This is a genomic window from Candidatus Competibacteraceae bacterium (assembly GCA_016713505.1).
In the GTDB taxonomy this organism is placed as follows: domain Bacteria; phylum Pseudomonadota; class Gammaproteobacteria; order Competibacterales; family Competibacteraceae; genus Competibacter_A.
In genome coordinates this window covers 1,497,567-1,612,470 of record JADJPA010000001.1, presented here as the reverse complement: position 1 = coordinate 1,612,470, position 114,904 = coordinate 1,497,567, and the positions used below count along the sequence as shown (strand labels likewise).

The window sequence follows — 114,904 nt, the reverse complement described above, 5'->3', positions numbered from 1 at the left end:
CCGGTATCGATCAAGGTAGTGGCGATGATGGTCAGCGAGCCGCCTTCCTCGATGTTGCGCGCCGCGCCGAAGAAGCGCTTCGGCTTTTGCAGGGCGTTGGCGTCGACGCCGCCGGTCAACACCTTGCCCGACGCCGGCACCACGGTGTTGTAGGCGCGCGCCAGCCGGGTGATGGAATCCAGCAGGATCACCACGTCGCGCTTGTGCTCGACCAGGCGCTTGGCTTTATCGTTGACCATTTCAGCCACTTGAACGTGACGGGTGGCCGGCTCGTCGAAGGTGCTGGCGATCACCTCGCCGCGCACCGAACGCTGCATCTCGGTGACTTCCTCCGGTCGCTCGTCGATCAGCAGCACGATCAGATAGCACTCGGGATGGTTGGTGGCGATGCTTTGAGCGATATTTTGCAACATCATGGTCTTGCCGGCCTTGGGCGGTGAGACGATCAAACCGCGCTGGCCCTTGCCGATCGGCGCGATCAAGTCGATCACCCGCGCCGTGATGTCCTCGGTGCTGCCGTTGCCGCGCTCCAGCGTCAGCCGCTCGTCGGCGTGCAAAGGGGTCAGATTTTCGAACAGCACCTTGTTTTTGGAGGCTTCCGGCGGCTCGAAATTGATGTCGCCGACCTTGAGCAAGGCGAAGTAGCGTTCGCCCTCCTTGGGTGGGCGGATCTTGCCGCTCACCGTATCGCCGGTGCGCAAATTGAACCGGCGGATCTGGCTGGGCGAGACGTAAATATCGTCGGGACCGGCCAGATAAGAACTGTCGGCCGAGCGCAGAAAGCCGAAGCCGTCCTGTAATATTTCCAGCACGCCATCGCCCGAAATGTCTTCGCCGCTCTTGGCCAACGCCTTGAGGATCGCGAAGATCACATCCTGTTTGCGAGACCGCGCCATGCCTTCGAGTTTGAGTTCCTGTGCGATGGCGATCAGGTCGGCGGCTGATTTCTTTTTAAGTTCGGTCAAATTCATGGAAGCTACGTGCTCGAAGCGGCCGGCGCTTGAAATGAGCCGGTAACAAAGGATTTAGGAGTCGCGTCGCGGAAGAGGCCGGATGCGGAGTGGTGTAGGGCGTAAGGCGTGCTGGCTGAGATGGTGAGGCGGCGTGCTGGTTAAGCTAGCACGCCTGCGAAACGGCGTCTACCCTTGGAGAGCGCCTTAGGGATTTTCAACGCAAGCTGCTGTCGAGAAAGGCGACTAACTGCGACTTGGACAAGGCCCCGACCTTGGTGGCTTCGACGTTGCCGTTGCGGAACAGCATCAAGGTCGGAATGCCTCGAATGCCGTATTTGGGGGGCGTATTCTGGTTCTCGTCCACGTTCAGCTTGCAGATTTTGACGCGATCCTCGTATTGTCCGGCGATTTCGTCCAGGATGGGCGCGATCATCCGGCAGGGGCCGCACCATTCAGCCCAGTAATCCACCAGGACCGGCTTGTCGGCCTTGAGAACTTCGGCTTCGAAAGAGTCATCGGTGATATGTACGATTCGCTCGCTCATGGGATGGCGTTCTCCAATTTAAAAAAGTGGGCGCTGTAGTGTCCTGAGGCGGTTTTGCAGCGTGAGTATCAGAGAGGTGGGGTTTGCTGAGGTGAATTTCAAGAAGCTCACCGCATCAGCCAACCGCAAAAAACGGCGCTTAGCGTTCGATGGGGGATATTGTGGCAAAATATTTAACCGGGGGACAAATTTCTTTCTGTTTCGAACGGATCGAGCCGGGCATCGTTATCGGTTCCTCTGGCCCTGCTTACTCGGGATTGTTACTCACTCATGCAAAAAGACCATTTGACTGCTGTCCTGTTTTCCTCGCTCGGTTTGACCGATTCGCTGTTGGAAAGCCTGGAAGACGCCGGTTTCAGCCATTGTACGCCGATTCAGGCCGCCACGCTGCCGCTGGCGCTCAAAGGCCGGGATATCGCCGGCCAGGCCCAAACCGGCACCGGTAAGACCGCCGCGTTTCTGCTGGCCACCCTCCATCACCTGATGGAGACGCCGGCCCCCGAGGATGCGTTCGGCCCGTGGGCGATCATGCTCGCGCCGACTCGCGAGCTGGCGGTGCAAATCCATCGCGACGCCGAACTGATCGGGCGCTATACCGGCCTCAAATTTGCCGCGGTGTACGGCGGAACGGGTTACGACAGCCAGCGCCGCCAGCTGGAAAGAGGGGTGGACGTGCTGATCGGCACCCCCGGCCGGCTGATCGATTATTTCAAACAGGGCGTGTACAAGCTGTCCGATATCGAAGTGGTGGTGCTGGATGAAGCCGACCGGATGTTCGATCTCGGTTTCATCGCCGACATCCGCTATTTGCTGCGCAAGATGCCGCCGGCCGGCCAGCGCATCAACATGCTGTTTTCAGCGACCTTGAGCAACCGGGTCATGGAATTGGCCTACGAGCACATGAACAACCCGCAGGTCATTCGGATCGAGGCCGACCATGTAACCGCCGACAAGGTGCGCCAGTCGCTCTATCACGTCTCGGCCCATGACAAAATTTCCCTGCTGCTGGGCGTGCTGCGCCAGCAGGACCCCAAGCGCACCATGGTTTTCGTCAACACCAAGCGGGCGGCGGATCGCGTCACCGGCTATCTGCTGGGCAACGGCTACGAGGCCGAAGTCCTATCGGGCGATATCCCGCAGAACAAGCGGCTGCGACTGTTGGAGTCGTTCCAGCGCGGCGAATTGCCGATTCTGGTGGCGACCGACGTGGCGGCGCGCGGCCTGCACATTCCCGACGTGACCCACGTCATCAACTTCGATTTGCCGCAGGATCAAGAGGATTACGTGCACCGGATCGGGCGGACCGCCCGCATCGGTGCCAGCGGCGACGCCATCAGTTTCGCCTGCGAGGAGTACGTTTATTCGCTGCCGGAGATCGAGGATTTCATCGGTCAGAAGATTGAGGTGCTGCCAATCACCGAAGACTTGTTGATTGAGTACAAGCCGCCCAAGCGCCTGGAACGCCGCCCCCCCGCGTCGGGAGGCGAGCATCGCCCGCGCGGCCGCGCGCCCCACCGCCGGCCGGCCAACCGCCACTGAGCGGTCGGTGGTGAGCGAGCCGCTCGTGACGGAGCGTTCACCGTGCCGGGGCGGCGCGGCCAGCGGCCATCCGGCGGTCACCGCCGCCGCCTGCGACATGCTGCGCGCGGGCGGCAACGCCTTTGATGCGACGATAGCCGCCGGATTTGCCGCCGCCGTGGCGGAACCGGCGCTGACCAGCTTGGGCGGCGGCGGTTTTCTGTTGGCGCGGCCCGCGCACAGCCAGCCCGTGGTCTTCGACTTTTTCGTGGATACGCCGGGGCAGGGCTTGCAGGCCGGCGAATTGGAACCACACTTCATGCCGGTCACGGTCCGCTTTCCCAGCAGCGAACAACTCTTCAACGTCGGCATGGGATCGGTGGCGGTGCCGGGCGCGCTCAAGGGCTATCTGCACGCGCATCGCCGGCTGGGCCGGCTGCCGCTGCGGGATGTGTTGGCGCCGGCCATTCATTTGGCTCGCGAAGGGCTTACCGTCAATGCCAAGCAGGCCTATTTCCTGGAACTGTTGGTGCCGATCATGACCCTGAGCGCCGCCGGCCGCGCCTTGTTTCAGCCGGCGGGGCGGTATCTGCGCGAGGGCGACCTGTTCCGCAACCCGGAGCTGGCGGCTTTTCTGGAAACCGTGCCGCGCGACGGCGAGCGGGAGTTTTACCAAGGCGAATGGGCCGCACGCACGGCCCGCGCCATGCGGGAGGGCGCGGGTTTGTTGACCGCTGCCGATCTGGCGGCCTATCGGGTCATCGAACGTGAGCCGCTGGCGGTGGATTATCGCGGCTATCGCGTGCTGACCAACCCGCCACCGTCGTTCGGTGGGGCGTTGATCGGCCTGTCGCTGCGTTTGTTGGAGTCGTGCGAGCCAGCCTCACTGGGTTTTGGTTCGCCGGGCCATCTGGCCTTGCTGGCGGCGGCGATGCGGGAGGTGGATCGCCGCCGCGCCGAGGGTTATCTCAGCCCGGTCGATCTCAGCGAGTCCGAGCTGCTCGAAAGCCAGGGCCGAACCCGCGCGGCCTGCGGGGGCACCACGCACATCAGCGTCTGTGACGCCGACGGCAACGCGGCCAGCATGACCACCTCCAACGGCGAAGGCTCCGGCTGCTTCGTCGCGGGGACCGGCATCATGCTCAACAACATGATGGGTGAGGACGACCTGCACCCCGAGGGTTTTCACGCCAGTCCGCCCGGAATGCGGGTGGCCTCGATGATGGCGCCCTCGCTGCTGCTGGCCGGGGACCGGGTGCGGCTGGTGTTGGGCAGCGGCGGCAGCAAGCGCATCCGCTCCGCCCTGGTGCAGGTGATCAGTAACGTGGTCGATTTCGGTTTCGAACCGCGCGCCGCGGTGGAAGCGCCGCGGGTGCATTGGGACGGCGAACGGCTCCAGGTGGAGCCCGGTTTTACCGGTGAAGCATTGACCGCCTTGGAGGGCCGTTGGCCGCTCAACCGCTGGACGGTGCGCGATCTTTACTTCGGCGGGGTCCACGCTATCGCGCCGGAGGGCGACGGCGCGGGCGATCCTCGGCGCGGCGGCTGCGCGGCGGCGGTCGATTGATTTCGAAGGGGGTACTAGCGATGACGATCAGAAATAGAATCATCAACTTGAAGGATTTTTTATCGACTCTGGCCCGCCGGGACGGGTCGGACATTTACCTCAGCACCGGCGCGCCGCCCTGCGGTAAATTCCAAGGGGTGTTGAAAATGCTGGACAAGGAACCGTTGCCGCCGGGCCGGGTGAAACAGATCGCCTATTCGGTGATGGATGCGGCGCAAATCGCCGATTTCGAAAAGACCCTGGAGATGAATCTGGCGATCAGCGAGCCCAACGTCGGCCGGTTTCGGGTCAACATCTTCAAGCAACGCGGCGAAATCTCCATGGTGATCCGCAACATCAAGACCGACATTCCCAGCATCGAAGCGCTGGGGCTGCCGTCGGTGCTGACCCAAGTCATCATGGAAAAGCGCGGTTTGATCCTGTTCGTGGGCGGCACCGGTTCGGGTAAATCCACCTCGCTGGCCGCTTTGATCGATCACCGCAACGGCAATAGCGGCGGCCATATCATCACCGTTGAAGACCCGATCGAATTCGTGCACCGGCACAAGCGTTCCGTGATCAACCAGCGCGAAGTGGGCGTCGATACCCTAAGCTATGCGGACGCGCTCAAGAACACGCTGCGGCAAGCGCCGGACGTCATTCTGATCGGCGAAATTCGCGACCGAGAGACCATGGAGCACGCGCTGGCCTTCGCGGAAACCGGCCATCTGGCGATTTCCACCCTGCACGCCAACAGCGCCAATCAAGCGTTGGACCGCATCGTCAACTTCTTTCCCGAAGAGCGCCGGCCGCAGTTGCTGGCCGATCTGTCGGGCAACCTGCGCGCGTTCGTGTCGCAACGGCTGATTCCGACCGTGGACGGCAAGCGGGTGGCGGCCATCGAGGTGTTATTGAACTCGCCGATGGTCGAAGCGCTGATCAAGCGCGGCGAAGTGGGCGGCCTGAAGGAAATCATGGAAAAGTCGAGCGGGCTTGGGATGCAGACCTTCGATCAAGCGCTGTTCGCGCTCCACCAAGCCGGCAAGATCAGTTTCGATGAAGCGATCAAGAACGCCGATTCCGCCAATAATCTACGGCTGCGGATCAACCTGTCCGGCGGCGCGAAGGCCGTCGAGCGGCCGGGCAGTTCGGGCTTGGCGCTGGAAGCCATCGAAGAACCGGAAGAGGAAGAAAAACCGGCGTCCGCGACCAACCTACGGCCGCAGTCGCGTCCGAGTGGAGCTTGACCGTGACCGATACGGCTTCGAATCAGGTCTTGCGGGTGGCGGACGGCGTTCGGGGGTTGATCTTCGATTGCGACGGGACGTTGGTCGATACCTTGCCCTTGCATTATGCTGCCTGGAAAGAGACCTTCGCGGTGTTGGGCCTGCCTTGTCCGCTGGAGTTTCTGATCGAACACAACGGCAAGCCCACCGACCAGATCGTCCGCTTGTACAACGCCCGATTTGACCGGCGCATCGCTATCGATCGGTTTACGGCCGACAAGGAACGGCGCACGCACGCCCTGCTGGGGCAAGCACGTCCCTTGGAACCGGTGGCGACATTGGCGCGACGCTATCACGGTCGCTTGCCGATGGCGGTGGTGTCCGGCAGCAATCGTCCCAACGTGGAGCTGGCGTTGCGGGCCGCCGGATTGAACCCCCTGTTTCCGGTGGTGCTGACCGCCGACGATGGCCTGCCACCCAAACCCGCGCCGGCGCTTTTTTTGGAGGCCGCCCACCGCTTGGGGGTGGAAGCCCGCGATTGTCAGGTGTTTGAGGATGCCGATTCCGGGCTGGAAGCGGCCCGCCGCGCCGGCATGAAGGCGACCGACGTGCGCCCCTTCGGCGGGGGCTACGCGCCTGCGGTGGGAGAGTCAGACGGCTAGCTTTTGCCGTGGAGAACGGCCAGAAAGTTCTTGCGAAAAGCCGCTAACGAAAGGGTTTCGCGCCGCGCGGAACTCGGATCGTATAACTCGATCCGGGTTCCTCTCATTCCGAGCACGGCGAAACCGTGCCACGCCGTCACATCGGCGGCTTCCTCTTTCGACGCGGCGATCGTCGGTACTCTCCGAGCGTTTCCGGCGGCTTCCTGAATCTTTGAGTCCGGCGTCTGACCGGTCACCGCGAAACCGTCCGGGCTAGAGCCGACCACGACCTCCCAAACGGCGTTGGCGGTGAGTTTGCTAGGATCGTCGAGTTCGTTGTAGCTGCCGACCTTTTCCGCGAAAGCCCGTTCGATCAAACAAGGCCAAAGCGCTTGATTGGGTGAGGTCATATAGATCGGGTTCGGGTCCCTGGCTTCATCGGTATACAGCACGCTGCTGACGTCAAAAGACTGGCTTTTCAGCCTGACCGTAAAATAACGGCCGGTGATGATCCTATCGATCTTTTCCGCGAGTTGGTCGGCCACGCCCGATAAGTCCGTTTCGACGGTGGCCTTGTGTTCGGTGATGAGGCTTAGCAGATGCCGTTGGCCGGTCGCGGTGAAGGCGAGCGCCGCCAGCAGCGAGGCGAGCGGGCAGTTGGCGAGAGAACCTTGTTTCACATCCTCCAGCGCCGGCGTCCCTTTGCTGGTAAAGAGGGTCCATTTCACGTTGCGCGCGAGCTTGGTGATATCGTCCGAGGCGGGTGGCGGCATCCTGAATTGTTTTGCCGAGCCGGGGAGCTTGGCGAGGCCGGCGCTCTGGGCGGGCGCCAAGTAGACCCCCGGCGTAAAACCGAGCGGGCCCGGCAGCTGACCCCCGCTAGCACCAGAGGTGGCGCCGAGCGGTCCAGGGGCGCGGGACCGCGGTGGCAGATCGACCATGAGGACCTCCTAAGCGGCTGCTTTGATCCCGTTAGCTCGCAAGAGCGGTTCGATACGCGGCTCCCGGCCGCGAAACTCGACGAAACTGGCCAAGGCCGGGCGCGAGCCGCCGACGGCCAGAATGCTGTCGCGGAAACGCGCGCCGGTGGCGGCGTCGAAGAGGCCGTTTTCTTCAAAGGCGCTGAAGGCATCGGCCGATAAGACTTCCGCCCATTTATAACTGTAGTAGCCCGCCGCGTAACCGCCGGAGAAGATGTGCGTGAAGGCGTTGGGAAAACGGTTGTGGCTGGGGGGGATGATCACCGCGACCTGCCGGCGCACCGCATCGAGCAGCTCCAGCACCCGGCCGCCGCGCGCCGGGTCGAATTCCCGGTGCAGGCGGAAATCGAACAGCCCGAATTCCAGCTGTCGGACCATGAGGATGCCCGCCTGAAAGGTCTTGGCCGCCTGCATTCGCTGGTACAGCGCTTCCGGCAGCGGCTCGCCGGTCTGGTAGTGGCCCGCCAGCAGCGCCAATGCCTCGCGCGACCAGCACCAGTTTTCCAAAAACTGGCTCGGCAGCTCCACCGCATCCCATTCCACGCCGTGGATGCCGGTGACCGGCAAGTAATCGATTTTGCTCAGCAGATGATGCAAGCCGTGCCCGAACTCGTGGAACATGGTCACCACGTCGCCGTGGGTCAGCAGCGCCGGATCATCGCCCACCGGCGGGGTGAAATTGCACACCAGATAGGCCGCCGGTAGCCGTACCCGGCCGTCGATCACCCGCCGCGCCAGACAGCCGTCCATCCAGGCGCCGCCGCGCTTGTGAGGGCGAGCGTACAAGTCCAGAAAAAACCGACCGCGCGGTTGTCCGCTCGAATCGGCGATTTCGTAAACTCGCACGTCGGGATGCCACACCTCGACGCCGTCCAGCAGGCGGATGGCGATGCCGAACAGTTTCTCCGCGACCGCGAACAAGCCCGGCAGCACGCGGGTGATTGGGAAGTAGGGCCGCAATTCTTCCTGCGACAGTTGATAGCGGTGCTGGCGCAGTTTCTCGGCGTAATAACCGATATCCCAAGCCTCCAACGCCTCGATTCCGAATTCAGCGCGGGCGAACTCCCGCAGCTCGGCCAATTCGCGCTGGGCCTGCGGCCGGGCGCGGCGGGCCAAGCCATCGAGGAACGCCAACACCTGGTCCGCAGAATCGGCCATCTTGGTCGCCAGCGAGTATTCGGAGTAATCCTGAAAGCCCAGAATCTGGGCCAACTCATGCCGCAGCGCCAGAAGGCGTTCCATGAGCGGGCCGTTGTCCCACCGACCGGCGTTCGGTCCCTGATTCGAGGCGCGGGTACAGAAAGCCTCATACAATTCGCGCCGTAGTTCGCGGTCGTCGGCGTAGTTGAGCACGGGTAGATAGGAGGGTAGTTCCAGGGTCAGCAACCAGCCCTCAAGCGCTCGCTGTCGGGCGGTTTGACGGGTCAGCGCCCGCGCCGACTCCGGGAGGCCGGCCAGTTGCGTTTCGTCGGTGACCTGCTTGGTCCAACCCTGGGTGGCATCAAGTACGTTTTCGGCGAACCTTGCGCTCAGTTGCGACAGTTCCTGCTGGATGTCCTTGTAGCGGGCTTGTTGTGCCGGCGCTAGGGCGATGCCGGACAGGCGAAAGTCGCGCAGGGCGTTGTCGATAACCTTGCGTTGGGCGGCGTCGAGCCGGGCATATTCCGATCCGTCGGCGATTTGCCGGTAGGCCTGGTAAAGCCCTTCATGCTGGCCGACTTCCGTGGCGTAGGCGCTGAGTTTCGGCAGGCAGGCGTTGTAAGCCGCGCGCAGCGCTTCAGAATCCAGCACCGCGTGCAAATGACTGACCGGCGACCATGCTTTATTCAAACGGTCTTCTAGCTCTTCCAGCGGTTGAATTAAATTGTTCCAGGTATAATAAGTACTGGCGGCCAGCAGATGTTCTATTTCAATACGGTTGTCGGCCAACACCCGATCAATGGTCGGTTCGATATGTTCGGATCGGATAGCGGCATAAGAAGGAAGGTCATCAGCATCGAGTAATGGATTGGCCATCGCGTGGGTCATTTAATAGCGTTGACATCATTTAATGTGCATAGAGTTCCAGATTTTTCCAATCCACGAGCGCGATTTTGGCCAGTGCGGCTTGAGTCCCTTGCTCAAGAAAAACGGGGTATATAGTTTGTCTTCTATCATGATATGTTTGGTCAGCCAGTCTCTGAGCAGGTGCATCAACTCCAGATCGACGGTTTCTCCTTTATTAAATTTTTCCTTTATTCCAAATACTTCTCTTTTTAATTGGCTATGATGCATCTGATGGGAATCAGCTTCTGGATAATTGAAGATGCGAAAAAGGCTTTCTTCGACCGAGAAATGAATGATAGTGTACTGGATCAGCTCATTTAAAATGCTTTCGATGACGGCGGGGTCTCCCTTATTGAGGATGGCCTCATTAAAAAGACAGTTCGTCAAGCCGGCAAGAACTTTGTGCTGTTCGTCGATTTCTTGAATTCCAACACTCAGTTCTTCCGACCACGCTAAAAACTCTCGCGACATACTGGGTTTTCTCCAAATTTTGAATGGGTATTGGGCTTGGGCGGATGTTGAACGAGAAACTCGGACGTTTGGGATGCGTTAGCTATTGCCCGATCCTTAGCAAGGACAGCCGCTGGTAATATCGTCCGTCTGAGAAAATGCAGAGGGGGAATGGCAGCCACCATTAGACCACTCGAAAGTAGCCTTTTCAAGCTTACACCCCGAACAGAGATCGACAGTGTTTCGGCTCAAGGTGGTACGGATTGGATTCGCCGTCGAAACACTGACGGAGCAGGTGATTCAAAAAATCGGTCAAAACTGGGAGGTTTTTTAGCTTTTCGGCCACAAAATCATCTGTGTGCAGCGAAACAGCGCGATCTTGTGGCCCGTTGCTTCATCGGTCACGATGGCATCCCAGACCTGGGTATTCCGTCCCAAATGTTGAGCGCTCGCCACACACGCGATGGCGCCCTCCTCAATCGTCCCCACATGATTGCTCTTCAGATTGTTCGGCGCGAAATGCAGCTTTTGCACCGGCATTCGACCGGTCAGCGAATTGGCCGACAGCGCGATGATCTTGATGCCTAGATAACCGGGCAAATATTCGGCGCCACGCTCGTTAAGTAAGGCAATCGAAATTTCGGGACGCAACTCGCTCATTGCTGGTGCTCCTTACGCCAAGGCGCTCAAGATGGTGCTCACGCAGCCGCCACGGCTCTGACGACGGGCGCTTCCCGAATCGGCAGATTCACGACGGCGGCCAGCGCGGCCAGCGCCATGTCGGCGTACCACATCCAACTGAAATCGCCGAACCGGGTAATCGCCAAGCCGCCCAGATAAGCGCCCAGGAAGCCGCCGGTCTGGTGCGAGAGGAGGGTCAGGCCGAACAGGGTCGCCAGATAGCGCACGCCGAACAGTTTGCCGACGATGGCGGCGGTCGGCGGGACCGTCGCCAGCCAAGTAAAACCCAGGCCGACCGCAAACAGGTAATAGACCGGTTCGGTCTTCGGCATCATCAGATACCAAGCGATCAACAGCGCGCGTGAACCATACATCATCGCCAGAATCCATTTGCTGCGATAGCGGGACACGCACCAGCCGGCAAACAGGCTGCCGAAAATATTGGAAAGACCGATGATCGCCAGCGACCAACTGGCGACGGAGGCCGGCAGCCCGCACAAGCTGACTTCGCCCGGCAAATGCGTCACCAAGAAGGCGATGTGGAAGCCGCAGGTGAAGAAGCCGGCGTGGAGGAGCAGATAGCTGGGATCGCGCAAAGAGCCGCTGACCGCTTTCAGCACGCCCGCATCTTGTTCGGGATGAACCGGCGTTTTTGTCGATCGGGTCAGCGTGGCGACCAGCGGTAGCGCAGCCAGGGTCATCGCCGCCATCGACCACAGGGCGCCGGTCCAGCCCAACCCCTGAATCAGCTTTTGCGCGATCGGCGCGAACACGAACTGACCGAACGAACCGCCAGCGTTGATGACGCCCGAGGCGGCGCCGCGCGCCTCCAGCGGCAAGCGTTGGGCCGCCGCGCCGATCAGCACGGAAAAGCTTCCGGCCCCGGAGCCGATGGCCGACAGCAGGCCGAGGGAGGCGATCAGCCCGAAGCCCGATTGCATGAACGGCGTGATGGCGCTGCCGAGCGCCATGACCAGCAGGCCGCCGATCAGCACGGCGCGCGGGCCGAAGCGATCGGCGACCGCGCCGGCGACGGGTTGGATCGCGCCCCAAGTGAATTGGCCGATGGCAAGCGCCAGGCTGATCGTCGTGATTCCCAAACCGGTCGCGGTATTAATGGGGCTGACGAACAGTCCCAGCGATTGGCGAACGCCCATGGTGACCATCAGGATGCCGGCGGCGGCCAGCGTGATGATGAGCGCGTCGGATTTGCGTAGCGCCTGAAACATAGCGGCCGTTCTCCTGCTTGGGGCTAGGCCAAGAGGGCTTGATGTCGGTCTTTCAAGCGCTGGTAATTTTGAGGCGAGTAGCCCAGGAAGTCCCGCTCGCGCTCGCTCAGCGGGCGAACGCGCTTGGCGGGGCTGCCGACGTACAGATAGCCGCTGTCAAGCACCTTGCCGGGCGGCACCACGCTGCCGGCGCCCAGCGTTACCCAGGCTTGGACCACCGCCTTATCCATCACGATGGCGCCCATCCCGATCAGGCAATAATCCTCGATAGTGCAGGCGTGCAGGATCGTTTTATGACCGACCGTGACATCGTTGCCGACCAAGGTCGGTTGACCGCCCGGACAAAAGCGGCTGTCGTGGGTGACGTGAATGATGGTGCCATCCTGGATGCTGGTGCGGGCGCCGATGCGGATGCTTTGAATGTCGCCGCGCACCACGCACAGCGGCCAGACCGAACTGTGTTCGCCGATGTCGACATCGCCGATCACCACGGCGGTGTCATCGACGAACGCGGTGGGGTGAACGCGCGGAACGTGTTGCTCGAAGGGGCGGACAGACATCGGGGTTCCAATAAGCTCGAAATTGGGGACCGGCGCGAACGGTTGAGCGACGGAGCCAACCGCTTCACTCAGCGTATCGTAACCAATTCTTCGGCGCTGGTGGGATGAATCGCCACGGTATCGTCGAAATCGCGCTTGGTGGCGCCCATGCGCACGGCGACGGCAAAGCCTTGCAGCATCTCGTCCACCCCCTCGCCGATAAGGTGACAGCCGACGATTTTTTCATCTGGTCCGACGCACACCAGTTTCATCAGGGTATGGGTCGGACGGGCGGTAAAGGCGTGATACATCGGCCGGAACCGGGTCTGATAAACTCGCACCGCCTCGCCGTGTTGGGCTCGCGCGTCTTCTTCGGTCAGGCCGATCGTGCCGATGGGCGGGTGGCTGAACACCACGCTGGGAATATTTTCATAAGGCAGGTGGCGTTCCGGCTGCTGGCCGAACAGGCGGTCGGCCAGCCGGCGTCCGGCGGCGATGGCCACCGGCGTCAGATGAAAGCGCTCGGTGATATCGCCCAGGGCGTAAATTTGGGGAACAGGGGTGTTCTGATACGGATCGGTGGGGATGGTGCCATCGGCGTTCAGCTTGAGGTTCGCCGCCTCAAGATTGAGCGTGTCGGTGTTGGGGATACGACCGATGGCCCAGAGCAGGGTGTCGGTTTCCAGGGGCTTATCCCGGCCGGCGCAGTGCAGGTTGAGCGCGCCTCTAGCCAGCTGCGCCACCGCCCGAATCTCGGTCCGGGCCATTACGTTGATACCGTCCTCGCGCAGGCGCAGCATCAGTTCTTCGCGGATGGCGGCATCGAAGGTCCGCAAAACTTCGTCTTTGCGGACCAGCAGCGTCACGTCGGCCCCCAGGGTGTGCAACATCCCCGCCAGTTCGACGGCGATGTAACCGCCGCCGGCGATGGCAATGCGGGGCGGACAGGCTTCCAACTCGAAAAACCCGTCCGAGGTGATGCCGAATTCCGCGCCGGGAAGGTCGGGAATGCGGGGCCGACCACCGGTGGCGATCACGATGTGATGGGCGGTGAAGCGCTCGCCGTCAACGTCTAGGGTGCGGGTGTTCACGAAGCGGGCGAAGCCGCGAATCAGTTCCACGCCCGCTTCGGCGAGATAGCCTTGATACCAGTCGTTGATCCCGCCGACGAAGCGGTCGCGGGCGCTTTTCAGCTTTCGCCAGTCGAAATCGAAATAATCGAGCCGGAAACCGTAGCCGGGCGCGTCATCGAGGGCATGTGCCAGATGGGCGGCGTACCACATCACCTTTTTCGGCACGCAGCCGACGTTGACGCAGGTGCCGCCGAGCCGGCCGCCTTCGATCAGCGCGCAGCGGGCGCCATAACGGGCCGCTCGTTCCGCCACCGACAGGCCGCCGCTGCCACCACCGATAGCGATGAGGTCGTAGTGCTTGGTCATGATGTTTCTCTGCTGGAGGAGGGAGTTACAGCGACCGTAAGACGTCTCGGCGGGGGCTGAAGTTCCTCACTGGGAGGAGCCGCAATCGGGCGATCCGAGGGACTTTATCTTTTTGTAAGCCGCTTTTTTTTGCAAGGGGTTCGCCGAGCTTGAAACCCGCCGCCGAAAAATATATTTCCGGGTGGTGGGTTTGGCGGGCGGGCGTGGCGGAATCGCCAGCTTCGGCGACGCGCGCCCCGGAACGAGCCGCCGTCGTGGCGGCCCGTTCCGGGCGGCTGGGTGGAGGGTCAGATCAACGGCATTTCCGGGAGTTGCTTGAGCTTCCAGATCTCGGCGTTGTATTCCAGCATGGTGCGGTCGGTGGAGAATTTACCGCTGGTGGCGGTGTTGATGATGCTCATCCGGGTCCACAATTCCTGATCCTGATAAGCCTTGTCGACGCGGGCTTGCGCGTCGAAGTAGGCGCGCAGGTCGGCGATGGTCAGCCACGGGTCGTGCGGGCTGGTCAGCGAATTCAAGATCGGATCGAAGATACCCTGTTCGAACTGGTTGAAGTGAGCGCTTTCGAGCAAGTGCATCACTCGGGAAATGTCCGCGTCGCCGTGGATGATCGCCCACGGATCGTAGCTCGACCGCCGCGCCTCGACCTCCTGAGCGGTCAGACCGAACAGGAAGAAGTTCTCGTCGCCGCATTCCTCACGGATTTCGATGTTGGCGCCATCCAGGGTGCCGATGGTGACGGCGCCGTTCATCATGAACTTCATATTGCCGGTGCCGGAGGCTTCTTTGCCGGCGGTCGAGATTTGCTCGGAGAGATCGGTGCCAGGCGCGATCAGCTCCATCGCCGAGACCCGGTAGTTGGGCAGGAATGCCATCTTGAGCTTGTCGCCGACTTCGGGATCGTTGTTGAGGACGTTAGCGACGTTGTTGACCAGCTTGATGATGACTTTCGCCATGTAATAGCCGGGCGCCGACTTGCCGCCGATCAGCACGCACCGCGGCGTCCAGTTCGCGGTGTCACCGCGCTTGATGCGGTCGTACAGGTGGATGACGTGCAGGATGTTGAGCAACTGGCGCTTGTATTCGTGAATGCGCTTGACCTGCACGTCGAACAGCGCGTTGGTGTTGAACACCACCCCGCAGTCGGCCTCGATCAGGGTCGCCAGCCGGACCTTGTTGTCGTGTTTGATCTGCCGCCACTTGGCGCGGAACTTGGTGTCCTGGGCATAGGGAATGAGCTTGCGCAGATCGTCCAGTTGCGTGACCCAGCTCGGCCCGATGGTGTCGGTGATCAACTTGTTCAGGCCGGGGTTGCAACTGGCCAGCCAGCGCCGCTGGGTGACGCCGTTGGTCTTGTTGTTGAACTTCTCCGGCCACAGCTCGTAGAAGTCGTGGAACAAGCCCTGCTTGAGCAAGTCGGAGTGCAGCGCGGCCACGCCGTTCACCGAAAAACTGCCGGCGATGGCCAGATAGGCCATGCGCACCTGCTGCTCGTAGCCTTCCTCGATCAGCGACATGCGGCGCTGGCGCTCGATGTCGCCGGGCCAGCGGCGGGCCACTTCGGCCAGGAACCGGGCGTTGATTTCGTAGATGATGTCCAGCACCCGCGGCAGCAGTTTGCGGAACAGCCACACCGGCCAGCGCTCCAGCGCTTCGGGCAGCAGGGTGTGGTTGGTGTAGGCCATCACCTTGCTGGTGATCGCCCAGGCGTCGTCCCACTTGAGGCCGTGATCGTCCATCAAGATCCGCATCAATTCCGCCACGCCGATGGTCGGATGGGTGTCGTTGAGCTGGAAGCAGTTCTTGGCGGCGAAGTCGCTGAAATCTTCGCCGCGTACGCGCACCCATTGCCGGATCACGTCTTGCAGGCTGGCGGAGGCCAGGAAATATTGCTGGCGCAACCGCAACTCCTTACCGCTTTCGGTGGAGTCGTTGGGATAGAGCACCATGGTGATGTTTTCCGCCATATTCTTGGCGCCGACCGCCTCGGTGTAGCTGCCGGAGTTGAAATCCTCGAAATCGAATTCGTCGGTGGCGGCCGCCGACCACAGCCGCAGGGTGTTGACCGTGCCGTTCTGATAGCCGGGGATCGGCACGTCGTAGGGCACCGCCAGCACGTCGTGGGTGTCGAGCCAGCGCCAGCCCATTTCGCCGTCGGCTTTCAGATAGCCTTCGGTGCGCCCGCCGAACTTGATGCGCTCGGTGTACTCCGGTCGCTCCAGATCCCACAGGTTGCCGCTGCGCAGCCAGTGATCCGGCTCCTCGACCTGATAGCCGTTTTCGATGCGCTGGCGGAACATGCCGTAGGCGTAGCGGATACCGTAACCGACCACCGGCAGGCGCAAGGTGGCGCAACTGTCCATGAAGCAGGCGGCCAGCCGGCCCAGGCCGCCGTTGCCCAAGCCGGCGTCGTTTTCGCATTCGGCCAGTTCTTCCAGGGTCAGGCCCATTTCATAAAGGGCTTTGTTGACCGGTTCGTTGACGCCCAAGTTGAGCATGGCGTTGCTCAAGGCGCGGCCCATTAAAAATTCCATGGACAGGTAGTAGGCGCGCCGCACGCCGCCGTCGGCCTCGTAAGCGTAGCGGGTATTCTTCCAGCGCTCCCACAGCCGGTCGCGCAGGGTCAGCACCAACGCCTCGTACATGTAATTGGCGTAGGTGGTATGCCGGTCGCGGCCCAGGGTGTGGCTGAAATAGTGGCGGAAGTCGGCGGTGATGCTCTTGGCGTCCATACCCAAGGGAGGAAGTTCCGTCAGCCAGGACGCTGGCTTGCTTTTTTCTAGCGTTTTGATCGACATGGCAATGAGGTCCGTTGCGTGTTCTTGAGAATCGGAAACACCCGGCGGGCCGGGACGGCGGGTCTTGTTGGCGTTATGGTCGTTTTCAGCCCGCGCCCGTGGCTTGAGCTGGGTTGCTGGTAGTTGCCATCAACCCTTACAACGATAGTCGCGTTGATTCCAAATTCAAGTCAATCTGGCGCGAGTGATGCGAATGGTCTTGCCAAGACGCGATAGTGGGAGGTGCCGTGAGCTGAAACCGGCTAAGGATGCAGCCGCGCGCGCGGGAGGCTGCGAGGCCCCGGACGGGAATCGACGCGACAATCAATCGAGGCAGTGAGCGGCTTGTTCGCGGGTGTAGAAAAGACCCCAACGGATGAAACCGGCGACGATGCTGGCTTTGACCGCGACAGCCCGTCCGCCGGGGCCGCGCGCCAGGATGAGATGTTCGGGCAAGCCGTCGAGCGCGTGAAAGGGCGCGGGCGTGCCGTCGGACCAACAGGAGATATACACCACACCGGTTTCCTCATCTCGAAAACCAGGAGTGAACCCCAATTGCTGATTTTCCTCGCTCCTGCCGTGCGTTCCCGCAAATGCGCGGCTGGTGCGTTTGAGAATTTCCGGAGTGAGCGCCTGCGCCATGATAATAACCTCTACGATAGCCGATCATACGGGACTGCAAATCAGCTTGCAGGTTGCAGGAGATTGTATCAATAATGACAATAATTGTGGGGTATAAGATAAGCTGTTGTATTGTGTCATTGCTATCACAATTTTTTCCAAAAAGCAACTCATCTTGATAGCGCTAAGCCCGATGATGGGGGCCGCGCTCGCCGGAGAAGGTCGTGAAATCTGCAACCGCACATCTGTACGTAGCTTTGTCCGGGCATGGTTTCGGGCATTTGGCGCAGGTAGCGCCGGTGCTCGATGAGTTACAGCGGCGCTGGCCGGCGGTGCGGCTGACGGTGCAAAGCGCGCTGCCGGCGTCGGTGCTATCCCAGCGGATCGCCGGTCCCTTCGATTGCGTGGCCGGGGCCGCCGATTTCGGCATGGTGATGGTCGATGCGCTTGAGGCAAAAATTCCTGAAAGTTTAGAAGCTTACCGAGATTTTCACGCAACCTGGGACCCGCGTTTGGTCCGGCAGGAACACCTGCTGCGAGCGGCGGCCCCCCATGGCGTGCTGGCGGATATTCCTTACCTGACCTTGGCGGCGGCCCAGCGCTTGGGCATTCCAGCGCTGGCGCTGTGTTCGCTGAATTGGGCGGATATTTTGGCGGGTTACTGCCCGGATGCGCCCGACTTGACAGCCTTGCGTTCTCCGATGTTGTCGGCATACAACAGCGCTAGCGCGTTCTTGCAACCCGCCCCGAGTATGCCGATGCTGGATTTGCGCAATGGCCAACCCGTGGGTCCGATCGCGGCGCTGGGACGGGATCGTCGGTCGGACATCGACAATCGGCTCGGCTTACGAGCGGGGGAGCGGTTGGTGTTGATGGGCCTGGGTGGCGTGGACATGCGCCCGCCGCTGGAGCGCTGGCCGCGACAGCCGGGAATCCGTTGGTTGGTGCCGCCGAACTGGACGGTTACGCGGCCGGATATGGTGAGTTGGGCGACCCTGGAGGGCTGTTCGATGGTGGATCTGATCCGCTCTTGCGACGTGCTGTTCACCAAACCCGGCTATGGCGCTTTCACCGAGGCCGCCTGCAACGGTACGCGCGTGCTGTATGTCGCGCGCGATGACTGGCCGGAAGAACCTTGGTTGAGCCGCTGGCTGCTGGCGCACGGTAACGCGGTCAAGATCGACCGCCGGCAACTGGTCAGCGGCGAGCTGGCGGAGCCGTTGCGGGCTTTGTTCGACCAGCCTCTCAAGCCGCCGGTCCCGCCGGGTGGCATCGCTGAGGCGGTGGCTTGGCTGGAGCGGTTGCTCGGCTTAGGCTGAGACCGACTGGAAGGCCTGCCGGATCGCCCGCAGGCTCGCCGCCGCGCCCGAAGCCAGTTTGTATTCCACGAAGCGGGTGACGTTGGTCTCGGTCGGATTGATTTCCACGGTCGGAATGCCCATCTGACTGGCTTGCACCACCGGACCGGCGATGTAGGGAAACACGCTGGTGGTGCCGACGCTGAACACCAGATCAAAACCTTTATCGAGCTCCGCGTAAAGATGCTGGATGGCGTCGGAGGGCAGCATTTCGCCGAACAACACCACGCGCGGCCTGACCGGCGCTTGGCAGTTCGGGCAAGACGGCGGCAGTTCCAGCGCGCTGTAATCGGCGACCGTACTGGCATAGCGACAGCGGGTGCAGTGCAGGTCGTGGATGTCACCATGAATTTCGATCAGGTTGCGGCTGCCGGCGTTGCGATGAAAGCCGTCAATGTTCTGCGTCAGCACGCAGACCTCGAAGTGCTGTTCCAGCTCGGCGATGATGGCGTGGGCGTCGTTGAAACACGCCCCCCGGCAGGTGCTTTCGATTTGATGCAGGTATTTCCAGGTGATTGCCGGCTGTGCGTCTAGCATCGCGCCGGACAGGGCGGTTTCGATGGAAAAGTGATCCTCGGTGGTCTGATCGTTGTACAGCCCGCCGATGCCGCGATAGGTCGGCAAGCCGGAGTCGGCGGAAATGCCGGCGCCGGTGATGAACAGCAACCGGTGGGCGCGGCGCATTTCAGCAGCAATGCGAGCGACGATGGCGGGATTCGGGTCGGACATGACGCAGCCTCGCTTTGATCGTTGAAACTCACAAACGCATCATGGATCGGACGCTGGCCGGCGGCTTGACCGGTCAAGTCGCCAGCAAGCCATAAAGCGCTTCAAATTCGCGGGTCAGTTTATGTCGGGGATCCAGGTGGATCATCGGCAGCGCCTGAGCGTGGGATTCGCGAATTTTAATCGAGGCGGACAGAAAGGCTTCCAGGATCGGCAGCCCTTCGGAGCGCAGCTCCTCGACCAGCCGCACCGGCAAGTTGGCGCGGGCTTGATAGTGATTGACCACGATGCCTTCGATCCGCAAGGCGCGGTTGTGGTCGGCCTGAATTTCGCGCACGCTTTCCATCAGAGTGTAGAGAGCGCGGCGGGAAAAGTCGTCGCAATCGAAGGGAATCAAGCACGTATCGGCGGCGATCAGCGCCGAGCGCGTGAAAAAATTCAAGGCTGGCGGAGTATCGATGAAAATGTTGTCGAAACCTTTGAACGCTTCGAGCGCCTCGCGCAGCTTGTACATCTTGTAGCGCGATTCGAGCTTGACTTGCAGGTCTTCCAGCCGGGGGTCGGACGGCATGACCCCGAGATTGGCGAAGCGGGTTGGAACGACGTAGCTTTCCGGCTTCTCGGGAAATAGCTTGTAGGCCAGAATATCGTCGAAGAAGTGGGCGAGGGTTTTCTTCTGATCGTCCAGCGCTTTCCCCAACAGGTAGCGCGAGGCGTTGGCTTGCGGGTCCAGGTCGACGACCAGCGTCCGCCGGCCGCGCGCGGCGCTGATGGCGGCCAGATTGCACGCGATGGTGGATTTGCCCACCCCCCCTTTTTGGTTGAAGACGACTCGGCGCATGGCTTTTCCCAGGGTTTTGTAAGGGTTTCCAGCAAGTGTAGCCAAGTCGCGCCAGGGCGTCGAGGCGGATAACCGGTTAACTTTGCAAAGCGGTCAAGCGCGCTGCGGCGGGGCTCCGAGCTGCTTGCCGCCGGCTACGTTCGAGGTGAGTTCAGGATGGAAAACGACGATATCAAAACCTTGTTGACCGAATTGCGCGATTCTCATCGTGCTTTTGCAGTCGAATACCGAAGGGTGGCCAACGAGTCCTTGGTCGTGCAGCGAGAGGTCTTGGAATTGCAGAAGCAGGCGGTGGCGAATCAAAACAAGGCCATCGAAGAACAAGGGCGATCCGTTAAGATGCAAGCTCAATTTGGCCGGCTCTATCGCATTGCGCTAGCCGTCATCGCCGTGGTCGTAGCGTTTCTTTTGGTGCGGCTGGTCAAACTGTGAAGCCGAGTCAGGGCTGGTGGTGGAATCGGTCGGAGCAAATCGGGTGCTTCAAGGCGGGTTAGAGCAACCCGCCCCGGACAGCCTGATTGCTCATTTTCCCCGCATCAAGGTGCCGATGCCGGCGTCGGTAAACAGTTCCACCAAGACGGCGTGTTCGATCCGGCCGTCGATGATGTGCGCCGCCTTCACCCCGCCGCGTATGGCGTCCAGCGCGCAGGCGATTTTCGGCAACATGCCGCCGTGAATGGTGCCGTCGTCGATCAACTCCTGCACCCGTCGGGCGTCGAGGCCGGTCAGCAGATTGCCTTGTTTGTCCTTCACGCCGGCCGTGTCGGTCAGCAAGATCAGCTTCTCGGCGCGCAGCACCTCGGCGATCTTGCCGGCCACCAGATCGGCGTTGATGTTGTAGGACTGGCCGTCCTTGCCCACTCCGATGGGCGCGATCACCGGAATAAAGTTGCCGGCGGTCAGCGTTTCAACGATGGATTTGTCGATGCTGGCGACTTCGCCGACGTGGCCGATGTCGATAATTTCCGGCGCTTTAAGCTCTGGGCTTTGCCGGGTGATGGTCAGTTTGCGGGCGTGAATCAAATCGCCGTCCTTGCCGGTCAGGCCCACCGCGCAACCGCCGTGACGGTTGATGTTGTTGACGATTTCCTTGTTGACCAACCCGCCCAACACCATTTCGACCACGTCCATGGTTTCGCTGTCGGTCACCCGCATCCCGTCGACGAAGCGGCTTTCCTTGCCGATGCGCTTGAGCAGGTTGCTGATTTGCGGCCCGCCGCCGTGCACCACCACCGGATTGAAGCCGACCAGCTTCATCAGCACGATGTCGCGGGCGAAGCCGTTTTTCAGCTCCTCGCTTTCCATGGCGTTGCCGCCGTATTTGACCACGATGGTCTTGCCGGAGAAACGGCGGATGTAGGGCAGGGATTCGGTCAAAACGTGCGCCACCTGGGTGGCGGCTTGGGCGTCGAGAGCCATGCGTCGGTGAACCTCTGAATAAAGAAGTAAAATAACTGGCAGGAAATTAAAAAGGCAGGGTCAAGTCCGCTTGTAACGCCAGCATCGGCCGTCGAAACCGCTCCTGAATATCGGCAAGGTTGGCTGTATCGTCGGCCTCGAAGCGCAAGGTCAAGCTGGGCGTGGTGTTGGACGCGCGCACCAGCCCCCAGCCGTGCGGAAATTCCACGCGCAGTCCGTCCAGGGTGATGATTCGGGCGTCCGGTCCGAAATCGGCTTGCGCGCACAGCCGGGCCATGAAAGCGAACGGTTCTCCTTCGGCCATGTCCAGCCGCAGCTCCGGTGTGTTGAAGCCGGTCGGATAGGCGGCAAAGAATTCGGCGCTGGAACGGTTCTGGCGGGCCAACAGCCGCAACAAGCGGGCGGCGGCGTAGAAGGCATCGTCGAAGCCGAACCAGTCGTCGGCGTGGACGAAATGCCCCGCCATTTCGCCGCCGAGCAAGGCGCCGGTTTCGCGCATCTTGGCCTTGATCAACGAATGGCCGGTTTTCCAGGGAATCGGCTGGCCGCCCAGCCGCTCGATCAGACGGGTCAGATGCCAGGAGCATTTGATGTCATACACCACGCCCGCGCCGGGATGCGAGTTCAGCACTTCCTCGGCCAGCGGCATCAGCACCCGATCCGGCCAGATGATCTCGCCCGCGTCGGTGACCACGCCCAGCCGGTCGGCGTCGCCGTCGAAAGCCAGCCCGATATCGGCTCGATGCGCGCGCACCGCCGCTTGCAAATCGGCTAGATTTTCCGGGATGCTGGGATCGGGATGATGGTTGGGAAAACGTCCGTCCACCTCGCAATACAGTTCGACCACTTCGCAGCCCAACGCCCGCAGCAAGTCGGGCGCCGTTTTGGCGGCGATGGCGTTGCCGCAATCCACCACCACCTTGCGCGGTCTGGAAAGTTGCAGGGCTTGCGCGAGCCGGCGAATGTAGTCGCTGTCGATGTCGGTGAAGTGATCGCGGCCGCGACCGTGGCGCAGATCGCCGGTTTCGATGCGCCGGCGCAGGTCGCGAATGACCGCCCCGTGCAGGGCGATCTTGTCGATCACGATCTTCAGGCCGTTGTACTGCGGCGGATTGTGGCTGCCGGTCACCATCACTCCGGCGTGACTGACGCCGAGGGTATGCGTGGCGTAGTACAACAACGGCGTCGAGACCGTGCCCAAATCCAGCACGTCCAGCCCGGCGGCGTGGATGCCGGCTTTGAGCGCTTGGCACAGCAGTGGGCTGGACAGCCGCGCATCGCGTCCGACGATTACAGCGGTTTCGTCCCGTTCGCCGGCGAGGCTGCCTATCGCTTGGCCGATAGCCCGCACCACGTCAGGTGTCAGGTCGCGATCCACCACGCCGCGAATGTCGTATTCCCGAAAAATGGATTTCAGCATGAAGGTTTCAACACGAGTGTTCGCGCCTTGCCCGTCCGGCGCGGTTCGATTTGGGATTCAGTGCCGGCCGGAGTGGCCGAAGCCGCCGGCCCCGCGCGCGCTGGGGGTGAATTCGGGAACGACGGAAAATTGTGCTCGCACCACCGGCACGATCACCAGTTGGGCGATCCGTTCGCCGACGGCGATAGTGAACGGCGCATGTCCCCGATTCCAACAGGAGATCAGCAGTTCGCCTTGATAGTCGCTGTCGATCAAGCCGACCAGATTGCCGAGCACGATGCCGTGTTTGTGGCCGAGGCCGGAGCGCGGCAGCACCAGCGCCACCAAGCCGGGATCGGCGATGTGGATGGCCATTCCGGTCGGAATCAGGTGAGTTTCACCCGGCCGCACCGTCAACGGTTCCGGCAAACAGGCGCGCAGGTCCAGGCCGGCCGAGCCGGCGGTGGCGTAATCAGGTAGCGGCAGTTCCTGACCCAAGCGAGGATCGAGGATTTTCAGTTCGATGGTTTGGTGGGTCATGCCGTGTTCGGCCCCATACTGTTGAAGAAGCTCCAGCTACGCGAATCCCAATACGAGATGGTTAGCGCTGTGAGCGTGGATGATAACCTTATCAAAACTCATGTGGCGATGCTGCGATCGCACAAAATTAAAAATGTCTATCGATGCCGCAAGATTTGGGTTTTGCACGCTTATGGGTTGTGACGGTGGCGATTTCACGGTTGCGGAATCAGGTGCTGGCGGTCAAGAGCGGAACGTTATACGGCCGTTAAAATATATAATAATCAATTAATTGTTGATAGTGGTAATGATGTTATGGTAGATATGCTGAAACTGCTTAATCATTTGTTAGACAGACGCCTTCGGCGCAAAGGGAAATAATGAGCTTAATTGAAGATCTAATTACACAAATTGAAACATCTAAAAACAACATTGAAATAATAAAAAATGATTGTCCAGATAATATTTTATTGAATATTTTACAAATAACAGATCGCTCGACATTAGGAACAATTATCAAATTTACAAATGGAATTCTCATCAAAGAAAAATTCTTAAGACTATTCGGTGGTAATGATTCGGAGTGGACAGATTCAATAAAAAAATGGAATAACATCCCTGGCCAGGAAAATATTGATAATATTCCATCTGGATGTTTATTTATTGGGTTTGATGTGGTTGGTGGATTTTTTGCAATTAATGGCGGTTACTTTGGTCAAGAATTAGGAAAGGTATATTATTTTGCACCAGATACACTTGAATGGGAAAATCTAAATATGGGATATTCTGATTTTATCTCTTGGTGTATTTCAGGAAATGTCGATAAATTTTATGAATCATTTATTTGGAAAAACTCGGAAGAGATAATTCTAAATACAAAAAGAGGACAAGGAATTTCATTTTATCCTGTTTTGTGGTCCAAAGAAGGCAAAGAAATTAATAAAACGAGAAAAAAAATAGTTCCATTAAAAGAATTGTGGGCATTAAATTTAGAGATGAAAGAAAAAATAAATGTCTAACAACTGCTTCAAGCAGACTGCGCCTTCGGCTTGCTGCTTAAGCAAATGTTAGGTCTCATACCCGACCACTTTAGCAACCCCTGGGAGTCCGTCATGGCGCAGTTCAAACCAAGCGGCTATACCACCGTTTCACCGTATCTGATCGTCGCCGACGCGGCTGCGACGATCCGGTTTCTCGAGACTGTCTTGGGCGGGAAGCTTTTGAGGAGTTTCCCGGACGATCAGGGGCGCTTGATGCACGCGGAAGTCAAGATCGACGATACGGTTGTAATGCTTGCGGACTCTGCGCCCGAATGGCAACCGGTAGCTGCGTACGCGCATGTCTACGTGAAGGACGTTGACGCCACCTACAAGCGTGCACTCGCTGAAGGCGCCACCTCAGTTCAAGTTCCGGAGAAGAAGGAAGATGAAGACAAACGCGGCGGTGTCAAAGACGCTGGTGGAACTACTTGGTGGATCGCAACACGCGTTGAGTAGCTCGTCCATCCCGCGTGCCATGGCCAACAATGCGGCCTAACCCCTCCATCGAGCGGACGTCCCAAAGGCTGCTTCGCAGCCTTTGTGCCTCCGCTCATGTCGAACGTTCGGCCTCAAAGCCGCGTCCACGAGATATTCCTATGGTTCGTTGATTTTTCGGGGGAGTTTATATGGAAGTACTGCGAAGGCTGATGGCTAACCTCTCGGTTAACCGGACCGTCCGCAAGCTGCGCTTATGGTTTTCCTCCGCGCTTCGCGCTCCGGCGTCCGGTTACCTCAAACGTTAGGGGTGACCATTAAACTGTTAACAACCGCTTAAATAGGCGGTGTCGCTAATGCACTGACAGTCAGACAGGCCGTCATGCCAAAATTGCGTGATCATCTTCGGTTAAAGGCTTAGGAAATGAACCGTTGGAATCTCATTACCGTGGAGCCGGCAATAATGAACGGTCAATCCTGCGTGCGCGGAATGCGCCTGACCGTCCGACGAGTGCTGGAATTACTAACGATTTATCCCGATAAGAATGATCTGTTCAGGGAGTTTCCCGAATTGGAACCAGAAGATGTCCAGCAATGCCTGGAGTTCGCGGCGTGCAACCTAGATGTCGAAACGTTCGATCTAAACGTCGCATAATCCTAATCGTTACCGCTCCTCCCCCTTCCACAATCGATACCGTTGCGCGATCAGCGCGATCAATTGTTGGCCCAGGACGGTTTTATCGGTCAGCGGCAGGGTCTGTTCTCCACCCTCCCACAGCACCTGCAAGGCGTTTTGTTCGCTTTCAAAACCGCTTCCGGCGACGCCGACCTGATTGGCGGCGATCATGTCCAAATTCTTGCGTCGGCGTTTGTCCTCGGCGTAGCGCAGCACGTCGTGGGTTTCGGCGGCGAAGCCAACGGTGAACGGCCGATGCGAGCGCATCGCGGCGACCTCGGCCAGAATGTCGGGATTGCGCACCAACTCCAGGGTCAGCGCGTCGCGGGTTTTCTTGATCTTACGTTCGGCGGGATCGGCCGCGCGATAATCGGCGACAGCGGCGGTGGCGATGAAAATATCGGCTTCGTGCATCCGCTTCAGCACCGCCGCATGCATCTCCAGCGCGCTTTCCACATCGATCTGCTCCACGCCCGGCGGTGTTTTCAGTGAAACTGGCCCGCTCACCATGATGACCCGCGCGCCGGCCGCCGCCGCCGCCTCGGCGGTGGCAAATCCCATTTTCCCAGTGCTGCGGTTGCTGATGAACCGCACCGGATCGAGCGCTTCGCGGGTCGGGCCAGCGGTCAGCAACACCGTCAAGCCTTGCAGGTCGCAAACCGCCAGCGGCGCGATAGCTGGTGTTTCCCGGACGGTTTCCGCGACCAGACGACCGCCGAACTGCTCGATGGCCAAGGTACACAATTCCACCGGCTCCAGCATCCGGCCGGCTCCCACTTCACCGCAGGCTTGCTCGCCGACGCCCGGCCCCCAGATTTTGACGCCGCGCCGCGCCAGCAACCGGCAGTTGTCCTGAGTGGCGGGATTCCGCCACATCAAGCGATTCATCGCGGGCGCGACCGCAATCGGTTGATCGGTGGCCAGACACAAGGTGCTGAGCAAATCGTCGGCCAAACCATGCGCCAGTCGGGCGAGGAAATCGGCGGTGGCAGGGGCGATCAAGATTAAATCGGCCCAGCGCGCCAGCTCGATATGCCCCATGCCAGCTTCAGCGTTGGCATCCAGAAGCTCGGTGTGAACCGCTCGGCCGGACACCGCCTGAAACGTCAACGGACCGACAAAAGCGGTCGCCGCCGGCGTCATCGCCACCTGGATCTCCGCACCCGTCTCTCGCAAGCGACGCACCAAATCAGCGCTTTTGTAAGCCGCGATGCCGCCGGTAACGCCCAGCAGAATGCGTTTCTTGAGCAGCGGTTGCAGCATGGCAAGACCCCGCGGGGGAACATGGACTCGCGGCAAGCTTAGCGCAGCTTGGCTAGGCGCAACAATCGTAAGCAACCAGCAGGTGGTGAAGGCCTCGGCGCGAGGCGCAAAAAAAGGACGCCCGAAACGCACGGTGTAGCGATGCGAAATCGGACGTCATGGTCCGCGACGGCGGCCCCCGTTAGCCGCCGGGAATCCGCGCTTTAGCAAGACTCGCGTCAATCTAAGATCACGGATTCACGACACCAACAAAGCAATCGCGTTGCCATTATCGATAATTATTTATTTTATATTATAAAAATTGAATAAAGCTGGAAAATCGGCCGCGAAATCAACACCTGGAAGCTCCGCTGTGCTCCACTATGGTGCCTCAGGCATCAAAATTGCTTTATAACGGAGCAGCAAGCTCGGTTATTTAAGGCGTCGGAGGCTTGACGTGAGAGTGAAGCACCCAAAATGTAGGCTGTTTTATTCGTGTGATCAAGAAGTTAAGGCAGGCTCTTTCCGGTAAAGCATAAATTCGATGTCCATTCGTGATTGGCCCGACGACGAACGGCCTCGTGAGAAGCTCCTGCAACGCGGGGCCGCCGCCTTGTCCGATGCCGAATTGCTGGCGATATTTCTGCGGGTTGGGGTGCCGGGGCGCAGCGCCGTCGATCTGGCCCGCGACCTGCTCAAGCAACACGGTGGCCTGCGGGCATTGCTGGCATTGGATCAAGCGGCATTTTGCGAAACTCCCGGTTTGGGGCCGGCTAAGTACGTGCAGTTACAGGCGGTGATGGAATTGGCTCGCCGCTATTTGGAAGAAAACTTGCAACGGGTCGATGCCATCCAAAGTGTGGCGGATACCCGACGCTATCTGATGGCGCGGCTCCGCCATCATTCGCACGAAGTATTCGCCGTTCTGTTTCTGGACAACAAACACCGGGTCATCCAGTTCGAAGAATTGTTTTTCGGCACGATCGACAGTTCTTCGGTGCATCCGAGGCAGGTGATCAAACGGGCGCTTTACCATAATGCCGCCGCCGCCATCGTGGCGCACAATCATCCATCGGGCGTGGCCGAACCCAGTCGCGCCGATGAATTACTGACGGTGCGTCTGAAAGAAGCGCTGGCGCTGATCGATGTCCGTTTGCTCGATCATATCGTTATTGGTGACAGCCATGCCATTTCTTTAGCAGAGCGTGGAATTATATAAGGAGCGATTTTTATTTTAATATTGGTTTTATTGTAAGATAAACTTTAATTAGTAACTCTAAAGTATGAATTTTTTGATGTATTCATCTCTGATAGTTAAATAGTTAGTATATATTTTATTGCTGGCTTGTAATCTAGATGAGTAGTCAGATAAACTATACTGCAAGCGTGTGAAACTGTGGCTTGGCAGGGTTCAGCTTCAACTCTGAAAACTCCCATAACCTGTAACCTTAGGAACAAATTTCGATGAAAGAACCGACATCAGTCAGAATCAAAGACTCTTTTCCGATCAAGAAAGATTTTATTGAGTGGTCGGACGCCTTGAGTGTAGGCGTTCAGGAAATTGACGACCAACATAAAGGGTTGGCCGCCATGGTGAATGAGATGAGCGAAGGCATCAAAGGGGGCTGGGGAAAAGAAGCCAGGGATGAAGTGCTGACCCGGTTGGTTGAATATACGAAAGTTCATTTCGCGACCGAAGAGAGCTTGATGAGCATTTCCAATTATCCGGGTATCAGCACCCATAAAAAGCAGCACGATCAGCTGATCGATATGGTCGGCGCTCACATCAAAAAATATGATGAAGACCCTAACGCATCCAATTACGATTTGCTGTTCTTTCTAAAGCGCTGGCTGGTCGAGCACATCATGAAAGACGACAAGGCCTTGGGGGCGCACTTGATCAAGCAAGGCCCTATGAAACAAGGAGGCGATTCGTTTTTCAGCCGCCTCAAGAGACTATTCAGTTTCGGCAACAAAAAAATGCCCACGCCCGCCAAAGCTTGAACTTGTTAGAGTGTTTCAAGTTTCTAGAAGCCGCGGGCTTCCCGAATCCGTTCGTAGGCAGCGGTAATCTCGCGGGTTTTTTCGGTGGCCTTTTTTATCTCGGCCGCTGAGGCGTTTCCGGCGGCTAATTTATCGGGATGGTGACGCTTCAACAGCCGGCGATACGCCAATTTGATATCGTCGGTGCCGGCTTCTGGCTTCAGCCCTAATATGGCATAGGCTTGTCCGAGCGAGTTGACGCCGGTGGTCGGGCGGGAGCTATGGGTCCGATAGTCGTGCGCGTGGCCGTTATCCGCTCGCGCGTCGTTTTGCTGGCGCTGTCCTCGCGACTGATGGTGGCGGGCGCGGAACAGGCCATGCAATGCATCGAATTGAAGATGAGGCATTCCCAACCGCCCGGCGATCGAGCGCAGCCGGTCGTGGGTGCGCGGATGCAGCGCGCCGTCGGCATAGGCGACATTGAGCTGCATTTCCAAGAGCTGATGCAGGAGGCCGAATCGGTTGGCGCACGTCTTGCGCAGCGTTTCAAGCGCGGCATCCACGGAGTAATCCGGTTGCTTGCCAGCGGTGAAGCAATCGATGGCGGTGCGTTGTTGGCGGTCGTTCAGTCCTAAATGCTGCATGACGGTGCGGGTCGCGCTGATTTCCGCCTCCGATACCCGACCGTCGGTTTTGGCGATATATCCCATCAATTCAAAAGCGATGCGGATGAATTGCGCCGGTACGCGATCCTGGTCGCCGCCCGCTGATTTCGAGCCTAAGGTCCACAAGCGCTGATCGTAATTGTGGCCGACCGCCGCTCCAAACAGCGCGCCCAACGGCCCGCCGACCAAAAAACCAAATGCTCCGCCAAACAATTTGCCCAGCACGGTTTCCTTAAAGCCTCGTAAAAAATTCGCAATGATCGGTTTCAATCGAGTCCGGTGTTATTGGGTGTTTTCCGCGGCTGGCTTTAGTCGGTGCTTTAGTCAGTGTTTTAAATAAATCTCATCATCATAGGTTTTCAGCCAGTCGGGCTTTAAGACGATTAAGGCGGTCGTCACCATCCCGTTGAGCATACCTTCCGGGAACAGATAAAGCGGCACGAAAGGTAAATACTCATTGCTGATTCGGGAAAATGTATAGCTTTCGGCAAAGACCAATAACGTGACTAACGTCAGAATGACCGCGCCGGCGGCAATCATGGCGTTGAAGAAGGCGCACAGGAAAATATAAATGAACAGGTGCCGCGGCAGGTAACGGTACACGAGACGGTAAACAGCGTAGCTGGTCGATACCGGCAAGATTCCCAATAATAAGGCGTTCATGGCCAGTGCCGACCAGTCGCCGCTGGTGACCGTGACTCCGACCGCGATCAGGCTGACGCCGATCACGCCCAGCGACCAGCCAAACATCAAAGTATATACCGTCACGCCGAGGAAGTGGAAACCCAGCGCTGGCCGGATCCCCGCCTCGAAAATCCACATCAAGAATAACGCGACGGAAGCCCCGAGGAGGACATGCTGGAGGTTGGGCTGCGCCAGGAACGCTCGCCAAGGCGCTTGCCGCAGAGCTTGCCATAGGATCAGCACCCAGATGAAGTTGGCCAACAGCAGTAAATCAGCGGGTAACAAGCTATCGGTAAGGTTCATGGCGCAAGCATACCGTATCGGTGAAAGGGGCAATACCCGAAAGGTCGGTTCGAGCGAGCCGAAGCGGCGTTGATGTTCTGGAACGGCTCGGCCGGCTACAATGCACGGCGTCGATCCTTTTCATTTCAGGAGACAGTCGCTTCATGGCCACCATCGCGTCGATCGCGCCGCCCGAAATTGCCAGCCTACCCTTGAGCTATCGCGGCAAGGTGCGCGATCTTTACACGGCGGACGACCGCCATCTGCTGATGGTGGCCAGCGACCGACTTTCTGCCTTTGACGTTATTTTGCCCACGACAATTCCCGGCAAAGGCGCAATATTGACGGCCGTATCGAATTTTTGGTTCGAGCGCACCCGCGCCATCGTACCCGATCACTTGCAGCGGGCCGAAAAGACGTTGGAGCAGGTGTTGCCCGATCCCGCCGAGCGCGCGCGGGTCGCCGGCCGGGCGGTGGTGGCTCGGCGGCTGCGGGGCCTGCCGGTGGAGGCCATCGTGCGAGGTTATCTGATCGGTTCCGGTTGGAAAGATTACCAACGGGACGGCACGGTGTGCGGCATTCAACTGCCCGCCGGATTGCGATTGGCGGATCGGCTGCCGGAGCCGCTCTTTACGCCATCCACCAAGGCGGCGCTGGGGGCGCACGATGAGAACGTCAGCTTCAAAACGGTAGCCGGCGTTATCGGCCAACAACTGGCGGAGCAGGTCCGGGCGGTCAGCTTGCGGATATATCGGGACGCCGCCGACTATGCCCTAAAACGGGGCATTATCATCGCCGATACCAAATTCGAATTCGGATTGGACGAGCGCGGCGAGCTGGTGCTGATGGACGAAGTGTTGACCCCCGATTCCTCACGGTTCTGGCCGGCCGACCAGTACCGGCCCGGCGTCAACCCACCCAGCTTCGACAAACAATTCGTGCGCGATTATCTGGAGACGCTGGCTTGGAACAAGCAGCCGCCGGGACCGGAACTACCGGCGGAGATCGTCGCCAAGACCACCGCCAAGTATCAGGAGGCGCGGGAGCGGTTGACGGGATCGGTTTGAAAGCGCCCTGTCGTGGGCGATTGATGGCGCCGCGTTACCGATCGCGCGCGAGGAGTGGCGTCCCGACATCCCAGCCCGGCTCGGCGTTACAGCCGCGAGGGCCGCCGCGGTGGCCCTCGCGGCGATAGCCGCGGTCGTGAGGCGTTGAGGCGCTAACGGCGACGGCCGCCGGAGCGCTCCTTGGGCCGTTCCTCATTGACCTTCAGCCGCTGGCCGCGCAGTTCCCAACCGTTCAGCGCGCCGATGGCCGCCCGGGCCTCGTGCCCTTCCATTTCCACGAAGCCGAAGCCGCGACAGTTTCCGCTGAACACATCGCGCACCAGCCGCAGCGAGCGCACCCGGCCGTGGGTCGAGAATAACTGGGTGATTTCCTGCTCCGTCGCATCCGAAGGTAGGTTGCCGACGAAAATCATCTTCATGAGCGTCCTCCTGATTTCGCCAAATGAGTAGCGGGTTGGTGGCTGCGCGGCCGATTGGAGTTCCGATGGGTCGGAGCCACGAGCGTTCGAGGGGTGCGGTCCGGCCGCTTGCCGGCGGGCCGACCGGTGGTGTTGGAGCCGCGTGTAGGGGTGGCTGGAGTCTGGGCCGCGCGGGTCGGAGCCGCGGACGCGGCCGAAGCGGAACGGATTTTGCGCGCCGGGGCGAAGCCGTCCACCACTATTGAGGGCAGGGTGCGGCCCAGCAGGCGCTGGATCGTGTTCAGGCGCGGCGTCTCATCATCGCTCACCAGGGACAGCGCCACCCCGTCGCGGCCGGCTCGTCCGGTGCGACCGATCCGGTGAACGTAATCTTCCGGGACGTGCGGCAGCTCGTAATTCACCACCAGCGGCAGTTGGGCGATGTCCAGCCCGCGCGCGGCGATATCGGTCGCCACCAACACGCGCACCTGCCCCTGCTTGAAGTCCGCCAGCGCGCGAGTGCGGGCCGCTTGGCTCTTGTTGCCGTGCAGGGCGGCCGCGCGCAGGCCGGCTCGTTCGAGCTGGCGCGTCAGCCGGTCGGCCCCGTGCTTGGTGCGGGTGAACACCAGGGTTTGTTCGCCGTCGCCCGCGTGCAGCAGGTGGGCCAGCAAGTCAGACTTCCGATCCTGATCCACGGGATGAATCTGCTGGTGGACCAAGGAAGCGGTGGCGTTGCGCGGCGCGACATCGATAGTGACCGGATCGTGCAGCAAGTCGGTGGCGAGCTCGCGGATCGTTTCGGGAAGCGTGGCTGAGAACAACAAATTCTGCCGCCGGCGGGGCAACAGGGCCAGAATGCGCCGGATCGCCGGAATGAAGCCCATGTCCAGCATCCGGTCGGCTTCATCCAGCACCAGAATTTCGACTTTGGACAGATCGACGTTGCCTTGGTTGACGTGATCGAGCAGCCGGCCGGGGGTGGCGACCAGCAGGTCCACGCCGCGCCGCAAAGCATCGCATTGCGGTTTGAGGCTGACGCCGCCGACCATCACCGCGCTGCGGATGGGGGCATGGCGGCCGTAAACGCGGGCGCTATCAGCCACTTGAGCGGCCAGCTCGCGAGTCGGCGTCAGCACCAGGGCGCGGATCGGCTGAGCGCGCGATGGGCTGCGCGGCGTCGGATTGTTGGCTTGCTGCAAGCGTTGCAGCAGCGGCAGGGTAAAGGCGGCGGTTTTGCCGGTGCCGGTTTGCGCGGAGGCCAGCACATCGCGTCCCGCCAGAACCAGCGGGATCGCTTTGGATTGAATCGGGGTGGGTGCGGCATAACCTTGGCTGGCGACGGCGCGCGCCAAGTTGTCCGTCAGCCCGAGAGCAGCAAAAGGCATGTAATATTCCTGAATCCGCCTGCTCTCGCGCGGGCGCGGAGCCGATCCAGGCAGACTGACTGTTATTCATTGATGGGAGATCGGGACATCCCCGACAGGGGACAGACCACGACGGGTTTGCAGGAGAAACAGGGATCGAATGACCCGCTTGCGACGATTCCGGCAGGGAATCGGTCAGGAACTCAGGGTGCGGACCGGACCGCACGGCGACAAACTTGCTTGACACTGTAGCACGGCCGGCGTGATTTGCCTAACCGGACGTGAACGGTTGAGGCATTGGAGCCTTTGGCGTTCGTGGGATTGGCCGAGCCTGCTGTCTGGATCTCGGTCAGGAAACCAACAGGGCCGGTCGCCATTTCCGAACGGAATTGATCAGGACGATGCGCCGCGCCGCGCGTAAATCGGCCCGCGTCAAAACCCGTTCCTGAATCTGGCCAGCGGCGAGCAGCCAGCCTCGAAAGGTGCCGGCCAGCAAGCCGCTGGTTATGGGTGGGGTGCACCAGCAGCCTGCCAAGTCCAGCACCACGTTCGCCATGCACGCCTCGGTCAGTTCGCCGCGTTCGTTCCACAGGATCACGTCAGCGCAATCCGGTCGCGCGGCGCGAGCCGCATCGTACACCTCGCGCCGGGTGGTCTTATGGTACAGCCAGATAGCGCTCGAATCGACCGGCGTGGCGGCCAGGGCGACGCGCTGTGGTTGTGGTGATCCGGTCGCCGCCAGCGGCATCGTTTCCACAGTAAACGCCCCGTCCAGATTGACCAGCAGGCGAATTTTGCTGGCCTCGTTCAAATTCACCGCCAGTGCCGTCAAGCGCGCTTCGATGGCGGCTCGGTCGAGCGGTACGTCGAAATAAACGGCGCTATCCGCCAGCCGCGCCAGATGTGCCGCTCGCAGAAAATAACCGGTTTCTGGTTCCCACAGCAGCGTCTCCAGCAACTGAAACGAGGGTGACGGCGCGGTCAGCACCCGCGCCTTGAGCAGACATTCTTGGTATTCTTCCGCCGGGTCCGAATCCCAGACCAAACCGCCGCCCACGCCGTAGCTAGCCTGTTGCCGCTGGCGGTCGATCAGCACCGTGCGGATGGCGACGTTGAAGCAGGTATGACGGTCGGGGCCGATGAAGCCGATGGAGCCGGTATACACCCCGCGCGGTTGCGGCTCCAGTTCCTGGATGATCTCCATGGTGCGCACCTTGGGAGCGCCGGTGATCGATGCGCAGGGAAACAAGTTCGCCAGAATCTCCGCCACTGAGGCGCGGGTTTGGGCGGTGACGGTAGAGGTCATTTGCAGCAGGGTAGGGTAACGTTCCACTGTAAACAAGCGCGGCACGGCTACGCTGCCGGTTCGAGCGACCCGACCCAGATCGTTGCGGATCATGTCTACGATCATCAAATTCTCGGCCCGGTTTTTCGGTGATTGTCGCAAGCCGGCGCTGTGGCTTTGATCTTCCGCTAAGGTCCGGCCGCGCGCCGCCGTGCCTTTCATCGGTTTGGCGAGCAAGCGTTCGCCGTCCAGCCGGAAAAAAAGCTCGGGCGAGACAGAACAAATGACGAAGCGGCCGATGTCGATGAAGGCGGTGTAGCCGCCCTGACGAACGGCCTTCAGATCGGCGAACAGCGCTCTCGGCTCGCCCGCGAAGGTGGCGTGCAGCGGAAAGGTATAGTTGACCTGATAACTGTGACCGTGCGCGAGGTAGTCCTTGACGCGACCGACCACTTTTTCATAAGCGGCGCGCTCGATGGCGGGTTGCCACGATCCGATCGAATAACAAGCGGCCGACAATGGCCCGATGGTCGGGGTTGCGGGGGCATCCAGAATGGCCGCGCCATCGTAAAGGCCAAACCAGAGCAACGGCAAGCCGCGCGGCGGTGCGCGGACGGCGAGGCCATACGCGGCGGCGGCTTCGTAACTGATATAGCCGGCGGCGTATTGGCGGTGTCGGTTGACGGCGGCTTCAAGCGCCTGCAAGGCCGGAACGACCTGCTCTGGCCGCAGGGCCGCGATCACCCGCGCCGGCGACTTGAAGCAAAATTCGCGGCCGTCGTATTGAATGATGACTTCATCGGTCATGGCGTGCTGGGGCGTTCTGCATTCGCGCGGCTTGCGCTTAAAAAATCCCGTATTGTCCGAGAAAGGTCATCGCCAGTTCGCCCTCGGCGCGGATTGTCACCTCCACCGTCCAGCGGGCCTTGCCGCGCTGGCGATAGCTGTCGATGAACCGCGCGGTGACCGCCGGGTCCGGGCGGGCACATTCGGTCGCGATCTCGCCGCGTACCGGTCGTAGAAATTTCAAGCTGCTGTCGGTGATGAAAATTTCGGCGGTTTCGCCGTGCTCTCGCAAGGTGATGCGAGTCAGCGCCCAGCCGGTCAATGAGGCAATGGCCGCCATCGAACCGCCGAAAGCGATACCCTTGTCGTTGATGTTCGGCGCCAGCGGTGCCGTCATGCTCAAGCCGGTCTCGTCGCAGCGATCCAGCCGCGCCTGCATGGCATGAAACAGCGGAACGTGGCGGCTGAGATAGTCGTTGATTTCCTGTTGGTAGGACATGAAGACTCCCCGTGTAAAACGCTGGCCGAAGATCTGGAAACGGGCCTATTCTCGCGCTTTTCCTCTGCGGCGTCTTTAATGCAAGTTGCCATCACCAACCATCCAGAGAGGATCGTCATGCTCGAAAAGCCCGCTGTCACCCAGGTGGCCATCGCAGATGTCATCGCCCGGCGCTGGAGCCCGCGCGCCATGAACCCAACCAAACCGGTCAGTCGCGAACAGTTGCTTGCCTTGCTAGAAGCGGCCCGTTGGGCGCCGTCGTGTTATGGCGATCAACCTTGGCGCTATCTGGTTTGGGACCGCTTCGGCGATCCCGTCGGTTGGCAACGAGCCTTTGAATGCTTGGCCGAAGGCAATCAAGTCTGGGTTAAGAATGCCGCTCTGCTGCTGTTGTCGGTGGCGGCGCCCAACTTCCAGCACAACGGCAAGCTGAATCGCTTTGCCCAGCACGATACCGGCGCGGCCAGCGCGAATCTCGCTTTGCAAGCGACCGCGCTGGGTTTGGCGCTACACCAGATGGGGGGATTCGACGCCGATCAGGCCAAGTCGCGTTTCAACATTCCCACCGATCATACCTGCATGGCGATGATCGCGGTGGGTCATCCCGCCCCGGCCGACGTTTTGTCGGACGACCTGCGCCGAAAAGAAGTGGCGTCGCGAACCCGCAAGCCGCTGAATGAGATGGTCTTTAATGGAAACTGGGGACAAGATTTCAGCGGCTAGCAACCGTTGTGCCATTCGGTTGTCGGGTATCCATCGTTTGGCTGATTCCTGTAAAGTGCGCTCCCTGTTTCGGAAAACGATGGATAGATCATGCCCATAACCCATTCCGACCGACGCTCCAATCGGGGCGCCACGCGCTACCTGTTGCGCTCGTTGCTGTTTCTGGCCGCGCTGGCCGCGCTGGGCTTGTTTTTTCAGAAACCGCTGACCGCTGCGTTTCTGACCAATCCCTATTTGAACGGCACGATTGCCGCCGCGTTTTTGGTTGGAGTGGCTTACACCCTCAAGGCGCTGTTAGGCGCGCTGTCCGACGTGCGCGCCGCCGAGCAGGTTGCCGCCGTGACCTTGCAAGCCCGCCGCCGCGAATTGCCGCTGGCGCAAGCCGACGCCAGGTTGTTGGGAAATGGCTGGCGGCGGAACGTGAGCGAGTTCTTGCACAAAGTCCATCGGGTCGTCGGCCACGGCGACGCCGCCGCTAGCCTGCCATATCTGCTCGATTCGCTGGCGGCCCGCGGCGACGACCAGCGGGCGCTGGTGCGCTATTTGGTCGGCGCCTTGGTCTTGCTCGGCCTGATCGGTACCTTCTACGGCCTGCTGTTGACCATCGCCGGCGTGCGCGACGTGATCGGCGGGTTGTCCGCCGAAAAAGCGGCTGACACCATGACCCTGATCGCCAATTTCAAGGATCGGTTGGCCGCGCCCTTGGGCGGAATGGGCACCTCGTTTTCGGCCTCTCTGTTCGGCTTGTTGGGCGCGTTGTCGCTCGGGTTTCTGGAGCTGCAACTGTTTCACGCCCAGAACGATCACCACGCGCAACTGGAGGCGCTGGTGGTCAGCGATCTGGTGCCGCTGTGGCGGCCGGTGGTGACGGTCACCGCCCAGACGGAAACGATTTCGCCGCGTCATTTGGCCGCGCTGCTGCAAGCGACCGCCGACCGGCTGGAGCGGGTGGCGGCGACCACGGAACACATGGCCAACCGCGGCGAGGGGGTGACGCGGGTCGCGGAGCAGGTGGCAAATCTCGGCGAACGGATCGAAGCGCTGCGGACGACCTTGCAGAACATTGAAAACGACCGCACCGGCGATCTGCGTCACGAACTGCGGACCATCGCCTGGTTGCTGGAATTGAAGACGGGCCTTGCTCGGGATGCGGACGGCCATGCCCCGCCGGCGTGATCCGATCAGCGAGTTCAACATCTGGCCCGCCTTTACCGACGCGCTGAGCGGTTTGGTCATGGTGCTGGTGTTTCTGATTACGGTCTTCGTCATTACCGAAGTCTTGATCGGCCGCGATATCCTGGGTAAAGACAACGCGATTGGCCAGCTACAGCGCATCGTCAATCACTTGGAAGGGGTGGCCGGCGACGCTGAGAAAGAAACGGAGCGGTTGCGAGGCCAAGTGCGAGGTCTGGAATCCACGGTCGGCGACCGGGACACGCTCTTGGCGCAATTGCGCGACGAGCTGGCGGCGGTGCAAGCCGCGCGCGAGTTGTTGAACACTGATAAGACCAAAGCCGAACAAAGCTTGACCGGCGCCCAGGAGCAGGCTGCGCTGCTCGGTGCTCGCGCCGAGCGGCTGGCGACGGAAATGGAACGGCTCAATCGGGCCTTGGCCGCCAACCAGCAGGAATTGACGCAGCGCGATGCGGTCATCGTCGCGCAGAAAGGGCGAATCGAGGCGCTCGATACTGCCTTGAAGAAGAAGCTGCTGGAGCGGGTCGAGGAGCTGGAAAAATACGCCAGCGAGTTTTTTGGCCGCTTGCGGGAAGTGTTCGCCAACAATCCCGACATCAAGGTGGTGGGCGATCGCTTCGTGTTCCAATCGGAGGTGCTGTTCGCCTCGGGCGAGGCGACGCTTTCGGCCTCCGGCAGCGGCGATCTGGATAAATTTGCGATGGTTTACCAGCAGTTGGCCGCACGCTTGCCGCCGGATTTGCCGGTCATCATCGAAGTGCAAGGTCACACCGACCGGGCGCCGATCCGCGGCGGCCGGTTTCCGTCCAATTGGGAATTGTCCACCGCGCGGGCGCAACAGGTGGTGAATTATCTGATCCAGCAAGGGGTTCCGCCGCAACGTTTGGCGGCGGTCGGCATGGGTGAATATCACCCCATCGACCCGGCGGACAGCCCGGACGCCTACCGTCGCAACCGCCGCATCGAGCTGAAAATCACCAGCCGTTGAAGTGCGGTCGATGTGCTAGACTGCCGACAAATAACCCTTGCCAATTTGAGAGAGTCATTCCATGGACTTCAAAACGACCGATCTGTGCGACGAGTTTGCCGACCGTCTGCAAGTCGCCGAACCGCTGTTTGGCGATTACGGCGGCGAAACCATGTTCTTCGGACCCATCGTGACCCTGAAGGTGTTCGAGGATAATTCTCTGGTCCGCACCGCGTTGGAAGAAAAGGGCAAAGGTCGGGTGCTGGTGGTGGACGGCGGCGGCTCCATGCGCTGCGCGCTGCTCGGCGACCAGCTCGCCGAACTGGCCGAGGCGAACGACTGGGCCGGCGTGTTGGTGAACGGCTGTATCCGCGATTCCGCCGCCATCGCCGAAATCGACCTCGGCGTCAAGGCGCTGGGCGTTCATCCGCTCAAGAGCGTCAAACGTGGGGTCGGCGAGCGTGACGTGTCGGTGCGCTTTGCCGGGGTGCAATTTGTGCCGGGTCACTACCTCTACGCTGACGAGGACGGCTTGATCGTATCGGAAAAGCCGCTGCTCTGAAAAACGGTCACTCAATAATGTCAAGGGGAAGGCCGAAAGAGGTCTTCCCCTTTGGTTTTTTGGGAAGCGTTTATGACTCTCATCCAAATCCTCGCCCGTGAGCTTTCCGTTCCACAACGCCAGATTGAAGCCGCCGTCAACTTGCTGGATGACGGCTCGACCGTGCCATTTATCGCCCGCTACCGTAAGGAAGCCACCGGCGGTTTGGATGACACGCAGCTTCGCTTGTTGGAAGAGCGGCTCGGTTATCTGCGCGAACTGGAGGACCGGCGCGGCGTCATCCTCGCCAGCATCCGCGAGCAGGGTCAACTGAACGCCGAATTAGAAAGCGCGTTGCTTGCCGCCGACACCAAGACCCGGTTGGAAGATCTCTATCTTCCTTATAAGCCCAAGCGCCGCACCAAGGCCCAGATCGCGCGCGAAGCCGGCTTGAGGCCGCTCGCTCAGGGTTTGCTGGGCGATCCGACGCAAGCGCCCGAACAAGCCGCCGCCGCCTTCATCGATCCAGAACGCGGCATTGCCGACGTGAGAGCGGCCCTGGACGGCGCGCGGCAAATCTTGATGGAAGAGTTCGCCGAAAACGCCGAACTGCTGGCGCGGCTGCGCGAATGGCTTTGGGATAAGGCGGTGCTGCATTCGCAACTGGTCGAGGGCAAGGCCGATGAGGGCGCTAAGTTTCGGGATTATTTCGACTACCGGGAAGCGCTCCAGCGCATTCCGTCGCATCGCGCCCTGGCGCTGTTTCGGGGGCGCAACGAGGGCGTGCTGCAATTGACTCTGGAAATCGGCGATCCCACCGCCTCCGAACCCGATCCCGGCGAACGGTTGGTGGTGGGCCATTTTCAACTGCGCGATGCTGGCCGTCCCGCTGATGCCTGGCTGCGGGAAACCGCGCGCTGGGCCTGGAAGGTCAAGCTGCTGCCGCATCTGGATACCGAATTGAAGCAGCGTTTGCGCGAAGCCGCCGAGGAGGAAGCGATTCAGGTGTTCGCCCGTAATTTGCGCGATTTGTTGCTGGCCGCGCCGGCCGGCGCGCGACCGACGCTGGGGCTCGATCCGGGCTTGCGCACCGGGGTCAAAGTCGCGGTGGTGGATGCGACCGGCAAGCTGGTCGAAACCGCGACGATTTATCCGCACGTTCCGCGCAACCAGTGGGACGAAAGCCTGCACGCGCTGGCCGAACTGTGCCGTCGCCATCGCGTGGAATTGCTCAGCATCGGCAACGGCACCGCCTCGCGCGAGACCGAACGGCTGGCGGTCGAGTTGATGAAACGCTATCCCGAACTCAAGCTGCACAAGCTGGTGGTGTCGGAGGCGGGCGCTTCAGTCTATTCAGCGTCCGAACTGGCGGCGCGAGAATTTCCCGAAGTGGATGTCTCGCTGCGCGGCGCGGTATCGATCGCCCGCCGCCTGCAAGACCCGCTGGCGGAATTGGTCAAGATCGAGCCCAAGGCCATCGGCGTCGGTCAATACCAGCACGATGTCGGCCAGACCCGGCTGGCGCGGGCGTTGGATGCGGTGGTCGAAGATTGTGTGAACGCGGTCGGGGTGGACGTGAATACCGCCTCCGCACCGCTGCTGGCCCGAGTCGCTGGACTGAACGCGACGCTGGCCCGCCACATCGTCGAATTCCGGGATGCCAACGGCGCGTTCCGGCGGCGGGAACACTTGTTAAAAGTGCCGCGCTTGGGCGACAAGACCTTCGAGCAAGCGGCCGGCTTTTTACGGATCAACAGCGGCGACAATCCCCTAGATCGTTCCGCCGTCCACCCGGAAGCCTATCCGGTGGTCGAACGCATCCTCGCCGCCAGCGGGCGCGGCTTGCATGAGGTGTTGGGTAACGCGACGTTTCTAAAAACCATCGAGGCGACGCGCTTTACCGATCCGCGTTTCGGCCTGCCGACCGTGCGCGATATTTTGCTGGAGCTGGAAAAGCCGGGTCGCGATCCCCGTCCGGCGTTCGAAACCGCCGCGTTCAGGGACGGCGTGGAGAGCTTGACCGATTTACAGCCGGGCATGGTGTTGGAGGGCGTGGTGACCAATGTCGCCAACTTCGGCGCGTTCGTGGACATCGGCGTGCATCAGGACGGGCTGGTCCATGTGTCGGCGCTGGCGGATCGTTTTGTCAAAGACCCTCGCGAGGTGGTGAAAGTGGGTCAAGTGGTCAAGGTCAAAGTGCTGGAAGTGGATCTCAAGCGGCGGCGGATCGCCTTAAGTCTGCGGCTGAGCGAACCGGTTAGCGACGCTGCGACTCGGCTTGCGTCCGCCCGCCGCCCGCCGGCATCCCGCGGAGAGCAGCGAGACCGACCCGCCAAGCCGCCCGCCCACTCCAGCCGTCTGGAGTCATCCGAATCACGTCCCGGCGCTTTGGCCGATGCGTTCGCCAAAGCGCGCCGCGAGCGCTGACGTTTGACGGGAATGACGCGCTGGTCCGGCTTGGGCGGCGCTCAGTCTTCGTCGCGGTCGGCCAGCAGGTCGTCTTCGTCGCTCAGTTCATCGCCCTCTTCGTAGCCGAGTTCGTCTTCTTCCAGGCCATCGAAGGGGCCGGACCAATCATCCGGAGACTCGATGGCTTCGAGCGGTAACTCGTACCAAGCGTCCAGCTCCAACTCTTCCACTTCCCCATCAAAGTACTGAATTTCGATGGTCTGCGCGTCTTCATCAAGGGCAACGACCTCGAAATCGTTACCGGTTTCCTCGTTGCGATACCAGTTGCCGATGATGGGATCAACGTCGCTCATGGCGGGGTCTCCTGACTGACAAAGGGCGCGGGCTGATCGGCGCCAAGGTTATTTTTAAGCCTGTGTTAGAATTTTGAGCAATGAGTCCAGCAGAATTCAACCAAAAAATCACGGAAGTTCGCGAGGATCGGATTCAGGGGGCCAGCGAGCTGGCGCGTTGCTGTTTGGCGATCCTGGCGCAAGCGGCCCGCGAACTGCCAGCTGGGAGCGTGGCGGAATGGCGGAAACAGCTGTTGCAACTATCCGCTGGCTTGATCGAAACCCGGCCCAGCATGACGCCGGTCGGTAACCTGCTGCGGCGCTGGAACGACGGCCTGGCGGTCGATGCCCGGTTGAATTTGCCGGTAGCCCGTCGTTCGGCCGCCGGGCGGGCGGAGGGGTTGATCGAAAGCTCGCAACGAGCTGTCGCCGGCTGTGCCGCCCATGCCGCCCGCTTGCTGGGGAGCGGACGGACCGTCATGACCCACAGTTTCAGCTCCACCGTGCTGGAAAGCTGTCGGCTGCTCAAGGACGCGGGTTTGCGGATGATCGTCACCGAATCGCGGCCGCTGGAGGAAGGACGCCGCCTCGCCGAGCAGCTTGCAGACTGGAAAGTGCCGACGGTCTATATCACCGACGCTCAAATGGGGCTGTTTGTCGCTCAAGCCGACGCGGTGCTGGTCGGAGCCGACAGCGTGCTGGCGGACGGTGCGGTTCTCAACAAAGCGGGAACGTATTTGCTGGCGCTGGCGGCGCGGGAGCAGGGCGTGCCGTTTTACGTCTGTTGCGAGAGTTTCAAACGGCGCGCGGCGAGCGATCCTCCAGTGGTGCCGGAGGAGATGGCGGCCACCGAGCTGGGCGTGCCGCTCTGGCCGGGGGTGACGGTCAGAAACGTCTATTTTGAGATGACACCGGCGCGGCTGGTGAGCGCCTGGATCGATGAAACCGGCGTGCGCCAGTCCCACAAAGACCAATAAAAAACCCGGCCTTCTCGGGGGTGAAGGCCGGGTCAAGATTATGGCATCGTTATGATTATAAGCGCTCGCGCTACTTCACGGCTCGGTTGTCGACCAGATCGGTGACCACGTTCGGATCGGCCAGGGTCGAAGTATCCCCCAACTGATCGACTTCGTTGGCGGCGATCTTGCGCAGGATGCGGCGCATGATCTTGCCGGAGCGGGTCTTGGGAAGACCTGGCGCCCATTGCAGAACATCGGGCGAGGCGATCGGGCCGATTTCCTTGCGGACATGGGCGATCAGCTCCTTGCGCAACGCCTCGGTCGGCTCGACACCGACTTTCAAGGTGACGTAGGCGTAGATGCCTTGGCCCTTGAGATCGTGCGGGTAGCCGACCACCGCCGCCTCGGCGACCGCCGGGTGCAGCACCAGCGCCGATTCGACCTCGGCGGTGCCCATGCGGTGGCCGGAGACATTGATCACGTCATCGACGCGGCCGGTGATCCAGTAATAGCCGTCCTCGTCGCGCCGCGCGCCGTCGCCGGTGAAATAAAGCCCCTTGTACATCGAGAAATAGGTCTCGATGAAGCGTGGGTGATCGCCGTACACGGTGCGCATGATGCCGGGCCAGGGGCGAGTAATGACCAGATTGCCGTCGGTCGCGCCTTCCAGGAACTGGCCTTCGGCGTCCACCAGCGCCGGACACACGCCGAAGAACGGCCGGGTGGCGGAACCGGGCTTCAAGGGGGTCGCGCCCGCCAGCGGGGTGATCAGGATGCCGCCGGTTTCGGTCTGCCACCAGGTATCGACGATCGGGCAGCGTCCGTCGCCGACGTTGTTGTAATACCACTCCCAGGCTTCCGGATTGATCGGCTCGCCCACTGATCCCAGCAGCCGCAGGCTCTTGCGGGAGGTGCGCTTGACCGGCTCCTCGCCCTCGCGCATCAGCGAGCGGATCGCGGTCGGCGCGGTGTAGAAGATGTTGACCTGGTGCTTGTCGACCACTTCCCAGAACCGGCTGACGTTCGGATACGTCGGAATGCCCTCGAACATGATCGAGGTCGCGCCGTTGGCCAGTGGTCCGTAGACGATATAGGTGTGGCCGGTCACCCAGCCCACGTCGGCGGTACACCAATAAATATCACCGTCGTGATAGTCGAAGATGTATTTGTGGGTGATCGCCGCGTGCAGCAGATAACCGCCGGTGGTGTGCAGCACGCCCTTGGGCTTGCCGGTGGAGCCGGAGGTGTAGAGGATGAACAGCGGGTCTTCGGCGTCCATCGGCTCCGGCGGGCAGTCGGCGCTGGCCTTGGCCATCACGTCGTGATACCACACGTCGCGGCCGTTCTCCCAAGCGACGTTGCCGCCGGTGCGCTTGACCACCACCATCTTCTTGACGCTCGGCGTGCTTTGCAGCGCCTTGTCGGCGTTGGCCTTCATCGGCACCTTGCGCCCGCCGCGCAAGCCTTCATCGGAGGTGACCACCACGTTGCATTCGGCGTCGATGATGCGGTCTTTCAGCGAGTCGGGAGAGAAGCCGCCAAACACGATGGAGTGAACGGCCCCGATACGGGTGCAAGCCAGCATGGCGACGGCGGTTTCCGGGATCATCGGCATGTAGATGCAAACCCGGTCGCCCTTCTTAACGCCCAGATCTTTCAAGGCGTTGGCGAATTTGCAGACGTCTTGGTGCAGTTGCTTGTAGGTGATCTTCTTGTCTTCGGCCGGATTGTCGCCTTCCCAAATGATGGCGACTTGATCGCCGCGGGCGGCCAGATGGCGGTCCAGGCAGTTTTGGCTGACGTTGAGCTTGCCGCCGTCGAACCAGCGGATGTGGCCCTTGGTGAAATCCCAGTCCAGCACCTTGTCCCAACGCTTGGACCAGGAGAGTAATTGGTCGGCTTGCTCGGCCCAAAAGCCTTCGGGATCGTCGATCGAGCGCTTGTACATCGACAGATATTGGTCGTTGTTAATCCAGGCTTTAGAGGCGACTTCAGCCGGTACGGGATAGACCTTGACATCGGACATTACCGTGATTCTCCTTTGGTGAGGATTTATATGGAGGGGCGCGAGCGGGGGACGATGAAAACCGTCCAGCATCCGCTGGTGGTCATTCTTTTTTAGACCACGTCCTTAGCCTTGTCTATAGCTCGACGATCCGATTCCTGGCGATCGGATGCAACGTGGCGCGCAACGTCGGCGTCCAGCCAGCGGCGAGAGGGGGTCGCCGGCACCGCATCCAGACGCCAGCCCGCCAGCGCCCAAGCCAAAATCGTCGCTGGCGGTTCCCGCCGTAAGTCGGGCGGCGGCGCTTGTCCGAGAAAATCGAGAGCGGCCCACAAGGCGGGTGCCGGATCGAGCAGGTCGAGGGCGGTGGCGCCGGTTTGCTTGCTCAGCTTACGGCCGCGCCGGTCGGTCGCGACCGGTAGGTGAGCGTAACGCGGCGTCGGCAGGCCCAGCGCCTGTTGCAAGTAGATCTGCCGGGGCGTCGAGTCCAGCAAATCGCAGCCGCGCACCACTTGGGTGACGCCTTGAGCGGCATCGTCCACCACCACGGCCAACTGGTAGGCGAACAGGCCATCGGCGCGCCGGATCGCAAAATCACCCACGTCGTCCGTCAAGCGCTGGCGGTGCTCGCCTTGCACGGCATCACGAAAAATCAGCGGGGTGTCGGTGACCCGCAGCCGGATGGCGAACGGGCGGTCGGCGTGGCTGAGGCCGGTGCGACAACGACCCGAATAGATCGGGCTGCCATCGCGGGCGCGCGGGTGGTTCGCCAGCTCTCGCCGGCTGCACGCGCACGGGTAGGCCAAACCGGCGTCGAACAGTCGCTCCAGCGCGGTTTGATAGGCGTCCGTTTGGTGGCTTTGGTAGAGTACGGAACCATCCCAGTGCAATTGATATCGGTCCAGCGCCCGCAAAATCGCTGCGGCCGCGCCTGTGCGGGCGCGCTGTGTGTCCGCGTCCTCGATGCGGACCAACCATTCGCCGCCTTGCTGGCGGGCTTCCAGAAAGCTGCCCAGTGCGGCGATCAGCGAACCAAAATGCAAGGGACCGGTCGGCGAAGGCGCGAAGCGACCGCGCGGGGGCGACGCGGAGTCTGGCATGAAAGCCGTGCTCGGAGCGTGGTCGGAGTCACCGGCTGACGCATCAGCCGAACGGGTGATCAATTTCCTTGTTTTTCGCGAATTTCTTCCAGCATCTTGCAATCGATGCATAAGGTGGCGGTCGGGCGGGCCAACATGCGCGGCAAACCGATCTCCACGCCGCAGGCTTCGCAGTACCCGTAATCCCCGCTCTCGATCTGGGTGATCGCCTCGTTGATTTTCTTAATGAGCTTGCGTTCGCGGTCGCGGGTGCGCAACTCCAGACTGAATTCTTCTTCCTGGGTGGCGCGGTCATTGGGATCGGGGAAGGTGGCGGATTCGTCCTGCATGTGGTTGACGGTGCGATCCACTTCGTGAAGCAGGCTTTCTTTCCAATCGGTCAGGAGCTTGCGGAAGTGAGCCAACTGAGCCTCGCTCATGTAGGGTTCGCCTTCAGCGGCCTGATAGGGTGCAGGCTTTTCCTGAGCGAGGGGATGGGTGGCGGCCATTGCGATTCCCTCCAAAATGGAACAAACCTAAGTGGCGGAACCAGCCGGAAATCCATCCGCCACGCGGCTGGCGTCGAACGTCGGAGACGCCATCACGGAAAATGTACAGCAGACGATTTCTGATGGCAAAAATTATAAATTTTGGAGCTGAAAGGCTTTATTGGCCGTTTGGGCGCGAACGCGCGCTGGGCGCGGCGCGCGGGCCGAAGCGAGTCGCGCAGTCGCCGGAAACTTTACCCCTAAGGAAAGTTCCCAATAACTCTGGAAGATGGGTTGTTGGAGCGGGCGAGAAAGCCGGCGGTTCAAGCGGCCACCGTGTGGGTTTATCGCCATCCTGGCCGTCGTTATAATCAAGGTTATTGAGCCACCAGCGCCTGGTTCCCGCACGGGAACCAAGGGTTCGGCCAGCCCGATTTCCGCGCCGCTGAAGCGGGACGGAGGTCGCGGGTTTTCGAGTGAACCCGGACCCCGGCGATGGCCATCCAGGGTGGCCGCGTGCTTTCCAGCCGCCTCAGGAACAGATCGCGCCCATGACCGTCGGATATGGGCATCCGCCACCATTGAGGAGTCATTAGTCGAATGAGCACTCTCATCGAGCAATTCCGTCAAAGTTCGCCTTTGTTCGGCGGTAACGCGGCTTTCATCGAAGAACTCTACGAAAGTTTTCTGGCCGACCCGGAATCGGTCAGCATCAATTGGCGGCAGTATTTCCGCGACCTGGAGGCCCAGACTCAAGGCGTCCGCGATGTCGCTCACGGCCCGATTCGCGACTCCTTCGCGCGCTTGGCGCTGCAACCGCAAGCCGGCGCGGGCCGGGCGCAGGTGCTCAGTCCCCACACGGCCGAGAAACAGGCGGCGGTGTTGCGTATCATCAACGCCTACCGGACTCGCGGGCACAAAGCCGCCGATCTCGATCCCCTGAAATTGCGCAACCGGCCGCCGGTGCCGGAGCTCGACCCCGGCTATCACGGTTTGAGCGAGGCGGATATGGAGGCCGCGTTCAACACCGGCTCGCTGGTGGCGCCCTCGCAATGGACCTTGCGCGAGATCATGAGCCTGCTGCGCGATGCCTACATCGGTCCGGTCGGCTCTGAGTACATGCACATCAACGAGACGGCGGAAAAGCGTTGGATTCAGAAGCGGCTGGAAGGCCAGCGCGCCCGGCTCGACCTGACCGTCGGCCAGCGTAAGGAGCTCCTGCACTGGCTGGTGGCCGCCGAGGGTCTGGAGCGCTACCTGCACACCCGCTACGTCGGCCAGAAGCGCTTTTCGCTGGAAGGCGGTGAAAGCCTGATCCCGATGATGGACGAACTGATCCAGCAGGCCGGCGCGCGGGGCATTCAGGAAATCATCATCGGCATGGCCCATCGCGGCCGGCTGAACGTGCTGGTCAACATCATCGGCAAGTCCCCGAGCGAACTGTTCGACGAGTTCGAAGGCAAGCGCCGGGTCGGCAGCACCGGCGACGTGAAGTACCACTTGGGCTTTTCCTCGGACGTCCAAACGCCGGGCGGGGCGGTGCATCTGGCGCTGGCCTTCAATCCCTCGCACCTGGAAATCGCCAATCCGGTGGTCGAAGGCTCGGTCCGCGCCCGCATGGAGCGGCGGCGCGCGCCCGGCGCGGAAGCCCCTCCGTTCAATTCGGTGCTGCCGCTGCTCATCCATGGCGACGCCGCCTTCGCCGGCCAGGGCGTCAACATGGAAACCATGCAGTTCTCGCAGGTGCGCGGCTACCGCACCGGCGGCACCGTGCATATCGTCATCAACAATCAGATCGGCTTCACCACCAGCAACCCGCTGGACACGCGCTCGGCGCTGTACTGCACCGACGTGGCCAAGATGGTGCAAGCGCCGATTTTCCACGTCAACGGCGACGATCCCGAGGCGGTGTTGTTCGTGACCCGGCTGGCGCTGGAATACCGGATGACCTTCAACAAGGATGTGGTCCTCGACATGATCTGCTACCGCCGGCTGGGTCACAACGAGGCCGACGAGCCCTCGGCCACCCAGCCGATGATGTATAAAAAAATCCGGGCGCGAAAAACCACCGCCGCCTTGTACGCCGAAAAATTGATCGGCGAAGGCGTGATCGCCGAGGCCGAATTCCAGGACATGCAGGCCAAATATCGCGCCGACCTGGACGCCGGCCGCCAAGTGTCCCGCCCCACGCTGCCGCACGCCAAAGGCCCGTATTCGATCGATTGGTCCCCGTTCGCTCACGAGGACTGGAGCGTTCCGGTTCCCACCGCCCTACCGCTGGAGACCGTGCGCGAGCTGTCCGGCCTATTGCTCAAACTGCCCGAAGGTTTCGAGATGCACCCTCGCGTCGCCAAGCTGATGGACGACCGCCGCAAGATGGCCGCCGGGGCGTTGCCGCTGGATTGGGGTTTCGCCGAAAACCTAGCCTACGCCACTCTGCTCCAGGAAGGTTATCAGGTGCGGATTTCCGGTCAGGACTGCGGGCGCGGTACCTTCTTCCACCGCCATGCGGTGCTGCACAACCAGAAAGATGGCACCAGCTATGTGCCGCTGATGAACCTCTACGCCGGCCAGCCGAACTTCATCGTCATCGACTCCATCCTGTCCGAGGAAGCGGTGTTGGCGTTCGAATACGGCTACGCGACCGCCGAATCGAACGGACTGATCATCTGGGAAGCCCAGTTCGGCGATTTCGCCAACGGCGCTCAGGTCGTCATCGACCAGTTCATCTCCTCCGGACAGACCAAATGGGGGCGGATGTGCGGGCTGGTGATGTTGCTGCCGCACGGCTTCGAAGGCCAGGGGCCGGAACATTCGTCGGCCCGGCTGGAGCGTTACCTGCAACTGTGCGCGGAAAACAACATGCAAGTCGTGGTGCCATCGACCCCGGCCCAATGTTTTCACATGTTGCGCCGGCAGATGAAGCGCGGCTTCCGCAAGCCGCTGATCGTGATGAGCCCCAAGAGCCTGTTGCGGCACCGGCTGGCGGTGAACGCCTTGGAGGATCTGACCGAAGGGAGCTTTCAGGAGATCATCCCGGAAATCGACCCGCACGATCCGCAGCAGATCACCCGGCTGGTGGCGTGCGGCGGCAAGGTCTTTTACGATCTGCTGGAAGCGCGCCGCGAGCGCAATTTGGCGCATGTCGCCATCATCCGCATCGAACAGCTTTATCCGTTTCCGCAGGTGCTTTATAACGCTCAGATCGAGCGCTATCCCAACCTGACCGATTTGGTCTGGTGTCAGGAAGAACCCAAAAATCAGGGAGCTTGGTTCGAAACGCTTCACCACCTGGAACGGGACCTGCCGGCGCGCCTCAAGCTCCGCTACGCCGGCCGCCCGCATTCGGCCTCCCCCGCCGTGGGTTATCACAGCGTGCACGTCGAACAGCAACAACAACTTGTGAACGAGGCTCTGGGCCAGTAACCACCGCGACCCAGATCGAATAACGATCCAGAACCGAAGGGAATAAAGAAGATGACCATCGAAGTGAAAGTGCCTTCCCTGCCCGAATCCGTCTCCGACGGCACGCTCGTCAATTGGAAGAAACAGCCGGGGGAGGCGGTGAAGCGGGGGGAAAACCTGGTGGATTTGGAAACCGACAAGGTGGTGCTGGACATTCCCGCGCCCGCCGATGGCGTGCTCGGCGAGATTTTGCGGCAGGAAGGTGAAATCGTGACCACCGGCGAGGTGATCGCCACGCTGCTGGAGGGCGCGGCCGGTCAGACCGCGGCGCCGGCGCCGGCGGCGGGAGCGCCCGCGGCCGCGCCGGCCGTTTCCGCCGCGCAACCGGTGACCGAGGCCGATCTTGATGGGCTGAGTCCGGCGGTGCGGCGCTTGGCCGCCGAGCACGGCTTGGATATCGCCAAGGTGGCGGGCAGCGGGCGCGGCGGCCGGGTGACCAAGGCCGATGTGCTGGCGTTTCTCGAAGGCGGGCAACCGGCCCAGCCGGTGGCCGCGCCGCCGGCGCCCGCCGCTCCGGCAGCGGCGCGGGCGGCTCCGGCGGCAACGGCGTCGTCGGTCAGCGCGCCGCTGGCGCCCGACGCCCAAGGCCGGCTCGAACAGCGGGTGCCGATGACCCGGCTGCGCGCCCGCATCGCCGAACGGCTGCTGCTGGCCAAGAACAATACCGCCATGTTGACCACCTTCAACGAAATCAACATGAAGCCGGTGATGGATTTGCGCAACCGCTACAAGGACGACTTCGAAAAGAAATATGGGGTGCGGCTGGGGTTCATGGGGTTTTTCGTCAAGGCGGTGATCGAGGCGCTCAAGCGCTATCCGGCGGTGAACGCTTCCATCGACGGCACCGACATCGTTTATCACGGGTACTACGATATCGGCATCGCCGTATCCTCACCGCGCGGTCTGGTGGTCCCGATCATGCGCGATGTCGACCAAATGAGTTTGGCCGATATCGAAAAAACCATCGGTGAGTTCGGTAAGAAGGCCAAGGAAGGCACTTTGACGGTCGAGGAAATGACCGGCGGCACCTTCACCATCACCAACGGCGGCGTGTTCGGCTCGCTGATGTCGACGCCGATCCTCAACCCGCCGCAGAGCGGCATTTTGGGGATGCACGCCACCAAGGACCGACCGGTGGCGGAAAACGGCCAGGTCGTGGTTCGGCCGATGATGTACGTGGCGCATTCCTACGACCACCGCATCATCGACGGCCGCGAGGCCGTGACCTTCCTGGTGACCGTCAAGGACTGCATCGAAGATCCGGCCCGTCTGGTGTTGCAAGTCTAGGCGGTTCCGGCGCGGGTCCGAAGGCGGGCAGCGGTTTCTTGCGGTCTTCGCTGACCGGCGTCGGGCTAAGCCGTCGCGGCCATCCGCGGCGGCGTCTCGCTATTTCGATTTCATGATTACGAACACTCACTGGCATTCGGGGGAAGCATGGCAAAGACTTATGATGTCGTCGTCATCGGGGGTGGCCCGGCCGGCTACGTGGCGGCGATCCGTTGCGCGCAGCTCGGCCTGGAAACCGCCTGCGTGGAGGAATGGATCAATTTCAAGGGCAATCCAGCCTTGGGCGGCACCTGTCTGAACGTAGGCTGCATTCCCTCCAAGACCCTGCTCGAATCCTCCGAACAATACCATCGCTTGCGGCACGGCTTGGACGCGCACGGCATTCAGGTCGAGGGCGTCCGCTTGGATCTCGACAAAATGATGGCGCGCAAGAATGATATCGTTTTGCAACTGACCAACGGGATCAGCACGCTGTTCGAGGGTAACGGCGTCGAATGGTTGCAAGGTCACGGCAAGTTGCTGGCGGAACGCCAAGTCGAGATCACCGCCCGGGACGGCTCGGTCGAGGTGGTCACGGCCGATCAGGTGATTATCGCCACCGGCTCCAAACCGATCGATATCGATGCCGCGCCGGTGGACAACGCCGAGGGCTTGATCGTCGATTCGACCGGCGCGCTGGATTTTCGCACTGTCCCCGCGACCTTGGGGGTGATCGGCGCGGGCGTGATCGGCCTGGAGTTGGGCAGCGTCTGGAGCCGGTTGGGTTCCAAGGTGATCATGCTGGAAGCGGTCGAGGATTTTCTGGCCCTGGCCGATCAGCAGATCGCTCGGGAAGCCTTGCGCCAGTTCAAGAAGCAGGGCCTGGAGATCCGCTTGGGCGCGCGGGTCATGGGAACCGAGAAAACCGCGGCCGGCGTCAAGGTGCAATTCCGGGACAAAACCGGCGATCACGAGATCACCTTCGAGAAATTGCTGGTGTCGGTCGGCCGGCGACCGAACACCGATAATGTCGCCGCTCCCGAGGCCGGGCTGTTGCTCGACGAGCGGAGCTACATCCACGTCAATGATGCTTGCGAGGCTAATCTGCCGGGCGTGTACGCCATCGGCGACGTGGTGCGCGGGCCGATGCTGGCGCACAAGGGGTCGGAGGAAGGCATCATGGTGGCCGAGAACATCGCCGGCCAGCACGGCCATCTGAATTACGACGCCATTCCCTGGGTGATCTACACCAATCCCGAAATCGCCTGGGTGGGTAAAACCGAACAGGCGCTCAAGACCGAGGGCATTCCCTATAAACTCGGCAGCTTTCCCTTTGCCGCCAACGGTCGCGCCAAAGCCATGGAAGCGGCTGCCGGCCTCGTCAAGATCTTGGCCCATGCCGAAACCGACACACTGTTGGGGTGCCACATCATCGGCCCGTTCGCCTCCGAACTGGTGCAGGAAGCGGTGCTGGCCATGGAGTTCCACGCCAGCAGCGAGGATCTGGCCCGGACCATCCACGGCCATCCGACCTTATATGAAGCCTTGCATGAAGCGGCTTTGTCCGTTCACGGCCGCGCCTTGCACAAGATCAATAGCTGAACGGGACCGTCAGTGTTTGGCGAGGGCGCGAAATGCGCCCTCGAAGGTCTGCTTCGCCTCGGTGATCGCGGCCAATCTGGCGTCTTGCAGCGCCGCCGCCAGCGCCAGGCCCGAGAGTCCTTGCGCCACCAAGGGACGCGCGCTGACGGCGGCGGCGGCTCGTTGGACTTGCGCCAACAGCATCGGTTGCGGATAGGGCCGATTTTCCAGGCCGGCGCGCCCGCGCGCGTCCGCCTCGCACGCCAGCAAGAAGTGCGCGAAGCGCTGCGGTTTGCGTAAGGCGTCCACTCCCAGTAGAGTTTTGAGCAAGGTTTTCGGGCGCAAGCTCAGCGCGCGGTGACAGTGGGTGTGATAGCGGGCGGTCAGCACCCCCAGTTCCCGGAACATGTTGGGAATGCGCAGCCGCTGGCACAGGCCGCGCACCAGATCAGCGCCGCGCCGTTCGTGATCGAGATGGCGCGGCCATTCCTGTGGCGGGGTAGTACCCTTGCCCAGATCGTGCACCAGCACCGCGAACCGGGTCACCACGTCGGCTTGCAAGCGAACCGACTGCGCCAGCGCCATCAGGGTATGGACGCCGGTGTCGATTTCGGGATGGTGAGCGGGGGGTTGCGGGACGCCGAACAGCCGGTCGATTTCCGGGAAAATCCGCGCTAGGGCGTCGCAGACCCGCAAGGTTTCGAAAAATTGTTCGGGCCGAGCTTCGCCGAGGGCGCGCACGGTTTCCGCCCAAACTCGTTCCGGCACCAGCGCGTCGGCTTCGCCGCTGGCGACCATCTCGCGCGCCAGGGCCAGCGTTTCCGGCGCTATCCGAAAGCCGAGCGTGGCGTAGCGGGCGCTGAAGCGGGCCAGCCGCAGAATCCGCACCGGGTCTTCGGCAAAGGCCGGCGAAATGTGGCGCAGCCAGCGCCCTTCCAGATCGCGCCGGCCGTGATAGGGGTCGATCAGGCGGCCCCCGGCGTCGCGGGCCATGGCGTTGATGGTGAGATCGCGCCGGTGCAGGTCGTCTTCCAGCGTCACGCCGGAGCCGGCCTGAACGTCGAAGCCATGATAGCCGGGCGCGGTCTTGCGTTCGGTGCGAGCGAGCGCGTATTCCTCGCGGGTTTGCGGGTGCAGGAACACCGGGAAATCCTTGCCGACCGGGTGGAAGTCGCGCGCCAGCAAGTCGGCCGGGGTCGCGCCGACCACCACCCAGTCCCGTTCCTTGACGGGAAGACCGAGTAGCTCGTCGCGCACCGCGCCGCCGACTAGATAGATTGCCAAGGGGCTGGTATCCATTATCCAACTTCGATCGTGGGTTGCCTCAAACGCCGGTCGGGTTATGGGCGAACGCCCTGGCCGGTTGATAAACCTTAGACGGTTTTGAGCGATGCGGCGTGCTTTCTGGCGGTTTTTAATGTTACCTGGCTTCGCGCTGAGCCTGTCTGGCTGTGCCGAACTGGCTTATTATCGCCAAGCGGCGGCGGGGCAGCTCGAACTGCTGCACGCGCGCCGGCCCGTGGCCGAGGTGTTGGCCGATCCCGCGACCGCGCCGGAGTTGCGGCGACGGTTGGAAGGGGCGCAAGCGCTGCGCGCCTTCGCCAGCGGCGAGCTGGGCTTGCCGGAAAACGGCAGCTATCGGGATTATGCCGACCTCCGGCGACCGCACGCCGTTAAGAACGTGTTCGCCGCGCCCGAGCTGTCGCTGGAACCCCGGCGCTGGTGTTATCCGGCGGTCGGCTGTATGAGCTATCGGGGTTATTTTGACGCCGCCGCCGCGCAAGGCTTGGCCGCCGACCTGCGCGCGGCCGGTGATGATGTGTATGTCGCCGATATTCCAGCCTACTCGACCTTGGGCTGGTTCGACGATCCGCTGCTGAACACCTTCATTGCGTGGCCGGCGGGTCGTTTGGCGGAGCTGATGTTTCACGAACTCTCCCATCAGCGGCTGTATGTTTCCGGAGACACGGCGTTCAACGAAGCCTTCGCGACCGCCGTCGGCCGGCTGGGGGCGGAGCGGTGGCTGAAGCAGCAGGGGACGGCGCGCGAACGGGAAGATTATGCGGCCGATGGCCAGCGCCGCGAGGATTTTTTGCGGCTGACGGCGACGGCCCGCGAGCAATTGACGGTGTTGTATGCTTCGGCCCGGCCCGATGCCGAGAAGCGCGCCGACAAGCAACGCATTTTGACGGCCTTGCGCGACGGCTACCAGCAATTGAAACAGCAATGGGGCGGCTATTCCGGTTACGACCGCTGGTTTGACCGCGATCTCAACAACGCCAAGTTGGCCGGCAACAGCACCTATTATCGTTGGGTCCCGGCGTTTTTGGCGTTGTACGAACACGAGGGGCAGAATTTTGTGGCGTTCTATCGAGCGGTCGAAGCCATCGGGCAATTGCCGCCCTCGGAACGGACCGCGCGCCTAGACGCCTTGTCGGCATCCCCCAGCAATATCGTTTCGAACGCCGCCGTAACGAACGATCCACCCACCACCCACAGGAGCCATGATGAGCGTCGAGATCTCTGAAGGCGTCCCGCTGCTTGAAATCCGCGATTTAGCGGTTTCCTTCGGCGCGGCGCCGGCCGTCAAACGGATTTCGTTCGCTTTGAACCGCGGCGAGACGCTGGCGTTAGTGGGGGAAAGCGGCTCCGGCAAATCGGTAACGGCGCTGTCGATCCTGCAATTGTTACCGTACCCGCACGCCCGCCATCCCAGCGGCAGCATCCGCTTGCGCGGCCAGGAATTGCTGGACGCAGCGCCGGAGCGGATGCGAAAGATTCGCGGCGCTCAGATCGCCATGGTGTTCCAGGAACCGATGACCTCGCTCAACCCGCTGCATTCCATCGAGCGACAGGTCGGCGAGACCCTGGAATTGCACAAGGGTTTGCGCGGGGATGCGCTGCGGGCGCGGATACTGGCGTTGCTGGAGCTGGTGGGCTTGCCCGACGCCGCCCAGCGCCTTAACGCCCTGCCGCACGAACTGTCCGGCGGCCAGCGCCAGCGGGTGATGATCGCCATGGCGCTGGCCAACGACCCCGATATCCTGATCGCCGACGAGCCGACCACGGCGCTCGACGTGACCATTCAGGCGCAAATTTTAAAATTGCTTGAAGGCTTGCAAGCCAAATTGGGAATGGCGATTCTGTTCATCACCCACGATCTCGGCATCGTGCGCCGGCTCGCGGACCGGGTCTGCGTGCTGCGCGCCGGCGAAGTGGTGGAAACGGGCGCGGTTGCGGAAATTTTCGCCAACCCCCGGCATTCCTACACCCGGCAGTTGTTGGCCGCCGAACCCAAGGGCGAACCGCCGCCGGAAGTGGCCGACGCGCCGGAAGTGATCGCCGGCGAGGGATTGAAAGTCTGGTTTCCGCTCAAGCGCGGCCTGCTGGGCCGGGTGGCCGATTACGTGAAGGCGGTGGATGGCGTCAGCGCCAGCGTGCGGGAAGGGCAGACGCTCGGCGTGGTCGGAGAAAGCGGCTCCGGCAAGACCACCTTGGGGTTGGCGCTGCTGCGGCTGCTGTCCAGCGAAGGCGCGGTCCGCTTCGGGGGGCAACGCATTGATGGGCTACCGAACAAGACGCTGCGGCCGCTGCGTAAAGGGATGCAGATCGTCTTCCAAGATCCCTTCGGCTCGCTCAGCCCGCGCTTGTCGGTGGGTGAAATCGTTGAGGAAGGGTTGTTGGTGCATGGGTTGGCCGGTGATCGCGCCACCCGTCGCGCCCGTATCGCGCAGACCTTGGAGGAAGTGGGACTGGACCCTGCCGCTCAGGATCGCTATCCGCACGAGTTTTCCGGCGGCCAGCGCCAGCGTATCGCCATCGCCCGCGCCTTGGCGCTGAAGCCGCGCCTGCTGGTGCTCGATGAACCGACCAGCGCGCTGGATGTGTCGGTGCAGGCGCAAATCGTCGACCTGCTGCGCGACTTGCAACGCCGTTACCGGCTGGCTTATCTGTTCATCAGTCACGATCTGCGGGTGGTGCGGGCGCTGGCCAATCATCTCCTGGTGATGAAAAGCGGTCGGGTGATCGAAGCCGGTCCCGCCCGCCGGGTGTTCGAAGCGCCCCAACATCCCTACACGCAAGCGTTGCTGGCGGCGGCGCTCAATTTGGAAACCGTAGGCGACGGCGTGGTGGCCACCTGAGATGGGCGATTCCGACGATTGGGTGCTGCTGTTCACCGATGGAGCCTGTTCCGGCAACCCCGGCCCCGGCGGTTGGGGCGCGCTGTTGCGTTATCGAGAGCATGAGAAGGAACTGTCCGGCAGCGAGGCGGCGACCACCAATAACCGGATGGAACTGCTGGCGGCCATCAACGGCCTGGAGGCGTTGAAACGGCCGGCGCGGGTGCGGATCGTGACCGACAGCCAATACGTCATGAAAGGCGTGACCGAATGGCTGGCGGCTTGGAAACGGCGCGGCTGGAAAACCGCCGACCGCCAACCGGTCAAAAACGTCGAGCTCTGGCAGCGGCTAGAAGCCGCGGCAGCGCCCCATCAGCTCCAATGGGAATGGGTGCGCGGCCACAGCGGCCATCCCGAAAACGAACGGGTGGACCAACTCGCCAGAGCGGCGATCCCTTCAGCCGATCCCCTGACAACCTGAACGGTAACCCGACATGCGCGCCCGCCAAATCGTCCTCGATACCGAAACCACCGGCCTCGATCCCGCTCAAGGGCACCGAATCATCGAAATCGGTTGCGTCGAACTGGTCAATCGCCGCCATACCGAGCGGCGGTTTCACACCTATTTACAACCGGATCGCCTGATCGACGCCGAAGCGGTGCGGGTCCACGGCATCACCAACCAACGGTTGACCGACGAACCGCGCTTTCCCGAAATCGTCGAGGCGTTGCTCGATTTCGTCCGCGATGCCGAACTCATCATTCATAACGCGCCCTTCGATCTCGGCTTTCTCAACCACGAGCTCCGGTTGTGCGGGCGCGGCCAGATCGTGCTCGAACGGCTTTGCGCGGTCGAAGACACCCTGCTGCTAGCGCGCCAGCGCCATCCTGGCCAGCGCAACAGCCTGGATGCGCTGTGCAAGCGCTATAACATCGACAATTCTCAGCGGACCCTGCACGGCGCGTTGCTGGACGCGGAGATTTTGGCGGACCTTTACCTGGCGATGACCCGCCAGCAAAGCTCCATGTTCGAGCGGGACAGCGGCAACGCGCCGGCCTTGGCGCCAGGCGGCGAGGTGCGGGAAACGCGGGCGCTGCGAAACCGTCCGGCGCTGGCGGTGCTGCGCGCCGACGCCGAGGAAGCGGCGGCGCACGCCCGCTATCTGGAGCTGTTGGAAAAAAGCAGCGGCGGGCAATGCGTCTGGAAGCGCCTGGAAGCGTCCTAAAGCCGATAATAGTCCCGATACCACTTCACAAAACGCGCCACGCCCTCCTCGATGGGCGTATCGGGTCGGTAGCCGACATCGCGCACCAGCGCATCGACATCGGCGTAGGTGTCCGGCACGTCGCCGGCCTGCATCGGCAACAGGTTCTTGGTCGCCTTGCGCCCCAGACAGTCTTCGAGGACTTCGATATAGCGCATCAGTTCGATCGGCCGGTTGCTGCCGATGTTGTACAGCCGGTAAGGCGATAGGCTGGTGGCGGAATCCGGCGCGTCGCCCGACCAATCCGGGTTCGGCGCCGCCACTTGATCCATGACCCGCACCACGCCCTCGACGATATCGTCGATATAGGTGAAATCCCGCCGGTGGTGGCCGTAGTTGAAGACGTCGATCGGTTCATTGGCCAGGATGCTGCGGGTGAACAGAAACAGCGCCATGTCCGGCCGGCCCCAAGGACCGTAGACGGTGAAAAAGCGCAAACCCGTGGTCGGCAGGCCGTACAAATGGCTGTAGGTGTGGGCCATCAACTCATTGGCTTTCTTGGTGGCGGCATACAGGCTGACCGGATGATCCACGTTGTCGTGGACCGAGAACGGCATCTTGGTGTTGGCCCCATAGACCGAACTGGACGAGGCGTAGACCAAATGCTCGACGCCGTGATGGCGGCAGGCTTCAAGGATATTGACGAAGCCCACCACATTGGAATCGACGTAAGCATGGGGGTTTTGAATGGAATAGCGCACGCCGGCTTGAGCCGCCAGATTCACCACCCGCTGCGGCCGGTGCTTGGCGAAGGTTTCGTTCAGGGTTGCCCGATCTTCGAGGCTGGCTCGTACCTCGCGAAAGCCCGCCTGGGCTTGCAAGCGCGCCAAGCGCGCCTGCTTCAGCGTAACATCGTAATAATCGTTCAAATTGTCGAGGCCGATGACTTCATCGCCGCGCGCCAGCAGGCGCAGCACTAGCGTCGACCCGATGAACCCGGCGCTGCCGGTGACCAAGATTTTCATGATAGCTCCTGTGTCTCGCTTACAGTCGTCCGTCGACGGCGGCGGCCGGTAAAAGATATTTCACGTCGAACAGCACCGAATTGGCTTTGCCCAGCTGGCGGATGCGTTCGACGCCCAACTCGCGAAACTGCTGGTGGGCGACCGCCAGGATCACGGCGTCGTAATGACCGGCTTTCGGTTCCCGGACCGGCTCGATCCCGTATTCGCGCTGGGCTTCATGGGCGTCGACCCACGGATCGTAGACATCGACCCGCGCGTTGTAGTCGCGAAATTCCTGGACGATATCCACCACGCGGGTGTTGCGCAAATCCGGGCAGTTTTCCTTGAAGGTCAAGCCCAATACCAGGATGTTGGCATCCACCACCGCGATGCGTTTTTGAGTCATCAATTTGACGACGCGCTCGGCCACGTGGGCGCCCATGCCGTCGTTGATGCGCCGTCCAGCCAGAATCATTTCCGGGTGGTAGCCGATTTCCTGCGCTTTATGGGTGAGATAATAGGGATCGACACCGATGCAGTGACCGCCGACCAACCCCGGCCGGAACGGCAGGAAGTTCCATTTCGAGCCGGCCGCCAGCAACACTTCCTCGGTGTCGATGCCCAGCCGATCAAACAGTAGCGCCAGTTCGTTGATCAAGGCGATATTGACATCGCGCTGGGTGTTTTCGATCACTTTCGCCGCTTCGGCCACCCGGATACTGGAGGCTTGGTGAGTGCCGGCGGTGATGATGCGACGGTACAGGGCGTCCACAAACGCGGCGGCCTCGGGAGTGGAACCCGAGGTGACCTTGCGGATGGTGGTGACGCGGTGTTCCTTGTCGCCGGGGTTGATGCGTTCGGGGCTGTAGCCGGCGAAGAAATCCTGGTTGAATCGCAGCCCAGACTGCTTTTCCAGGATCGGCACACACACTTCCTCGGTGGCGCCGGGGTAGACGGTGGATTCGTAGATGGCTACATCGCCCGCTTTCAACAAGCGCCCGACGGTGGTGCTAGCGCCGATTAGCGGACCTAAATCCGGGCGTTTATAATCGTCCACCGGCGTGGGGACCGTAACGATGTAAACGTTGCAGCTTTCTAGGTCCCTGGCTTGGTGGGTGTAGCGCAGTTGCCTGGACTCACTGAGTTCCTCGGAGGGTACTTCCAGGGTGCTGTCGGTTCCGGCCTGAAGCTCCCGAATTCGGTTTTCGTTGATATCGAAGCCAAATGTTGGAAAATGCTTGCCGAATTCAACCGCCAGGGGAAGGCCCACATAGCCGAGGCCGACAATGCCGATGCGCGTGGTAGCGAGGTCAAACATTGCTGATGCTCCGTTCAGAATTTTGTTGCGGGAAGGTTTTAAAGGAGGAAAGAGCTTGAAAATGATGCATTTGTAGCTTATGAATTTAGGTATAACATGTTTTATACGGTTATCGTTATAAGGGTTCTTGGTCGGCAATAGACGCCTTTTTGTTGCAAAAATTTCGATTTATCGCGGGCGGTTAATCTCATGATGCGGTTGTTCAGACATTATATTTCTCGATCGTTGTTGACTTTATTGCTGGTGGAGTCGCTGCATTTATTTTGGTCATTCTATTTTAGCCGGATCTTATACGATGCATTGGGTTACGAAAGAATCGTGTCTCCTTTCGATAGCTTCATCTTGAGTGCGTTGGTGTTCACGCTGGTCATGTGTGCGATCATGACCGCGATGGGGTTATACGAGCGGAATTTTTGGAACGGCAAGAGCGATATGCTGCTACGCGTCGGCGTCAGTTTCATGATCGGTTTGTTCGTGATGACCGCTATCTATTATCTGGTTCCCGATTTATATCTGTCGCGTGGCACGTTCAGCCTGGCGTTTGGGATCGCATTTGTCGGCATTGTATTGTTTCGGTTCATTTTTTTCCGGGTTTCAAGCGACGCCAGGATCAATCGCCGGTTGCTGGTGCTGGGTGTGGGCCAACAAGCGGCGCGGCTTGAGGAGTTGCAGGATAAGAAAAATGCCGGATTTTCGATCGTGGGTTACATTCAAGTTCATGAAGATGAAAGACCGCGGGTAATGGGGGCTCGGATGCTCCAGGTCACCAGCAATCTGAGCGATCTGGCGGAAGAACTGTCGATCGACGAAATCGTGGTGGCGATGGATGACCGGCGTAAAGGCTTTCCGCTCGATGAGGTGCTGGAGTGCAAGTTTGATGGGATCCAGATCAGCACGTTTCTGACCTTCTTCGAGCGCCAGTCCGGTAAAATCCAGCTTGATGCGTTGCGGCCGAGCAATCTGATTTTTGCCGACGGCTTCCAGGTTGCGCTGGTCAACCGCATGGTCAAGCGGTTGTTTGACTTGCTGGTCAGTTCCTTGCTGCTGGCGTTGGCGGCACCGTTGATGGTGTGCGCCGCTTTGGCGGTTTGGCTGGAATCCAGATTTGCTGGCCCGATCTTGTACCGGCAAACCCGAGTCGGGTTCAACGGACGTTCGTTCGAGGTGATCAAATTCCGCAGTATGCGGGTGGATGCCGAGAAGGATGGCAAAGCGGTCTGGGCCAAACAGGGGGACAGCCGAATTACTCCAGTCGGAGCGGTCATGCGTGATACGCGCATTGATGAGTTACCCCAGTTGTTCAACGTGCTGCGCGGCGACATGAGCTTCGTCGGTCCCCGTCCCGAACGACCGCAGTTCGTTGCCGAACTGGCGAAAAAACTCCCCTTTTATACCATGCGCCACATGGTGAAACCGGGGATTACCGGTTGGGCGCAGATCTGTTTTCCCTACGGCGCTTCCGAGGAAGACGCCCGCGAAAAGCTGGAGTACGATCTGTACTACATCAAGAATTACAGCATCTTCTTCGATACCGTCATCTTGCTGCAAACCGTCCACACCGTTTTTTGGGGCAAGGGCGCACATTAGCAAATCGGCTTCAAGATCATTATTTGACGCGCATTCCCGGCTCCGCGCCGCTGTCGGGTGCGAGTAGGTAAATGCCGCCCGCGCCGCCCGCCGCCAGAATCATGCCTTCGGAGACGCCAAAGCGCATCTTGCGCGGCGCCAGATTGGCGACCAGCACCGTCAGCCGCCCCTGTAAATCTTCCGGCGCATAAGCCGGCTTGATGCCGGCGAACACTTGGCGGGTTTCACCGCCGAGGTCGAGTTCCAGCCGCACCAGTTTGTCGGCGCTGGCCACGGCTTCGGCCTTGACGATGCGCGCGACGCGCAAATCGACTTTGGTGAAGTCGTCGATGCTGATGGTCGGTTCGATGGGATCGACCGTCAGCGGTTCCACCTTCATGCTTCCCGCCTCGGGGACAGCACCTTCCTTCGATTCCTCGACCATGGCGTTGATCTGCGTCATTTCCACTCTCTGCATCAGCGGCTTGAATTCGGCGATGGCGTGGTCCAACAGCGGTTTCTCTAAATCGGTCCAGCGCAGCGGCGCAATGTGCAGGAACTGTTCGACCGCGGTGGCGACCCCCGGCAATACGGGTTTGAGATAGATCATCAACAGGCGAAATAGATTGAGGCCCATGCCGCACACCGCCTGAACCTCCGTTTCGTTGCCAGGCTGTTTGGCCAGCGCCCACGGTTTTTTCTCGTCGATGTACTGATTGGCGCGGTCGGCCAGCGCCATGATCTCGCGCATGGCCCGGCCAAATTCCCGGCCTTCGTAAGCTTGGGCGATGGAATCGCCGGCGGCGACAAATTCCGCGTACAACCCCGGTTCCGCCAACTGCTCGGCCAAGCGGCCCGCGAAGCGGCGGCTGATGAAGCCGGCGCAGCGGCTGGCGATGTTGACCAGCTTGCCGACCAGATCGCTGTTGACCCGCTGCACGAAATCCTCGAAATTCAGATCGAGATCGTCGATGCCGTCGTTCAGCTTGCTGGCGAAGTAATAGCGCAGCACTTCCGGCCGTAAGTGATTGAGAAAAGTGCGGGCCTTGATGAAGGTGCCGCGCGATTTCGACATCTTCTGGCCGTCCACGGTCAGGAAGCCGTGGCAATGCACCGCCGTCGGCTTGCGAAAGCCCGCGCCGGTCAGCTCCGCCGGCCAGAACAAAATGTGAAAATAGGCGATGTCCTTGCCGATGAAGTGATAGACCTCGGCGCTGCTGTCGGGCTTCCAGAAGTCGTCGAATTGCAAGCCGGCGCGGTCGCAGTAATTTTGGAAACTAGCCATGTAGCCGATGGGCGCATCCAGCCAGACGTAAAAATACTTGCCGGGCGCGTCGGGGATTTCGAAACCCCAGTAGGGCGTGTCGCGGGAAATGTCCCACTCCTGCAAGCCAGCGGTGAACCATTCATCGAGCTTGTTGGCCATCTGCGGCTGGATCGGTCCGCCGCCGATCCAGTCTTTCAGCATTTTTTCGAAATTGCCCAGCTTGAAAAAGAAATGCAGCGACTCCTTGGTGATCGGAGTTGCGCCGGATAGCACCGAGCGGGGATTTTTTAGGTCGGTCGGAGCGTAGGTCGCGCCGCAGTTTTCGCAACTGTCGCCGTACTGATCCATCGCGCCGCAGCGCGGGCATTCGCCCTTGATGAAGCGATCCGGCAGGAACATCTGTTTTTCCGGGTCGTAGGCTTGGGTGATGACCCGACGGCTGATGTGGCCGGCTTCGTCCAGCCGGCGGTAAATCAGTTCAGAATAATGGCGGTTTTCCGGGGAGTGGGTCGAATAATAGTTGTCAAATTCGATCAGGAAATCGGCGAAATCGCTCCGGTGTTCTTGCCAGATGCGGTCGATAAGTTGTTGCGGGGTGACGCCATCCTGTTCGGCGCGCAACATGATCGGGGTGCCGTGGGCATCGTCGGCGCACACGTAAGTGCAATCATGGCCGCGCAGTTTCTGAAAGCGGACCCAGATGTCGGTCTGAATGTATTCGACCAAATGGCCGATATGGATCGGGCCGTTGGCGTAGGGCAAGGCGCTGGTGACGAGGATGCGGCGGGTGATCGGGTCGCTCATGGCACGGACGGGTTGCGGTCGCTCGGAAAGGCCGCTACGTTAGCAGCATTCCGGTATCGCTGTCATCCCGACGCCCTCCAGGCGATAGCCGGATCCCAAAATCCCCCATCTTCCCAGCAACGAGGAATCGATTATGACCGCGGTAACGCGCGCCGATGTGGAAACCGCCCTCAAGGGCTATATAGACCCGTATCTGGACCAGGATTTGATCGCCGCCAAATGCGTCAAAGCGATTCGAATCGACGGTTCCCGCGTGGAGTTGGACATCGAGCTGGGCTTTCCGGCGGCGGGTTACCGGGACGCACTGACGGCGGCCCTGCGCGAGCGGCTGGCGGCGCTGCCCGGAATCTCGGAGCTTGCGATCAAGGTCGAAAGCAAGCTCGTTTCCCACGAAGTGCAAAAAGGCTTGAAGCCGTTGCCGGGAGTCAAGAACATCATCGCCGTAGCTTCCGGCAAGGGCGGGGTCGGCAAATCCACCACGGCGGTCAATCTGGCGCTGGCGCTGCGGGCCGAGGGCGCCGTCGTCGGCTTGCTGGACGCCGACATCTACGGTCCTAGCCAGCCGCGGATGTTAGGCTCGACCGACCGGCCGGAATCGCCGGACGGCAAGTCGCTCAATCCGGTGGTCAGCCACGGCATTCAGTCCATGTCGATCGGCTATCTGATCGAGGAGGAAACGCCGATGGTATGGCGCGGGCCGATGGTGACCCAAGCGCTGGAGCAGTTGCTGCGCGACACGCGCTGGCGGGATTTAGATTATCTGGTGATCGACCTGCCGCCCGGCACCGGCGACACCCAATTGACCCTGTCGCAGAAAGTGCCGGTCAGCGGCGCGATCATCGTGACCACCCCGCAAGATATCGCCTTGCTGGACGCGCGGCGGGGGTTGAAAATGTTCGAAAAGGTCGAAGTGTCGGTGCTCGGCATCGTCGAAAACATGAGCATCCACGTTTGCTCCCAATGCGGCCACGAGGAACATATCTTCGGCGAGGGCGGCGGAGAGCGCATGGCGGAGCAATATCAGGTGCCTTTTCTCGGATCTCTGCCGTTGGATATTCGCATCCGCGCGGAAACCGACAATGGCCAGCCGACGGTGGTGGCCGAACCGGACAGCCGTATTGCGGGCCTGTATCGAGAAATCGCCCGGCGCGCCGCCGCGCGGCTGTCGCTCCAGGCCAAAAATTACAGTCACAAATTCCCGAACATCATCATTCAGAATACATAAAGTTTTTTCGTTCTATGATTATAGGGGTCTTGTAAGACCTTTCGCCGTTTTATAACTTTTGATGCGGAGAAAATAATCAATGAAAGCAATCATCAAGGCTGGTTTGCTAGCATTTTTAGTCGGAGGCGCCGTCGCGCTGCCGGTTCAGGAGGCCGACGCTTATACCCGATGCCGAGATGTTTACACCCGCGGCGTGCATAAACGGATATGCACCACTCACAGACCGTATTCCCGTCGGGTCGTTTGCCGGAATTATTGGCGTCACGGTGTCAAGTATCGTAGCTGCCATCGGGTGCGCTGAGGCGTGATCTAGAGCGCGCGGCCTTTGGCCGCGCTTTCATTTCAAGCAGGAGAAAAATGCGTGCGCTTGTGCGATCGCGACATCGAGCGTTGTCTGGCTGAAGGCAAAATCCGCATCGAGCCGCGTCCGGCCTCCAGTCGGATCAACGGCGTGAGCGTGGATTTGCATTTGGGTGGCCGGTTCCGAGTCTTCAACGATCATGCCGCGCCTTACATCGATCTCAGCGGCCCTCGGGAGGCGGTGGATCAGGCGATCAACCGCATCATGAGCAAGGAAATCAAAATCGCTTCTGATGAAGCGTTCTTCATCCATCCCGGCGAACTGGCGCTGGCCGCCACCGCCGAGACCATCACCGTGCCGGACGATCTGGTCGGCTGGCTGGACGGGCGCTCTAGCTTGGCTCGGTTAGGGCTGATGGTGCATGTCACCGCGCATCGCATCGACCCCGGCTGGAGCGGGGCTATCGTGCTGGAGTGTTACAACAGCGGCAAGTTGCCGCTGGCTTTGCGGCCCGGCATGGCCATTTGCGCGATCAGTTTCGAGACCTTGACCGGTCCGGCCATCAGACCCTATTCCAAGCGGCAGGACGCCAAATACAAGGATCAAAGCGGTCCGACCCCGAGCCGGATCGGGGACGATGAGCGGCTGGCTAAAAAGCGTTGAGCACAGTCTCCAACCGCAGCGGCTTATCCAACGCTTGACCATCGAACAGCACCCGTTCCCCATCCAGCCTTAGCCGTCCTTGCGCAAACCAGCGAATCGCTTGCGGATACAGGCGATGTTCCTGTTCCAGCACCCGCGCCGCCAGAGTGTCGGGATCGTCCGCCGGCAATACGGGCACCCGCGCCTGGACGATGACCGGGCCGCCGTCCAGCTCGGCGGTGACGAAATGGATGCTGGCCCCGTGTTCGGTTTCACCGGCGGCGATAGCCCGTTGGTGGGTGTGCAAGCCCCGGAACTTCGGTAACAAAGAGGGGTGAATGTTGAGCAGTCGGCCCCGATAATGTTCGGTGAAGTCAGGCGTAAACACCCGCATGAAGCCCGCCAGAACCACCAAATCCGGTTCATGGCGGTCGATCGATTCGATGAGAGCCGCTTCGAATGTCGGTCGGTCGGGAAACTGTTTGTGATCCAGCGCCAACGCCGTCACTCTCGACTCCCGCGCCCGTTCCAGGCCTTGCACGCCGGGGCGGTTACTGATGACGGCGGCGATTTCCACCGGCAGCTCGCCGCTGGCGGCTTGATCCAAAATGGCTTGCAGGTTGCTGCCCCGGCCGGAAATCAGCACCACCAGCCGGATTTTTCGGAACTCGTTCACGGGTAAAACTCCACGGCGGGCTCGCCCTCGCCAGCGGTGATTTCCCCCAGCCGCCACACCGTTTCGCCCGCGCCGCGCAATAACGTCAGCGCGGTATCAGCGACCTCTGGCGCGACGCAAACCACCAGCCCGACCCCGCAGTTGAAGGTGCGCCACATTTCGGCATCGAGTACGTTACCGCGTTGCTGCAACCATTGAAAAACGGCCGGCCGTTGCCAGTTGGCGACGTTGATCGTTGCCTTGGTGTCGGCCGGCAACACCCGAGGTAGATTCTCGGTCAAGCCGCCGCCGGTGATGTGGGCGATGGCGTGAACCTCCACCTGTTCCAGCAGTTGCAGGATCGGTTTGACATAGATGCGGGTCGGGGCCAGCAAAGCATCGCCGAGAGTAGAGCCGGCCAGCGGCTGGTCGAAACCCGCGTTACTGATGGCTAGAATCTTGCGGATCAGTGAGTAACCGTTAGAATGCGGGCCGGAGGATGCCAGCCCGAGCAGCACATCGCCGACTCGAACCCGGCTGGGGTCGATGATCTTGGCCTTTTCGACCACCCCGACGCAGAAGCCCGCCAGATCGTAATCGCCCGCCTGATACAGCCCCGGCATTTCGGCGGTTTCCCCGCCCACCAGCGCCGCGCCGGCCTGTTGGCAGCCGTCGGCGATACCTTTGATGACGGTCGCCGCGACCTCGACCTCCAGCTTACCGGTGGCGTAATAATCCAGAAAGAACAGTGGTTCGGCCCCGACCACCAGCACGTCGTTGACGCACATCGCCACCAGATCGATGCCGATGGTGTCGTGGCGGTTTAGCTCCAGCGCCAGCTTCAACTTGGTGCCGACGCCGTCGGTGCCGGAGACCAGCACCGGCTGACGATAGCGATCCAACGGCAGCTCGAACAGCGCCCCGAAGCCGCCCAGGCCACCCAGCACGCCGGGCCGCGCGGTACGGCGGGCGTGCGGCTTGATCCGATCCACCAGCCGGTTGCCGGCGTCGATGTCCACGCCGGCGTCGCGGTAGCTGAGGGTAGGGCGTCTTGAAGGTTGCTCGTTCACGGGTGAAAGACCTCGTTTGCGGTTGGGTGCGCGCCAGTGCGATTTAAAGTTATGTTATCTTACCGCACTTCGTTTTGAAGCCGGGGAACCGTCGTGATCGCCGAGTCTTACAATCCGCAAGTCATTGAAGCGGAAGCGCAACGTTATTGGAACGAGCAGCGGACCTTCGCCGTGCGCGAAGAGCCGGGCCGCGAGAAATATTATTGTCTGTGCATGTTCCCGTACCCCAGCGGACGGCTGCACATGGGCCATGTTCGCAACTACACCATCGGCGACGTAATGACCCGTTACCAACGGATGCTGGGCAAGAACGTGTTGCAGCCGATGGGCTGGGACGCGTTCGGCCTGCCCGCCGAAAATGCCGCGATGGCCGGCGGCGTCGCGCCGGCGCAATGGACTTACGACAACATCGCCTACATGAAGAAACAGCTTCAGTCGCTGGGGTTTGGGCTGGATTGGGACCGCGAACTGGCGACTTGTCAGCCGGACTATTACCGCTGGAATCAATGGCTGTTCTTGCGGATGCTGGAACAAGGCATCGTTTACCTCAAGACCGGCGTGGTCAACTGGGACCCGGTGGATCAGACCGTGCTGGCCAACGAACAGGTCATCGACGGACGCGGCTGGCGCACCGGCGCGCTGGTTGAAAAGCGCGAAATCCCGATGTATTACATGGCGATCACCCGCTATGCCGAGGAGTTGCTGACGGCGCTCGACACGCTGCCCGGCTGGCCGGAGCAGGTCAAGCTGATGCAGAAAAACTGGATCGGCAAGAGCCACGGCGTGCGGATCGGTTTTCCCTATCGGCTTCCCGCCGCCCATGGAAAGGCGGCCCATGAGGATGACGCCGAGGTGCTCTGGGTGTTTACCACCCGCGCCGATACGCTGCTGGGCGCGACCTATGTCGCGATCGCCGCCGAGCATCCGCTGGCGCTGCACGCCGCGCAAAACAATCCCGCATTGGCTGCCTTCATCGAGGAATGCCGGCGCGGCGGCGTGACCGAGGCCGAACTGGCGACCCAGGAAAAGAAAGGGATGCCGACCGGCTTGACCGTCACTCATCCGCTCACCGACGAGCCGCTGCCGCTGTGGGTCGCCAACTACGTGCTGATGGGCTACGGCGACGGTGCGGTGATGGCCGTTCCCGCTCACGACGAACGCGATTTCGCTTTCGCCCGTCAATACGGCTTGCCGGTCAAGCCGGTGATCCGCACCAGCGCCGGCGACGAAACCCCCGCGCCGTGGCGCGACGCTTACGCCGAGCATGGCGTCTGCATCAATTCCGGCCACTACGACGGTCTCGATTTCGAGCGGGCGGTGGATGCCATCGCCTCCGATTTAAGCCTTAGGGATTTAGGCGAGAAGAAGGTGATCTGGCGGTTGCGCGATTGGGGCATTTCCCGGCAACGCTATTGGGGTACGCCCATTCCCATCGTGCACTGCGGCGCCTGCGGCGCGGTGCCGGTACGAGACGAGCAGTTGCCGGTGGTATTGCCGGAGCATCTGGTGCCGGACGGTTCCGGCAATCCGCTCAACAAGTATCTCGAATTCCTGCATTGCCCCTGCCCGCAGTGCGGCCAGCCGGCCCGGCGCGAGACCGACACCATGGACACTTTCGTGGATTCGTCCTGGTATTTCTTCCGCTACGGCACGCCGGGCGCGAAGGCGATGGTGGACGCGCGGGCGGATTACTGGATGCCGGTCGATCAATATATCGGCGGGATCGAACACGCCATCCTGCACCTGTTGTATTCCCGCTTCTGGACCAAGGTCATGCGCGATCTGGGTCTGACCAAGGTCTCCGAGCCGTTCGCCAATTTGCTGACCCAGGGCATGGTGTTGAATCACATCTTTTTCCGCAAGGGTGAAAAAGGCGGCATCGGCTACTATCCGCCGGGCGATGTCGAGATGACTCGCGACGAGCAAGGGCGGGTGGCGAACGTTGTCGCCGTTGCGGATGGCCAGCCGGTGGAATATGGCGGCATCGGCACCATGTCCAAGTCCCGCAAGAACGGCGTGGACCCGCAGACCCTGATCGAGCAGTACGGGGCCGACACCGCCCGGCTGTTCATGATGTTCGCCGCGCCGCCGGAACAGGCGTTGGAATGGTCGGATACCGGCGTGGCCGGGGCCTATCGTTTCTTGCGGCGGCTGTGGGTTTACGCCGCCGAGCAGCAGGACGCGATCCGCGCCGCCGGCGAGCCGAATCCGGCCGGGCTGGACGAGCCGCTGCGCGCCGTGCGCCGCGACATTCACGAGGCGCTGCGGCAAGCCTTGTTCGACTTCGGCCGCCATCAGTTCAACACCGTCGTCTCCGGCGGCATGAAGATGCTGAACGCGCTGGCGCGGATCGAGGCGAGCGACGCGGCGGCCGATGCGGTGCGCCGCGAGGGGTTGAGCCTGCTGCTGCGCCTGCTGTCGCCGATCGTGCCGCACATCACTCACACCTTATGGCGCGAGTTGGACTATGGCGAGGATGTGTTGAGCGCCGCATGGCCGAAACCCGACGGGGCGGCCTTGGCGCGGTCGCTGGTGACGCTGGTGGTGCAAGTCAACGGCAAGCTGCGCGGCCAGATCGAAGTGCCGGTCGATGCCGGGCGCGGCGCTATCGAACAGGCCGCCCAAGCCGACCCCAACGTGCGGCGCTTCGTCGAAGGCAAGCCGGTGCGCAAGATCGTGGTGGTGCCGGGCAAGCTGGTCAACTTGGTGTGTTGAGGTGCTGTCATGCGTTGGCTAAATACAACCGCCTTGGGATTGAGCGTACTGCTGCTGGCCGGCTGTGGATTTCACCTGCGCGGTCAGGCGGAACTGACGCCGGAACTACGAGTGATCTACGTTCAGAGCCAGCAAGGCATCGGGATGCCGCCGGGCGTGCTCGGCCGCAAGCTCCCGACGGTGCTGGCGAGCAATGGCGTCACCGTCACCCGCGATCCGACCCAGGCGACGGCGATCATCACCATCCTGAACGAAGGCGGCGGCCGGCGCACCATGGCCGCCGACCGTTTCGATGTCAAACGCGAATATTCGCTCGTCTACAGCGCCGTTTATGATGTCAAGCTGAGCGGCGGCCGAGTTCTGATCGGGGCCGAGGGCGTCAGCGCCAACCGTGCCGTGCTGTTCGACGAAAACCGGGTGCTCGGCTTCGAGGCGGCCCAGGAATCCCTGACGGACAACATGGCCGAAGAGATGGCCTGGCAAATCCTCCGCCGCTTGCAGGCGGTCAAGTCTTGAGGTTGCGTCCCGACCAACTGACCGGGCATCTGCGCAAAAATTTGGCGCGGTTGTATTTGGTGTTCGGCGAGGAGCCGTTGCAGGCGCTGGAAGCGGCCGACGCCATCCGCGCCGCCGCGCGGGAGCGGGGCTACACCGAACGGGAATGCCTGACGGTGGAAGCCAGCTTCGATTGGAGCGCCTTGGCCCAACGGGCCGCCAGTCCCTCGTTGTTCGCCGACCGACGCCTGTTGGAAGTGCGGCTGGGTAACGCCAAGCCGGGCGATGCCGGCGCGCGGGCCTTGAGCGATTATGCCGAACGCCCGGCCGAAGATGCCGTATTGCTGATCACCGCTGGCAAGCTGGACTGGAATACCCAAAAAAGCCGTTGGTTCGCGGCGCTGGACGGGGCCGGCGTGGTGGTGGCCGCTTTGCCGGTGGAACCGCGCCAATTGCCGGGCTGGATCGAACGCCGGCTCAGGGAACGCGGTCTTAATCCCACCTCGGACGCGGTAGCGTTACTGGCCGAGCGGGTCGAAGGCAACCTGCTCGCCGCCGCTCAGGATATCGAAAAGCTGGCGCTGTTGGCGGATGGCCGGGAATTGAACGTGCCGGCCGTGTTGGCGACGGTTGGCGACAGCGCCCGCTACAGCATCTATGATTTTGTGGACGCCGCCTTGCTCGGACAACCGGAACGGGTGGCGCGGATTCTGAACGGGCTGCGCGACGAAGGCATCGAACCGGTGCTGGTCAACTGGGCGCTACACCAGGAAGTGCGCCGGCTGGCGGCGCTGGCCTTTGCCTGCGAGCGGGGACACGTGTTGGACGCGGCGCTGGCCGAGCAAAAAGTCTGGGAGAAGCGCAAGCCGCTGCTCCGTCAGGCCTTGCAACGGTTGAGCTTGGCGGACTGCCGGCGGTTGCTGCGCGACTGCGCCAAGACCGACCGAACCGTCAAAGGCGTCGAACCGGGTTCGGTCTGGGAGGGCCTACTGGCCAACGGCTTGCGGCTGGCGGGCCTTGAGTTGTTGCCCGAACAGATTTGACGATCATCGCCGGCGTGACGTGTCGCGTCGGCCACCGAGTGGCTGTCGTTATGATGAATAGCAACGCGGATACCGCCAACGCCATCACGCGCTACATGACCGAGGTCGGCCAGCGCGCTCGCGCCGCCTCGCGCCTCGTCGGTCGCGCCGAGACGAGGAGCAAGGACGCTGCCTTGTATGCCGTCGCCGAGGCGCTGGAAGCGGCCGAGGAGCGCTTGCGCGCCGCCAATCAACTGGACATGGACGCCGGACGGGCCGCCGGTCTGGAGCCGGCCTTGCTGGACCGGCTGGAACTGACGCCCAAGGGCATTCGCGGCATGGCGCAAGGCTTGCGGGAAGTCGCCGCCCAGGCCGATCCAGTCGGTGAAATCACCGATCTCAAGTACCGGCCGTCGGGGATTCAGGTTGGTCGGATGCGGGTGCCGCTGGGCGTCATCGGGATCATTTACGAATCGCGCCCGAACGTCACCGCCGACGCCGCCGCCTTGTGTCTGAAAGCCGGCAACGCCGCCATCCTGCGCGGCGGCTCCGAAGCGCTGAACTCCAATCGCGCCATCGCCGCCTGCATCCAGCAGGGCTTGGCCGCCGCGCACTTGCCAAGCGATGCGGTGCAGGTGATCGACACCGCCGACCGCGCCGCCGTCGGCGAACTGATCCGCTTGGCGGAGTATGTCGACGTGATCGTGCCGCGCGGTGGCAAGAGTCTGATCGAGCGGATCAGCCGCGAGGCGCGAGTGCCGGTGATCAAGCACCTCGACGGCGTTTGCCACGTCTATATCGACGACCGCGCCGACTTCGACAAAGCGGTCGCGGTGGCCTACAACGCCAAGACCCAGCGCTATGGCACCTGCAATACCATGGAAACCCTGTTGGTGGCGGAAGGCATCGCCGAACGCATCTTGCCGCTGCTGGGCCGGAAGTATCAGGACGCCGGCGTGGAATTGCGCGGCTGCGCCCGTGTCCGCGATTTGATACCCAGCGTCAAGATCGCCACCGAGGACGATTGGTACGCCGAATATCTCGCGCCCATTCTGGCGGTCCGGGTGGTGAAGGACATGGACGAGGCCATGGACCACATCGCCACTTACGGCTCCGCCCACACCGACGCCATCGTCACCGAGGACTACGGCCGGGCGCGGCGCTTTTTGCGCGAGGTCGATTCCAGTTCGGTGATGGTGAACGCCTCGACCCGGTTCGCCGACGGCGGCGAGTATGGGCTGGGTGCCGAAATCGGCATCAGCACCGACAAGCTGCACGCGCGGGGACCGGTCGGCATCGAGGGCTTGACCACCCAGAAGTTCGTGGTGTTGGGCGATGGTCATTTGCGCGGCTAACGCCATGACGGGGAGGCTCGCTCAGCCGAACCGGAGGCGGGCTTGATGGGTCCGGCGTCGGGTCCGGTCGGTGTTCTGGGCGGCACCTTCGATCCCATTCATTACGGCCATTTGCGGCCGGCGCTGGAATTGCTGGAAACGCTGGAGTTGAGCGAAGTTCGTTTCATTCCCTGTCGGATTCCCGCCCATCGCGGCGCGCCGTCGATCACCGCCGAGCAGCGCTTGGAATTGGTGCGACTGGCGATCATCGGGCAGCCGGGCTTCGTCGCCGACGGGCGGGAACTGCGCCGGGCGGGGCCGTCCTACATGGTGGACACGCTGGTTGCCTTGCGCCAGGAACTCGGGGATACGCCCTTGTGTCTGATCCTCGGCAGCGACGCTTTCCAAGCATTGACGACGTGGCACCGCTGGCAGGCGCTGACCGATTTCGCTCATATAGCGGTCATGCAGCGTCCGGGCGCGCCGCTGGTTTTGCCGCCGGCATTGGACGCTTTTGCCGCCGCGCGTCGGGTCGATAACGCGCGGGTGCTGCACCGGCGACCGGCCGGGTCCATCCTGGTGCAACCGGTCACCCAGCTCGCTATTTCCGCCACCCAGATTCGCGATTTGCTCGCGCGCGGTCAGTCGGTCCGCTATTTATTGCCGGAAGCCGTGCTGGGTTACATTCAGTATCAGGAGCTGTACCGCCCGTCGACCGCTCCCGCCACTATCACGCCCAACCGGTGAGGAAAGACCAGATACCATGCAATTCGAAGCCTTGCAGAAAATCGTCGTCGATGCCCTGGAAGAACTGAAAGCGCAGGACATCAAGATTCTGGACGTGCGCGGCGTCGCCAGCTTCACCGATCTGATGATCGTCGCCAGCGGCACTTCCACCCGCCACGTCAAGGCGGTGGCCGACAAGGTGATCGAGAAAGCCGGCCAGGCCGGGGTCAAGCCGTTGGGTGTCGAGGGCGAACGGGAAGCCGAATGGGTGCTGGTGGATCTGAACGACATCATCGTTCATGTCATGCTGCCGCAGACCCGCGATTTCTATAATCTGGAAAAGCTGTGGTCGATGCGCGACCGCGCCAGCGGCAGCCAAGCAGCGGGCGGCTGAATTATTCCTTTGAGGACATGAAGATTCATTTGCTCGCCGTCGGCACTCGAATGCCGGGCTGGGTCAAGACCGGGTACGCCGAATATGCGGGACGCTTGCCGCGCGAGTGCGCGTTGCGGCTGGTCGAAATTCCCGCCGGCAAGCGCGGGCCGAACGCCGATAGCAGCCGAGCGATCCGCGAGGAAGGCGAACGCCTGACAGCGGCGATCCCGACCAACTGCCGCCCCATCGCGTTGGACGAACGCGGGCAGGCGTGGACCACGGCGGAGCTGGCCGAACAACTGGGCGGCTGGTTGCAAGACGGTCGCGATCTGAGCCTGTTGGTCGGTGGTCCCGACGGTCTGGATGCCTCGTGCCGCGCTCGCGCCGAGCGTTTGTGGTCGCTGTCGCGCCTGACCTTGCCACATGCGCTAGTGCGGGTGGTGGTGGCCGAGCAGCTTTATCGGGCGTGGAGTTTGTTGCACAACCATCCCTATCACCGCGCCTGACATGCGGGTTGCCCGAATCTATCTCGCTTCCGGCTCGCCCCGCCGCCGCGAACTGCTGCGCCAGATCGGGGTCGGCTACCGACGGCTGCCGGTCGCGGTGGACGAAACGCCGCTGCCCGACGAGCCGCCCGCCGCCTATGTGGCCCGGCTGGCGGTGGCCAAAGCCCGAGCGGGGGTCGAAGCGATCCGGCGCCGGAGTACGGGTTGGCCGGTGCTGGGCGCGGACACCGCGGTGGTGGTGGATGGCGCGATTCTCGGCAAACCCCGCGACCGGGACGAAGGATTGGCGATGTTGGCTTTGTTGTCCGGCCGCGAACATGCGGTGCTGAGCGCGGTGTCCCTGGCAACCCCGAGGCGACACGCGGTCAAAGTACAGGAAAGCCGGGTCCGCTTCCGTGACCTGTCCCCGGCGGAACGCGCGGCCTATTGGGCCAGCGGCGAACCGGCGGACAAGGCCGGCGGCTATGGCATCCAAGGCCGGGCGGCGGCCTTCATCGCGGAGTTGCGCGGCAGCTATTCCGGGGTCATGGGGCTGCCGCTGTTCGAGACCGCCGAACTGCTGCGTGAGTTCGGATTTTCCCTTTAACCTCCATCAACCTTCTGACAGGGATGACCACCGTATGAGCACGCGCGCCGAAGGCGGCACCGGCGACGAAATCCTGATCAACGTCACGCCACGGGAAAACCGGGTCGCCGTGGTCGAGAACGGCGTCTTACAAGAGATCCTGATCGAACGGGCCGACAAGCGCGGCTTGGTCGGCAACATCTACAAGGGTCGCGTCGCACGGGTCTTGCCCGGCATGGAAGCGGCGTTCGTGGATATCGGACTGGACCGGGCCGCCTTTTTGCATGTGTCCGACATCCGGTCTGAATCCTTTGCCGACACCGCCAACGGCGCCGGCGGTTCCAACGGCGAACGGCTTCCGCTCATCACCGAGCTGGTGCGCGAAGGTCAAGAGCGGGTGGTGCAGGTCATCAAGGACCCCATCGGCACCAAGGGAGCGCGGCTGACCACGCACATCACCTTGCCGTCCCGCTTTCTGGTGTTTTTGGCCGATTCCGATGTCGCGGGTGTTTCGGTCAAGATCGACGGCGAGCGCGAGCGGCAGCGCTTGAAGGAAGTGGTCAACGCCTTTCGCACCGAATTCGGCGGGGGCTACATCGTGCGCACCGCCGCCGAAGGCGCGGAGTCCTGGGCGCTGCGGGCCGACATGCAGTTCTTGCAGCGCTTGTGGCGCTCCATTCAGGAACGCATCGCGCAAACGGGCGGCAGCGCCGCGCTGTATGAGGATTTGCCGCTGGTGCTGCGGGTGCTGCGCGATTTCGTCGGCGACAGCGTGGAAAAAGTCCGCATCGACTCACGCGAGACGTGCCAGCGCATGTTGGAATTCGCCGACAAGTTCGTGCCGGAGATGGTGCCCCGGCTCGAACACTATCCCGGCGAGCGGCCGATCTTCGAACTGTACGGGATCGAGGATGAAATCCAGCGGGCGCTGGGCAAAAAAGTGCCGCTCAAATCCGGCGGTTATCTGATCGTCGATCAGACCGAAGCGATGACCACCATCGACGTCAACACCGGCGCTTACGTCGGCCATCGCAACTTGGAAGAAACCATCTTTAAGACCAATCTGGAAGCCGCCGCCGCCATCGCCCGCCAGCTGCGGCTGCGCAATCTGGGCGGCATCATCATCCTCGATTTCATCGACATGGCCAGCGAGGAACACCAGCAGGCGGTATTGAAAGCCCTGGAGAAACATCTGGAGAAGGATCGCGCCAAGAGCCACATCTCCCAGGTATCGCCGCTGGGTCTGGTGGAAATGACTCGCAAGCGCACCCGCGAGAGCCTGGAGCAAGTCCTGTGCGAACCCTGCCCGTTGTGCGACGGTCGGGGCTCGATCAAGACCGCCGAAACCATCTGCTACGAAATCTTTCGCGAGCTGTTGCGCGAAACTCGCCAGTATTCGCCGCGTCAGTTCGTGGTGCTGGCCGCGCCGGACGTGGTGGATGCGATGCTGGATCAAGAATCGCACAGCGTGGCGCAACTGGAAGCGTTCATCGGCATCCCGATCAAGTTTCAAGCGGAAGCCTTGTATACCCGCGAACAATACGACGTGGTGTTGATGTGATGTGGCATCCACACGGTATGCCGCGCCGTTTGCTGCGTTGGACGCGCCGGCTGTTACTGGCGCTCTTGTTGCCGGCGCTGCTGTTGGCCGGATACGCGCAGTGGTGGGTGCTGCCGCGTCTCGATGGTTACCGCGACGATCTGGCGGGCGCGCTGAGCGATTATCTGCGAGCGCCGGTACGGATCGAAGGGTTGACGGCGGTTCGGGACGGCTGGCGGCTCGGCCTGCGGCTGCGGGACATCAGCCTGCAAGACCCCGGCCGGGATGCCACGTTAGCCCATTTTTCCCGAGCGGTGATCGCGCTGGATTTGTGGCGCTCGCTGCGAGAATGGCGGCCGGTGCTAAACCGGGTCCGGCTGGAGGGCGTCAATCTGACGTTGGAACAGGGGCCGGACGGAGCGCCGCGCCTGCTGGAGGTCGCCGGCGATGCGCGAACCGCGACAGCGCTGCCAGAATTCGGGCGCTGGCTGTTCTCCTTGCCCAGGCTGGAGATCGTCGGCGAGCAACTGGCCGTGCGCCGGCCCGACGGGGTCGGCGTGCAGCTCGAACATCCTTACCTGCAACTCCAGCAAATTCCGACCGGCCAGCGCTTGACCTTCGCGGCCGAACTGCCGGCCGGCTCCGGCGAGCGGCTTCAGTTGGAGATCGAGCGCGCCGCCGCTCCGGCGAGCGCTCCCGGAACCGAGCAAGGCACCTTCCTGTTGCGCGCCGACCGGCTCGAATTGGCCGGCTGGCCGTTGCCGCTGACCTTTGACGCCGGTCAGGCGGCCTTGGAACTCAGCGGCGATTGGCGAGACTGGCGACCGTCCCGGTTCGATGGCCGCGTGCGGCTGAAACAGGCGGCGTTAACAGCGGACCCGCGCGCCGCCTTGCTGAAAACGTGGCTGGCCCGCTGGAGCGACAGTGAAGCGCGCTTCGACTGGCGGCGTCAGGACGACGGTTGGCAATTGCAAGGCCAGCTCCGCCTTGGCGACGATAAAGGCCAGAGCATCCGCCAGCCGAGCTTCGAACTGAACCGGACCGCGTTGGGATGGCAGGGCAGGGCGCTCGCTGTGCAGGCTCAGGACGTACTGGCCTGGGCCACGCCTTGGCTGGACGAACCGGCCCGCCGCTGGCTGATTCCGCTGGAGGTGCGCGGCGAACTGCCGGAACTCGCGTTCCAGGCGGACGCCGCGCTTGCCGATTACTATGCGACCGTGCAATTGCGCGACGTGGGGTTTCAATCGGTTCGAAAATTGCCGGGGTTCGACGGCGTGAGCGGCGTCCTGAAGTTTGGCGCGGCAGGCGGCCGGCTCGAACTGGACAGCCGCCGGGTGCGCGTGGATACCGCGGGCCTGTTCCGCGCGCCGCTCGCCCTCACTACCATGACCGGCGCAGTGGACTGGTGGCGCTCCGATTCCGGTTTGCGTCTGGAAAGCGACGGCTTGGCGGTGGCCAACGCCGATCTCAACGGCCGGTTTTGGGGCAGCGTGCTTTTGCCCGACGCCGACAAACCCTTATTGGATATCAAAGGTCAGTATTGGGAGGTCCGAGGCGATCAGGCAAAGCGCTACTTGCCGGTGGCCGTGATTCCGCCCAAGGCGGTGGCGTGGCTGGACCGGGCGCTGGTCGGTGGCCGGGTGCTGTCCGGGGATGTGGTGTTCCGGGGTCCACCCGCTCGCTTCCCCTTCGACGGCGGTGAGGGATTGTTCGAGACGCGCTTTCGAGTCGAAAACGCCATACTGGATTACATGCCCGGTTGGCCGCGGTTCGAACAGGGACGGGCCACAGTGACGTTCCGCAATCGCAGTTTGCGGGTTGAGGCGGAAGCCGGCCGCTTGGCGGATGGCACGGTGGAAAACGCCGCGGTCAGAATCGATGATTTGGACAAGGTGGTCATCGAGGCTAAAGGACGGGTCAAGGGGAGCGGCGCCAGCATGTGGCAGGTGTTGGCGGACAGCCCGGCGGGCCGCGCGCTGGGTGAGGATTTGCCGGCCTTGCGCATCCGCGGGGACACCACGCTTGATTTGCAGTTGACCCTTCCCTTGGATTCCCGTCCCGGTGAGGTGCGAGGCCAAGTCAACTTGCAGGATAACACGATCGGTCTGACCGCCTGGAACATCGACCTCGACCGGCTGCGCGGTGCGGTGCGGTTTACGGAAGCCGGTTTGGAGGCGAAAAACGTCCAGGCGCTGTTGCAGGGCCAGCCGATCCAGCTCGATCTAGCCTTGATCGGTCGCGAAGGCCAGCGCGATTTGCAGGCGCACCTGCGAAGCCGCCTGGCGCTACAAGCCTTGCTGGATGAGCCGGCCGCCCTGCTGGAGACTTATCTCAACGGCAAGAGCGAGTGGGAGGCGGTGCTGACCATTCCGACCCAGCGCCTGGAGCGGCCGAACGCGCCGGCTTTCGCCTTGGAACTCGCCTCGAACTTGCGCGGCACCGCCGTCTATCTTCCTGCCCCGCTGGGCAAGACCGCCGCCGAAACCCGGCAATTCAAGCTCGGCGTGCAACCTTCCGTGGCGGGAACGACCTTGAAGGCCGGACTGGAATACGGACCGCTGGTGCGGGCCGCGCTGGAATTGGGCGATTTTCCGCGCCAGCCGCGCTTCGAGCGCGGCGAACTGCGCGTCAACGCCGGCGCGGCGACGCTACCGGATGGGCCGGGGCTGACGGTGGTGGCCGATCTGCCGCGCTGGAGCCCACAGCTTCCCGCCGGCCGGGCGGCTTTAAAGCCGCCCGCCGGCAACGCGCCCGCCAAGCGGCGCGCGGGATCAGCCAAGGCGTCGGGCTCCAAACCGACCGCTGGCGCTTGGCGCTTCTTGCGCGGCGTCGAGGCCCGCATCGGCGAGCTGGTTCTCGGCGGACGCTCTTTCTCTCAGGTCACGGTACAGGCCAAGCGGCAGCAAGACGGCCTGACGATCGATTGCGAGGGAGAGCGCTTGTCCGGGCGGATTACCCTGCCTGATGAACCGACCCCGCAGCGTCCGGTGCGAGCCGACTGGCAACGCCTGTTCGTCGGTCCGTCGGTCGAGCGCCCGGACCAGCGCGACAGCTCGGCCGAGGTGGACCCCCGGCAGTTGCCGCCGCTGGTGCTGAACGTGGCGGATTTGCGGGTCGGCGAGGCGGCGTTGGGCCGGTTGCGGGTGAGCGCGCTGCCGCGCCCGGACGGCATCCGCTTGCCGGAAATCCGCTTGGACGCCGAAAGCCAGCGCATCGAAGCCAGCGGCGACTGGTGGTCGAGCGGCGCGGGCCAACAGTCCAAACTCAACGCCGCGTTGCGCGGTCGGTCGCTGGGAGAAACGCTGGCGGCCTTCGGCTATCCGGGCAGCGGCGTCGAGCGCGGCGAAACCGAAGCCGATTTGGCGGTCGAATGGAAAGCGGGGTTGCCCGATTTTGCGCTGGAACAGCTCGACGGCACCTTGAAACTGCAAGTCGGTCCGGGACAGTTGCGCGATATCAAGCCTGGCTTGGGGCGGCTGATCGGCATGTTGAACGTGCAAAATCTGACCCGCCGGCTCAACTTCGATTTCAGCGACCTGTTCCAGCCGGGCATGGGATTCGACCGCATTTCGGGCGAGTTCGCCTTCAAACACGGTAATGCCCGCACCGAAAATTTGGTGGTTGAAGCCCCGTCGGCGCGCATCGAAATCTGGGGCCGGATCGGACTGCAAGCGCGTGATTTCGATCAGATCGTCACGGTGGTGCCCAATTTTGGCGGCACGCTGCCGGTGGCCGGGGCGATCGCCGGTGGGCCGGTGGTCGGCGCGGCGGTGTTCGTCGCCGAACGCTTGCTGCAAAAAGATATCGAACACGCCACGCGCTATCGCTACGCCTTGAAGGGCTCCTGGGACAATCCGGTGATGGAGTCTTTGCAACAATCACCCGCTCCCGCTCAAGCGGAAGGGTTCGCCAGCGATCATTGAGAGGTTAAAATCATGCCGATTCTGGCCGCCGTCCAAATGGTTTCCGGACCCGGCGTCGCCGAAAATTTGGCGGCCGCCGCCGAACTGCTTGCCCGAGCCGCCGCCAATGGCGCGCGATTGGCGGTATTGCCGGAAAATTTTGCCCTGATGGGCCGCCGGGAAAGCGACAAGCTGGCGGCGCGCGAGCGCGAAGGCGACGGGCCGATCCAGGCGTTTCTGGCCGAGCAGGCCGCCCGCCACGGTTTGTGGCTGGTCGGCGGTACGATTCCGCTGCGGGCTGGCGACGACGAACGGCGGGTGCGGGCGGCTTGTCTGTTGTTCGATGATCGAGGCCGGCAAGTGGCCCGTTACGATAAGGTGCACTTGTTCGACGTTTGCGTCGTCGGCAGTGCGGAGCGCTACGCCGAATCGGCCACCATCGAACCGGGCGCGCGTTATGTGGTCGCCGATACCCCGCTGGGCCGGTTAGGATTGGCGGTGTGTTACGATCTACGGTTTCCAGAGCAGTTTCGCGCCATGGTCGAGCAGGGCATGACGATTGCCGTGCTGCCGGCGGCGTTCACCGCCGCCACCGGCAAGGCGCACTGGGAAACGCTGCTCAGAACGCGGGCTATCGAGAATCAGTGCTACGTGGTGGCCGCGGCTCAAGGCGGGTTTCATGCCAACGGTCGGGAAACCCACGGCGACAGTGTGATCGTCGATCCGTGGGGTGAGATTTTGCACCGGTTGCCGCACGGGCCGGGAGTGGTGTGGGCCGAATTCGACCTGGAACGGCTCACGCAGATCAGACGACAATTTCCAGCCTTGGAACACCGGGTAGCGGTGGCAATGTGAAAACACCATGACGACCGATTCTCTCGCGCTCGCCCGCCAGCGGTTGCTGGTTCCCGCCGGCCTGGGCGAGGACGATCTACAGCGCACGCTGTCCTGTCTGTTGGGTCATGCCATCGACGGTGGCGATCTGTATTTCCAACTGCGCCGGGCCGAGTCCTGGGCGCTGGAGGACGGTCAGGTCAAACAGGCCAGCCACGCCATCCAGCACGGGGTCGGCGTGCGGGCGGTGAGCGGTGAAAAAACCGGTTTTGCCTATTCGGACGAGATCGTGCCGACGGCCTTGCTGGAAGCCGCGACCGCCGCCCGCGCCATCGCCCGCCACGGCGGCGCGGGCCAGCTTCAGATGTGGCGAAGCAACGGACGAACTGCCCTGTATCAGCCGCTCGATCCGCTGGAGAGCTTGACGGCCGAGGCTAAGATTCGGTTGCTGGAGCAGGTGGACGCCGAAGCGCGCCGCCAGGATCCGCGCGTCGCTCAGGTGATGGTCAGCTTGGCCGGCACTCAGGATACGATTCTGGTGGCCGGCAGCGACGGCACGTTGGCCGGCGACGTGCGGCCGCTGGCGCGGCTGAACGTGACGGTGATCGTCGAGCAGCAGGGCCGCCGCGAACAAGGCAGTTCCGGGGGTGGCGGCCGCGTCGCCTACGGCTGGTTTCTGGACGAGGAGCGCGCCCTGCGGCACGCCAGGGAGGCGGTGCGGCTGGCGCTGGTCAATCTGGAGGCCGTTGCCGCGCCTGCCGGCACCATGACCGTGGTGCTGGGGCCGGGCTGGCCGGGTATTCTGCTGCACGAGGCCATCGGCCACGGCCTGGAGGGTGATTTCAACCGCAAGGGCACCTCGGCGTTCAGCGGTCGGATCGGCGAGCGGGTGGCGTCGCCGTTGTGCACCGTGGTGGATGACGGCACCCTGGCTAACCGGCGCGGCTCGCTCAACATCGACGATGAAGGCACCCCGACCCAATGCACGACCTTGATCGAGCGCGGCGTGCTGAAAGGCTATTTGCAAGACAAGCTCAACGCCCGCCTGATGAAAACCGCCTCGACCGGCAACGGCCGGCGCGAATCCTACGCTCATTTGCCGCTGCCGCGCATGACCAACACCTACCTGCTGGCGGGCGCGCACGACCCGTCCGAAATCATCGCGTCGGTGGAGCAGGGCCTGTACGCGGTCAATTTCGGCGGCGGCCAGGTCGATATCACCTCAGGCAAATTCGTGTTTTCCGCCAGTGAAGCCTATCTGATCGAAAACGGCCGGGTGACCCGACCGGTCAAGGGCGCGACCCTGATCGGCAACGGCCCGGACGTGTTGACCCAGGTTTCGATGGTCGGCAACGACCTCAAGCTCGACGCCGGCGTCGGCACCTGCGGCAAGGACGGCCAGAGCGTGCCGGTCGGCGTCGGTCAGCCGACTCTCAAGGTGGACGCCCTCACTGTCGGCGGGACCCAGGCTTGAAACCCTTCACCCACCCGACCGCTCCCTGAAATTCCCTCGCCCATGTCCGAAGCCATCGCTCGCACCGCCGCGCCGTTGCCCGCGCGCGAACACTTGGAAACCCTGGTCGCCGACATTCTCGCCGAAGCCCGCGCCCAAGGCGCCACCGCCGCCGAAGCCGCCGTCAGTTTCGGCGGCGCGCTGTCGGTCACGGTCCGACTCGGCGAGGTGGAAACCTTGGAGCACCACCGCCAACGCGGCCTTGGCGTGACGGTCTACATCGGCCAAAGCCGAGGCTCGGCCAGCACCGCCGACTGGCGGCCGGCAGCGATCCGGGACACGGTGCAAAGCGCCTGCGCCATCGCCCGTCACACCGCCGCCGATCCCTATGCGGGGCTGGCCGATCCCAAACGTTTGGCGCGAGAGGCGCCGGAACTCGATCTTTATCATCCTTGGGCGCTATCGGCCGAGGACGCCATCGTGCTGGCGCGCGACTGCGAGGGCGCGGCGCTGGCGCACGATGCGCGCATTCGCAATTCCGAAGGCGCCAGCGTCACCACGCACGCCGGCTTGGTGATCTACGGTAATTCCGATGGTTTTTACGGCGGCTATCCGACCACCCGCCATTCGCTGAGCTGCTCGGTGATCGCCCAGGATGACAGCGGGATGCAGCGCGATAACTGGTATACGTTGGCCCGCGACCGGGCGAGCTTGGAGGCGCCGAGCGCGGTCGGCCAACGCGCCGCGCGGCGGGCGTTGCGCCAGTTGGGCAGCCGGCAATTGGCGACCCGGCAGGCGCCGGTGCTGTTCGCGCCGGAACTGGCGCGCGGGTTGATCGGTCATTTCACCGCCGCCATTCGCGGTGGGGCGCTGTATCGAAAAGCCTCGTTTCTGTTGGGGCGGTTGGGCACGGCGGTTTTTCCGGCGTTCGTGACGCTGCGCGAGCAACCTCATTTACCGAAGGGTTTGGCCAGCGCGCCGTTCGACAACGAAGGCGTGGCGACCGCCGACCGCGATCTGGTGAGCGACGGGGTGCTGCAAGGGTATGTGCTGGACAGTTATTCGGCCCGCCGGCTAGGGATGGAAACCACCGGCAACGCCGGCGGCATCCACAATCTGATCGTCGAACCGGGTCCGCTCGATCACCACGCCTTGCTGCGGCAGATGGGAACCGGCTTGTGGGTCACCCATCTATTGGGTCACGGCGCCAATTTGGTCACCGGCGACTACTCACGCGGGGCGGCGGGATTTTGGGTGGAGAATGGCGAAATCGCCTACCCGGTCCAGCAAATTACTATCGCCGGCAATCTTGCTGACATCTTCCAGCACATCGTCGCGATCGGTAATGATGTGGATGCGCGCAGCGGCATCCGGTGCGGCTCCCTGCTGGTGGAACGCATGACGGTGGCGGGAGAATGAGCCGACCGGTCGGGGGATTCGATGGCCCGGCGTTCGGGCGGCGAGGAGCCGCTGCGACGGGATCGGTCAACGCTCCCGCTTGCGCAGTAGAAAGTAAAATCGACCGCCTTGCTCGCACGTTTCCAACAAGGCGTGGCCCATTTGTTGGCTGAAGACCGTGAAATCCCGGACCGATTCAGGGTCGGTGGCGATCACGCGCAAGACCTGACCCTCGCAGAGGCTGGCCAGCGCTTTCTTGGCTTTGAGAATAGGCAGCGGGCAGTTTAGCCCGGAGGTGTCGAGTTCGGTGTCGAAAGCACTCATGATGGCGCGGTAAAACCGTGGAGCGATGCCGGCATTGAAGCACGGCTAGCCGGGCGGTGCAAATCCAGGAACCTCCACCTTGAGACTGAGTTCCAAGCAAGATATTCTAACTCATTTTCGGTAATTTCATGCCACGACGCCTCGTTCCTTTCATATTGGGCCTGAGCCTCGGTTTGACGCCGGCGCTCCCGCTTGCGGCGCAACCGCTCAACCTGCCGGATATCGGCGATCCTTCAGCGGCGTATTTTGGCGCTGATGAGGAACAGCGGATGGGATTGGATATCATGCGGCAGTTGCGACAGCGCGGCATGATCATGGAAGACGCGCAATTGACAGGCTATCTCGATTCCATCGGGCAAAGCATCGTGACTTACGCAGACCAAAACGGCGTGCCGTTCACGTTCTTTCCGGTTCGGAGCGCCGGTATCAACGCCTTTGCGCTGCCGCATAATTTCATCGGCATCAACGCCGGATTACTGCTGGCCACGGAGCGGGAAGACGAACTGGCCGGCGTCATCGCTCACGAAATCGCTCACGTCTCGCAAAAGCACATCGTGCGCGCCGTCGCCGACATGCGGCGCATGGCGGTGCCGCTGGCGGCGGCCATGGTCGCTTCGGTGGCGTTGGCGGCGGCCAGCAAGCAGGCCGGCCAGGCGGCGATGGTCGGCTCGATGGCGGCCGGCGCCCAGCATCAGATCAACTTCACCCGCGCCAACGAGCAGGAAGCCGACCGCATCGGGATGCGCTTGTTGGCGAAAGCGGGGTTCGATCCTCGGGGGATGAGCGATTTTTTCACCAAGTTAGAACGCTTGGCCGGCACCTCTAGCGATCAGGTTCCGGAAATGTTGTTGACCCATCCCCGGCCGGAAAGCCGCGCCGCTGACATCCAGGACCGCGTCGAACTGCCGCCGCCGGTCCGGCGGACGACCCCGCGCGACCGTAACGCCTATGAATTCGCCAAGGCGCGGGCGCGCGTGCTGATCAGCGAGGATATCCATTCCCTGATTCGCGAGCTGGAAACTCGGCTGGCCAGGAGCGATTCAGCCAATGAGAGCGCCACGCGCTACGCCTATGGGCTGGCGCTGCGGCAGGCCGGCCGCTACGACGAAGCCCGGCAACAGTTTGGCCGTTTGCAAAAAAGCGATCCCGACCGGCTGGCGTTTCGGATCGAAGCGGCGGAGCTGGCGTTAGCCAAAGGGGAGTCGGAACAGGCATGGCGGCAGTTCGAAGACGCTCGTGAGCTGTATCCCGATGATTTCGTGCTGGCGATGCATTACGGGCGGGCCCTGGCTACCCAGGGCGATCCGAGACGGGCCTTGCGCGTGTTGCAACCGCACTTGAGCCGCCATCCCAACGATCCCACCTTATACGCCACCTACGCACAGGCTGCCCAGCGCAGCGGCGATATAGCGGCGACTCATGCCACCATGGCCGAATATCACTATCTGAACGGCGAGCTGTTGCCCGCCATCGAACAGTTGGAGCTCGGGCTGCGGCGCGGTGGCGCCTCCCCGAACCAGCAAGCGCAGTTACGGGCGCGGCTCAAACAAATTCGGGCCGAGGCCATCGCGCAGAAACTGCCGGTCGGGAAGCCCGATTCACCGTGAGCGAAGCGCGCCGGGCGATCTTTGCCGACGGGAGGCGAATCCGCTGACTATACTTAGCGGGCCTTTGCACTTTTCAGACGCCATTGCCATGACCGAGCCAACCGACACTTCTGCCGTTCCCAATCCGTTCGATACCGAATTTCTGATCAAGCAGGCCCGCAGCTACCTCGCCTTCGGCGAACAGATGTCCGCCTTTTCAACGCAGTTTCACGACCAGCTCCAGCAGGGAGGCGGCGACTGGGGCGCGCTACTGCGACAGCATTTCGACCAGTTCAAGACCGCGACCATCGAAGCCTCGGGCGATCCGCGCGCTAACCCGGAGATGGCTCAGCTCTGGACGCAGATGATGGAGTTATGGCGGCAATCCACGGCCTCCCTGGGGCTCAAGGGCCCGTCGGCGGAGGGTGACACCGAGGCTTGGCAAAATTACCAACAGGTTCAGAACCACTATCTCGACTTTTTGCGTCAGTCGGCCAAAGCGGCGCTGGATCTGATGGAGCAGCAATTGCACGAGCGCGCCAACGCCGGCAAACACATCGACAGCCTGCGCGAGCTGTATAACTTGTGGGTGGATTGCAACGAGAAAACCTACGGGCAAATGTTGCGCGGCATCGACTACAGCGAACTCAACGGTCGCTTGTTCAACAGCCTGTTGGGCTGCTATCCGAAAGGAGAAACCCGCTCATGATCGGTCTGACCCCCGAACGCATCATGGAGGAAATCCAAGGCTATCACGCTCGTCTGACCGAGGGCATGGCAACCCTGCGCAACATCGGTGAGATCGAAGCGGGCGTGTCGCCCCGCGACGCGGTGTACCGGGAGGATAAGCTGACGCTGTACCGCTATCAGCCGCGAGTCGCACAGCCGCGCCCCATCCCGCTGTTGATCGTCTACGCGCTGGTCAATCGACCCTACATGATGGATATTCAGGAAGATCGCTCCATGATCCGGGGCTTGCTGGAGGCCGGCGTGGATGTCTATCTGATCGATTGGGGCTATCCAGATGCCGGCGACCGGGGATTGACGCTCGGCGACTACATCCATCGCTACATCGCCCACTGCGTCGATCATCTGCGCGAGCGCTGCCAGCAAGAGTCCATCAATGTGTTGGGTGTTTGTCAGGGCGGCGCCTTGAGCTTGTGTTTTTCAGCGCTTTATCCGGAGAAGGTCCGCAATCTGGTCACCATGGTGACCCCGGTGGATTTTCATACGCCGGACAATCTGCTGACCCATCTGATCCGCCATGTAAACATCGATTTGCTGATCGACACGCTCGGCAACCTGCCGGGCGCGATGCTGAATTTCGCCTTCCTGTCGCTGAGTCCGTTCCGGTTGGCCGGCCAGAAATACGTGGATCTGGTGGATATCCTGGATGATGTCGACGCGCTGAAGAATTTTTTGCGAATGGAAAAATGGATCAACGACAGCCCCGATCAGGCCGGGGAGGCGTTCCGCCAATTCGCCAAGGATTTCTTTCAGCGCAACAAGCTGATCAGGGGCGAGGTGGTCATCGGTGACCGGCGTGTGGATTTGCACCAGTTGACGATGCCGATCCTTAACGTCTATGCGACCCAGGACCATCTGGTGCCGCCCGCGGCGTCCAAGGCGCTAGCTGGCTTGCATGATAGCCGGGACTATTCGGAACTGTCGTTCCGGGGCGGTCATATCGGCATCTATGTCAGCGGTCGCGCCCAACGCGAAATCCCACCCGCCATCGCCGCTTGGCTATTAGCTCGGTAGCCCTTAAGGACAAGCTTGCCGCGGACCACGCGCAGGCTGAAAACGCGAAATTTCAGCCTTGCTCTTTTTTGTTTTTGCGTTCCTTGCCGGTTTTTTCCGGTTTGGCGGTTGACGGTGTGGCGGTTTCGGCTGAGATGGGGGATTGATGAGGGGCGGGAAGAGAATCGCCGGGCGGGCCGGGCGGCGCATATTGTTGCAGTCGCTCGTTGACGCTTTTCCACAATGACAGATTGTGCTCCACCAGTTCGGTCATCATGGCCAACGGGTTCTTGCCGATGAAGGTTCGCATCTGTTCCCGGAACAGGTGCTGCTGGTCAACGAAGGCTTGCAGGCTCTTTTCCAGGTAATTGCCCATCATGCCCTGAAGGGTGTCGCCGTAAAAGCGGATGATGTGCGCCAGCACTTCCGTGGTGAAGATCGGATTGCCTTGCTCTTCCTGTTCGCTGATGATCTGCAACAGAATGCCGCGCGTGATATCGGAGTTGGTTCGGGCGTCGATCACCTGAAAATCGGCGCGCTCCAACACCAACTGCTTGACGTTTTCAAGGGTGATGTAGCTGCTGACGGCCGTGTCGTAAAGCCGGCGGTTCGGGTATTTCTTGATGATGCGCGGTTCGCTCATAATAAATCTGGGAAAAACGGCGGCGCCACCGGTGAGGTAGCGCCGCGCGAATCAAACATTAGGTGTGGTAGTAAAGACCACCGTTAACCGTGATATCTTCACCCGTGATGTAGCCAGCGTCATCGGAGGCCAGGAAAACGACGGTGCGCGCGATTTCGGAAGGCTCGCCCAAGCGACCCACCGGAATGCCGGCGACGACTTTCTCCAATACTTCCGGCTTGATGGCCCGCACCATTTCGGTGCCGATATAGCCCGGTGAAATCGAGTTAACGGTCACGCCTTTCTTGACGCACTCTTGCGCCAGCGCCTTGTTGAAACCGTAAATGCCCGACTTGGTGGCGGAGTAGTTGGTCTGACCGGCTTGACCCCGCAGGCCGTTCACCGAGGCGATGTTGACGATGCGACCCCAACCCCGCGAGGTCATGCCCTCGTACACCTGCTTGCTCATGTTGAAAACGCTGTACAAATTGGTCTTGATGACCTGATCCCATTGTTCGGGAGTCATCCTGTGGAACATGGCGTCACGGGTGATACCGGCGTTGTTGACCAGGATTTCGATCGCACCGACTTCCGCTTCGATCTTTTTGCACACTTCGGCGCAGGATTCGAAGCTGGTCACGTCCGCCAGATAAACGGGGATATCGAAACCTTCCGCCTTGCGGTCGGCTTTCCATTTGTCGACGGCTTCGGGTTTGAGGCCGCTGTAATCGACGGCCACTGCCTTCCGACCCGCTTCGGCCAACGCTATGCACATGGCCGTGCCCAAACCGCCGATACCGCCCGTAACGACTGCGACTTTAGACATGCTATTTTCCCTCCTCGGGTTTGTTGTGGGTATAAAAGAACGATTTTCGCGGTTGGCTAGTCGCGCTCGACGGCGAGGGCGACGCCTTGGCCGCCGCCGATGCACAGGGTCGCCAAGCCCTTCTTGGCGTCGCGGCGGACCATCTCATGCAGCAGGCTGACCAGGATGCGGCAGCCGGAGGCGCCGATCGGGTGACCCAGCGCGATGGCGCCGCCGTTGACGTTTACTTTAGCAGTATCCCAGCCCATTTCCCGGTTGACGGAGATGGCCTGGGCGGCAAAAGCCTCGTTGGATTCGATCAAATCCAGTTGATGCACCGTCCAGCCGGCTTTCTTCAGGCAGGCGCGAGACGCGGGGATCGGGCCGGTGCCCATGATTTTCGGATCGACGCCGGCCTTGGCGTAAGCGGCGATCCGCGCCAAGGGCTGCAAGCCCAGCTCGCGCGCCGCGCCGGCGGTCATGACCAAAACGGCGGCGGCGCCGTCGTTGATGCCCGACGCGTTGCCGGCGGTGATGGTGCCATCCTGCTTGAAAGCCGGTCGCAGCTTGCCCAACGCGGCGGCGGTGGTGCCGGCGCGGGGAAACTCGTCGGTGTCGAACACCAGCGGATCGCCCTTGCGCTGCGGAATCTGGATCGGCACGATCTCGTCCTTGAACCGGCCGGCGCCGATCGCGGCCACCGCTTTATCCTGAGAAGCGGCGGAGAAAGCGTCTTGCTCTTCGCGAGAAATGCCCCACTGGGCGGCGATGTTCTCGGCGGTGATGCCCATGTGGTAGTGGTTGATCGCACAATGCAGGCCTTCGTTCAGCATGGAATCCACCAGCCGGGCGTCACCCATGGTGGTGCCGCGCCGCGAGCCGAGCAGCAGGTGCGGAGAAAGGCTCATGTTTTCCTGGCCGCCGGCGATGACGGTGCGGTTGTCGCCGTCGCGGATGGATTGATACGCCAGATGTACCGCCTTGAGGCCGCTGCCGCAGACTTTGTTGATATTCAGGCAGGGGACTTCGATGGGTAAGCCGGCGTTCAGCGCTGCGGTTCGCGCGGGGTTTTGGCCGGTTCCCGCCGTGAGAACCTGCCCTAAAATGACTTCGTCGATCTGCTCCGGTCTGACGCCGGCTCTCTCCAACAAATGCTTGATGACTTGGGCGCCTAACAGGTTTGCCGCGACCGTCGACAGCGAACCCATGAAAGTGCCGATCGCAGTCCTGGCGGCTGCAACGATGACGACCTCTTCCATCGAGTAACCTCCGAATAACCGCTTTTAGTGGGGGGCGACGTTTTGCTGGCGCCGGTCAGGGTGAGAGCTGTGCATTCAAGGTATTTTTGATTATGACAAACAGCAACCTGAGCGTGACCGCCAAAAAGCGAAAACGTATTTAAGCTCGAAATACTGAAGCTTGTCAGTATCTTTGTCAACCCATTCAGGGGTTGCGCGGCGACGGGTTCGGCAATGATCGACCGGCCCGCCGCGCGGGGTCGGGAGCGGCGTTTGCTGGATTTGCAAAAGCGCCGGCCCGAGCGCCGCAAGAAACCCGGCGGGTCGAGCGAGCGGCGCTTTCAAGGCCGTTGGGATCCGGCCTGGAAAGGTAGTAGTTCGAAATAGGCCAGTAAAGTGCTTTGCCAACCGTTGCAGTTGTCGTCGCTGATCATGAAAAACCGCTGCTCGCGATGGCGAGTCAGTCCTTCGAAGTTGTCCAACAGCCAGTCCTGGCCGCTGTCGAGCACCGCGACATCGTCGACCTTGAGCAAACCGCTTTTCCCTTGAAGCGGCAGTTCGGTCCGGCGCAGGCTGATGGTGAAAGGTTGAAAGACCGAGACGAAGGCGCGTTCCAGGGTCAGCAAACCACCGTCCGGTAGCGCTTCCATCGCCACCAGCGCGCTGCTGGGCGCACTGCCGAGCGGATAGAGCCAGAAGCGGCCGCGGGTGGAAAAAATCCGGATCAACTCGGCGGGATCGTTGCGCAGCGCGATTTCAGAACCGGTCAAAATGCCCCAGCGTGGGTCGATGGTGACCGCCTCAAGCGATTGATTGCTGCCGCGGTAGTTGGCGACGTTGCGCAGCGTGGCGGGCAGAGGGACTTCACCCAGCCAGCGGCCGGTCGGGTCGTAGCGAACCAAGCGCGGTTTGGCCTCGAACGAGACCAGCAGTTCGGTATCGCCCGGACGGTGGTGATCGCCATGACGGACAGCCAAGCCTTCGCTATCGTTGAAAGGCCGACTCACGGGCTTGCCCGTCGCGTTTTGTAAGGGATGGGCGGCCAGCACCTTCAGGTCGCTCAGATAGCCTCGCTCATCGAAAATCGGGGACAAGTGGAAGAGCGCGCCTCGGTCGGAAATCGCGTACAACACACCCGCCGCGTCGTCCCAAGCCAACCCGGACAAACCGCACAGTCGCGAACCCCCGATCTCGGCGTCCGCCAGCCGTAAAGCGCCGAGCAGCCGAATGCCTTGATAGCGCTCCCCAGGATCGAGCCGGCGATTCAGCGCATGCGGCGTTGCCTTGAACGCCTGCGGGATGCAGGCGCTGATTGGGAGTAGACCCAGCAGGGAAAAGAGCGCGATCAAGCGAATCATGTGAGTTCCATGCGGCGCGGGCGAGTTTCGCCACGTCATTGGCGATAGAAAATGCTTTGCAGATATTCATCGTGGACATGGCGCAGCACCACCGCGATGACCGCAGCGATCGGCAGCGCCAGCAAAATGCCGAAGAAGCCGAACAAATGGCCGCCGGCCAGCACCGCAAACAGCACGGCCACTGGATGCAAGCCGATGCGGTCGCCGACCAGGCGTGGCGTCAGAATAAAATCGCTGATCAGTTGACCGACCCCGAATACGACCAGCACCGGAACGATGCTGAGGTAGTTTTGGAATTGCAGCACGGCGGCGATGCTGGCGACGGCGATGCCGACAATCAGGCCCAGATAAGGTACGAAGCTGACCAGCCCGGCCAGTAGCCCGATCAGTAGCGAGAACTCCAGGCCGACGATCGCCAGCCCCGCCGAGTAGATGATCCCCAGCGCCCCCATCACGATGAACTGACCGCGCAGGAACGCACCGATCACTTCGTCCGACTGTTGCGCCAAGCGGCTCACCGTCGCTTCGATGCGCCGCGGCACCAGGTCATGAAGCTTGGCGACCAGCCCATCCCAGTCCCGCAGGAAATAAAAGGTCACCACGGGGACCAGCACCAGATTGGCCAGCCAGTTGAAGACGGCGGTGGAGGAGGCCCGAAAGGATTCCATCAGGCCGCTGGCCAGATGGCCGATTTCCTGCGTGTAAGCCGTCAGTTGCGTTCGCAGGTAGCCCAGATCGAACATCTCTGGATCAAGGCCCAGCGTATCCCGCAGCCACGGCAGGATACTGGCTTGAAACCAGCCGACATAGGTCGGCAGGCGCTGCATGAGCGCTTTGAACTGGTGTGTTGAAAGCGGGATGAGCAGCAGCAGCAACACTAACACCAGCAGGAGTAAGGCGCCGAACACCAGCGTCACCGCCCAGGAACGCGAGATTTTGTGCGTTTCCAGCCAGTCGATCAGCGGATCGCCCAGATAAGCGAGCAGGGCCGAAAACAGAAACGGGGTCAGCACCGGGGCCAGCAGGTAGATCCCGCCCAGAAAAACCAATCCCACAATCGACCAGAAGCGTGTTTGTGACCCGCGAAGCATGTACTATTCCTCACGAAAAGGACGCTAAAACGGTTCGGACCAGCCGAGAGCGAGCGTGGGGGCGACGGTGCTCCTGACAATCCAACTCGCCCTGACGCGCCGCGCGGCGCGCCATCGGCGCACGGGCCGGCTGAAGGGGCTTGCGGGGAGTCGGTGCCGGCATGGTGTTTGGGCGGCTTGACCCGAGCATTTGTCATGGCGGAGTTTTGTTCCTTTTCTGGTACAATTCATCGAATCAGAGCCGCTCCGATTGAGGTACGTTCATGACGGAAATCTACTTCGCTCGCCAACCCATCTACAATCGCGACTTTCAAGTAGAAGGCTATGAATTATTTTACCGGCAGACCGCCGGTGCGGACTCCGCGCAGTTTCTCGACGCCGAAATCGCCACCTCGCAAATCGTCTTGAACACGGTGACCGAAGTCGGTCTCGAACAAGTGGTCGGACCGCACAAGGCATTCATCAACATCGCGCGCGATTTTGTGGTCGGCGGCTATCTGGAGATGTTTGCATCGCCGCAATTGATGTTCGAGATCACCGGCAATATCGTGGTGGACGAGCCGCTGGTCGAGGCCTTGCGGAAATTGCGCCAGCAGGGCCACCACTTCGTCCTCGACGATTATACGGACAACGACGCTTATCAGGCGCTGCTGGAGATCGCGGATTGCGTCAAGATCGATATGCTGACGACCTCGGAAGGGGAGGTGCGGCGCTTGGTGCCGCTGTTGCGCCATAGGGGTGTCGCCTTGATGGCGGAGTGCATCGAAACCCAAGCCGTCCAGGAGCTGTGTCAAAGCCTGAAATTCGATTTTTTTCAGGGTTATCACTTTTCCCAGCCCAAAATGCTCAAGTTCAGCGGCGTGGTGCCCGCCAACCAATTGGTCGTATTGCAGCTGGTGGCCAAGCTGCATCAGCCCGAAATCGATCTCAAGGCCATCGAAGCACTGATCAGACAGGATGTGTCACTGAGCTACAAATTACTGCGCTACATCAATTCGGCTTATTTTAACCTGGCCCGCCGCATCGACTCGATCCAGCGCGCCATCGTGCTGTTGGGCACCAAAAATGTTCGAGTTTGGGCCACGCTGATTTCTCTGGCTAACCTCGACCAGCACCGCAGCGATTTGATCACCGTCGCTTTGGAACGAGCCAAAATGTGCGAGTTGCTGGCTGAGGCGATGCGGATCCCGCAAAAGGAAAGCGGCTACACGGTGGGGCTGTTGTCGGTGCTGGACGCCATCACTCAAGCGCCGATGGAACTGGTTTTAAAGAGCTTGCCGCTGGAAGAGGAAATCAACGACGCTCTGTTGCAGCACAAGGGGCCGCTGGGCCGGATTTTGGCCTGTACCCTGGCTTACGAACGCTGCGATTGGAGCGCGCTCGACATGCTGGATTTGGAACCCAATCAAATCAACGATGCCTATATGACCGCGCTGGCGGAAGCCTACCGGGCCTCTTGCGAACTGCTGAAAAGCTGAGCTTTACAGCCGGTCTTCAGCGCCGGACGGGGATTTGTCCCGCCGCGCGTTCCAGGCCTGTCGGCCCCATCGCCAGACGTAAACCGCGCCGCTCCAGACCGTCGTCAGAGCGGTCAGGTAGATCAAACCGGTCAGCAGCCAGGGCGGCAGGGCGAACATCCCATGATTGACGATGATCGCAAAGACCAACAGCAGTTGCAGTAAGGTATTCAACTTGCTGATCAGTAGAGGCCTGCCCTGGAAACGCTCGATCAGCAGATGGTAGCTGATCGCGCCGGCGACGATGAGCGCATCGCGCAGGATCGCTAGCGCGACCAGCCAGGATGGCAGTTCGTGCAACCAGGCCAGCACCAGCAGCGCCCCGATCAGCAGCAATTTGTCGGCGATCGGATCGAGCAGGCCGCCCAGTTCGCTGGTCCAGCCATAATACTTGGCCAGGAAGCCGTCCAGCGCATCGGAAACGCCGGCGATGACGAATAACAGCAAGGCCGCGCCGTAGCGCTCTTGCACGAGCAGCCACAAAAAAGGCGGTACGAGCAAGATCCGTAGGCTGGTAATGAGATTGGGGATGTCGCGGGTTTTAAAAGGCCACGGTGTCACGGTGCGAGAATCTTTACCTTCGATTGAAATGAAGTCGGCAAGCCGGGTCGGCCCCAAGCCCTGCTAAGCATACCTAATTTTTCAAGCCCGCGAGCCAAGCCGCGGGCCGGAATCACCGTTAGAATGGACCAGCACGCGCCCATGGAGCGGTTTTTTATGACGTTACGGCCCAGCTCAGGAGAATGCGATATGACCGAACCCCTGCAAGGCAACCGGCTCGCTCGGGCCTACCAGCAAATGATGGAGCGGGCCAGAAGCCGTTTGGAAGAATTCGAACAGGCTGAGAAGGCCGCCTTTCCACAATTGAGCGCCAGCATCGAACACGCGGCGGAGAAAGCGGTGGAACTGGGCGAACTGACGCGGGAAGAGGCCCGCTTGATCGGCGGTTATCTAAGACGCGATCTGGAAGATGCCGGCTATTATTTGGCGACGACCGGGCGCGATCTGAAAGAGTGGATGCGCTTCGATCTGGAATTAATCGAGGAGCGATTGTTGGATTTTTTCCGACGCGGCGTGGATCAATCGCGCTTGGAGCTTTCGGTGTTTGGGGCCGCGCTGCTGGAGGAAGCCCAGGTGGAACGCTATCGCAGCGGCGAAGTGACCGGACCCGGCACGCTTCGCTGCGAGCGATGCGGCGAGCGCGTGGTTTTTCATGCGCCCGCCCTGATCGAGCCTTGTCCGGTTTGTGAAGGCATAGGGTTCGTGCGGGTTGCCGGGGACCTCTAGCAGCGGCCGATATCGAAGAAATTAAGTAAAAACCCTTATCGGGTTACAAATCGTCCTGATTTACCCCGGCGGCGGTTTGCCGTTTACTAACGGTCGCTGAAGCTAGTTTCTACAGCGAAGCGTGTTTTAAGCTCAATATCCTGTACTTTAACCGCCAGCCGGATTCGCTGGCGGTTTTTTATTGGCGCTTGCAAAACGCCGCCGCCGATAACAGCCCCAGTTCGCGCCAGGTTTAGAGGAGCGCCGCCAGTTGTGGCTCGCAGCGAGTCAGTTGGGCGCGGTAGCGTTCGCTCTGTTGGCGCACCCGGCGCGCCCGTTCGGACAGCCACGCTTTTCTCCGGTAGGTGCCTTTGGCGAAACCGTCCTGGCCTTCGTGGTAGGCCAGATAGTGGTTGTAGGCATCATTTTTGGCGACGCCGTTGTAGCGCGCGGTTTGATCGACGTACCAGCCGATGAAATCCACCGCCGAAGCGAAATCGTCGCGGTCGGCGCCACGATGGCCCGTTGCGACTTTGTAACGCTCCCAGGTTCCATCCAACGCTTGACTGTAGCCGAAGGCAGTCGATAACCGGGGGCCGGGAAGCCCTCCTAGCCCCTTGATGCGCGGCGGTTGGGCGTCGGCGCGAAAGGCCGACTCTTGGTGGATGATCGCCAGCAGCAGCGGGAGTGGAACGTTCCAGCGTCGGCTGGCGGCGCTAGCGTCGGCGAACCAGTCGTCGTTTTCCGCGAAAAGGGCGCAGGCGTCGTTGATGTTGCGCGGCGGTGCGGTGCTGGTGCAGCTCGCCAGGAGCAGCAGCGCGCCGATCGCGCCGATCGCGCCGAGCAGGCAACAGCGTATCAAGGCAACCCGCGGGCTTTCTGGTGGGCCGCTCTGGTTTTGGCGGGTGGAGCAATGGGCTATAGGGCGGTTTCGCTTATCGCACATGGGGCGTGGCACGCTTGCGCCTGACTGACATCAGGCCCGACAGCAGCGACAATACCATCAAGCTCAGCGCCGGCCAATCTCCTAACCTGACATAAGGCGTCGCGCCGCGCAACGGCTGTAGCTCGCCGCGAACGACCTCGGCCTGAAATAAACTCCCTCGGATTACGATCCTGCCGCGCTCGTCGATGAGGGCTGAAATGCCGGTGTTGGTGGCGCGGGCCATGTAGCGGGCCGATTCCAGAGCGCGCATCCGGGCGATTTGCAGATGCTGGTGCGGGGCCAGGGAATCCTTGAACCAGGCATCGTTGCTGAGGTTGATCAACCAAGTGGCCTCGGGCAGCGCCAGCCGGATTTCGCTGCCGAATACCGCCTCGAAACAGATCGAAAGTCCGACCGGCTGGCCCCCGGCGCGCAGCAGCGGTTGATCGCGTTCGCCGGGGAGAAAATCGGCCATCGGAATCGCCACCCAATTGCGGAAAAACAGCAAAAGCCCTCGCAGCGGCAGGTATTCACCGAACGGCAACAGCCGGCGTTTGTGGTAGAAGCCTATCGCTTGGCCGATGCCCAGCACGCTGTTGTGAAAGATTTTGGTCTCCCACGAGCCGGTCGGAAGGCCGATGAGGTAGTCGACCCGATCTTGTCGGGCCTTTTCGCCCAGCACCTCCAAGAGCGGCGCGACCTCTTGATAAAAAGCGGGAATCGCTGTTTCCGGCCAAATGATCACCTCGCTGCGGCCGTGTTCCGGCAAACTGTGTTGAATGTAGTTTTCCAAGGTTTGGTCCAGGAACTCCGGTTGCCATTTCATGTCCTGCGCGATGTTGCCTTGAACCAGCGCGACGCGCAGCGGCGGGCCGGCCGGTTCGACCCAATGCATCGTTCCCAAACCCCAAGCGCCCAGCCACAACCCTCCCAGCAGCCCCAGCCACATCAGTCGTCGGCGTCCGTTAGGTGCGTGCAGGATAGCCAACAACAAACCGGCGCTGAACAGGACCGCCCAACCGATTCCGAACACGCCGAGGTAGGGTGCCAGTTGGCCGAGCGGCGTATCGATTTGGCTGTAACCCACGGCCAGCCAAGGGAAACCGGTCAGCAACCAACTTCTGATCCAATCCAGTAGAGCCCATAAGGCGGGAAAAACCAGCAACCAGCGTACCGGCCCCGGCGGCGCCCAACGGCCGAGCAGCCAACCGACCAGCGTGGGGTAAAGCGCCATCACGGCCACCATGAGGAAGGTGGCCAGCGCCGCGAACGGAGCCGGCGCCTTGCCGTAATCGTGCAGGCTGATGTAAACCCAATAGATACCGAACCCGAACATTCCCAGTCCGAACAGCCCGCCGCGCAGCGCGGCCCGGCGCGGAGTCGCCGCTTGCCAACTCCACAGCAAAACGGCGGGTAACAGGATCGCCAGCGGCCAGTGGCCGAACGGCGCGAACGCCAGCGGCATCAGCGCGCCCGCGATGAGCGCCAGCGCGTCCGCAATCAGGGGGTGAGGACGAGTGAGTGTCGGCATGGCAGGTGACGAGGGCTAGTTGATGGCTCTGCGGCTGACCCAAGGGCCAGCGAGCCTTCTCGCTCCTGGCGAGCGGACCGGAGACGAACAGCCACCCTTTTCAGTCAGGGGCGGACAGCGCCAAAAGGATCAGGCTTCCGATGGTTTGGCGGCGGGAAGAGAGTTTTCGTGGCTGTCAGCCCGCAACGTCAGTTCCAGCAAATGGATGCGCCGGTTGTCGGCGCGCAATACCTGGAAATGAAAGCGCTCCAGATCGACCGTTTCGCCGCTCTTGGGCAACCGGCCCAGTTCCATCATGACTAAGCCCCCGATGGTATCGGCCTTCTCATCGCTGAGCTCGGCTTGGAAATACTGATTGAAGTCTTCGACCGGGGTGAGGGCTTTGACGACGAACGCATCTCCCTGCCGGCGGATGAAGGCGTTTTCACCATCCGAGGTGTCGTGCTCGTCGTCGATCTCGCCGACGATTTCCTCCAGCACATCCTCGATGGTGATGAGTCCGGCCACCCCGCCGTATTCATCGACCACGATGGCCATGTGAAAGCGGTTGCTGCGAAACTCGTTGAGCAGGATGTTGAGGCGCTTGCTTTCGGGGATGAACTTGGCCGGCCGCAACAGGGCGCGCAAGTCGAAATCTTCACGGCGGTCGAAGGCATGGATCAGCAGATCCTTGACGATCAGAATGCCGACGACATTGTCCTTGTTTTCATCGATCACCGGAAACCGGGAGTGACCGGATTCAACGACTTCGGCGATGAGGCGTTCCAGGCTCCAGTCGTCTTCCAACACCACCATCTGAGCGCGGGGAATCATAACATCGCGCACCTGGGTTTCCGATACCCGCATGACGCCTTCCATCATTTTCAGCGCTTCGGGGTCCAGCAGTGCTCGCTGCTGGGCGTCGCGCAGTAATTCGAGCAGCGCCTCCCGGTCCTTGGGTTCGCCGGTCAGGGCGAGGCTCAAACGCTCCAGCCATGACGGTTTATGGCTCGCGTCGGATCGTTCTTCGCTCATGAGTCTTGCAGGTCTCCATAGGGATCGGGATAGCCGAGCCCCCTCAGAATATGAATTTCCAGGGATTCCATGGCATCGGCCTGTTCCTCATCATGATCATAGCCCAGCAGGTGTAAAACGCCATGCGCGACCAGATGCGCCCAGTGGGCCGCCAGAGTTTTGCCTTGGCTGACGGCCTCGCGCAGCACCACCGGCGCGCAGATCACGATATCGCCCAACAGAGAGCTTTCCACTTCGGGCGGGGATTCAAACGGAAAAGACAGCACGTTGGTCGGGCCCTGTTTGCGGCGGTAAGTTTCATTCAGAGCCGTGCTTTCAGCTTCGTTGACGATGCGGATGGTCAGTTCCGCGTCTTTTTGATAGTTCGCGCCGGCCAGCGCGGCTTCCGCCCAGCGGTGCAAGTCCGTTTCGGCCGGTAAGCCGGGCATATCCAGGGCGACCTGTAGATCCAGTTCCAAGCTCATGTGGGGTGGTCCTGTTCGTAACGGGCGTAGGCGCCGACGATGCGCTGCACCAGCGGATGCCGCACCACGTCGCGGGCGTTGAAGAGTGTCATGCTGATCCCTTCTACCTCCTTAAGCACTTGCAACACTTGGCGCAGGCCGGACTGGACGTTGCGCGGCAAGTCCACCTGGGTCACGTCGCCGGTGACCACCGCCGTCGAACCGAAACCGATCCGGGTGAGAAACATTTTCATCTGCTCCACCGTGGTGTTCTGAGCCTCGTCGAGGATGATGAAAGAATCGTTCAAGGTCCGGCCGCGCATGAAGGCCAGCGGCGCGACTTCGATGATGTTGCGCTCGATCAGTTTGGCGACCCGCTCGAAGCCCAGCATCTCATATAAAGCGTCGTAGAGCGGTCTCAGGTAGGGGTCGATCTTTTGAGTCATGTCGCCGGGCAGAAAGCCCAGTCGCTCGCCGGCTTCCACCGCCGGCCGCACCAGCACCAGCCGCCGGGTCGCGTTGCTTTCCAGCGCGTCCACCGCGCACGCCACAGCCAGATAGGTCTTGCCGGTGCCGGCGGGGCCGACGCCGAAGTTGAGGTCGTGATGCTGGATGTTCCACAGGTAACGCTGCTGGTTGGGGCCGCGCCCGCGAATCAGGCCGCGTCGGGTGCGGATGATGACCTCGTCCGTTTCCGCCGCATCCGCATTCTCGGCCAGGCCGTCGGCACCGGCTTCCTGTAGGAACAGGTGAACTTGCGCCGGCGTCAGCATTTCATCCTGCGTGGCGCGATACAAGGCTTCCAGCACCGCGATCGCGACCGCGACCGTCTGTGGTTCGCCGACCACCCGGAACTGATGGCCACGATTGTTGATTTCCACCCCCAAGCGGCGTTCGATCTGACGCAGATGTTCGTCCAATTGCCCGCACAGCCGGGCCAAGCGCTCGTTGTCGGCGGGTTCCAGCAGCAAGTCCTGGAATTTGGGTGAGACGTTCGGAGCGGTAACGGGGGCGGCGGACACGCTCATCAACTGGCTTGCTTCAGGGTGGCGGCGGCCATCAACTCCGGGCCGGCCAGCAGCCGGCCGCGCAGGGAGTTGGGCAGGGCTTCGGTGATGGCGACCTCAGCGAATTGGCCGATCAGGCTGGCGGGTCCGTCGAAGTTGACCACCCGGTTGTTTTCGGTGCGGCCGGATAGTTGGCGGCCGTCCTTGCGGGAAGGTTTGCCGACCAGCACCCGTTGCACGCCGCCGACCATCCGCCGGCTGATGGCTTGGCCGTTGGCGTCGATGCGCGCTTGCAGGCGAGCCAGCCGCTCTTTCTTGATCGTCAGCGGCGTGGGATCGGGCAGGTTGGCGGCAGGGGTGCCGGGCCGGGCGCTGTAGAGGAAACTGAAACTGTGATCGAAGCCGATTTCTTCGATCAACGCCAGCGTCGCTTCGAAATCCCGGTCGGTTTCGCCGGGAAAACCGACGATGAAATCCGAGGACAGGCTGAGACCGGGCCGAACCGCGCGTAATTTGCGGATCTTGGCTTTGTATTCGAGCGCGGTGTGGCCGCGCTTCATCAGCGCCAGAATGCGGTCGGAGCCGCTTTGCACCGGCAGATGCAGATAGCTGACCAGTTCCGGCACGCGGGCGTAGACTTCGATCAACCGGTCGGAGAATTCGATGGGATGCGAGGTGGTGTAGCGGATGCGCTCGATGCCGGGTACAGCGGCGACATGTTCGATCAGCAACGCCAGATCGGCGGTTTCACCGTCGCTGGTCGGCCCGTGATAGGCGTTGACGTTCTGGCCGAGCAGGTTGATTTCGCGCACGCCTTGGCGGGCCAGCGCGCCGGCTTCGGTCAGCACGTCCTCGAACGGGCGGCTGACTTCCTCGCCACGGGTGTAAGGCACCACGCAAAACGTGCAATACTTGCTGCACCCTTCCATGATCGAGACGAAGGCGGTCGGTCCTTCGGCGCGTGGCTCCGGCAGCCGGTCGAATTTTTCGATTTCCGGGAAGGAGACATCGACCACGGGCCGGCGCTCGGTCCAGACCGCCGCCAGCATTTCCGGCAAGCGGTGCAGGGTTTGCGGGCCGAACACCACATCGACGTAGGGCGCGCGCTCGCGCAGCAGCGCGCCTTCCTGACTGGCGACGCAGCCGCCGACGCCGATGACCAGCTCCGGCCGCTCGGCCTTCAAGCGTTTCCAGACGCCAAGCTGCGAAAATACCTTTTCCTGGGCTTTTTCCCGGATGGAACAGGTGTTCAGCAGCAACACGTCGGCTTGCGCGAGGTCTTCAGTGCGCTCCAGACCGTGGGCTTCGAGCAAGACATCCGCCATCTTGGCGGAGTCGTATTCGTTCATCTGGCAGCCGTGGGTCTTGATGTACAGTTTGCGGGCCATGAGTGATTATTGAACAATGACAGGGCGAAGACTATAGCATCGCCGGTGAGGAGCTGCCAGGCGGCGGGTTTCTCAACGGTGGCGACCGTGAAAACGTCAATCCGCGGGAATTGAAAACGAACGATGGAATTTCTCAGCGAGTACGGGATGTTTCTGGCCAAGGCTTTGACGTTGGCCGCGGCGGTACTGGTGGTGGTCGGGGGCATCGTGCTGCTGGCGCGGCACGGTGAAGGTCGCTCGGAAAGCCGGGGCCGGCTGGATGTCCGCCATCTTAACGACACCTACGACACTATGGCGCTCGCGCTCAGAACCGCGACGCTGCCGAAAAAAGCCCTCAAGCAGTACCGCAAAGAACAGAAGGCGCGCGAGAAACAGCACGGCAAGACCGAGCGCCGCCGGGTGTTCGTGTTGAATTTTCAGGGCGATCTCCGGGCGACGGCGGTGGCGTCGTTGCGCGAGGAAGTGACGGCGGTGCTGACCGTCGCCCGGTCGGACGATGAGGTGGTGCTGCGGCTGGAAAGCGCCGGCGGCCTGGTTCACGGCTACGGGCTGGCGGCGGCGCAACTGCTGCGGTTCCGCGACCGTCCGGTAAAGCTGACGGTGGCGGTGGACAAGGTGGCGGCCAGCGGCGGCTACATGATGGCTTGCGTGGCGGATCGCATCCTGGCCGCGCCCTTCGCCGTGGTCGGCTCGATCGGAGTGATCGCCCAATTGCCGAATTTCAATCGACTGCTCAAGAAAAACGATGTCGATTACGAGCAGTTCATGGCGGGCGAATTCAAGCGCACGGTCACGATCTTCGGCGAAAACACCGAGCAAGGCCGGCGCAAGTTTCAAGAGGAAATTGAGGACACGCACGAGCTATTCAAGGATTTTATTCGAAGCCATCGCCCGAGCGTGGATCTGGAACGGGTCGCGACCGGCGAGCATTGGTTCGGCGCTCGCGCCTTGGAAAGCCGGTTGGTGGACGAGCTGCGCACCAGCGACGATTATCTGTTGGCCGCCAGCAACGACGCGGAGTTGTACGAAGTCACCTATACTGGCAAGAAACCCTGGCTGGCGCGATTGCTGGCCCACACCAGCGAATCGCTGGGATGGTTTTGAGCGGCTTCAATGACATGACAAGGACCGAGCCGGGGGATATTTGCTCGAAAGTCCTAGTCTGAAATAAGGTTATTGCTTAGGTGGCGATGTAGCTTCAATATACTTTATTAGGCCTCTTTTTTAAAGTCGCAAGCAAGGCTCTTTTGATCGGGGTGGAAAATTTTTTCTCTATACCAACGTGTATTAAATAAGAGATTAAAAACATTAGGATGATAACGACAAAAATTACGATCCATTCAGGGGTAGTATTTTTAAAATCGTTGATTAGTGTTTTTCCGGCAACATTGTGTACCAAATACAAGGGGTAGGTTAGGCCACCAAGTATTAAATAAATATCTCTATAAGCAATTTTGATTTTTTCTGTTATGAGTAAGAAAAATAAAAAATAGAATGACCAAATAATGCTTGCCGCTATTATTTTATCTTTTAAATCAATGTTAATTATAAAATCGCTGGTTTGTTTAAAACCCTGAATACTTGATAAGGCTAATGAGGATATTAAGAAAAAAATATTAAACTTATTAAGACCTTCTTTTTGTATTAAATAAAATGTGACGCCGCCTATGAAAAAGCATGATTGATGAGGGTTGATGAAAACGCCCATAAAGAATGGCTGCCCTATTGCCAAGTATAGGGTTGTGAGAAATAGCCAAATGCTGAGCCACAAATTAAAATTGTAAAAGAGTCTTGTTAATAAAAGTATAAATACACATCCATAAAATTTCAACTCTACCTGTAGGGTCCAATAGACACCATCAACATTCTCGAATCCTAGGTAATCGTTTAGTAAGGTTAAGTTTGCTAATATTTGATTAATAGTATAATGCTTTGAACCAAATAAGCTTGAAATAGAACAAGTGACAAACAAGCCTGCCCAGAAAGCAGGATAAAGTCGAACGAATCTCGAGATTGCAAATTCCAATGCTGAGCGATCACTTGCTGATAGTGCAATCACATAGCCGCTAATAATGAAGAATAGCGATACCCCCAAGTACCCGAATTTTGTAATCTCAGACAGAATAGGGAATACAATCTCATTGGTTATGTAGTGATACATAATGACAGAGAATGCTGCGAATAGTCTAAGCAAGTCAAGGGCGATTAGTCTCAGGTTTAGCTCCTCGACTTAAACAAACATGATTCGCAGCTTATTGAGAATACATTTATAGGTAAGATTGCAAGAATCCAACACCAAACGTTTAGAAGGGAATGTCGTCGTCGAAACCGTCATCGGCCCTCGGCGCGGGCGGTGCTGGAGCGCGGGAGGAGGCCGCTGGAGTGCTTTGGCCCTGCGCGTGCGGCGCGGTCGTGGTGAAGTCCGGCTCTCCGCCTTCCGTTGCAAACGGTGCGCTGCCACCGGAATCACCGCGTCCGCCCAACATCCGCATCTCATTGGCGACGATTTCGGTACTGTAGCGATCCTGGCCGTCCTGACCCTGCCACTTGCGGGTTTGAATGCGGCCTTCGACGTACACCGAACGGCCTTTTTTCAGGTATTCGCCGGCAATTTTCGCCAGCGCTCCGAAGAAAACTACCCGATGCCATTCGGTGCGTTCCTGTTTTTCGCCGTTGCGGTCTTTGAAGGTGTCGGTAGTGGCGATGCTGACGTGCGTGATCGCATCGCCGCTGGGCATATAGCGCACTTCCGGGTCTTTGCCCAGATTGCCGATCAGGATGACTTTGTTGACGCTGGCCATAACACTGTGTTCCTCGCTGCGGGGTACGCTTGGTGGGGTAATCGATAGGGCATCATGCCATAGGTTGGAATGGATACGTAGGTTCGAAGTTCGCCGCTCAGCTTTCGGCGGCCGCTAATGCCTTGAGCGCCGGTTCATCCAGTGCCTGACGGTCCACCTTGAGATAAGCGACTCCTTCCGCCGCGACGACCACGGCTTCCGCCACCCCTGGAACCTCGCCCAGCCGCAGGGCCAGCCGCCGCGCTCGGACTTCGTCCAGAGCGCCGACATTAAGCAGATAGCTGCTGAGAGAGCGGGGGTTCGTCATGGTCCAGGCCACGAGCAGCCAAGCCAGCGCGCCGATGGTGGTAAAGGCGAACACCCCTTTCAAACCGAGCAGCCCACGCAGCCAGCCGCCGAGCGCGCCACCGGCGAACGCGCCCAAAAACTGGCTGCTGGAATAAACGCCCATCGCCGTACCCTTGGCATCGGGCGGGGCCATTTTGGCGATTAGAGACGGCAAGGTGGCTTCCAGTAAATTGAAAGCGGAGAAGAAAACCAGCAGCAACACCGCCATTTCCAGCACCGTATCGTGCAGGTTCAACAGGCCAAACTCGGCCAGGGCTAGGATCAGAACCGCGCCGATAAACACCGGTTTCAACCGGCGATACTTTTCCGCCACGATGATGAACGGCACCATGACCACCATGGAGAACAGCAACGCCGGCAAGTAAACCTCCCAGTGCCGGTCGCTGGCGAGCCCCGCGTCGCGCAAGGCCAGCGGCACCGCGACGAAGGTGGCGGTCAGCAGCATGTGCAAGGTAAAAATGCCGAAATTAAGTCGCAGCAACTGACCGTCGAACAGTACCCGACCGAACTGGGAAGCGACGGGTTCGGCGTCGCGGTGAATGCGGCTGGCCTGCGGATCGGGTACTCGAAACCGCACCACGGCGATGCTGAGCAGCGCCAGCAGCCCGGTCAGCCAGAAAATACCCGGTACGCCGACCCAGCCGTTCAACACCGGCCCCAGGATCATCGAGGCGGCAAACGAGATGCCGATGGTGACGCCGATGACCGCCATCACCTTGATTCGATGCTCCTCGCGGGTCAGATCGGCCGCCAGCGCCATCACCGCCGCCGATACCGCGCCGCCGCCTTGCAAGGCGCGGCCCAGAATCACGCCGTAAATCGAATCGGCCAGCGCCGCGACCACGCTGCCGGCGGCGAAGATCAGCAGGCCGAGATAGATCATCCGCTTGCGGCCGTAACGGTCGGACAGAAAGCCAAAAGGGATCTGAAACAGAGCCTGACTGAAGCCGTAGATGCCGATGGCGAGTCCCGCCAGCGCCGGAGTGTTGCCGCGCAGATGTTCGGCGTAGAGCGCGAATACCGGTAGGATCATGAATAGCCCCAACATCCGCAGCGAGAACACGCCGGCAAGCCAAAACGCCGCCCGGCGTTCGTCGGCGGTCATTCCCTCACCCATCAAATCGCCTGCTTTCATGCCGTCTGCTGTCCCCTTATCGCTTCATTTGCCCAAAGAAGACAATACTACTCTACCCAGGCGCACGGCGCGCGGGATTGGTCAAACCGGTTCGAGAAGCGGGAAGGTTTGAAGCAAAGCAACAAGTTGGGGCGAGTTTCAGCGAACCGAACGATAAATCGTCGACCGTTGGCGCTCGCTCGGCACCAGTTGCCAGAGTTGCCCTTGACGCGCGCGGGAAGAAGCCGGCGCAACTGAGCAGCTCGTATTGCCACACCCGGCGCGTACTGGCCTGAGGCACATGGTGCAAGAAAGCGATCTGGCGAGCCCCTTGATCGAATCCACCGAATCATGGGTAAATGTTGCATTCCGTTGGCAAGAAAGCTGCGCCAAAACCTTAGGGGATACGTTGTTCGTTAACAGCGGTTCTTTCCTATTATTTTCATTTTAAAAAGGTCGATTCATGCGCAAACTGATTAGCTCAGGTTCTCCATTTGAAGCACAAATTGGATTTTCGCGCGCTGTTCGCGTAGGTTCCCTAGTGGCCGTGGCGGGCACCGCGCCGATAGCGCCCGATGGTGGGGTTGCCGCGCCTGGTGATGTGTACGGCCAGACCAAGCGCTGTCTGGAGATCATTCAGCAAGCCGTTGCCGACGCCGGTTTGTCGTTGGCCAGCGTCCTGAGAACGCGGATTATGCTCACTGACATCTCTCGCTGGCATGAAGCCGCCCGCGCTCACGGTGAGGTGTTTTCTGACATACGGCCGGCCTGTACCTTTGTCGAAGTAAGCCGTTTTATCGACCCGGCTTGGTTGGTGGAGATCGAGACCGATTGTGTGGCCGAGGCGACGCCTAGCCCAACTGCAAGGGAGCGGATGGCGGTTCCCTGATGCCCGTTATGCCCTTAATCGGGACCCATGATGAAATTGGATCGGATAGCAAACGCTCGCAAGCGATGGGGCGTTATCATGGCGCCCTTCGCATCTGGTCAGCTCGGTTTTTCGCATGGACACCATCAAGATCCGTGGCGCTCGCACCCACAATCTCCAGAACATCGACCTCGATCTGCCACGCGACCGGTTGATCGTCATCACCGGCCTGTCCGGTTCCGGTAAATCCTCGCTGGCCTTCGATACCTTGTACGCCGAAGGCCAGCGCCGCTATGTTGAATCGCTGTCGGCTTACGCCCGGCAGTTTCTGTCGTTGATGGAAAAACCGGATGTGGATCACATCGAAGGCTTGTCGCCCGCCATCTCCATCGAGCAGAAATCGACCTCGCACAATCCCCGCTCCACGGTCGGCACCATCACCGAGATTTACGACTATCTACGCTTGCTGTACGCGCGGGCCGGGATTCCACGCTGTCCGGATCACGGCATCGACCTCGACGCGCAGACCGTCGGCCAGATGGTCGATCAGGTGTTGGCGCTGCCGGCGGAAAGCCGGTTGATGCTGCTCGCCCCGGTGGTGAAGGAACGTAAGGGCGAGCATGTGAAGCTGTTGCAGGAGTTGCAGGCACAGGGTTTCGTCCGCGCCCGCATCGACGGCGAGGTGGTGGAGTTGGACAGCCCGCCGCCGTTGGATTTGCGCCGCAAGCACACCATTGAAGTGGTAGTGGATCGCTTTAAGGTGCGCGATGATCTGGGATTGCGGCTGGCCGAATCCTTCGAGACCGCGTTGAGGCTGGCCGACGGCATTGCCCGCATCGCGTTTTTGGACGGGCCGGAACGGGACGAGCTGTTATTTTCCGCCGGTTTTTCCTGTCCGGTGTGCGGTTACAGCCTGAGCGAGCTGGAGCCGCGCCTGTTTTCCTTCAACAATCCGGTCGGGGCGTGCGGCGAGTGCGACGGGTTAGGGGTCAAGCAGTATTTCGATGCCGAGCGGGTAGTGGCGCACCCCCATCTCAGTCTGGCGCGGGGCGCAGTGCGCGGCTGGGATCGCGATAATTTCCATTATTTCCAGTTGATTAAAGCACTGGCCCGACATTTCCGTTTTGAGGTGGACACGCCGTTTCAGGAATTGCCGGAGCATGTTCGTAAACTCATCCTGCACGGCAGCGGCAGCGAGGCGCTCGATTTCGATTACCAGAATAGTAAGGGCGAAAGCTACCAGCGTCGCCATCCGTTCGAGGGTGTCATTCCCAACATGCAGCGCCGCTATCGGGAAACCGAGTCGAATCAGGTGCGCGACGAACTGGCGAAATATCTGAGTAGCCAACCGTGTCCGACCTGTCAGGGCGCGCGGTTGACCCGTTCCGCCCGCCATGTCTTTGTCGCCGGTCGCAGTGTACCGGAAGTCGTCGGCTTGCCCATTGGGACGGCTCGCGACTTTTTTGCGCAATTAGCCCTGCCGGGCCGACGCGGGGAAATCGCCGTTAAAATCGTCAAGGAAATCGGCGAGCGGCTGAATTTTCTGGTCAATGTCGGGCTGGATTACCTGACGCTGGAGCGCAGTGCCGACACCCTGTCCGGCGGCGAGGCCCAGCGCATCCGGCTGGCTTCGCAAATCGGGGCGGGGCTGGTGGGCGTGATGTACGTGTTGGATGAACCCTCCATCGGCCTGCACCAGCGCGACAATGCCCGACTGCTGGCCAGCCTGCTGCGGCTGCGCGATCTCGGCAATACCGTCATCGTGGTCGAACACGACGAGGATGCCATCCGCACCGCCGATCAGGTGGTGGACATGGGGCCGGGCGCGGGCGTCCACGGCGGGCGGGTGGTGGCTCAAGGCACCCCGGCCGAGATTGTCGCCCATCCTGAGTCACTGACCGGCGCGTATCTCGGCGGCCAGCGGCGGATTGCGCTGCCGGACAAGCGCACGCCCGTCAATCCCGGCAAGCAACTGCGGATTGTCGGGGCCGGCGGTAACAATCTGAAAAATCTGTCGGTGGAGATTCCGCTGGGACTGCTGACCTGCATTACCGGCGTCTCCGGTTCCGGCAAATCCACGCTGATCAATGACACGCTGTATCGCTACGCCGCCCGCGATTTGAACAACGCCAACGAATCGCCCGCGCCGTGCCGCGATCTGCTGGGGTTGGAGCAGTTGGATAAGGTGGTGAACATCGACCAAAGCCCCATCGGCCGCACCCCGCGCTCCAATCCGGCGACCTATACCGGATTGTTTACCCCAATTCGGGAATTGTTCGCCGGTGTACCGGAATCGCGCTCGCGCGGCTATCAGCCGGGCCGGTTCAGCTTCAACGTCAAGGGCGGGCGCTGCGAAGCCTGTCAGGGCGACGGCGTGATTCAGGTGGCGATGCACTTTCTGCCCGATATTTACGTGCCGTGCGACGTGTGCAAGGGCCAACGTTACAACCGAGAAACGCTGGATATCCGCTACAAGGGCCGCAATATCCACGACGTACTGGAGATGACCGTCGAGGACGCGCTGACGTTTTATCAGGCGGTGCCGGTGGTGGCGCGTAAATTACAAACGCTAGACGCCGTGGGTTTGAGCTACATCAAACTCGGCCAAAACGCCACTACGCTGTCCGGCGGCGAGGCGCAGCGGGTGAAGCTGGCGCGTGAATTATCCAAACGCGACACCGGCCAGACGCTTTATATTCTGGACGAACCGACCACGGGGCTGCATTTCCATGACATTGAGCAGTTATTGAAGGTGCTGCACGAATTGCGGGATCGCGGCAATACCATCGTCGTCATCGAGCACAATCTGGACGTGATCAAAACCGCCGACTGGATTATTGATTTAGGGCCTGAGGGCGGCGGTGGGGGCGGGGAGGTGGTCGCAGTGGGTACGCCCGAAGAGATCGCCCGTCATGCGGAAAGTCATACCGGACGATTTCTAGGGTCGGTGTTGGAGCGGTAGCCCAGACTCTTTTCAATGAAGCCTTGAAACAAACCATTCAGCCTAAGCGATTGAGGCTATCTTAAAACGGGTGATTCGTGAGGAGTTACGAGTTCGGATAACGCCTGACCTCTCTAAACCGCAAGCTGCGCGAGAAGGCTCTATCAAAATGAGTTTTGAAACAAGTAGCATGAGTGCTCTCCCCAAAAAATCCCTTGGCTTCTTTCCGACGCCGCTAGTCGAGCTATCTCGCCTCGGCAAGATTCTCGGCGGCCCAAAAATATTCATGAAACGCGATGACATGACGGGGCTTGCGCTGGGGGGCAATAAAACCAGAAAACTCGAATATCTGCTTGGGGATGCCTTGATCCAAGGGTGTGACGCCGTGATTACGGCGGGAGCATCGCAATCCAATCATTGTCGGCAGACGGCCGCCGCCGCCGCTTATTCAGGGATGGAATGCCATTTGGTTTTAGGCGGTGAAGAGCCTGATCGAACCCAAGGCAACCTGCTGTTGGATAAGCTTTTAGGTTGTCATGTTCATTGGGCCGGAAACAACCGTAAGGGTGAAGATATCCCGAAAATCGCCGACCAATTGAAAGTGTCGGGAAAGAAACCTTATATCGTGCCGTACGGAGGCTCTAACGAGCTGGGCGCTATCGCTTTTATCGCCGCTTTGGAAGAACTGGAGTCACAAGCCAAAAGTGAGCCATTTTCCCATATCGTGTTTGCATCGAGTTCTGGAGGAACCCAAGCGGGCCTCATGGTCGGGAAGAAATTACTGAATAAGAAGTTTCAGTTGATCGGTATTAATATCGACAAGGATGAAACAGATGGAATGCCATTCAGCCAGCATATCATCGCTCTTGCCAATCGTACTGCCGCTCAGGTTAGCGTAAGCAGCGATTTTACCGAACAAGAACTGATTCTGAATTCCAATTATGTCGGTGAAGGTTACGGCATCGTGGGCGACTTGGAAAACGAAGCGTTATCTTTAGTCGCGCAAGCAGAAGGCATCTTGTTGGACCCTGTTTACACCGGACGGGCTATGGGTGGTTTGATCGATTTGATACGGACTGGCGCGATCGATAAAAAAGCCAAGGTGCTGTTTTGGCATACGGGCGGCATTCCCGCCTTGTTCGCTTACGCCGAGAAAATAAACCTCAACAAACGCTGCTAGAACATTGCAGCGGATAAAGCTGATTGGCGCGAAACGGCCTCCGGTTTCACCCTTTCGGCTTATCCGCCGCTCTGTAGGCTTTGAAATTCAATCGCGACTGGCGATCTGCCGCAAGGCATCGTAACGGCGGCGCTGGGTTTGGCTGGCAAAGTGCATCGGCATGAGGCTCTCGACCGAGTGCGGCGTGATTCCCAGCTCTTCCAGACCGTTAGTAGTACAAACGCTATCCACCTGAAGGGAAAGATAGTTGTCGGTGGTGAAGACTTTCACCGGCAACAAACCAAAGAGCTTGGCTTGCAGGCGCGCCAGCGAATCCGGCAGGCCGAGCACCCGCCGTTTCAAACCGAGCATCCGGGCGGTATCCTCCACCACTTCCCTGAAGGTATAGACGCGCGGCCCGCACAATTCGTAACTCTTGCCGATGGTCGCGTCATTTTCCAACGCTACTTCGAAGGCGCGGGCCACATCACCCACGTAAACTGGCGCAAACTTGGCGTTCGGGCAGGCCAGCGGCAGCACGGGAAACAGCTTTAGCATGTCGCCGAACTGATTGTAGAAATGGTCGTCGGGCGCGAAGATGATCGACGGCTTGAAGCAGGTGGCGTTCAGCCCTTGGGCTTGCATGACCACCTGTTCGCCTTCGCCTTTCGTAAAGAGGTATTGGCTCGGGCCTTTGGCGGCATCGGCGCGCAAGGCGCTCATGTGCAGCAGGCGCTTGATGCCCGCCGTCTGGCAGACTTCCACGATTTTGCCGGGCAAGTCGACATGGACCGCCCGAAAGCTCTGGCGCGCGTGCTCGTGCAATGTCGCCACCAAGTTAATCACGGCGTCGCAGCCGGAGAAGTGTTCCAGAAGAACCGTGGAATCGTGAACGTCCGCTCCGACCACCTCAGCGCCCGGCAGCACCCCGATAGGCCGATGCCGCTGCGGGTGACGGGTCAGAACCTTGACTTGATATCCCTGGTTCGCCAGGCGCGCGACGAGGTGCCGGCCGACGAAACCCGTTCCACCCAACACACAGATCTTTTGAATTTTCATACCCTTGTCTGTTCCTCACTGTTCTTTTTTCGCCTGAAGCGGGGGAAATGACGAAATCGCGAATCAGGACGGAGGACATACCCGGTCGTCCGTCTTTACAATAACCGTTTCGCGCGACCGCGCACGGCGATTTTCGATGGTGGAATTTACCATATCCAAGCCGTGGATTTCTCTTTGAAACCGCTTACCAGATTTAGGATAGTCCGATCTTGGAACTCATTTTACCGACTCTGTTGTTCTATTTGCTGTTGGGGGCCTTTGCCGGCGTCATGGCCGGTCTGCTCGGCGTGGGTGGCGGACTGATCATCGTCCCGGCGTTGGCCTGGATTTTCCAGCATCAGCAAATCGCCGAAACCGCCCTCATGCATTTGGCTATCGGCACCTCGTTGGCCACCATCATCGTCACCTCCATCTCCTCGGTGCGCGCTCACCACCAGCGAGGCGCGGTGCTGTGGGCGACCGTTTGGCGGTTGACGCCCGGCATCATCATCGGGGCGTGGCTGGGCGCGGCGGTCGCCGATGCCTTGTCCAGCTTCGCCTTGCAGAAAGTGTTCGCCGTTTTCGTGTTGCTCATGTCCGTGCAAATGGCCTTTGGCGCCAAGCCGGCGCCGCATCGCGATCTGCCTGAAACAACTGGGATGCTGGCCGCTGGCGGGGTGATCGGCGTGGTCTCGGCCATCGTCGGCATCGGCGGGGGATCGCTGACCGTGCCGTTTCTGTCCTGGTGCAACGTACCGATCCGGCAGGCGGTGGCGACCTCGGCGGCGTGCGGCCTGCCCATCGCGCTGGCCGGAGCGCTCGGTTTCGTCGTCACCGGCCTGAACGCGCCTGACTTACCGGCGTGGAGCTTGGGTTATGTTTACGGCCCGGCCTTGCTCGGGGTCGCGGTGACCAGCATGTTGTTCGCGCCGCTGGGCGCAAAACTCGCCCATACCTTGCCCACCGAAATGTTGAAAAAGATCTTCGCTGTCTTCCTGGCGGTCGTTGGCGTCAAGATGCTGTTGGGATGAGTGAGATGACGGGAAACAAGCAACGCTTTCGCGGGAGGGAACAGTGATCGGTACGTTGGTCAACACGGGTGCGGTCGTGGTCGGTGGCGCGGTCGGCCTGACGGTCGGTCCCCGCCTGCCGGAAAGCATCAAAACCATCGTGATGCAAGCGCTGGGTCTGGCGGTGGTCGCCATCGGCCTGCGCATGGCATTGGATGCCCAACACACCTTGCTGGCCATCGGTTGTTTGCTGTTGGGCGGCATCACCGGCGAGCTGCTGCGGATCGAGCAGCGCCTGGAAGGGCTGGCCGAAGTCCTGCGTCGGAAGCTGCGTTCCACCTCGGGGCGCTTTGTCGAAGGCTTCGTAACCGCCACCTTACTGTATCTGACCGGCGCCATGACCATCGTCGGTTCGATTCGGGATGGCACGGTCGGCGATCCCAGCGTGCTGTTGCTGAAATCGCTGCTGGATGGGGTCGCTTCCATCGCCTTGGCGTCGTCGATGGGCGTTGGCGTGTTGTTCTCCGCCTTGCCGGTGCTGGTGGTGCAGGGCGGAATTACCCTGTTAGCGGGACAACTGGCGTTTCTGTCGCAGCCGGTAGTGCTGGATGCCATCAATGCCGCCGGCGGGCTGTTGATCTTGGGAATCGGCATCAATCTGCTGGAGATCGCTCGGATTCGGGTGGGCAATCTATTGCCGGCCTTGCTCTATGCTATCGGCGGCGCCTTGCTCTTTCCCAAAATAACAATGTGAATTTTTTCGCGCTATGCCATCGATTTCAGCGCTCGTGCTTCAGCTTGTGGCAATAGGACGCGGTTATCGAAGGGTCTTGAGCAATAACCTGGCATGGAAATGAAC

At 61.2% G+C, this 114,904-nt stretch carries 102 protein-coding genes (1 of these 102 running past the window's edge); 52 read left to right on the top strand and 50 right to left on the bottom strand.

Annotated elements, in window-relative coordinates:
• Positions 1 to 971, bottom strand: partial view of a transcription termination factor Rho gene (gene rho / locus IPK09_07350; GenBank protein MBK7983430.1) — the 5' portion only. It extends 286 nt beyond the left edge of the window; the window shows 971 of its 1,257 coding nt (coding positions 1–971); its start codon is at positions 969 to 971; the stop codon falls past the left edge of the window.
• 196 nt (positions 972 to 1,167) lie between these two features.
• A complete protein-coding gene (trxA, locus tag IPK09_07345; protein MBK7983429.1) occupies positions 1,168 to 1,497 on the bottom strand; it encodes a thioredoxin TrxA in 330 nt (109 codons plus the stop codon).
• Between the two features lie 270 nt (positions 1,498 to 1,767).
• Here trxA and IPK09_07340 point away from each other — a divergent pair, with 270 nt between their 5' ends.
• The 4 genes from IPK09_07340 to IPK09_07325 all read left to right on the top strand — a co-directional run bounded on the left by IPK09_07340 (position 1,768) and on the right by IPK09_07325 (position 6,449).
• Positions 1,768 to 3,036, top strand: a complete 1,269-nt coding sequence (locus IPK09_07340) for a DEAD/DEAH box helicase (protein ID MBK7983428.1) — start codon at positions 1,768 to 1,770, stop codon at positions 3,034 to 3,036.
• A 97-nt stretch (positions 3,037 to 3,133) separates the two neighbouring features.
• A complete protein-coding gene (locus IPK09_07335) occupies positions 3,134 to 4,582 on the top strand; it encodes a gamma-glutamyltransferase (GenBank protein ID MBK7983427.1) in 1,449 nt (482 codons plus the stop codon).
• Between the two features lie 41 nt (positions 4,583 to 4,623).
• Complete coding sequence (locus tag IPK09_07330; GenBank protein ID MBK7983426.1) at positions 4,624 to 5,808, top strand: PilT/PilU family type 4a pilus ATPase; 1,185 nt, start codon at positions 4,624 to 4,626, stop codon at positions 5,806 to 5,808.
• Between the two features lie 2 nt (positions 5,809 to 5,810).
• Positions 5,811 to 6,449, top strand: coding sequence for an HAD family phosphatase (locus IPK09_07325; protein MBK7983425.1), 639 nt, complete (start codon positions 5,811 to 5,813; stop codon positions 6,447 to 6,449).
• Here IPK09_07325 and IPK09_07320 read toward each other — a convergent pair.
• From IPK09_07320 to IPK09_07280, 9 genes are all read right to left on the bottom strand, one after another.
• A complete protein-coding gene (locus tag IPK09_07320) occupies positions 6,446 to 7,369 on the bottom strand; it encodes a hypothetical protein (GenBank protein MBK7983424.1) in 924 nt (307 codons plus the stop codon). The two genes, IPK09_07325 and IPK09_07320, sit on opposite strands and share 4 nt — an antisense overlap.
• A gap of 9 nt (positions 7,370 to 7,378) precedes the next feature.
• Complete coding sequence (gene prlC, locus IPK09_07315) at positions 7,379 to 9,424, bottom strand: oligopeptidase A (GenBank protein ID MBK7983423.1); 2,046 nt, start codon at positions 9,422 to 9,424, stop codon at positions 7,379 to 7,381.
• Positions 9,425 to 9,451: 27 nt separating this feature from the next.
• Positions 9,452 to 9,925: a hemerythrin family protein gene (locus IPK09_07310; GenBank protein ID MBK7983422.1), complete on the bottom strand. Its 474-nt coding sequence runs from the start codon at positions 9,923 to 9,925 to the stop codon at positions 9,452 to 9,454.
• A gap of 309 nt (positions 9,926 to 10,234) precedes the next feature.
• Positions 10,235 to 10,564, bottom strand: coding sequence for a PaaI family thioesterase (locus IPK09_07305; GenBank protein MBK7983421.1), 330 nt, complete (start codon positions 10,562 to 10,564; stop codon positions 10,235 to 10,237).
• A gap of 38 nt (positions 10,565 to 10,602) precedes the next feature.
• Positions 10,603 to 11,814 carry an MFS transporter gene (locus IPK09_07300; GenBank protein MBK7983420.1) on the bottom strand — a complete coding sequence of 404 codons (1,212 nt, stop codon included), beginning with the start codon at positions 11,812 to 11,814 and terminating at the stop codon, positions 10,603 to 10,605.
• A 23-nt stretch (positions 11,815 to 11,837) separates the two neighbouring features.
• Positions 11,838 to 12,374 (bottom strand): gamma carbonic anhydrase family protein, encoded by a 537-nt coding sequence (locus IPK09_07295; GenBank protein ID MBK7983419.1) that lies wholly within the window; start codon positions 12,372 to 12,374, stop codon positions 11,838 to 11,840.
• A 68-nt stretch (positions 12,375 to 12,442) separates the two neighbouring features.
• Positions 12,443 to 13,792 (bottom strand): glutathione-disulfide reductase, encoded by a 1,350-nt coding sequence (gene gorA / locus IPK09_07290; protein ID MBK7983418.1) that lies wholly within the window; start codon positions 13,790 to 13,792, stop codon positions 12,443 to 12,445.
• Between the two features lie 287 nt (positions 13,793 to 14,079).
• Positions 14,080 to 16,590, bottom strand: a complete 2,511-nt coding sequence (locus IPK09_07285) for a glycogen/starch/alpha-glucan phosphorylase (protein MBK7983417.1) — start codon at positions 16,588 to 16,590, stop codon at positions 14,080 to 14,082.
• A 303-nt stretch (positions 16,591 to 16,893) separates the two neighbouring features.
• Positions 16,894 to 17,211 (bottom strand): hypothetical protein, encoded by a 318-nt coding sequence (locus IPK09_07280; GenBank protein MBK7983416.1) that lies wholly within the window; start codon positions 17,209 to 17,211, stop codon positions 16,894 to 16,896.
• A gap of 203 nt (positions 17,212 to 17,414) precedes the next feature.
• Between IPK09_07280 and IPK09_07275 the strand changes: the two genes are divergently transcribed.
• The gene (locus IPK09_07275) at positions 17,415 to 18,509 is read left to right on the top strand and encodes a hypothetical protein (GenBank protein MBK7983415.1); all 1,095 of its coding nucleotides are present in this window, start codon (positions 17,415 to 17,417) and stop codon (positions 18,507 to 18,509) included.
• Here the strand turns inward: IPK09_07275 and IPK09_07270 are convergent.
• Together IPK09_07270 and IPK09_07265 are read right to left on the bottom strand one after the other, a co-directional pair.
• A complete protein-coding gene (locus IPK09_07270) occupies positions 18,501 to 19,277 on the bottom strand; it encodes an NAD-dependent protein deacylase (protein ID MBK7983414.1) in 777 nt (258 codons plus the stop codon). The two genes, IPK09_07275 and IPK09_07270, sit on opposite strands and share 9 nt — an antisense overlap.
• Positions 19,278 to 19,350: 73 nt before the next feature.
• On the bottom strand, positions 19,351 to 20,115 hold the full coding sequence (locus IPK09_07265) for a ParA family protein (protein ID MBK7983413.1): 765 nt from the start codon (positions 20,113 to 20,115) through the stop codon (positions 19,351 to 19,353).
• Between the two features lie 156 nt (positions 20,116 to 20,271).
• On the opposite strand from IPK09_07265, the gene IPK09_07260 reads away from it, so the two are divergent.
• Positions 20,272 to 20,547, top strand: a complete 276-nt coding sequence (locus tag IPK09_07260; GenBank protein MBK7983412.1) for a hypothetical protein — start codon at positions 20,272 to 20,274, stop codon at positions 20,545 to 20,547.
• Positions 20,548 to 20,637: 90 nt separating this feature from the next.
• Here IPK09_07260 and argB read toward each other — a convergent pair whose 3' ends face one another.
• The 3 genes from argB to dut are packed head-to-tail and all read right to left on the bottom strand — an operon-like array spanning position 20,638 to position 23,473.
• On the bottom strand, positions 20,638 to 21,534 hold the full coding sequence (argB, locus tag IPK09_07255) for an acetylglutamate kinase (GenBank protein ID MBK7983411.1): 897 nt from the start codon (positions 21,532 to 21,534) through the stop codon (positions 20,638 to 20,640).
• A gap of 46 nt (positions 21,535 to 21,580) precedes the next feature.
• Positions 21,581 to 22,954: a phosphomannomutase/phosphoglucomutase gene (locus tag IPK09_07250; protein MBK7983410.1), complete on the bottom strand. Its 1,374-nt coding sequence runs from the start codon at positions 22,952 to 22,954 to the stop codon at positions 21,581 to 21,583.
• Positions 22,955 to 23,011: 57 nt separating this feature from the next.
• On the bottom strand, positions 23,012 to 23,473 hold the full coding sequence (gene dut / locus IPK09_07245) for a dUTP diphosphatase (protein MBK7983409.1): 462 nt from the start codon (positions 23,471 to 23,473) through the stop codon (positions 23,012 to 23,014).
• A gap of 359 nt (positions 23,474 to 23,832) precedes the next feature.
• On the opposite strand from dut, the gene IPK09_07240 reads away from it, so the two are divergent.
• From IPK09_07240 to IPK09_07230, 3 genes are all read left to right on the top strand, one after another.
• Positions 23,833 to 24,471, top strand: coding sequence for a DUF2625 family protein (locus tag IPK09_07240; protein ID MBK7983408.1), 639 nt, complete (start codon positions 23,833 to 23,835; stop codon positions 24,469 to 24,471).
• A 93-nt stretch (positions 24,472 to 24,564) separates the two neighbouring features.
• Entirely contained in the window at positions 24,565 to 24,948 is a 384-nt protein-coding gene (locus IPK09_07235) for a VOC family protein (protein MBK7983407.1), read from the top strand.
• A gap of 403 nt (positions 24,949 to 25,351) precedes the next feature.
• Positions 25,352 to 25,582 carry a DUF433 domain-containing protein gene (locus tag IPK09_07230; protein ID MBK7983406.1) on the top strand — a complete coding sequence of 77 codons (231 nt, stop codon included), beginning with the start codon at positions 25,352 to 25,354 and terminating at the stop codon, positions 25,580 to 25,582.
• Positions 25,583 to 25,591: 9 nt separating this feature from the next.
• Here the strand turns inward: IPK09_07230 and coaBC are convergent, their stop codons facing one another.
• Complete coding sequence (coaBC, locus tag IPK09_07225; GenBank protein ID MBK7983405.1) at positions 25,592 to 26,866, bottom strand: bifunctional phosphopantothenoylcysteine decarboxylase/phosphopantothenate--cysteine ligase CoaBC; 1,275 nt, start codon at positions 26,864 to 26,866, stop codon at positions 25,592 to 25,594.
• Between the two features lie 523 nt (positions 26,867 to 27,389).
• Between coaBC and radC the strand changes: the two genes are divergently transcribed.
• On the top strand, positions 27,390 to 28,064 hold the full coding sequence (radC, locus tag IPK09_07220; protein ID MBK7983404.1) for a DNA repair protein RadC: 675 nt from the start codon (positions 27,390 to 27,392) through the stop codon (positions 28,062 to 28,064).
• Positions 28,065 to 28,309: 245 nt separating this feature from the next.
• A complete protein-coding gene (locus IPK09_07215) occupies positions 28,310 to 28,849 on the top strand; it encodes a hemerythrin family protein (protein ID MBK7983403.1) in 540 nt (179 codons plus the stop codon).
• A gap of 23 nt (positions 28,850 to 28,872) precedes the next feature.
• On the opposite strand, the gene djlA is transcribed toward IPK09_07215, so the two are convergent.
• Entirely contained in the window at positions 28,873 to 29,718 is an 846-nt protein-coding gene (djlA, locus tag IPK09_07210; protein ID MBK7983402.1) for a co-chaperone DjlA, read from the bottom strand.
• 99 nt (positions 29,719 to 29,817) lie between these two features.
• Positions 29,818 to 30,438, bottom strand: a complete 621-nt coding sequence (locus IPK09_07205; protein MBK7983401.1) for an energy-coupling factor ABC transporter permease — start codon at positions 30,436 to 30,438, stop codon at positions 29,818 to 29,820.
• 185 nt (positions 30,439 to 30,623) lie between these two features.
• Between IPK09_07205 and IPK09_07200 the strand changes: the two genes are divergently transcribed.
• Positions 30,624 to 31,526, top strand: coding sequence for a phosphoribosylaminoimidazolesuccinocarboxamide synthase (locus IPK09_07200; protein ID MBK7983400.1), 903 nt, complete (start codon positions 30,624 to 30,626; stop codon positions 31,524 to 31,526).
• Between the two features lie 152 nt (positions 31,527 to 31,678).
• On the opposite strand, the gene IPK09_07195 is transcribed toward IPK09_07200, so the two are convergent.
• The 4 genes from IPK09_07195 to IPK09_07180 form a co-directional block, all read right to left on the bottom strand.
• Complete coding sequence (locus tag IPK09_07195; protein MBK7983399.1) at positions 31,679 to 31,945, bottom strand: RNA-binding protein; 267 nt, start codon at positions 31,943 to 31,945, stop codon at positions 31,679 to 31,681.
• On the bottom strand, positions 31,942 to 33,309 hold the full coding sequence (locus tag IPK09_07190; protein ID MBK7983398.1) for a DEAD/DEAH box helicase: 1,368 nt from the start codon (positions 33,307 to 33,309) through the stop codon (positions 31,942 to 31,944). The genes IPK09_07195 and IPK09_07190 overlap by 4 nt, the downstream gene beginning before the upstream one ends.
• Positions 33,310 to 33,637: 328 nt before the next feature.
• Positions 33,638 to 35,380, bottom strand: a complete 1,743-nt coding sequence (gene pabB / locus IPK09_07185) for an aminodeoxychorismate synthase component I (protein MBK7983397.1) — start codon at positions 35,378 to 35,380, stop codon at positions 33,638 to 33,640.
• A 37-nt stretch (positions 35,381 to 35,417) separates the two neighbouring features.
• Complete coding sequence (locus IPK09_07180) at positions 35,418 to 35,858, bottom strand: YiiD C-terminal domain-containing protein (GenBank protein ID MBK7983396.1); 441 nt, start codon at positions 35,856 to 35,858, stop codon at positions 35,418 to 35,420.
• A 117-nt stretch (positions 35,859 to 35,975) separates the two neighbouring features.
• On the opposite strand from IPK09_07180, the gene IPK09_07175 reads away from it, so the two are divergent.
• The 5 genes from IPK09_07175 (at position 35,976) to IPK09_07155 (ending at position 41,710) form a co-directional block, all read left to right on the top strand.
• The gene (locus IPK09_07175; GenBank protein ID MBK7983395.1) at positions 35,976 to 36,581 is read left to right on the top strand and encodes a nitroreductase family protein; all 606 of its coding nucleotides are present in this window, start codon (positions 35,976 to 35,978) and stop codon (positions 36,579 to 36,581) included.
• A gap of 90 nt (positions 36,582 to 36,671) precedes the next feature.
• Complete coding sequence (locus IPK09_07170) at positions 36,672 to 37,757, top strand: hypothetical protein (GenBank protein MBK7983394.1); 1,086 nt, start codon at positions 36,672 to 36,674, stop codon at positions 37,755 to 37,757.
• The gene (locus tag IPK09_07165; GenBank protein MBK7983393.1) at positions 37,741 to 38,763 is read left to right on the top strand and encodes a peptidoglycan -binding protein; all 1,023 of its coding nucleotides are present in this window, start codon (positions 37,741 to 37,743) and stop codon (positions 38,761 to 38,763) included. The genes IPK09_07170 and IPK09_07165 overlap by 17 nt, the downstream gene beginning before the upstream one ends.
• Before the next feature lie 61 nt (positions 38,764 to 38,824).
• Positions 38,825 to 39,304 (top strand): ribonuclease E activity regulator RraA, encoded by a 480-nt coding sequence (gene rraA, locus IPK09_07160; GenBank protein MBK7983392.1) that lies wholly within the window; start codon positions 38,825 to 38,827, stop codon positions 39,302 to 39,304.
• A 72-nt stretch (positions 39,305 to 39,376) separates the two neighbouring features.
• Complete coding sequence (locus IPK09_07155; GenBank protein MBK7983391.1) at positions 39,377 to 41,710, top strand: RNA-binding transcriptional accessory protein; 2,334 nt, start codon at positions 39,377 to 39,379, stop codon at positions 41,708 to 41,710.
• Positions 41,711 to 41,751: 41 nt separating this feature from the next.
• Here IPK09_07155 and IPK09_07150 read toward each other — a convergent pair whose 3' ends face one another.
• Complete coding sequence (locus IPK09_07150) at positions 41,752 to 42,045, bottom strand: hypothetical protein (protein MBK7983390.1); 294 nt, start codon at positions 42,043 to 42,045, stop codon at positions 41,752 to 41,754.
• A gap of 80 nt (positions 42,046 to 42,125) precedes the next feature.
• On the opposite strand from IPK09_07150, the gene IPK09_07145 reads away from it, so the two are divergent.
• Positions 42,126 to 43,001: a translation initiation factor eIF-2B gene (locus tag IPK09_07145; GenBank protein MBK7983389.1), complete on the top strand. Its 876-nt coding sequence runs from the start codon at positions 42,126 to 42,128 to the stop codon at positions 42,999 to 43,001.
• Positions 43,002 to 43,071: 70 nt separating this feature from the next.
• On the opposite strand, the gene acs is transcribed toward IPK09_07145, so the two are convergent.
• From acs to dksA, 3 genes are all read right to left on the bottom strand, one after another.
• Positions 43,072 to 45,009 (bottom strand): acetate--CoA ligase, encoded by a 1,938-nt coding sequence (gene acs / locus IPK09_07140; protein ID MBK7983388.1) that lies wholly within the window; start codon positions 45,007 to 45,009, stop codon positions 43,072 to 43,074.
• A 92-nt stretch (positions 45,010 to 45,101) separates the two neighbouring features.
• Positions 45,102 to 46,088 (bottom strand): tRNA glutamyl-Q(34) synthetase GluQRS, encoded by a 987-nt coding sequence (gene gluQRS / locus IPK09_07135; protein MBK7983387.1) that lies wholly within the window; start codon positions 46,086 to 46,088, stop codon positions 45,102 to 45,104.
• 59 nt (positions 46,089 to 46,147) lie between these two features.
• Positions 46,148 to 46,576: an RNA polymerase-binding protein DksA gene (gene dksA, locus IPK09_07130; protein ID MBK7983386.1), complete on the bottom strand. Its 429-nt coding sequence runs from the start codon at positions 46,574 to 46,576 to the stop codon at positions 46,148 to 46,150.
• Between the two features lie 579 nt (positions 46,577 to 47,155).
• On the opposite strand from dksA, the gene IPK09_07125 reads away from it, so the two are divergent.
• From IPK09_07125 to lpdA, 3 genes are all read left to right on the top strand, one after another.
• The gene (locus tag IPK09_07125) at positions 47,156 to 49,981 is read left to right on the top strand and encodes a 2-oxoglutarate dehydrogenase E1 component (protein MBK7983385.1); all 2,826 of its coding nucleotides are present in this window, start codon (positions 47,156 to 47,158) and stop codon (positions 49,979 to 49,981) included.
• 51 nt (positions 49,982 to 50,032) lie between these two features.
• Positions 50,033 to 51,307, top strand: coding sequence for a 2-oxoglutarate dehydrogenase complex dihydrolipoyllysine-residue succinyltransferase (gene odhB / locus IPK09_07120; protein MBK7983384.1), 1,275 nt, complete (start codon positions 50,033 to 50,035; stop codon positions 51,305 to 51,307).
• A 147-nt stretch (positions 51,308 to 51,454) separates the two neighbouring features.
• Entirely contained in the window at positions 51,455 to 52,888 is a 1,434-nt protein-coding gene (gene lpdA / locus IPK09_07115) for a dihydrolipoyl dehydrogenase (GenBank protein MBK7983383.1), read from the top strand.
• Between the two features lie 9 nt (positions 52,889 to 52,897).
• On the opposite strand, the gene IPK09_07110 is transcribed toward lpdA, so the two are convergent.
• Positions 52,898 to 54,151 carry a multifunctional CCA addition/repair protein gene (locus tag IPK09_07110; GenBank protein ID MBK7983382.1) on the bottom strand — a complete coding sequence of 418 codons (1,254 nt, stop codon included), beginning with the start codon at positions 54,149 to 54,151 and terminating at the stop codon, positions 52,898 to 52,900.
• Between the two features lie 106 nt (positions 54,152 to 54,257).
• On the opposite strand from IPK09_07110, the gene IPK09_07105 reads away from it, so the two are divergent.
• From IPK09_07105 to dnaQ, 4 genes are read left to right on the top strand one after another with little or no spacing between them, the layout of a single operon-like run.
• Positions 54,258 to 55,394: an aminopeptidase gene (locus tag IPK09_07105; protein MBK7983381.1), complete on the top strand. Its 1,137-nt coding sequence runs from the start codon at positions 54,258 to 54,260 to the stop codon at positions 55,392 to 55,394.
• Positions 55,375 to 57,009: an ABC transporter ATP-binding protein gene (locus IPK09_07100; protein ID MBK7983380.1), complete on the top strand. Its 1,635-nt coding sequence runs from the start codon at positions 55,375 to 55,377 to the stop codon at positions 57,007 to 57,009. The genes IPK09_07105 and IPK09_07100 overlap by 20 nt, the downstream gene beginning before the upstream one ends.
• Position 57,010: 1 nt before the next feature.
• Positions 57,011 to 57,469 carry a ribonuclease HI gene (gene rnhA / locus IPK09_07095; GenBank protein ID MBK7983379.1) on the top strand — a complete coding sequence of 153 codons (459 nt, stop codon included), beginning with the start codon at positions 57,011 to 57,013 and terminating at the stop codon, positions 57,467 to 57,469.
• Positions 57,470 to 57,482: 13 nt separating this feature from the next.
• Positions 57,483 to 58,214, top strand: a complete 732-nt coding sequence (gene dnaQ / locus IPK09_07090; protein ID MBK7983378.1) for a DNA polymerase III subunit epsilon — start codon at positions 57,483 to 57,485, stop codon at positions 58,212 to 58,214.
• Here the strand turns inward: dnaQ and IPK09_07085 are convergent.
• Positions 58,211 to 59,218 carry an NAD-dependent epimerase gene (locus tag IPK09_07085; GenBank protein MBK7983377.1) on the bottom strand — a complete coding sequence of 336 codons (1,008 nt, stop codon included), beginning with the start codon at positions 59,216 to 59,218 and terminating at the stop codon, positions 58,211 to 58,213. The genes dnaQ and IPK09_07085 overlap by 4 nt on opposite strands.
• A gap of 19 nt (positions 59,219 to 59,237) precedes the next feature.
• Positions 59,238 to 60,515 (bottom strand): Vi polysaccharide biosynthesis UDP-N-acetylglucosamine C-6 dehydrogenase TviB, encoded by a 1,278-nt coding sequence (gene tviB, locus IPK09_07080; GenBank protein ID MBK7983376.1) that lies wholly within the window; start codon positions 60,513 to 60,515, stop codon positions 59,238 to 59,240.
• A gap of 228 nt (positions 60,516 to 60,743) precedes the next feature.
• Between tviB and IPK09_07075 the strand changes: the two genes are divergently transcribed.
• A complete protein-coding gene (locus IPK09_07075) occupies positions 60,744 to 62,102 on the top strand; it encodes a TIGR03013 family PEP-CTERM/XrtA system glycosyltransferase (GenBank protein ID MBK7983375.1) in 1,359 nt (452 codons plus the stop codon).
• Positions 62,103 to 62,121: 19 nt separating this feature from the next.
• On the opposite strand, the gene metG is transcribed toward IPK09_07075, so the two are convergent.
• Positions 62,122 to 64,152 (bottom strand): methionine--tRNA ligase, encoded by a 2,031-nt coding sequence (gene metG, locus IPK09_07070; protein ID MBK7983374.1) that lies wholly within the window; start codon positions 64,150 to 64,152, stop codon positions 62,122 to 62,124.
• 133 nt (positions 64,153 to 64,285) lie between these two features.
• On the opposite strand from metG, the gene apbC reads away from it, so the two are divergent.
• Positions 64,286 to 65,377, top strand: a complete 1,092-nt coding sequence (gene apbC, locus IPK09_07065; protein MBK7983373.1) for an iron-sulfur cluster carrier protein ApbC — start codon at positions 64,286 to 64,288, stop codon at positions 65,375 to 65,377.
• A 361-nt stretch (positions 65,378 to 65,738) separates the two neighbouring features.
• A complete protein-coding gene (dcd, locus tag IPK09_07060) occupies positions 65,739 to 66,341 on the top strand; it encodes a dCTP deaminase (GenBank protein MBK7983372.1) in 603 nt (200 codons plus the stop codon).
• Here the strand turns inward: dcd and purN are convergent.
• Together purN and purM are read right to left on the bottom strand one after the other, a co-directional pair.
• A complete protein-coding gene (purN, locus tag IPK09_07055) occupies positions 66,328 to 66,996 on the bottom strand; it encodes a phosphoribosylglycinamide formyltransferase (protein ID MBK7983371.1) in 669 nt (222 codons plus the stop codon). The genes dcd and purN overlap by 14 nt on opposite strands.
• Positions 66,993 to 68,045 carry a phosphoribosylformylglycinamidine cyclo-ligase gene (purM, locus tag IPK09_07050; protein ID MBK7983370.1) on the bottom strand — a complete coding sequence of 351 codons (1,053 nt, stop codon included), beginning with the start codon at positions 68,043 to 68,045 and terminating at the stop codon, positions 66,993 to 66,995. The genes purN and purM overlap by 4 nt, the downstream gene beginning before the upstream one ends.
• Positions 68,046 to 68,141: 96 nt before the next feature.
• Here purM and IPK09_07045 point away from each other — a divergent pair, with 96 nt between their 5' ends.
• From IPK09_07045 to pmbA, 13 genes are read left to right on the top strand one after another with little or no spacing between them, the layout of a single operon-like run.
• Entirely contained in the window at positions 68,142 to 70,760 is a 2,619-nt protein-coding gene (locus IPK09_07045; protein ID MBK7983369.1) for a leucine--tRNA ligase, read from the top strand.
• A gap of 9 nt (positions 70,761 to 70,769) precedes the next feature.
• Complete coding sequence (locus IPK09_07040) at positions 70,770 to 71,276, top strand: hypothetical protein (GenBank protein MBK7983368.1); 507 nt, start codon at positions 70,770 to 70,772, stop codon at positions 71,274 to 71,276.
• Positions 71,273 to 72,298, top strand: a complete 1,026-nt coding sequence (locus IPK09_07035) for a DNA polymerase III subunit delta (protein MBK7983367.1) — start codon at positions 71,273 to 71,275, stop codon at positions 72,296 to 72,298. Before IPK09_07040 ends, IPK09_07035 begins: the two co-directional genes overlap by 4 nt.
• Before the next feature lie 53 nt (positions 72,299 to 72,351).
• Positions 72,352 to 73,632 carry a glutamate-5-semialdehyde dehydrogenase gene (locus IPK09_07030; protein MBK7983366.1) on the top strand — a complete coding sequence of 427 codons (1,281 nt, stop codon included), beginning with the start codon at positions 72,352 to 72,354 and terminating at the stop codon, positions 73,630 to 73,632.
• 45 nt (positions 73,633 to 73,677) lie between these two features.
• On the top strand, positions 73,678 to 74,358 hold the full coding sequence (nadD, locus tag IPK09_07025; GenBank protein ID MBK7983365.1) for a nicotinate-nucleotide adenylyltransferase: 681 nt from the start codon (positions 73,678 to 73,680) through the stop codon (positions 74,356 to 74,358).
• A gap of 16 nt (positions 74,359 to 74,374) precedes the next feature.
• Positions 74,375 to 74,731: a ribosome silencing factor gene (rsfS, locus tag IPK09_07020; GenBank protein ID MBK7983364.1), complete on the top strand. Its 357-nt coding sequence runs from the start codon at positions 74,375 to 74,377 to the stop codon at positions 74,729 to 74,731.
• A 17-nt stretch (positions 74,732 to 74,748) separates the two neighbouring features.
• Complete coding sequence (gene rlmH, locus IPK09_07015) at positions 74,749 to 75,219, top strand: 23S rRNA (pseudouridine(1915)-N(3))-methyltransferase RlmH (GenBank protein MBK7983363.1); 471 nt, start codon at positions 74,749 to 74,751, stop codon at positions 75,217 to 75,219.
• Between the two features lies 1 nt (position 75,220).
• A complete protein-coding gene (maf, locus tag IPK09_07010; protein MBK7983362.1) occupies positions 75,221 to 75,805 on the top strand; it encodes a septum formation inhibitor Maf in 585 nt (194 codons plus the stop codon).
• A 34-nt stretch (positions 75,806 to 75,839) separates the two neighbouring features.
• Positions 75,840 to 77,345, top strand: a complete 1,506-nt coding sequence (rng, locus tag IPK09_07005; GenBank protein ID MBK7983361.1) for a ribonuclease G — start codon at positions 75,840 to 75,842, stop codon at positions 77,343 to 77,345.
• Complete coding sequence (locus IPK09_07000) at positions 77,345 to 81,247, top strand: TIGR02099 family protein (GenBank protein ID MBK7983360.1); 3,903 nt, start codon at positions 77,345 to 77,347, stop codon at positions 81,245 to 81,247. Before rng ends, IPK09_07000 begins: the two co-directional genes overlap by 1 nt.
• A 12-nt stretch (positions 81,248 to 81,259) precedes the next feature.
• On the top strand, positions 81,260 to 82,081 hold the full coding sequence (locus IPK09_06995) for a carbon-nitrogen hydrolase family protein (GenBank protein MBK7983359.1): 822 nt from the start codon (positions 81,260 to 81,262) through the stop codon (positions 82,079 to 82,081).
• 7 nt (positions 82,082 to 82,088) lie between these two features.
• A complete protein-coding gene (tldD, locus tag IPK09_06990; protein ID MBK7983358.1) occupies positions 82,089 to 83,534 on the top strand; it encodes a metalloprotease TldD in 1,446 nt (481 codons plus the stop codon).
• 42 nt (positions 83,535 to 83,576) lie between these two features.
• Complete coding sequence (gene pmbA, locus IPK09_06985) at positions 83,577 to 84,932, top strand: metalloprotease PmbA (protein ID MBK7983357.1); 1,356 nt, start codon at positions 83,577 to 83,579, stop codon at positions 84,930 to 84,932.
• A gap of 66 nt (positions 84,933 to 84,998) precedes the next feature.
• Here pmbA and IPK09_06980 read toward each other — a convergent pair whose 3' ends face one another.
• Positions 84,999 to 85,235 carry a sulfurtransferase TusA family protein gene (locus tag IPK09_06980; GenBank protein MBK7983356.1) on the bottom strand — a complete coding sequence of 79 codons (237 nt, stop codon included), beginning with the start codon at positions 85,233 to 85,235 and terminating at the stop codon, positions 84,999 to 85,001.
• 128 nt (positions 85,236 to 85,363) lie between these two features.
• On the opposite strand from IPK09_06980, the gene IPK09_06975 reads away from it, so the two are divergent.
• The 3 genes from IPK09_06975 to phaC all read left to right on the top strand — a co-directional run bounded on the left by IPK09_06975 (position 85,364) and on the right by phaC (position 88,582).
• Positions 85,364 to 86,842, top strand: a complete 1,479-nt coding sequence (locus tag IPK09_06975; GenBank protein MBK7983355.1) for a M48 family metallopeptidase — start codon at positions 85,364 to 85,366, stop codon at positions 86,840 to 86,842.
• A gap of 88 nt (positions 86,843 to 86,930) precedes the next feature.
• Positions 86,931 to 87,530: a hypothetical protein gene (locus IPK09_06970; protein MBK7983354.1), complete on the top strand. Its 600-nt coding sequence runs from the start codon at positions 86,931 to 86,933 to the stop codon at positions 87,528 to 87,530.
• Positions 87,527 to 88,582, top strand: a complete 1,056-nt coding sequence (phaC, locus tag IPK09_06965; GenBank protein MBK7983353.1) for a class III poly(R)-hydroxyalkanoic acid synthase subunit PhaC — start codon at positions 87,527 to 87,529, stop codon at positions 88,580 to 88,582. Before IPK09_06970 ends, phaC begins: the two co-directional genes overlap by 4 nt.
• Before the next feature lie 52 nt (positions 88,583 to 88,634).
• On the opposite strand, the gene phaR is transcribed toward phaC, so the two are convergent.
• The 5 genes from phaR to IPK09_06940 form a co-directional block, all read right to left on the bottom strand.
• On the bottom strand, positions 88,635 to 89,204 hold the full coding sequence (phaR, locus tag IPK09_06960) for a polyhydroxyalkanoate synthesis repressor PhaR (protein ID MBK7983352.1): 570 nt from the start codon (positions 89,202 to 89,204) through the stop codon (positions 88,635 to 88,637).
• Between the two features lie 58 nt (positions 89,205 to 89,262).
• On the bottom strand, positions 89,263 to 90,009 hold the full coding sequence (gene phbB / locus IPK09_06955; protein ID MBK7983351.1) for an acetoacetyl-CoA reductase: 747 nt from the start codon (positions 90,007 to 90,009) through the stop codon (positions 89,263 to 89,265).
• 56 nt (positions 90,010 to 90,065) lie between these two features.
• On the bottom strand, positions 90,066 to 91,247 hold the full coding sequence (locus IPK09_06950; GenBank protein ID MBK7983350.1) for an acetyl-CoA C-acetyltransferase: 1,182 nt from the start codon (positions 91,245 to 91,247) through the stop codon (positions 90,066 to 90,068).
• Between the two features lie 320 nt (positions 91,248 to 91,567).
• Complete coding sequence (locus IPK09_06945) at positions 91,568 to 92,584, bottom strand: esterase-like activity of phytase family protein (protein MBK7983349.1); 1,017 nt, start codon at positions 92,582 to 92,584, stop codon at positions 91,568 to 91,570.
• A gap of 35 nt (positions 92,585 to 92,619) precedes the next feature.
• The gene (locus IPK09_06940) at positions 92,620 to 93,675 is read right to left on the bottom strand and encodes an AI-2E family transporter (protein ID MBK7983348.1); all 1,056 of its coding nucleotides are present in this window, start codon (positions 93,673 to 93,675) and stop codon (positions 92,620 to 92,622) included.
• Between the two features lie 263 nt (positions 93,676 to 93,938).
• Here IPK09_06940 and IPK09_06935 point away from each other — a divergent pair, with 263 nt between their 5' ends.
• Positions 93,939 to 95,153, top strand: a complete 1,215-nt coding sequence (locus IPK09_06935; GenBank protein MBK7983347.1) for an HDOD domain-containing protein — start codon at positions 93,939 to 93,941, stop codon at positions 95,151 to 95,153.
• A 3-nt stretch (positions 95,154 to 95,156) separates the two neighbouring features.
• On the opposite strand, the gene IPK09_06930 is transcribed toward IPK09_06935, so the two are convergent.
• Positions 95,157 to 95,753, bottom strand: a complete 597-nt coding sequence (locus IPK09_06930; protein MBK7983346.1) for a CDP-alcohol phosphatidyltransferase family protein — start codon at positions 95,751 to 95,753, stop codon at positions 95,157 to 95,159.
• Positions 95,754 to 95,942: 189 nt separating this feature from the next.
• Here IPK09_06930 and IPK09_06925 point away from each other — a divergent pair, with 189 nt between their 5' ends.
• Positions 95,943 to 96,479 carry a zinc ribbon-containing protein gene (locus tag IPK09_06925; GenBank protein MBK7983345.1) on the top strand — a complete coding sequence of 179 codons (537 nt, stop codon included), beginning with the start codon at positions 95,943 to 95,945 and terminating at the stop codon, positions 96,477 to 96,479.
• A 232-nt stretch (positions 96,480 to 96,711) separates the two neighbouring features.
• Here the strand turns inward: IPK09_06925 and IPK09_06920 are convergent, their stop codons facing one another.
• The 6 genes from IPK09_06920 to miaB form a co-directional block, all read right to left on the bottom strand.
• Entirely contained in the window at positions 96,712 to 97,404 is a 693-nt protein-coding gene (locus IPK09_06920) for a transglycosylase SLT domain-containing protein (GenBank protein ID MBK7983344.1), read from the bottom strand.
• Complete coding sequence (gene lnt, locus IPK09_06915) at positions 97,394 to 98,914, bottom strand: apolipoprotein N-acyltransferase (GenBank protein ID MBK7983343.1); 1,521 nt, start codon at positions 98,912 to 98,914, stop codon at positions 97,394 to 97,396. Before lnt ends, IPK09_06920 begins: the two co-directional genes overlap by 11 nt.
• A gap of 129 nt (positions 98,915 to 99,043) precedes the next feature.
• Positions 99,044 to 99,928 (bottom strand): CBS domain-containing protein, encoded by an 885-nt coding sequence (locus IPK09_06910; protein ID MBK7983342.1) that lies wholly within the window; start codon positions 99,926 to 99,928, stop codon positions 99,044 to 99,046.
• Positions 99,925 to 100,392, bottom strand: coding sequence for an rRNA maturation RNase YbeY (gene ybeY / locus IPK09_06905; GenBank protein MBK7983341.1), 468 nt, complete (start codon positions 100,390 to 100,392; stop codon positions 99,925 to 99,927). Before ybeY ends, IPK09_06910 begins: the two co-directional genes overlap by 4 nt.
• The gene (locus IPK09_06900; GenBank protein MBK7983340.1) at positions 100,389 to 101,399 is read right to left on the bottom strand and encodes a PhoH family protein; all 1,011 of its coding nucleotides are present in this window, start codon (positions 101,397 to 101,399) and stop codon (positions 100,389 to 100,391) included. Before IPK09_06900 ends, ybeY begins: the two co-directional genes overlap by 4 nt.
• Positions 101,399 to 102,766: a tRNA (N6-isopentenyl adenosine(37)-C2)-methylthiotransferase MiaB gene (gene miaB, locus IPK09_06895; protein ID MBK7983339.1), complete on the bottom strand. Its 1,368-nt coding sequence runs from the start codon at positions 102,764 to 102,766 to the stop codon at positions 101,399 to 101,401. Before miaB ends, IPK09_06900 begins: the two co-directional genes overlap by 1 nt.
• 123 nt (positions 102,767 to 102,889) lie before the next feature.
• On the opposite strand from miaB, the gene sohB reads away from it, so the two are divergent.
• Positions 102,890 to 103,870 carry a protease SohB gene (gene sohB / locus IPK09_06890; GenBank protein ID MBK7983338.1) on the top strand — a complete coding sequence of 327 codons (981 nt, stop codon included), beginning with the start codon at positions 102,890 to 102,892 and terminating at the stop codon, positions 103,868 to 103,870.
• Positions 103,871 to 103,964: 94 nt separating this feature from the next.
• On the opposite strand, the gene IPK09_06885 is transcribed toward sohB, so the two are convergent.
• From IPK09_06885 to IPK09_06875, 3 genes are all read right to left on the bottom strand, one after another.
• The gene (locus tag IPK09_06885; GenBank protein ID MBK7983337.1) at positions 103,965 to 104,960 is read right to left on the bottom strand and encodes an acyltransferase; all 996 of its coding nucleotides are present in this window, start codon (positions 104,958 to 104,960) and stop codon (positions 103,965 to 103,967) included.
• A gap of 109 nt (positions 104,961 to 105,069) precedes the next feature.
• Positions 105,070 to 105,567 carry a single-stranded DNA-binding protein gene (ssb, locus tag IPK09_06880; protein MBK7983336.1) on the bottom strand — a complete coding sequence of 166 codons (498 nt, stop codon included), beginning with the start codon at positions 105,565 to 105,567 and terminating at the stop codon, positions 105,070 to 105,072.
• 97 nt (positions 105,568 to 105,664) lie between these two features.
• The gene (locus IPK09_06875) at positions 105,665 to 107,050 is read right to left on the bottom strand and encodes an MFS transporter (GenBank protein ID MBK7983335.1); all 1,386 of its coding nucleotides are present in this window, start codon (positions 107,048 to 107,050) and stop codon (positions 105,665 to 105,667) included.
• Between the two features lie 442 nt (positions 107,051 to 107,492).
• Here IPK09_06875 and IPK09_06870 point away from each other — a divergent pair, with 442 nt between their 5' ends.
• The 3 genes from IPK09_06870 (at position 107,493) to IPK09_06860 (ending at position 112,018) form a co-directional block, all read left to right on the top strand.
• Positions 107,493 to 107,918: a RidA family protein gene (locus IPK09_06870; protein MBK7983334.1), complete on the top strand. Its 426-nt coding sequence runs from the start codon at positions 107,493 to 107,495 to the stop codon at positions 107,916 to 107,918.
• A gap of 115 nt (positions 107,919 to 108,033) precedes the next feature.
• Positions 108,034 to 110,859 (top strand): excinuclease ABC subunit UvrA, encoded by a 2,826-nt coding sequence (gene uvrA / locus IPK09_06865; GenBank protein ID MBK7983333.1) that lies wholly within the window; start codon positions 108,034 to 108,036, stop codon positions 110,857 to 110,859.
• Between the two features lie 148 nt (positions 110,860 to 111,007).
• On the top strand, positions 111,008 to 112,018 hold the full coding sequence (locus IPK09_06860; protein ID MBK7983332.1) for a D-cysteine desulfhydrase family protein: 1,011 nt from the start codon (positions 111,008 to 111,010) through the stop codon (positions 112,016 to 112,018).
• An 87-nt stretch (positions 112,019 to 112,105) separates the two neighbouring features.
• On the opposite strand, the gene IPK09_06855 is transcribed toward IPK09_06860, so the two are convergent.
• Positions 112,106 to 113,056, bottom strand: a complete 951-nt coding sequence (locus IPK09_06855; GenBank protein ID MBK7983331.1) for a complex I NDUFA9 subunit family protein — start codon at positions 113,054 to 113,056, stop codon at positions 112,106 to 112,108.
• A gap of 218 nt (positions 113,057 to 113,274) precedes the next feature.
• On the opposite strand from IPK09_06855, the gene IPK09_06850 reads away from it, so the two are divergent.
• Positions 113,275 to 114,066 carry a sulfite exporter TauE/SafE family protein gene (locus IPK09_06850; protein MBK7983330.1) on the top strand — a complete coding sequence of 264 codons (792 nt, stop codon included), beginning with the start codon at positions 113,275 to 113,277 and terminating at the stop codon, positions 114,064 to 114,066.
• Between the two features lie 43 nt (positions 114,067 to 114,109).
• A complete protein-coding gene (locus IPK09_06845) occupies positions 114,110 to 114,799 on the top strand; it encodes a DUF554 domain-containing protein (GenBank protein MBK7983329.1) in 690 nt (229 codons plus the stop codon).
• Positions 114,800 to 114,904: the final 105 nt, after the last annotated feature.

Bases quoted from the DNA above. Each gene is read 5' to 3' on its own strand.
- trxA (MBK7983429.1), bottom strand. From the start codon at position 1,497: ATGAGCGAGCGAATCGTACATATCACCGATGACTCTTTCGAAGCCGAA.
- IPK09_07340 (MBK7983428.1), top strand. From the start codon at position 1,768: ATGCAAAAAGACCATTTGACTGCTGTCCTGTTTTCCTCGCTCGGTTTG.
- IPK09_07335 (MBK7983427.1), top strand. From the start codon at position 3,134: ATGCTGCGCGCGGGCGGCAACGCCTTTGATGCGACGATAGCCGCCGGA.
- IPK09_07320 (MBK7983424.1), bottom strand. From the start codon at position 7,369: ATGGTCGATCTGCCACCGCGGTCCCGCGCCCCTGGACCGCTCGGCGCC.
- prlC (MBK7983423.1), bottom strand. From the start codon at position 9,424: ATGGCCAATCCATTACTCGATGCTGATGACCTTCCTTCTTATGCCGCT.
- IPK09_07310 (MBK7983422.1), bottom strand. From the start codon at position 9,925: ATGTCGCGAGAGTTTTTAGCGTGGTCGGAAGAACTGAGTGTTGGAATT.
- IPK09_07305 (MBK7983421.1), bottom strand. From the start codon at position 10,564: ATGAGCGAGTTGCGTCCCGAAATTTCGATTGCCTTACTTAACGAGCGT.
- IPK09_07300 (MBK7983420.1), bottom strand. From the start codon at position 11,814: ATGTTTCAGGCGCTACGCAAATCCGACGCGCTCATCATCACGCTGGCC.
- IPK09_07295 (MBK7983419.1), bottom strand. From the start codon at position 12,374: ATGTCTGTCCGCCCCTTCGAGCAACACGTTCCGCGCGTTCACCCCACC.
- gorA (MBK7983418.1), bottom strand. From the start codon at position 13,792: ATGACCAAGCACTACGACCTCATCGCTATCGGTGGTGGCAGCGGCGGC.
- IPK09_07285 (MBK7983417.1), bottom strand. From the start codon at position 16,590: ATGTCGATCAAAACGCTAGAAAAAAGCAAGCCAGCGTCCTGGCTGACG.
- IPK09_07280 (MBK7983416.1), bottom strand. From the start codon at position 17,211: ATGGCGCAGGCGCTCACTCCGGAAATTCTCAAACGCACCAGCCGCGCA.
- IPK09_07270 (MBK7983414.1), bottom strand. From the start codon at position 19,277: ATGTCCGACCCGAATCCCGCCATCGTCGCTCGCATTGCTGCTGAAATG.
- IPK09_07265 (MBK7983413.1), bottom strand. From the start codon at position 20,115: ATGCGCCGAGTCGTCTTCAACCAAAAAGGGGGGGTGGGCAAATCCACC.
- IPK09_07260 (MBK7983412.1), top strand. From the start codon at position 20,272: ATGGAAAACGACGATATCAAAACCTTGTTGACCGAATTGCGCGATTCT.
- argB (MBK7983411.1), bottom strand. From the start codon at position 21,534: ATGGCTCTCGACGCCCAAGCCGCCACCCAGGTGGCGCACGTTTTGACC.
- IPK09_07250 (MBK7983410.1), bottom strand. From the start codon at position 22,954: ATGCTGAAATCCATTTTTCGGGAATACGACATTCGCGGCGTGGTGGAT.
- dut (MBK7983409.1), bottom strand. From the start codon at position 23,473: ATGACCCACCAAACCATCGAACTGAAAATCCTCGATCCTCGCTTGGGT.
- IPK09_07240 (MBK7983408.1), top strand. From the start codon at position 23,833: ATGAGCTTAATTGAAGATCTAATTACACAAATTGAAACATCTAAAAAC.
- IPK09_07235 (MBK7983407.1), top strand. From the start codon at position 24,565: ATGGCGCAGTTCAAACCAAGCGGCTATACCACCGTTTCACCGTATCTG.
- IPK09_07230 (MBK7983406.1), top strand. From the start codon at position 25,352: ATGAACCGTTGGAATCTCATTACCGTGGAGCCGGCAATAATGAACGGT.
- coaBC (MBK7983405.1), bottom strand. From the start codon at position 26,866: ATGCTGCAACCGCTGCTCAAGAAACGCATTCTGCTGGGCGTTACCGGC.
- radC (MBK7983404.1), top strand. From the start codon at position 27,390: ATGTCCATTCGTGATTGGCCCGACGACGAACGGCCTCGTGAGAAGCTC.
- IPK09_07215 (MBK7983403.1), top strand. From the start codon at position 28,310: ATGAAAGAACCGACATCAGTCAGAATCAAAGACTCTTTTCCGATCAAG.
- IPK09_07200 (MBK7983400.1), top strand. From the start codon at position 30,624: ATGGCCACCATCGCGTCGATCGCGCCGCCCGAAATTGCCAGCCTACCC.
- IPK09_07195 (MBK7983399.1), bottom strand. From the start codon at position 31,945: ATGAAGATGATTTTCGTCGGCAACCTACCTTCGGATGCGACGGAGCAG.
- IPK09_07190 (MBK7983398.1), bottom strand. From the start codon at position 33,309: ATGCCTTTTGCTGCTCTCGGGCTGACGGACAACTTGGCGCGCGCCGTC.
- pabB (MBK7983397.1), bottom strand. From the start codon at position 35,380: ATGACCGATGAAGTCATCATTCAATACGACGGCCGCGAATTTTGCTTC.
- IPK09_07180 (MBK7983396.1), bottom strand. From the start codon at position 35,858: ATGTCCTACCAACAGGAAATCAACGACTATCTCAGCCGCCACGTTCCG.
- IPK09_07175 (MBK7983395.1), top strand. From the start codon at position 35,976: ATGCTCGAAAAGCCCGCTGTCACCCAGGTGGCCATCGCAGATGTCATC.
- IPK09_07170 (MBK7983394.1), top strand. From the start codon at position 36,672: ATGCCCATAACCCATTCCGACCGACGCTCCAATCGGGGCGCCACGCGC.
- IPK09_07165 (MBK7983393.1), top strand. From the start codon at position 37,741: ATGCCCCGCCGGCGTGATCCGATCAGCGAGTTCAACATCTGGCCCGCC.
- rraA (MBK7983392.1), top strand. From the start codon at position 38,825: ATGGACTTCAAAACGACCGATCTGTGCGACGAGTTTGCCGACCGTCTG.
- IPK09_07155 (MBK7983391.1), top strand. From the start codon at position 39,377: ATGACTCTCATCCAAATCCTCGCCCGTGAGCTTTCCGTTCCACAACGC.
- IPK09_07150 (MBK7983390.1), bottom strand. From the start codon at position 42,045: ATGAGCGACGTTGATCCCATCATCGGCAACTGGTATCGCAACGAGGAA.
- IPK09_07145 (MBK7983389.1), top strand. From the start codon at position 42,126: ATGAGTCCAGCAGAATTCAACCAAAAAATCACGGAAGTTCGCGAGGAT.
- acs (MBK7983388.1), bottom strand. From the start codon at position 45,009: ATGTCCGATGTCAAGGTCTATCCCGTACCGGCTGAAGTCGCCTCTAAA.
- gluQRS (MBK7983387.1), bottom strand. From the start codon at position 46,088: ATGCCAGACTCCGCGTCGCCCCCGCGCGGTCGCTTCGCGCCTTCGCCG.
- dksA (MBK7983386.1), bottom strand. From the start codon at position 46,576: ATGGCCGCCACCCATCCCCTCGCTCAGGAAAAGCCTGCACCCTATCAG.
- IPK09_07125 (MBK7983385.1), top strand. From the start codon at position 47,156: ATGAGCACTCTCATCGAGCAATTCCGTCAAAGTTCGCCTTTGTTCGGC.
- odhB (MBK7983384.1), top strand. From the start codon at position 50,033: ATGACCATCGAAGTGAAAGTGCCTTCCCTGCCCGAATCCGTCTCCGAC.
- lpdA (MBK7983383.1), top strand. From the start codon at position 51,455: ATGGCAAAGACTTATGATGTCGTCGTCATCGGGGGTGGCCCGGCCGGC.
- IPK09_07105 (MBK7983381.1), top strand. From the start codon at position 54,258: ATGCGGCGTGCTTTCTGGCGGTTTTTAATGTTACCTGGCTTCGCGCTG.
- IPK09_07100 (MBK7983380.1), top strand. From the start codon at position 55,375: ATGAGCGTCGAGATCTCTGAAGGCGTCCCGCTGCTTGAAATCCGCGAT.
- rnhA (MBK7983379.1), top strand. From the start codon at position 57,011: ATGGGCGATTCCGACGATTGGGTGCTGCTGTTCACCGATGGAGCCTGT.
- dnaQ (MBK7983378.1), top strand. From the start codon at position 57,483: ATGCGCGCCCGCCAAATCGTCCTCGATACCGAAACCACCGGCCTCGAT.
- IPK09_07085 (MBK7983377.1), bottom strand. From the start codon at position 59,218: ATGAAAATCTTGGTCACCGGCAGCGCCGGGTTCATCGGGTCGACGCTA.
- tviB (MBK7983376.1), bottom strand. From the start codon at position 60,515: ATGTTTGACCTCGCTACCACGCGCATCGGCATTGTCGGCCTCGGCTAT.
- metG (MBK7983374.1), bottom strand. From the start codon at position 64,152: ATGAGCGACCCGATCACCCGCCGCATCCTCGTCACCAGCGCCTTGCCC.
- apbC (MBK7983373.1), top strand. From the start codon at position 64,286: ATGACCGCGGTAACGCGCGCCGATGTGGAAACCGCCCTCAAGGGCTAT.
- IPK09_07040 (MBK7983368.1), top strand. From the start codon at position 70,770: ATGCGTTGGCTAAATACAACCGCCTTGGGATTGAGCGTACTGCTGCTG.
- IPK09_07030 (MBK7983366.1), top strand. From the start codon at position 72,352: ATGAATAGCAACGCGGATACCGCCAACGCCATCACGCGCTACATGACC.
- nadD (MBK7983365.1), top strand. From the start codon at position 73,678: ATGGGTCCGGCGTCGGGTCCGGTCGGTGTTCTGGGCGGCACCTTCGAT.
- rsfS (MBK7983364.1), top strand. From the start codon at position 74,375: ATGCAATTCGAAGCCTTGCAGAAAATCGTCGTCGATGCCCTGGAAGAA.
- rlmH (MBK7983363.1), top strand. From the start codon at position 74,749: ATGAAGATTCATTTGCTCGCCGTCGGCACTCGAATGCCGGGCTGGGTC.
- maf (MBK7983362.1), top strand. From the start codon at position 75,221: ATGCGGGTTGCCCGAATCTATCTCGCTTCCGGCTCGCCCCGCCGCCGC.
- rng (MBK7983361.1), top strand. From the start codon at position 75,840: ATGAGCACGCGCGCCGAAGGCGGCACCGGCGACGAAATCCTGATCAAC.
- IPK09_07000 (MBK7983360.1), top strand. From the start codon at position 77,345: ATGTGGCATCCACACGGTATGCCGCGCCGTTTGCTGCGTTGGACGCGC.
- IPK09_06995 (MBK7983359.1), top strand. From the start codon at position 81,260: ATGCCGATTCTGGCCGCCGTCCAAATGGTTTCCGGACCCGGCGTCGCC.
- tldD (MBK7983358.1), top strand. From the start codon at position 82,089: ATGACGACCGATTCTCTCGCGCTCGCCCGCCAGCGGTTGCTGGTTCCC.
- pmbA (MBK7983357.1), top strand. From the start codon at position 83,577: ATGTCCGAAGCCATCGCTCGCACCGCCGCGCCGTTGCCCGCGCGCGAA.
- IPK09_06980 (MBK7983356.1), bottom strand. From the start codon at position 85,235: ATGAGTGCTTTCGACACCGAACTCGACACCTCCGGGCTAAACTGCCCG.
- IPK09_06975 (MBK7983355.1), top strand. From the start codon at position 85,364: ATGCCACGACGCCTCGTTCCTTTCATATTGGGCCTGAGCCTCGGTTTG.
- IPK09_06970 (MBK7983354.1), top strand. From the start codon at position 86,931: ATGACCGAGCCAACCGACACTTCTGCCGTTCCCAATCCGTTCGATACC.
- phaC (MBK7983353.1), top strand. From the start codon at position 87,527: ATGATCGGTCTGACCCCCGAACGCATCATGGAGGAAATCCAAGGCTAT.
- phaR (MBK7983352.1), bottom strand. From the start codon at position 89,204: ATGAGCGAACCGCGCATCATCAAGAAATACCCGAACCGCCGGCTTTAC.
- phbB (MBK7983351.1), bottom strand. From the start codon at position 90,009: ATGTCTAAAGTCGCAGTCGTTACGGGCGGTATCGGCGGTTTGGGCACG.
- IPK09_06950 (MBK7983350.1), bottom strand. From the start codon at position 91,247: ATGGAAGAGGTCGTCATCGTTGCAGCCGCCAGGACTGCGATCGGCACT.
- IPK09_06945 (MBK7983349.1), bottom strand. From the start codon at position 92,584: ATGATTCGCTTGATCGCGCTCTTTTCCCTGCTGGGTCTACTCCCAATC.
- IPK09_06940 (MBK7983348.1), bottom strand. From the start codon at position 93,675: ATGCTTCGCGGGTCACAAACACGCTTCTGGTCGATTGTGGGATTGGTT.
- IPK09_06935 (MBK7983347.1), top strand. From the start codon at position 93,939: ATGACGGAAATCTACTTCGCTCGCCAACCCATCTACAATCGCGACTTT.
- IPK09_06925 (MBK7983345.1), top strand. From the start codon at position 95,943: ATGACCGAACCCCTGCAAGGCAACCGGCTCGCTCGGGCCTACCAGCAA.
- IPK09_06920 (MBK7983344.1), bottom strand. From the start codon at position 97,404: ATGTGCGATAAGCGAAACCGCCCTATAGCCCATTGCTCCACCCGCCAA.
- lnt (MBK7983343.1), bottom strand. From the start codon at position 98,914: ATGCCGACACTCACTCGTCCTCACCCCCTGATTGCGGACGCGCTGGCG.
- IPK09_06910 (MBK7983342.1), bottom strand. From the start codon at position 99,928: ATGAGCGAAGAACGATCCGACGCGAGCCATAAACCGTCATGGCTGGAG.
- ybeY (MBK7983341.1), bottom strand. From the start codon at position 100,392: ATGAGCTTGGAACTGGATCTACAGGTCGCCCTGGATATGCCCGGCTTA.
- IPK09_06900 (MBK7983340.1), bottom strand. From the start codon at position 101,399: ATGAGCGTGTCCGCCGCCCCCGTTACCGCTCCGAACGTCTCACCCAAA.
- miaB (MBK7983339.1), bottom strand. From the start codon at position 102,766: ATGGCCCGCAAACTGTACATCAAGACCCACGGCTGCCAGATGAACGAA.
- sohB (MBK7983338.1), top strand. From the start codon at position 102,890: ATGGAATTTCTCAGCGAGTACGGGATGTTTCTGGCCAAGGCTTTGACG.
- ssb (MBK7983336.1), bottom strand. From the start codon at position 105,567: ATGGCCAGCGTCAACAAAGTCATCCTGATCGGCAATCTGGGCAAAGAC.
- IPK09_06875 (MBK7983335.1), bottom strand. From the start codon at position 107,050: ATGAAAGCAGGCGATTTGATGGGTGAGGGAATGACCGCCGACGAACGC.
- IPK09_06870 (MBK7983334.1), top strand. From the start codon at position 107,493: ATGCGCAAACTGATTAGCTCAGGTTCTCCATTTGAAGCACAAATTGGA.
- uvrA (MBK7983333.1), top strand. From the start codon at position 108,034: ATGGACACCATCAAGATCCGTGGCGCTCGCACCCACAATCTCCAGAAC.
- IPK09_06860 (MBK7983332.1), top strand. From the start codon at position 111,008: ATGAGTTTTGAAACAAGTAGCATGAGTGCTCTCCCCAAAAAATCCCTT.
- IPK09_06855 (MBK7983331.1), bottom strand. From the start codon at position 113,056: ATGAAAATTCAAAAGATCTGTGTGTTGGGTGGAACGGGTTTCGTCGGC.